The sequence below is a fragment of the Streptomyces sp. NPDC002623 genome (genome assembly GCF_053592635.1).
The window spans coordinates 57,672-147,611 of sequence record NZ_JBSFWB010000025.1 but is presented as its reverse complement, the minus strand read 5'-3'; the positions used below and the strand labels follow the sequence as shown (position 1 = coordinate 147,611).

Here is an 89,940-nt window from a genome sequence, read left to right as displayed (position 1 = left end):
TCGCCGATCCTCTACTACGGCGACGAGATCGGCATGGGCGACAACATCTGGCTCGGCGACCGCGACGCCGTCCGCACACCGATGCAGTGGACACCGGATCGCAACGCAGGTTTTTCGTCCTGCGACCCCGGACGGCTCTTCCTGCCGACCATCATGGATCCCGTCTACGGGTACCAGGTGGCCAACGTCGAGGCGTCGATGTCGTCGCCCTCGTCGCTGCTGCACTGGACCCGGCGCATGATCGAGATCCGTAAGCAGAATCCCGCCTTCGGGCTCGGGACGTACACCGAACTGCAGTCCTCCAACCCGGCCGTCCTCGCGTTCCTGCGCGAGGCCCCCCTCACCGAAGAGGGAGGGGACGACCTGGTGCTGTGCGTGCACAACTTCTCGCGCTTCGCACAGCCCACGGAGCTGGACCTGAGCCGCTTCAACGGGCGGTATCCGGTGGAGCTGTTCGGCGGGGTGCGCTTCCCGGCGGTCGGCGAGCTGCCCTACCTGCTCACGCTGGCCGGGCACGGCTTCTACTGGTTCAGGCTGCGCAAGGACGCGGCCTAGAACCCCGGGGCGGGGCGGTTTCCGCTGTCCCGCCCGGGGCACGCATCACTCACACCCCGACCCCCCGGGGAAAGGAATGTGACACATATGGCGGAGACTGTCACACTTTCCGGCAAGACCAGCCCCGGCCTGCTCGCGTCGTTGGACCCCCTGCTGCGGGAGTGGCTTCCCCGGCAGCGCTGGTTCGCCGGCAAGGGGCGTCCGGTCACCGGGTTCTCGCTGGTGACGGCCACCGAGCTGCTGCCCGCCGAGGCCAGGCTCGGCCTGTACCACCTGCTGGTGCGCGCCCGTCAGGGAGCCGCGCCCGGCGACTGCTACCAACTGCTGATCGGCGTCCGCGAGGCCCTTCCGCCCCGGCTGGCTCCCGCGCTGATCGGCCGCGTCACGGACGGCCCGCTGGCCGGGCGGACCGTGTTCGACGCCCTGTACGACAGCCGTCCCGCCGAGGTGCTCCTGGAGGCGTTGCGCACCCGGGCCCGGATCGGCGGACTGCGCTGCGAGCGCGACCCCGGGCAGGAGATCCGGTCGGGGCTGGTCCCGCGCCGGCTGACCGGCGAACAGTCGAACTCGTCCGTCATCTATGGAGATACGTTCATCCTGAAACTTCTGCGGCGGGTCGTGCCGGGCGTCAATCCCGACCTGGAACTGCCGCTGGCGCTGGCCCGCGAGGGCTGCCCCAGGGTGCCCGCGCCGACCGCGTGGATGTTCGCGGACCCGAGTGAGGGCGACGACGACGGCGGGGGCGAGGGCGAGTCCTACGTCCTGGCGGTGCTCCAGCCCTACGTCCAGGGCGCGGCGGACGGCTGGGAGCTGGCGTTGCGGGAACTGGCCAAGGGCGAGGACTTCGTCGCGGAGGCGCGGGCGCTGGGGCGGGCCACCGCCGAGGTGCACGGGGCCCTGGCCCGGGCGCTGCCCACGGCGACGCTGGGGCATGCGCAGATAGGGCCGATGGTGGACGGCATGACCGAGCGGCTCGACGCGGCCGCGCAGGCGGTACCCGTGCTGCGCCCGTACGCGCCCGCGCTGCGCACCGCCTTCACCGCGCTGGCCGATCTCGCGGCCGAGGGCTGCACCTGGACCGCCCAGCGCATCCACGGCGATCTGCACCTCGGGCAGTGTCTGCGCGCGGCCTCCGGCCAGTGGGCGCTGATCGACTTCGAGGGGGAGCCCGCCCGGCCGCTGGCCGAGCGGCGGATGCCCCAGCCGGCCGTGCGGGACGTGGCGGGCATGCTGCGCTCCTTCGACTACGCGGCCCGGTCGGCCGACCCGCCCGCCCCGGGCTGGGCGCACGCCTGCCGGGCGGCGTACTGCTCCGGGTACGCCGAGGCGGCGGGCGTCGATCCGCGCACCGACCCCGTGCTGCTGCGGGCCCACGAGACGGACAAGGCGGTCTACGAGGTCGTCTACGAGGCCCGGCACCGCCCCGACTGGCTCCCCGTCCCCCTGTCCGCGATACATCGCCTCGCCGCTCCCGACCTGCCTTGAGGAGGCTCCGTACGTGACTCCCCCGAAGAAGAAGGCCACCGCGAAGAAAGCCGTGACCAAGAAGGCTGCGGGCAAGGAAGCGGCCGGCGACGAGGGGGTGGGCGAGAAAGCCGTGAGCAAGAAGACGCCGGGCAAAAAGGCGCCAGGCAAAAAGGCTCCGGTCAAGAAGGCTCCGGTCAAGAAGGCGGCAGGGGCCGCGAAAGCCGCCGCGAAGAAGCCCGCGCAGCCCGTGGCGCCTCAGGCGCCCGTGGTGCCTGAGGCGCCCGTGACGCCCATAGCCCCAGCGGCGCCCCTGGAAGCGACCCCCGCCCTCGACTCCGCCGACCGCGAGCGGCTGCTGCACGGCACGCACCACGACCCGCACTCCGTGCTCGGCGCGCATCCGGCGTCCGGCGGGATCGTCTTCCGGGCGCTGCGCCCGTACGCGCGGTCCGTCACCGTCCTGTCGGGCGCGCTGCGCGCCGAGCTGCACGACGACGGCGACGGCTTCTTCTCCGGCCTGCTGCCCCTGGTCGAGGTCCCGGCCTACCGGCTCCTCGTGGAGTACGAGGGCACGACCGTGGAGACCGAGGACGCCTACCGTTTCCTGCCCACGCTGGGCGACCTGGACCTGCATCTGATCGGCGAGGGCCGGCACGAGGAGCTGTGGACGGTGCTCGGCGCGCACCCGACGGCCCACGAGGGCGTGCCCGGCACCGGTTTTCGCGTGTGGGCGCCGAACGCGCGCGGGGTGCGGCTGGCCGGCACCTTCAACTTCTGGGACGGCACCGGGTATCCGATGCGCTCGCTCGGCTCGTCCGGGATCTGGGAGCTGTTCGTGCCCGGGATCGGCGAGGGCGAGCTGTACAAGTTCGACATCACCCGCCCCGACGGCTCGCACACCCTGCGCGCCGACCCGATGGCGAGGCGTACGGAGGTCCCGCCGGCGACCTCGTCGATCGTGACCGCCTCGCACCACGAGTGGGGCGACGAGGAGTGGCTGGCCCGGCGGGCCGCGACCCCCGTGCACGAGGCCCCGTTCTCCGTCTACGAGGTCCATCTGCCGTCCTGGCGACCTGGCCTGACGTACCGTCAACTCGCCGAGCAGCTGCCCGCGTACGTCAGGGACCTGGGCTTCACGCACGTCGAGCTGATGCCGGTCGCCGAACATCCCTTCGGCGGCTCCTGGGGCTACCAGGTCACCGGCTTCTACGCGCCGACGGCCCGGCTCGGCACGCCGGACGACTTCAAGCACCTGGTGGACGCGCTGCACCGGGCCGGCGTCGGCGTCCTGATGGACTGGGTGCCGGCGCACTTCCCGCGCGACGACTGGGCGCTGGCCGAGTTCGACGGGCGTCCGCTGTACGAGCACGAGGACCCGCTGCGGGCCGCGCACCCCGACTGGGGGACGCTGGAGTTCGACTTCGGGCGGCGCGAGGTGCGCAACTTCCTGGTGGCCAACGCCAGTTACTGGTGCGAGGAGTTCCATGTCGACGGGCTGCGGGTGGACGCCGTCGCCTCCATGCTCTACCTCGACTACTCACGCGAGCACGGCCAGTGGACGCCGAACGAGCACGGCGGCCGGGAGAACCTGGACGCGGTGGCGTTCCTGCAGGAGATGAACGCGACGGTCTACCGGCGCAGTCCCGGGGTCGTCACGATCGCGGAGGAGTCCACGGCCTGGGACGGCGTCACACGGGCCACCCACCACCCGGGTCCGAGCGGCTTCGGCGGGCTGGGTTTCGGGCTGAAGTGGAACATGGGCTGGATGCACGACTCGCTGCAGTACATGAGCCACGAGCCGGTGCACCGCAGCTTCCACCACCACGAGATGACCTTCTCGATGGTGTACGCGTACAGCGAGAACTATGTGCTGCCCCTGTCGCACGACGAGGTGGTGCACGGCAAGCGCTCGCTGGTGTCGAAGATGCCCGGCGACTGGTGGCAGCAGCGCGCCGACCTGCGCGCGTACCTGGGCTTCATGTGGGCCCACCCGGGCAAGCAGCTCCTCTTCATGGGGCAGGAGTTCGCGCAGGGCGCGGAGTGGTCGGAGGCGCACGGCCCGGACTGGTGGCTGCTGGACCCGGCGTACGGCGCGCAGGCCGATCACCGGGGGGTCAGAGACCTGGTCCGGGACCTCAACACCGTCTACCGGGCGGCCCCCGCCCTCTGGCAGCGCGACACCGACCCGGGCGGCTTCCAGTGGGTGGTGGGGGACGCGGCCGAGGACAACGTCTTCGCGTTCCTGCGGTACGACGCCGAGGGCTCCCCGCTGCTGTCCGTCTCCAACCTCTCCCCGGTCGTCCGCCACGACTACCGCCTCGGCGTCCCCGACGACGTCCCGGCCTGGCACGAGATCCTCAACACGGACGCCGAGCGGTACGGCGGCAGCGGGGTGGTCGGACCGGAGCCGGTCAAGCCGGAGCCGCAGGCCCTGCACGGCCGGCCGGCGAGCATCCGGCTGACCCTGCCTCCGCTGGCGACGGTGTGGCTGCGGCCGGCCTGAGCCGTAGCCGTCCTACTTCCTGCCGAACATCAGCCGTCGCAGCGCCGCCAGCAGTCCTCTCGTCTGGTTCTCGTCCCGGTGGGAGGCTGCCGGCGTGGTCTGCCGGGGGTCCGCAGGGCGCGTCGTGGGCGCGTCGGCGGAGAGTTCGTAGCGCACGGGCAGCACCCGCAGCCCCCGCACCACCGGGCCCGAGCGCCAGGGCAACTGGTCGGAGGGGAGGGTCAGTTCGGCGCGGATGAAGTGGTCGAAGACGCGGCCCACGGCGGTGGTGACGATGAGGCCGCCGAGTTCGCGGGCCGCGCTGGGGCACTGGTGGGCGCCCGCGCCCCAGCCCAGATGGGCGCGGGTGGAGACGGTGGAGCCGACCATGTGGGAGGAGCCGATCGCCATCAGGTCCTGGTGGGCGGCGGCGGAGGACGGGGAGACGATGTCCCCGGCGCGGATCCAGAACCGGCCCAGCCGCACGTCCCGGGCGGCGAACCGGAAGCACATGTTGGCGACGGGCGGGTTGGCGAGGGCGGCCCGGTTGACCGTCTCGCCGAGCTGCCCGGCCGACAGGCTGCGGCGTACCGTCGCGTTGCCCCGCAACACCTCCAGCAGGGTGTTGAGGACCATGTTGCCGGTGATGTCGTTGAGGTAGACGGCGTTCATGAACAGCTCCCGGCCGAGCTGATCGTCGGTGAGGTCGGGGTCGGCGAGCATCATGTACGAGGTGAGGTCGTCGCCGGGTCTGGCCCTGCGGTGGGCGGCGAGACGGGTGAAGGCGGCCAGCGCCCGGCCGGTGGCGGGGCCGGAGTCGGGGCCGCCGTCGAGCATCCGCCACAGGTCCATGACCAGTTCGTCGCCGAGTTCGACCGGGCAGCCGAACAGTTTGGCGGTGATCATCAGCAGCAGCGGCCGGGTGTACTGCGCGCCCAGGTCGGCGAAGCCGGAGCGGCCCGACTCGGCAGCGAGCAGCGCGACGAGTTCGTCGGCGTAGCGGGCGACGGCCGCGCGCAGTTCCCAGCCCTCGGGGCTTCTGGCGTCCTGGAAGGGGCGCAGTGCGGCGTGCTGGGTGCGGCGGGCGGCCCGGTGCTCCTCGTCGTCCATGAACATCGTCTGCCGCACCTCGTAGCCCGCGAGCAGCGGCCAGTCGGGCGGCAGTTCGCCCTGGGCGCGGGCCCGCCAGTGCCGTACGTCGCGCCGCCACCGGCTCTCGTTCTTCAGGACCTCGAGGACCTCCCGGTAGTCGAGCACGAGCCACACCGGCACGCCCATGAGTCCGACCGGGGCCACGGGCCCGTACCTGCTCCGCAGCCGCCGGTACACCGCGCCGGGGTCCGCGTCGAACTCCGCCGTGAGCAGCGGCTGGACGGGGAGCGACCCGAGGTGCGGGCTGTCGGCCGGTGCGAGGGCGTGAGGCTGGGCTTCCATACCGCCACGCTTACCGCACCGGCCGTGCACGCGCAGTGATCACGGCACGAACTGTTACGTCTTGGTGATCCTGAGTCAGACCGAGGGCGCCTCCAGGGCCGCGGCCAGCGCTTTCGGCAGTTCCTTGGTATGGACCACCGCGAGTCGTTGGGTGGCGCGGGTCAGCGCGACATAGAGATCGCTGGTGCCGTAGTCGCCCGGTTCGACCACGAGCACGGAGTCGAACTCCAGGCCCTTGGACTGGCGGGGGTCGAGCAGGACGACGGTGTGGGTGAGGTCCGGTTCGGCCCCCGCGGTCACCCCGTCGAGGCGGGCCGCCAGCCGCCGGTGCAGTGCGCGCGGGGCGATCACCGCGAGCCGGCCCTCGGCGGGCGTGAGCTCGGCGACGGCCTCGGCGACCGCGCCGGGCAGGTCGTCGGCGGCGCGCGCCCAGGGCCGTACGCCGGTGGAGCGGACCGAGCTGGGCGGCTCGAAGCCGGGGTGCTCGGCGCGGACGACGGCCGCCGCGACCTCCATGATCTCGGCCGGGGTGCGGTAGTTGACGCCGAGCCGGGTGTGCTCCCAGCGGTTCTCGACGTACGGGGCGAGGATCTTCGACCAGGAGCCGACGCCGGCCGCCTCCGCCGTCTGGGCGGGGTCGCCGACCAGGGTCATCGAGCGGGTCGGGCTGCGCCGCATGAGCAGCCGCCACGCCATCGGCGACAGTTCCTGCGCCTCGTCGACGATGATGTGCCCGAACGCCCAGGTCCGGTCGGCCGCCGCGCGCTCGGCGGCGCTGCGGTGGTCGTCCTCCTCGTGCCGCTCGGCGAACCGCTCGGCGTCGATGATGTCGTGCGCGGAGAGGACCTCGCCGGCCTCGGGGTCGTCGTCCTCCTTGTCCTCGAACTCGAAGCTCCGGGAGGCGTAGGACACGTCGAGCACGCCCTGCGCGTAGGCGACCTGCGTCTCCCGCTCGCGCTCGGCGAGCGCCCGCGCCGAGCGGTCGTCCTCGCCGAGGAGTTCGGCGGCCTCGTCGAGGAGCGGCACGTCCGACACGGTCCAGGACGAGGTCACCGGGCGGCGGACGGCGGCCGCGTCCTCGGCGCCCAGGTGGGCCTCGGGGGCGGCGAGGAAGTCGGCGACCAGGCGCTGCGGGGTGATCCGCGGCCACAACTCGTCGATGGCGGACCAGACTTCGGGGTTCTCGGCGAGTTCGTCGCGGATCTGGGTGATGTCGCTCGCGTCGAGCATGTTGGAGCCGTCGTAGGGGTCGGTGCCGATGCGTTCGGCGACCATGTCCGTCAGCGCGTTGAGGATGTGGCCCTCGAAGTGCTCGCGGGCCGCGTTGTGCGGCAGCCCGGCGGCGCGGGTGCGGTCGCGGGCGACGCCGGCCAGTCCGTCGTCGAGCATCAGAATCTCGCGGTCGTGCTCGATCGTGATCACCGGGTCGGGCAGCGCCTGCCGGTCGCGTACGACGGCGGCGAGGACGTCCGCCATGTCGGCGCGGCCCTTGACCGCGGCCGCCTCGGGCCGGTCCGCGGCCGTCGCGTGGACGCCCGGGTACAGCTCGCCGACCGTGGCCAGCAGGACGCCGGTCTCGCCCAGCGAGGGCAGCACCTCGCCGATGTAGCCGAGGAAGGCGGGGTTGGGACCGACGATCAGGACGGCCCGCTTGGCGAGCAGCTCCCGGTGTTCGTACAGCAGGTACGCGGCGCGGTGCAGGGCGACGGCCGTCTTTCCGGTGCCGGGGCCGCCCTCGACGACCAGCACCCCTCGGTGCGGCGCCCGGATGATCTCGTCCTGCTCGGCCTGGATGGTCTGCACGATGTCGCTCATCCGGCCGGTGCGCGCGGCGCCCAGCGCGGCGAGCAGCACGGCGTCGCCGGTCGGGTCCTCGTGGCCGGTGCGCTCCTGGTCGCCGAGGTCGAGGATCTCGTCGTGCAGGGCGGTGACCCGGCGGGCATCGGTGGTGAGGTGCCGGCGTCGGCGCAGCCCCATCGGGGTGTGGCCGGTGGCCAGGTAGAAGGGGCGGGCGACGTCGGCCCGCCAGTCGATCAGGATCGGCGTGAGCTCGGCGTCGTCGGCCCGCAGACCGATCCGGCCGATGTGGTGCTTCGTGCCCGAGGTGAGGTCGATGCGGCCGAAGCAGAGGGAGCCGTCGACCGCGTTCAGCGCGGCCAGCAGCCCCGAGCGCTCGGCGACGAGGATGTCGCGCTCCAGCCGGGCCTGCATGGGCGTGTTGCCCTGCGCGAGGGCGTCGGTGACGGAGGACTCGGTGTCACCGCGCAGGGCGTCCACGCGCGCGTACAGGCCGTCGATGAATTCCTGTTCGCGGCACATTTCATCGTCTGGAAATTCGCTGTTTGACAATTCCGCTCCCGCCCGGATATACTGTGCTCACTGAGCTTCTTTGTGACTCAATTCCCGTGAAGTCACGAACCATTAAATATACGCAAAGCAATCCCCCGAGCGCAATTGCGCTCGGGGGATTGCTTCGTATTACGTCAGGTCAACGGACGTCCGGGAGCACCTCGGACAGTTCCTCCAGGAGCCGGCGCTTGGGCCGGGCGCCCACCATCGACTTCACCGGCTCGCCGCCCCGGAAGACGATGAAGGTCGGCATCGACAGCACCTTGTAGGCGTTGGTCGTCTCCGGGTTGTGGTCCACGTTCAGCTGCACCACCTTCAGCCGCTCGCCCTCCTCCGCGGCGAGCGCGCCGAGCACCGGCCCCATCTGCCGGCACGGCGGACACCAGTCCGCGGTGAACTCCACGAGCACCGGCAGCGCGGACCCGATCACCTCGGCCTCGAAGTCGTCGTCCGTCACATCGCTCACGCCTGTCCCCATTTACCGGCCTCCCAGTTCGCACCCGGGTTCCGGACCCCCCGGAACCAGCGCCTCGGCGCCCAGCCGGTCCCGCGCCCGCTCGGCCCGCACCAGCTGCCCGGCGACCGTCTCCCGGACCGCCTTCAGCTCCCCGATGAGCGCGTCCAGCTCGTCCAGCTTGCTCCGGTAGACCGCGAGCGACGCCGGACACGAGTCGCCCTCGGGATGCCCGGCCCGCAGACACTCCACGAAGGGCCGGGTCTCCTCCAGGTCGAACCCGAAGTCCTGGAGCGTCCGGATCTGCCGGAGCAGCCGCAGATCGCTCTCGTCGTACGTCCGGTACCCGTTGTCGCCGCGCCGCGCGGGCAGCAGCCCCCGCGACTCGTAGTACCGCAGCGTCCGGGTCGTGGTCCCGGCCCGCGCGGCCAGCTCTCCGATGCGCATGCCTACGAACGTAGGCCTTGACGCCGACGTCAAGGCAAGAGGGGTTTGCGTTCGACCGGCGAGGTGAGCACGATCGAGGTGGTGGTGCGGCCTAGGACCGAGACCTCCTCCAGGTGCACCGTGTCGGTGACGGCGACCTTGAGGATCCAGCAGTCCTCGCCGACCACGTGATGCACCTCGGTGATCTCCGGCCGTTCCATCAGCTCCAGGGTCCTGGGGTGCTTCAGGTTGTACCCGCCGTGCGGACTGACCCGGATGAACGCCTGGATCCCGTAGCCGAGCCGGGCCGGGACGACCCTGGCGCCGTACCCGCTGATCACCCCTGCGGACTCCAGCCGCCGCACCCGCTCGGTCACCGCCGCGGGACTCAGCCGCACCCGGCGGCCCAGCTCGCTGAGCTTGATCCGGCCGTCGGTCTGGAGCAGCTGGAGGATCTGTCGGTCCACGGCGTCGAAGGCCGCCGATGTTTCCATGGCGCCGGCTCGTGAATGCCGCGGTTCTTTCGGCGCGGCGGCCGGAACTCCCATGGTTACCCCTTCAGGACGGACGGATACGCCGGGAGAATTATGGCCATGGACAAGCCACGAGAGGTACTGGTCATCGGCGGGAACCGCTACTTCGGCAAGCGGCTGATCGGTCGGCTGCTCGCCGCCGGGGACCGGGTGACCGTGCTGAACCGCGGATCGTCGGCCCCGCCGCCGGGCGCCGTGCACCTGGTCGCGGACCGCGACGACGAGGCGTCGCTGCGCGGCGCCCTGGGGTCCCGCGTCTTCGACGTCGTCGTCGACCAGGTCTGCTACACCCCGCGCCAGGCGGCCGTCGCCCGCCGGGTGTTCGCGGGCCGCACCCGGCGGTATGTGCTGACGTCGACGGTCGAGGTGTACGAGTACGAGGACTCGATCACGCTCGTCCGGGAGGACGCCGTCGATCCGCTGGAGGTGTCGGTCGATCTCGAACTCCCCTGGGACGACCCGGAGTTCCGGGAAGGGCACTACGGCGAGGGCAAGCGGCAGGCGGAGGCGGTGTTCGCCGCCCCGGGCCCCGAGCTCCCGTACGTGGCCGTGCGCGTGGCCCATGTGCTGGGCGGGGACGACGACTTCACGGGCCGCCTCGACCACTACGCCTCCCGCATCCGGGACGGCCGTCCCATCACAGTGCCCTTCTCGGACCAGCCCGCCACCTACATCCACGTCGAGGAGATCGCCGACTTCCTGGCGTGGACGGCGGGCGAGGAGTTCACCGGGCCGGTCAACGCGGCCTCCCACTCCCTGCTGACCACCGTCGATCTCTGCGAGGCGGTGGCCGCGCAGCTGCCCGAGGGCAAGGTCGTGCTCCGGCTCGTCGAGCTCGGCGAGGTCGCGCCGTTCTCCTTCTTCCGCTCCTACGGCATGGACAACTCCCGCGCCACGCGCCTCGGTTTCCCCTTCGCAGACGTACGGCACTGGCTGCCCACGGCGGTCGCCGAGACCCTCGGGGCGGGTGACTGAGCAGGGCGGTGGAACGCGCCCTTCAGGGGCGCGGGGAACTGCGCGACCGGCCACGACGCACCCGCAGACAAAGAACCGGACGGCCGAGCCACGGGGGAGTGCTCGGCCGTCCGGAGTACGGGGGGGGTGATGGCCGGATGTCCGGCCCCGGTTCAGGCGGGGCCGGACATCCGGAACTCAGGGGAGAAGCTACGCCTTCGCGAGTTCCTTCTCGCCGCCCTCGCGCTGCTCGGGCAGGCTGCTGTCCGTCAGGACGTCGTCCTCGCCGTCCTCGTCGAGAAGGGTCTTCTCGTCGAAGGGCAGGCCGCCCGCGAGCACCAGGTGCACGCGCTCCTTGTCGATCTCCTTGGTCCAGGTACCGACCAGGACGGTCGCGACGGCGTTGCCGGCGAAGTTGGTGAGGGCGCGGGCCTCGCTCATGAAGCGGTCGATGCCGACGATGAGGCCGATGCCGTCCACCAGGGCGGGCTTGTGCGACTGCAGACCGCCGGCCAGGGTCGCCATGCCGGCGCCGGTGACGCCCGCGGCGCCCTTGGAGGCGACGAACAGGAACAGCAGCAGCGGGATCTGCTCGCCGATCGACATCGGGGTGCCCATCGCGTCGGCGATGAACAGGGACGCCATGGTCATGTAGATCATGGTGCCGTCGAGGTTGAAGGAGTAGCCGGTCGGGACGGTGATGCCGACGACGGGCTTGCTGATGCCCAGGTGCTCCATCTTCGCGATGAGGCGCGGCAGCGCGGACTCGGAGGAGGAGGTGGACAGGATCAGCAGGAACTCACGGGCCAGGTACTTGAACAGGGAGAGGATGTTCAGGCCCGAGATGATCTTCAGCAGGGCGCCGAGGACGATGAAGACGAAGAGGAAGCAGGTGACGTAGAAGCCGAGCATCAGCACCGCGAGGCTCTTCAGGGCGTCCACGCCGGCCGAGCCGACGACCGCGGCCATCGCGCCGAAGGCGCCGACCGGGGCGGCCCACATCACCATCGTCAGGACGCGGAAGACGAGCCGCTGGATGTGCTCGACGCCGCGCAGGATCGGCTGGCCGGCCTTGCCCATGGCCTGCAGGGCGAAGCCGCAGAGCAGGGCGATGAGGAGGGTCTGCAGGACCTCGCCCTCGGTGAAGGCGGAGACGATCGTCTTGGGGATGATGCCGAGCAGGAACTCGGTGGTGTCCTTGGCCTCCGGGGAGACCTGTGCCTGTCCGGTCTCCTTGACGGCGTCCGTGATCGCGAGGCCCGTGCCCGGCTCCAGGATGTTGCCGACGACGAGGCCGATGGCGAGCGCGACCAGTGACATGACCACGAAGTAGGCGAGGGCGATACCGCCGACGGCTCCGACCTTCGCGGCCTTCCGTACCGACCCGATACCGAGGACGATCGTGCAGAAGATGATCGGCGAGATCATCATCTTGATCAGGTTGACGAAGCCGGTTCCGATGGGCTTCATCTCGACGGCGAAGTCGGGGGCGATGAGGCCCACGGCGATGCCGACGGCGACCGCGACGATCACCGCGATGTACAGATAGTGGGTGCGGTCCCGCTTGACTGCGGGTGCGGCAGGTGCCGTATCGGGGGTGCTGCTGGCGGCCACGGCTGCCCTCCTTGACGTCTTCGTCGGCATCACCGGCGTGCGGCTCACGTCCGGGGTTATGGGGGATTGCCGTGACTATCTCCCGCCCTGTGAGGCCGGTCACCCTTCCGTTCATTTAGTTCACACTTAACCTCGGGGGCACACTGACGACATGCGCATCCCGTCGCTCCCCAGACCCCGCAGCCTGGCCGGGCAGCTCTTCGCCATGCAGGCGGTGCTGATAGCGGTCCTCGTGGCGGGGTACGCGCTGTTCACGTACGTCAGCGACCGCGGCCAGGCCGAGGAGGCGGCGGCCCGCCAGGCCACGGCGGTGGCCCGCTCGGTCGCCGACTCCCCGTCCGTGCGGGCGGCCATAGGGACCCCGGACCCCACCGCCGAGCTCCAGCCGTACGCGCTGCGGGTCATGCGCGACACGGACGTCGACTTCGTCACGATCATGAACCCGGAGGGCATCCGCTGGACCCATCCGGACGAGGCGCAGATCGGCCAGCGCTTCCTCGGCAACACGGCGAAGGCCCTGAAGGGCGAGTCCTTCACCGAGACCTACACCGGCACCCTCGGCGCGTCCGTCCGCGCGGTCACCCCGATCGAGGACGACGACAGACACGTCATCGGGATGGTCAGCGCGGGCATCAAGGTCGAGTCGATCAGCCATCGGGTGCAGGACCAGGTGACGGCCATGCTCGCGGTGGCCGTCGGCGCGCTCGCGCTGGGCGCGATCGGCACGTACGTGATCAACGCGTCGCTGCGCCGGCACACCCACGGCATGAACGCGGCCGAGCTCAGCGCCATGCACGACTACCACCAGGCCGCGTTGCACGCGGTGCGCGAGGGACTGCTGATGCTGGACGGGCAGTACCGGGTCGCGCTGATCAACGACGGGGGTCGGGAACTGCTCGGGGTCTCGGGCGAGGTGGTGGGCAGGTCGGTGGCGGAGCTCCGCCTGCCGGCCCCCCTGACCGGCGCGCTGCTCGCCTCGGAGCCGCGGGTGGACGAGGTGCATCTGACGGCGGACCGCGTCCTGGTGGTGAACACCTCGCCCGTGTCGGGCGGCGAGCGCAGGGGCACCGTCGTCACCCTGCGCGATGTGACCGAACTCCAGTCCCTGATGGGCGAGTTGGACTCGGAGCGCGGCTTCACCCAGGCCCTCCGCTCGCAGGCCCACGAGGCGGCGAACCGGCTGCACACGGTCGTCTCGCTGATCGAGCTGGGGCGCGCGGAGGAGGCCGTGGACTTCGCGACGGCGGAACTGGAACTGGCCCAGGCCCTGACCGACCAGGTGGTCGCAGCGGTGAGCGAGCCCGTGCTGGCCGCCCTTCTGCTGGGCAAGACGGCCCAGGCGAACGAGCGGGGCGTGGAACTCGTCGTCTCGGAGGCGAGCGGCCTGGACGACGGCCTGCTGCCCGAGTCGCTCCCGGCCCGCGACCTGGTCACGATCCTCGGCAACCTGATCGACAACGCGGTGGACGCGGCGCAGGGCAGCGTCCGGGGCCGGGTGACGGTGACGGCGTGCACGGAGGGCGACGAGCTGCTCCTGCGGGTGGCGGACACCGGCGCGGGGGTCGATCCCGCGCACGCCTCGCTGGTCTTCGAACGCGGCTTCTCCACCAAACCGGCGGGACCGGGCGGCCGGGGCCTCGGGCTGGCCCTCGTCCGGCAGGCCGTGAACCGGCACGAGGGAACGCTGTCGGTTGCGGAGGCCGAGGGCGGCGGAGCCGAGTTCGTGGTACGCCTGCCGTTGCGGACCACGGCCGTGTCCGGTACCTCCGGGTCCGTGTCCGGGACTGGAGGTCGAGGATGACGAGCGAAGAGCCGATCAGAGTGCTGGTCGTGGAGGACGATCCGGTCGCCGCGGACGCCCATGTCATGTACGTGGGGCGCGTCCCCGGTTTCGTGGCGGTGGGCAAGGCGCACACCGGCGCGGAGGCCCGCCGCCTCCTGGACCGCACCCCGGTGGACCTTCTCCTCCTGGACCTGCACCTGCCCGACGCGCACGGTCTGCAGCTGGCCCGCTCGCTCCGGGCGGCCGGCTACCACGCGGACGTGATCGCGGTGACGTCGGCGCGCGATCTGACGGTGGTGCGGGAGGGCGTGTCACTGGGGGTGGTGCAGTACGTCCTGAAGCCGTTCACGTTCGCGACGCTCCGCGACCGCCTGGTCCGGTACGCGGAGTTCCGTGGGGCGGCAGGCGAGGCGAGCGGCCAGGACGAGGTGGACCGCGCCCTGGCCGCCCTCCGCGCACCGGGCCCGGCGGCGCTCCCGAAGGGCCTGAGCGCGCCGACGCTGGAACGGGTGACGGAGACGGTGCGGGAGGCGGCGGAGGGACTGACGGCGGCAGGGGTCGCGGAAGCGGTGGGCATCTCCCGGATCACGGCCCGCCGGTATCTGGAGCACCTGGTCGAGGCCGGGCGGGCGGAACGGAAGCCGTTGTACGGGCAGGTGGGGCGGCCGGAGCTGGTGTACCGGTGGGTGAAAGGGGCACGGGGGCGGTGAGCGGGGCGGTCCTGACGGCCCCGTCGCCGGAAAGATCACCGGATGCCGGTGAGCCGACAGCCCCCGGCGAATTCAACAATCCGTTGCCTTCGGCCAACCCCCAGTAGTCATCGCACGCCCCACCGCCTACGGTGTCCCCGTGCCCAGACCCCCGTCCCACACTCACCAGCCCGGTCCGCCCTTCGACTCCCCCGCTGCCGCCAGGCTCCGCTCAGCCCTCGGCATGGCCCCCGAGCATGTCGCCCACAGTCTTCGCTCGTCCTATGGGCTCCCCTATGCCACCCCGGATCTCGTCGTCGCCTGGGAACGCGGGATCATGACGCCGAGCAGTCCCGAACTCACCGCCCTCGCGGGCGTGTTGTGGTGTTCGCCCGCCGAACTGATCGGCCGGCCCCGCACGCTGCGCGAACACCGCATCGCCCGTGGCTTCGCGCCCGAGGACGTGGCGCGGGTCGTGGGGCACGCGTTCCCGGAGTACGCGCGGATGGAGGAGAGCGGGCAGTGGGAGGGCTCGGAGCGGCAGTGCGCGGCCCTCGCCGAGCTGCTGGATCTCTCGCTGCCCGACCTGGTCACCGTCACCGGCCGTGAGGGCAGGCTCGGTGATCTGCTGCGGACCGCCGCCCGCACCCGCTGGCAGGCGTATGCGAAGCCCGTGGCCAAGCTGCTGCCGCTGGACCGGCGGCTCGTGGAGCACGCGCTGCGGGAGCTGCATCAGGTCTATCAGGGGCAGCTGGTCGCCACGCCGAACTGGTCGGGGGGCGACGCGGCCGGCGTCGCGAGCGAGGCCGGCCGGGACTTCCTCGACGGGATCGTCGACGCCTTCTGGACGATCGTGCAGAACCGTACGTCCCAGAACAGCTAGAAGGTCCCGGAACGCCTAGAAGGTCCGAGAACGGTCAGAAGACCGACTCCGCCTCGTCCATCCGGTCCTTCGGGACCGTCTTCAGCTCGGTCACCGCCTCCGCCAGCGGCACCATGACCACGTCCGTTCCGCGCAGGGCCGTCATCCTCCCGAACACGCCTCGGTGCGCCGCCTCCACCGCGTGCCAGCCGAAGCGGGTCGCGAGGACACGGTCGTACGCCGTCGGGACGCCGCCGCGCTGGATGTGGCCGAGAATGACCGGGCGGGCCTCCTTGCCGAGCCGCTTCTCCAGCTCGTAGGCCAGGGCCGTGCCGATGCCCTGGAAGCGCTCGTGGCCGAACTTGTCGATCGCGCCCTTGCCGTAGTCCATGGTGCCGTCGGCCGGGTGGGCGCCTTCCGCGACGCAGATCACCGCGAACTTCTTGCCGCGGGCGAAGCGCTCCTCGACCATCTTGACCAGGTCCGCCGGGTCGAAGGGCCGCTCGGGCAGGCAGATGCCGTGCGCGCCCGCCGCCATCCCGGACTCCAGCGCGATCCAGCCGGCGTGGCGGCCCATGACCTCGACGACCATCACCCGCTGGTGGGACTCGGCCGTCGTCTTGAGGCGGTCCATCGCCTCCGTGGCGACGCCGACCGCCGTGTCGAAGCCGAACGTGCGGTCCGTCGACGAGATGTCGTTGTCGATGGTCTTCGGGACGCCCACCACCGGCAGCCCGGCGTCCGACAGCATGCGCGCGGCCGTCAGCGTGCCCTCGCCGCCGATCGGGACGAGCGCGTCGATGCCGAAGGCCTCGATCATGTCGGAGGCGCTCTCGCAGGCCTCGCGCAGCCGGTCGCGCTCCAGGCGGGACGAGCCGAGGATGGTGCCGCCGCGGGCCAGGATGCCGCTCACCGCGTTGAGGTCGAGGACTCGGTAGCGGCCGTCGAGCAGACCCGCGTAGCCGTCCTCGAAGCCGATGACCTCGTCGCCGTAGTTGTCGACCGCTCGGTGTACGACCGACCGGATCACTGCGTTCAGGCCTGGACAGTCGCCACCTGCGGTGAGAACTCCGATGCGCATCGTGCTGTGTCTCCTGCTCGCTGTCGATACCGGTGAGCCGGATTCGATTGTTTCACGCCGCCGAACGGACTGTCGCTTGACGGGCGCCTTAACTACGCGCAGAGGTATTGTCAAGAGGGATCTGCTCACCTAGGTGGGCGATTTTTGCGACAGGGCCAGAACACACCGCACCCATCGAAGAGCAACCTCATCGAACGGAGAGCTCGCGTGACCCGCAGCGTGTACGTGACCGGGATCGACCGCGGCGACGGCCGCCAGGTCGTCGAGCTGGGAGTCATGGAGCTCCTGACCCGGCAGGTCGACCGGGTGGGCGTGTTCCGCCCCCTCGTCCACGACGGGCCCGACCGGCTCTTCGAACTGCTGCGCTCCCGCTACCGGCTGGCGCAGGATCCGGCCACGGTCTACGGGATGGACTACCACGAGGCGTCCGCCCTCCAGGCGGAGCAGGGCGCGGACGAGCTGGTCTCGACCCTCGTCGACCGGTTCCATCTCGTCGCCCGCGACTACGACGTCGTCCTGGTCCTCGGGACGGACTACGCCGACACGCAGTTCCCCGACGAGCTGGCCCTCAACGCCCGGCTCGCGAACGAGTTCGGCGCCTCGGTGATCCCCGTGGTCGGCGGCCGCAAGCAGACCGCGGAGTCGGTGCTCTCCGAGACCCGCAACGCCTACCGGGCCTACGAAGGCCTCTCGTGCGACGTCCTCGCCATGGTGGCGAACCGGGTCGCCCCGGAGGACCGCGACGAGATAGCCGCCGGTCTCGCCACCCGGCTGCCCGTGCCCTGCTACGTCGTGCCCGACGACCCCGCCCTGTCCGCGCCGACCGTCGCGCAGATCACTCACGCCCTGGACGCGCGGGTGGTCCTCGGCGACGACTCCGGGCTGGCCCGCGACGCCCTGGACTTCGTCTTCGGCGGGGCGATGCTGCCGAACTTCCTCGACGCGCTGACCCCGGGCTGTCTGGTCGTCACCCCGGGCGACCGGGCGGACCTGGTCGTGGGCTCGCTCGCCGCGCACAGCGCCGGCACCCCGCCGATAGCCGGGGTGCTGCTCACCCTGGGCGAGGTCCCGAGCCAGGAGGTCCTCACGCTCGCCGCCCGGCTCGCCCCAGGCACCCCCGTCGTCTCGGTGCCCGGCACCAGCTTCCCCATCGCCGAACAGCTGTTCTCCCTGGAGGGCAAGCTGAACGCGGCCACCCCGCGCAAGGCCGAGACCGCCCTGGGGCTGTTCGAACGGCACGTCGACACGAGCGAGCTGCTGAAGCGGGTCTCCGCGCCCAGCACCGACCGCGTCACCCCGATGATGTTCGAGCACAAGCTCCTCGAGCAGGCCCGCTCCGACAAGCGCCGGGTCGTCCTCCCGGAGGGCACCGAGGAGCGCGTCCTGCACGCCGCCGAGGTGCTGCTGCGCCGGGGCGTGTGCGACCTCACCCTGCTCGGTCCCGTGGACCAGATCCGCAAGAAGGCCGCCGACCTGGGCATCGACCTCGGCGACTGCCAGATCGTCGACCCCGCGACCAGCGAGCTGCGCGACCGCTTCGCCGAGCTGTACGCCGGTTTCCGGGCCCACAAGGGCGTCAGCGTCGAGCTGGCGTACGACGTCGTCTCCGACGTGAACTACTTCGGGACGCTGATGGTGCAGGAGGGGCTCGCCGACGGCATGGTGTCCGGGTCCGTGCACTCGACGGCCGCGACCATCCGGCCCGCCTTCGAGATCATCAAGACCAAGCCGGACGCCGACATCGTCTCGTCCGTCTTCTTCATGTGCCTCGGCGACAAGGTCCTCGTCTACGGCGACTGCGCGGTGAACCCCGACCCGAACGCGGAGCAACTCGCCGACATCGCCGTCCAGTCGGCCGTGACCGCCGCCCGGTTCGGGGTGGAGCCGCGGATCGCGATGCTGTCGTACTCGACGGGCACGTCCGGGTCGGGCGTCGACGTCGACAAGGTGCGCGAGGCGACCGAGCTGGTCCGCTCGCGGCGGCCCGATCTGAAGATCGAGGGGCCCATCCAGTACGACGCGGCCGTGGAGCCGAGCGTCGCCGCGACCAAGCTGCCGGGCTCCGAGGTCGCCGGGCAGGCCAGCGTGTTGATCTTCCCGGACCTCAACACGGGCAACAACACGTACAAGGCCGTGCAGCGTTCGGCCGGCGCGATCGCGGTCGGGCCGGTGCTGCAGGGGCTGCGCAAGCCCGTCAACGACCTGTCCCGGGGCGCCCTCGTCCAGGACATCGTCAACACCGTCGCCATCACGGCCATCCAGGCCCAGAGCTCCGAGCAGAAGGTTTCCCAGCTGTGAGCCCCACCCGTGTCCTCGTCCTGAACTCCGGCTCCTCGTCGGTGAAGTACCAGCTGCTCGACATGCGCGACGGCAGCCGGCTGGCGATGGGGCTCGTCGAGCGCATCGGCGAGCAGACCTCGCGGCTGAAGCACACCCCGCTCGCCGCCGGCGGCGCGAGCCGTGAGCTGACCGGGCCGATCGCCGACCACGACGCGGCGCTGAAGGCCGTCGCGGAGGAGCTGGCGAAGGACGGGCTCGGCCTCGACTCCCCCGAGCTCGCCGCCATCGGGCACCGCGTCGTGCACGGCGGGCAGAGCTTCACCGAGCCGACGGTCGTCGACGACGCCGTCCTCGCCGAGATCGAGCGGCTGATCCCGGTCGCCCCGCTGCACAACCCGGCCAACCTCACCGGCATCCGCACCGCGCAGGCGCTGCGCCCCGACCTGCCCCAGGTCGCCGTCTTCGACACCGCGTTCCACACGACGATGCCGGAGGCGGCCGCGCGCTACGCGATCGACGTCGAGACCGCCGACGCCCACCGGGTGCGGCGCTACGGCTTCCACGGGACCTCGCACGCGTACGTCTCCCGGGCGACGGCGAAGCTGCTCGGCAAGACGCCCGAGGAGGTCAACGTCATCGTGCTGCACCTGGGCAACGGGGCGTCCGCGTCGGCGGTCGAGGGCGGCCGGTGCGTGGACACGTCCATGGGGCTCACCCCGCTGGAGGGCCTCGTCATGGGCACCCGCTCGGGGGACGTCGATCCGGCCGTCATCTTCCATTTGGCGCGCGTTGGCGGAATGTCCATCGACGAAATCGACACTCTTCTCAACAAGAAGAGCGGTCTCATCGGGCTGTGCGGTGACAACGACATGCGGGAGATCCGGCGGCGGATCGACGAGGGCGACGAGCGGGCGAAGCTCGCCTTCGACATCTACATTCACCGACTGCGGAAGTACATCGGCGCCTATTACGCGGTACTCGGGCGGGTGGACGCGGTCGCGTTCACGGCCGGGGTCGGGGAGAACGCGGCGCCGGTGCGGGCGGCGGCCGTGGCCGGGCTGGACTCCCTGGGCCTGGCGGTGGACGGTGAGCTGAACGCCGTACGCGGCGACGAGCCGCGGCTGATCTCGCCGGCCGGCGCGCGGGTGGCGGTCGCCGTGGTGCCGACGGACGAGGAACTGGAGATCGCCACACAGACCTACGCGTTGGTGGGGCGGTATTGATATGCGGCTCCGTCGCGTGGCAACAGATCAGGAAAGCAACTGAGCACCAGCGCACTCATTTGTTCTTCCACCAGACGGAATATTCCGTAGCGAAACAAACCGATAGGATCGCCCCATGCGCCGTTCGAAAATCGTCTGTACTCTCGGCCCCGCGGTCGACTCCCACGAAATGCTCGTGTCCCTGATCGAAGCCGGTATGAATGTGGCCCGCTTCAACTTCAGCCACGGCACGCACGCCGAGCACCAGGGCCGGTACGACCGGGTCCGGGCCGCCGCCAAGGAGACCGGCCGGGCCATCGGCGTCCTCGCCGACCTCCAGGGCCCGAAGATCCGCCTCGAGACCTTCGCCGAGGGTCCCGTGGAGCTGGTGCGCGGTGACGAGTTCACCATCACCACCGAGGACGTCCCCGGCGACAAGACGATCTGCGGCACGACGTACAAGGGCCTGCCCGGCGACGTCTCGCGGGGCGACCAGATCCTGATCAACGACGGCAACGTCGAGCTGAAGGTCCTGGACGTCGAGGGCTCGCGGGTGAAGACGATCGTCATCGAGGGCGGTGTCATCTCCGACCACAAGGGCATCAACCTGCCCGGCGCGGCCGTCAACGTGCCCGCGCTGAGCGAGAAGGACATCGAGGACCTGCGGTTCGCGCTGCGGATGGGCGCCGACCTGGTCGCGCTGTCCTTCGTCCGGGACGCCTCGGACGTCGCCGACGTCCACAAGGTCATGGACGAGGAGGGCCGCCGGGTCCCCGTCATCGCCAAGGTGGAGAAGCCGCAGGCGGTGGAGAACATGGAGGACGTCGTGATGGCGTTCGACGGTGTGATGGTCGCGCGTGGCGACCTCGCCGTCGAGTACCCGCTGGAGCGGGTCCCCATGGTGCAGAAGCGCCTCATCGAGCTGTGCCGGCGCAACGCCAAGCCGGTGATCGTGGCGACCCAGATGATGGAGTCGATGATCACCAACTCCCGCCCGACCCGCGCCGAGGCCTCCGACGTGGCCAACGCGATCCTGGACGGCGCGGACGCGGTCATGCTGTCCGCCGAGTCGAGCGTGGGCGCCTACCCGATCGAGACCGTGAAGACGATGTCGAAGATCGTCACCGCGGCCGAGCAGGAGCTGCTCAGCAAGGGGCTGCAGCCGCTCGTGCCGGGCAAGAAGCCGCGTACGCAGGGCGGTTCGATCGCCCGCGCCGCGTGTGAGATCTCCGACTTCCTGGGCGGCCGGGGCCTGGTGGCCTTCACGCAGTCCGGCGACACCGCCCGCCGGCTGTCCCGCTACCGCGCGTCCCAGCCGATCATCGCCTTCACCACCGACGAGAACACCCGCAACCAGCTGGCGCTCAGCTGGGGCGTGGAGTCGCACGTCGTGCCGTTCGTGAACAGCACCGACGAAATGGTCGACATGGTCGACCAGGAGATCGCCAAGATCAACCGCTTCAACCCGGGCGAGATCGTCATCATCACCGCCGGCTCGCCCCCCGGTGTCGCCGGCACCACCAACATGCTGCGCGTCCACCACCTCGGCGGCGGCGACCGCGACTGAACGGGCGACCCTGTGAAGGGTTTTGAACAGCGCTGAGGGCGCTCCCTGCGAACAGGGGGCGCCCTCAGCGCTTTCTGCGGCTCCCGAACGGGTCTTGGGGGGGCTCAGCCGGCCGTCGTGTACTGGTGGAGGCCGGGTATGGTCAGCGTGCCGCCCAGCTGGCCCGCCTGCTGCACCTTCACATCGGTGAAGTAGATCAGCGGGATGTTGAGCGGCGGCGGGCTCTTCGGGGTGAACGTGACCGGGATCAGGCCGAACAGGTTGCCGGAGATGCTCTCCGTGTACATGATCGTGTCGCCGTCACGGATGGTGGACGTGGTGCCCTTGCCCGCCTGCACGTGGTAGGTCCTGCCGGACTGCTTGTCGTCCACCGTCTGGTGCAGGTCGCCGATGTCGGTGCCGTCGGAGATGACGTACTTCAGCACCTCCTTGACGGTGCCGTTGGCGGTCTTCACCTTGACGATGCCCTGGTAGTCGGCGCCCTTGAGGAGCAGCGAGCTGGCGTTCAGGTACCAGGGGTCGTCGGGCAGCCTGATCTTGTTGTCGATGCCGCTCTCGTCCTCGGTGGCGACGGGGCAGTCGTCGACGTCCGTGGCGGCGCTCTCCGAGGGGCTCGGCGAGGCCGTGGTGTCGTCGGCGGCCGCCTCCGTGTCCTCCTCGGTGTCCTTCGCCGTCTCCTCGGTCGTCTCGACGGTGTCCTTCACCTCGTCGGTGACGGCGTCGGTGGTGTCCTTGGACGTGCCCGAGGAGTCGGACGAACCCGAGTCCGACGTCGAGTCGTCGGCCGAGGCCGACGCGGAGGCCGACGGCGACGGGCTCGACGTGGCCGTCGCGTCGGAGTCGCTGCCGTCGAAGAGGTCGGTGATGGCGTCGCCGATGGTCTCCAGGACGTTCTTGCTCGTCTCGGTGTCCGACGGCTCGGTGGTCGCCGTGTCGCCGGAGTTCGTCGACGTCGAGGGCGAGGAGGACGCCGAAGGGGAGGGCTCGGTCGTGTCGCCGGAACCTGAATCCGACGAGGACGAGTCGTCCGTGTCGCCCGCGTTGCTCGACGTGTCCTTCGAGTCGTCCGTGGACGTGTCCGAGGACTCGTCGGCGGAGGGCTCGGCGGACTCGGTCGCGCTCTCCGAGGCGGACGGCGACGGCGAGGCCGACGCGGAGGCGTCCGCGTCTTCCAGGGCCGCCAGACAGTCCTTGTACTCGTCGATCGTGAGGCTCTTGGACGTCGGCTGGTCCTCGGCGTTGGCGAGGGTGGGCGTGAAGCCCATCCCCATCAACACCGCCGTCGGCATGGCCGCCAGGGCTATCGCCTTGCCGGCCGGCATGTGGAACCTGGTGAACAGCGGCTTCTTGGGTGCCGCGTGCCGCGGCCCGGTGGTTCTCACGCGGGCAGCGTCCACATCGCTCCCGGTGGAAACCTCGTCAGCCGGCACTGTGCCTCCCGTTCGCCCCGTTGGCCGGGCTCGTTCCTGACAGATCGTGCAGATCGTGCGGCTCGCCCGGGCCCTCGTCGTCCTTGGTGAAGGACGGCTTCTCGGTGAGGGCCGGGCCCGTGCTGTACGGGTTCTCGGTGAGGTCGCCCGGCGCGGCGGGCCCCTCGGGGAACGCGCCCTCGGGGGCGTCTCCGGCAGCCGTGCCGAGCTCCGGCGCCGGTGCCGGCGCGGGCGGCGCGCCCGGCGCCCAGGAGACGGCCATCGCACCGCCGATCAGAGCGAGCAGAAAGCCGATGAGGAAGCCGCCGAGGTTGGAGACGGGGATGGACACCAGCCCCAACAGGATCGCCGCGACGCCCGCGAAGGTCTGTACGTGCTTCTGAAACCACAGGCTGACGCCCAGCACACCCAGCAGCACACCGATGATCAGGGACCCGGCGCCCGCGGTGGTCGCCATCGCCAGCGTCAGGTGGCCCACCTGGAGGTGCGCGTACGGGAAGTAGGCGATGGGAAGTCCGCTGAGAAGGACGAACAGACCGGCCCAGAACGGCCGCGTACCTCGCCAGGCGCGGAACTGCTGCCTCCGGCGGGTGAACTGGCCGGGGGCGACAGGGGTCTCGGCGCTCATGGAAAACAGCTCCCTGGTGCGGCTTTGCTGTGGTGGTGAGTTGTACCTGCGGGTGGAGGCCCGGGCGGTGAACGCCCGGGCTCCAACTGGACGGGCGGGGGCGCCACCGGCTCCCCCGCCCGTCAGAGAGTGCTTAGTAGCACTCCTTGACACCCGTCGACAGCGACATCTTCAGGCCGCTGAGCTTGAAGGTTCCGGCAGTGGTGGCCCACGCCGTCTGCTTCACGTCGGTCAGCGTGGCCTTCTCGGCCTGCTGGGCGAAGCCGAAGGGGTTGGCCTGCTCGCTGCCACCCTTCATGCCCGGGCCCTTGCTGGCGTCCTTGGCCGCAACACCGATGTCGATGTTGGTGAACGTCGCGTCGGCCTCGAGGTCCTCGATGTCGACGTACAGGTTCTCGGCCTTGACCGGCGTACCGCCCCCGCCGGCCTTCAGCGTGAGGCTGACGGAACCGAGCAGCGGGATGTTCGGGGTGACCACCGACTGGCACATGTTGGTGAGCTCCGCGCTCTTGAACGCGGAGACCGCGACGGGGTGAGCCGTCTTCTTGCCGTCAAGGGTGTATCCCGTGTCGAGGGCTCCGTACTGGGAGAACCCAGTGCCCTCAAGCTTGTCCGCCGTCACCTTGAACGACTGACCCGACACACTGAACGACGCGGCAAGAGCGCCCTGCGCGAGGGCGACGCCTATGCACGCCGTGGCGGCCACGCTGGGCACCATGACGACGGCGAACCGCTTCCATCTGGTCCCGCCACGCACCTGGGACTCCATATTTCCTCCTTCTCGGACGTACATCTCCTGCTCCCGACTCGCCCCCGGTTGCGGCGGCTCAGACGGGCAGGGATGGGAGAAGTGCTACGTCCTCGGGAAGGGGAGCGCCCGTCTCGGAGGCGCGAACCGCGCACCGATCACCGGCGATCACCCCCGAGCGACAACCACTGGTCGCGCCTGACACGCATCACGCACAACCTTGCTGGACAGGCTTCGCCACAGCGAAGACCCCCCTGCCCAAGGGCCGACGTCACTGTCGTCGTCCCTGCTCGGTGGGGACCCAGGAAAACCCGTTGACCCAACCGGCTGTCGGGGTACGGGATTGGACCGAGCGTGGCCGATCGTGGTGCATTCTCGCGGCTCGCACAAGGGGGTTCGTTACTGGCTAGTAACGGCCGGATAACCGAACAACGACCCACAGGTCTCGACCGGCGACGCAGGGTGTCAACCATGCCCAGGACAAAGCTGTTGATCGCTGGACAGAATCCGACAGATCGGCGGCCTCGTCTTACTTGCAGTAACAGCGGCCGCGATTACCAAGATTTGGTAAAGCGCGGCCGCACGAGAACCACTTCGGCAGAACTTTCACTCCGACAACACGGGCCCCGACGTTTAGCGACTGGTCAGAACCCGCGCTTCCGGCCACGACGGCCGGACCGACCGGACCGGACTAGAACAGCGCGCGAGCCAACGCCCGCCTGGCCGCCGCCACTCGCGGATCCTCCGGACCGACCACCTCGAACAGCTCCAGCAGCCGCAGTCGTACGGCGTCCCGGTCCTCACCGGCCGTGCGCCGCACGGTGTCGATGAGCCGCCCGAACGCGTCCTCGACATGACCGCCCACCAGATCCAGGTCCGCGGCGGCGATCTGCGCGGCGGCGTCCGCCGGCTTCTCGGCGGCTTCCTTCCGCACCTGCTGCGGATCCATACCGCTCACCCGCTCGAGCAACTCGGCCTGTGCGAGCCCGAGTTCGGCCTCGCTGTTGCCCGGGTCGTCGGCGAGCACGTTCTTGTAGGCCTGCACCGCGCCGGCGAAGTCACCGGCGTCCAGCGCCCGTACGGCGGCTTCGAGCAGCCCGTCGTACGGCCCGGCCTGCTCCACCGCGACCTCCTGCGGGCCGGCGCCCGGCGCGGCGTCGGGGTCGACCGTCAGACCGGTGAGCCCGAACCGCTGCTCGGCGACCTGGATCAGCTGGTCGAGGGTCTCGCGGATCTGCGCCTCGCCTGCGGCCCCCTGGAAGAGGGGCAGCGCCTGGCCGGCGACGACCGCGAACACTGCCGGGATGCCCTGCACCCCGAACTGCTGCATCAGCATCTGATTGGCGTCGACGTCGATCTTGGCGAGCAGGAAGCGGCCGTCGTACTCGACGGCGAGCCGCTCCAGGACGGGGCTCAGCTGCTTGCAGGGCTGACACCACTCCGCCCAGAAGTCGATGACGACGGGCACCTCGGCGGACCTCTGCAGGACCTCCTGCTCGAACCCCGCCTCATCGACGTCGATGACGAGATCGGCCGGGGAGACGGCCCCCGCGCCGCCCTGCCTGGCCGCTTCGGCGCGCGTCTGCTCCGCCTTCGCCTTGGCCTCCTGGGCCGCCTTCACCGCGGCGAGGTCGACGACTCCGCTCATGGACATGTTCCGTGGCTGCATGCGTCTATCCTCCCCCGTCCGCGCGCCTGCGTGAAAAGCGATCCGAATACATCCCGAACTGCGCCTCGAACATCCCGAACACGAGCGCCCGGGTCCCCACCCGCGCCCCGCCGGACCTGGCCCGTGTACGTCCGTCACGAGCTTTCGCTACGAGTCGTAGCGTAATGGCACTGAGTGCCTGCACAACACCGCTACCAGGTGATCTCCCTCACGGGAGGCTCGACAAAACCTGCGGTTATCGTCTGGGGATGCAGATCCGCACCCCCGCCTGTCGCACCGGCCGCACCGGCCGTCCGCGCAGTGCCGCCGCGGACACCGCGATCCTGGCCGCGACCCGGCAGGCCCTGGTCGAACTGGGCTGGTCGAAACTGACCCTGGGGGACGTGGCGACGCGCGCCGGCGTCGCCAAGACGACCCTCTACCGCCGCTGGGCCGGCAAGAACGAACTGGTCGTCGACGCCGTCGCGGAACTCTTCGGCGAACTCGAACTCCCCGACCGCGGCAGCCTCGCCGCGGACATCGAGGGCGTGGTCCTGCAGTTCGCGGCGATCCTGGCCCGTCCGGAGGCGAAGAGCGGCCTGATGGCGGCCGTCGCCGAGTCCACCCGCGACGACGCGCTGCGCGAACGCATCCGGGCCTCCATCGTCGACCCCCAGAAGGACCTGGTCCTGGAGGGCCGGGCCCGCGCCCAGGCCCGCGGCGAACTCCCCCCGGAGACGGACGCGGCCGAGGCCGCCCGCACGGTCGACCTCATTTTCGACGTGGTGGCGGGCGCGGTGGTGCACCGCACCCTGGTCAGCGCGGAACCGGCGGACGAGGAGTGGGCGAGGAGTTTCACCAGGCTCCTGGTGACAGGCCTCACCGCCGGCCCGTCCGGCGCTTGGTGATTCTCTTCAGCCCGTCCGGCGCTTGAGGACAAAGGGACTAGAACCCCGGCGGCTCGGTGTACACCCCCCACTCGTCCCGCAGCACCCCGCAGATCTCACCCAGAGTCGCCTCTGCCCGCGCAGCGTCCAGCATCGGCCCGATCATGTTGGAGCCGTTCCGGGCGGCGCCCAGCATCGCATCGAGCGCCCCCCGCACGGCGACCTCGTCGCGAGCGGCCTTCCGCGCCCCCAGCTCCCGCACCTGCTCCCGCTCCACCTCATGGCTGACGCGCAGGATCTCCAGATCCCCGGTCACCGACCCGGTGTGCGCGTTGACGCCGACGACCCGCTTCTCCCCCTTCTCCAGCGACTGCTGATACCGGAACGCCGACTCCGCGATCTCCCCGGTGAACCAGCCGTCCTCGATGCCCCGCAGGATCCCGGAGGTGATCGGCCCGATCGGGTGCCGTCCGTCGGGGTGGGCCCGCAGCCCGCGCTCCCTGACCTGCTCGAAGATCTCCTCGGCGGCGGCCTCGATCCGGTCCGTCAGCTGCTCGACGTACCACGAACCGCCCAGCGGATCGGCCACGTTGGCGACCCCGGTCTCCTCCATCAGCACCTGCTGCGTGCGTAGCGCGATCTCGGCGGCCTGCTCGCTCGGCAGGGCGAGGGTCTCGTCGAGGGCGTTGGTGTGCAGCGAGTTGGTCCCGCCGAGGACCGCCGCGAGCGCCTCCACCGCCGTACGCACCACGTTGTTGTACGGCTGCTGCGCGGTCAGCGAGACACCGGCGGTCTGCGTGTGGAACCGCAGCCACTGCGCCTTTTCGGACTGCGCGCCGTACACGTCCCGCATCCATCGGGCCCAGATCCGGCGCGCCGCGCGGAACTTGGCGATCTCCTCGAAGAAATCGACGTGCGCGTCGAAGAAGAAGGAGAGGCCGGGGGCGAACACGTCCACGTCCAGCCCACGGCTCAGCCCCAGTTCCACGTACCCGAAGCCGTCCGCGAGCGTGTAGGCCAGCTCCTGCGCGGCCGTGGCTCCCGCCTCCCGGATGTGGTAGCCGGAGACGGACAGCGGTTTGTAGGCGGGGATGCCCGTCGCGCAGTACTCCATCAGATCGCCGATCAGCCGCAGATGGGGCTCCGGCCGGAAGAGCCACTCCTTCTGCGCGATGTACTCCTTGAAGATGTCGGTCTGGAGCGTGCCGTTGAGCACCCCCGGATCCACGCCCTGCCGTTCGGCGGCGACGAGGTACATGCAGAAGACGGGCACGGCCGGCCCGCTGATCGTCATGGACGTCGTGACCTCGCCCAGCGGGATGTCCTTGAAGAGGACCTCCATGTCGGCGGCCGAGTCGACGGCGACCCCGCAGTGTCCGACCTCGCCCAGCGACCGGGGGTCGTCGGAGTCCCGCCCCATCAGGGTGGGCATGTCGAACGCCACGGACAGACCCCCGCCCCCGTTGGCGAGGATCGTCCTGTACCGCTCGTTGGTCTGCTCGGCGTTACCGAACCCGGCGAACTGCCGGATGGTCCAGCTGCGCCCCCGGTAGCCGGTCGGGTACAGCCCGCGCGTGAAGGGGTACTCCCCCGGCCACCCGATCCGCTCGAAACCGTCGTAGACATCCCCCGCGCGTGGCCCGTACACCGGCTCCACGGAGTCTCCGGAGAGCGTGCTGAAGTCGGCCTCGCGCTTGCGTGAAGCGTCGTACCGGGCCTGCCAGCGGCGACGGCCCTCTTCGATGGCGTCAGCGTCCATGCACCCAATTTACTAGGACGTCCTAGTAAACGTCGACGGCAAACCGCCGTACGTGTGTACGTACGGCGGTGGTACCTGCGGTGGGGGTTACGCCTTGGCGGGCACGGGGGCAGCGTCCACGATCTTGGACTCCAGCTCGCGGCTGATCTTCCGCTCCACGAAGAAGGCGGCCGTCGGGATCGTCCCGGCCAGCAGCACCCACAGCTGACGGGCCACCGGCCACTTCGCCTTGGAGCCCAGGTCGAAGGCGAAGACGAGGTAGAGGACGTACAGCCAGCCGTGCGCGATGGCGACGACGCGGGTGAAGTCGGCGGCGCCGTCGACGTCCAGGCCGTACTTGGCGATCATGCTCAGGCACAGCAGGACCAGCAGCACACCGGTGACGTAGGCCAGAACGCGGTAGCGGGTCAGCACGCTTTTCTTCATGCCGTCGAGCGTAACGACCCGTTCCGGGGGATCTTGCCCCGGGTCACCGCTGCGGGATCCGGGTCACTCCTCGTCGAAGTCGCTCGCGGCGACCCGCAGCGGCCGCAGCATCGCGAAGATCTCCCCGCACTCCTCCGCGTCGTACACCCCGAGCCCGAAGTCCATCGCCATCAGGTCGCGGGTCGCCGCCTCGACGGCCTCACGGCCCTTGTCGGTGATGACGGCGAGGGTGCCGCGCCCGTCGTTGGGGTTGGGGCGCCGGGCGACCAGGCCCGACTTCACCAGGCGGTCGACGGTGTTGGTCACCGAGGTGGGGTGCACCTGAAGCCGCTCGCCGATCTTCGACATGGTCAGCTCGCCCTCCTTGGAGAAGGTGAGCAGCACCAGCGCCTCGTACCGTGCGAACGTCAGGCCGTACGGCTTGACCACCGCGTCCACCTCGGCGAGCAGGATCTGGTGCGCGCGCATGATCGACGTGATCGCGGCCATGGACGGCACACTCCCCCAACGCTGCTTCCAGAGCTCGTCGGCACGGGCGATGGGGTCGAAGGGGAGACTGGGCGGTTTCGGCACGCTTCCAGACCTTACCGGCCGGTCATATCGCGGTCAGCCCCCGTCTCGGCCCTCGGTCCGCCGCACTTCCCGGGCCGCCAGCACACAGACCGCCGTCCCCAGCACGCCCGCCCCCGTGACCGCGGCCGGCACGCCCACGAGCTCGGCGGCCGCCCCCGCCAGGGCCATGCCGACGCCCTGGAGCGTCATGAGCCCGGCCGTGAGCAGCGTCATCGCCCGGCCGCGCAGTTCCTCGGGCACGTCCCGGACGATCCACTGGTCGAGGCCGAGGGTGTACGCCGACCCGGCGCCCGCGACCAGCAGCAGGAGCAGCGAGACCGCGAGGCCGGGATGGAAGGCGTAGCCGAGGTAGGGCAGCAGGGTCACACAGACGAGCGGGAGGGCGATGCGCTCGCGGGTGACGGGGCGCAGCCGCGACCCGGCGTACAGCTCGCCGGCGATCGTGCCGACCGGCAGCGCGCACATCAGCAGGCCCAGGCCGGCCGGGCCGACGCCGAGGTCGTCGGCGTACGGCGCCGACAGCGCCTCCGGGGCGACGGTGAACGTCGGCGGCAGCCAGAAGAGCAGCAGCAGCGCGCGGGTGCGCCGGTCGGCGAGGACCTGCCGGGCCCCCTTGAGGGAGTCCGTGACCAGCGCCCCGCCGGTGCGGGCCCGCGCGGGGCGGCGGCGGGTGCCCAGGCGCAGCAGGGCGGCGGAGGCGAGGAAGGTGCCGACGGTGATCAGGAGGGCCTGGCGCGGGGAAGTGACGGTGAGCAGCACCCCGCCGAGTCCGAAGCCGACGAGCAGCGCGCTCTGCGCGGTGATGCGCAGCAGGGAGCGGCCGAGGACGAACAGGTCGCCGTCGCCGAGGATGTCCGCGAGGGTGGCCATCCGGGTGCCCGCGAAGATCGGCGAGACGACGGCGAGGCAGCAGCGCAGGGCCAGCAGGACGGCGAGGGGCGCGCCCGGGGCCGTCATCGGCAGCACGCATACCGCGCACACCAGGTCGCAGCCGACGAGCACGCGCCGGGCCGGGTAGCGGTCGGCGACCCCGGCGAGCAGGGTGCCGCCGACCACGTACGGCAGGAAGCCGACGGCCCAGGCCAGGGCGCTCATCAGGGGCGAGCCGGTCAGGTCGTAGACGAGTACGGACAGCGCGATCTCGGCGACGATCACGCCGAGCATGGACAGCAGATGGGCAGCGAAGACGGCCCGGAACTCGCGCACGGCGAAGACCCGGCGGTATCCCGGGGGCGCGGCTTTCGTGGTGGCGGTCGTGACCGTCTCGGCTTCTGACATGGGCAGCAGCGTGCCGGGGCACGGGCGTGCGCCCTAGAGTTTCGGGTACAGCCGAATGTTCGGCCGGATGTTCGGCCGAAGGTTCGGGAGAGTCCGCAAGGAGCGCATGTGCCGTCGCATCTGCATTTCGGGGAGGACGACTTCCTGCGCTGCCGCTTCGCGGTGTCCCCGCTGTGGGAGACGCAGGAGGTCGCGCGCACCCTCAAGCGGCCCGACCGGCACGGCTACCACGCACCGTGGCTGCGCCGGATCCGGACGGCGGCCGAGGCGCTCGACCTGACCGCTCTGTGGCTGCTGATGCCGCGCCGGGGCCACTCCCCCGACTGGCTGTGCCCGCCGCCGCTCGGGCCCGCGGCCGGTTTCGAGGAGGAGCTCGCCGCGGTCCGGGCCGCCGATCCGCGGGCCGCCCGGGAGGACAGCGCGCGCTCGCTCGCGGACACCCCCGGCGCGCTGGACTCGCCGCGGGGGCGGGCCTGGCTGGCGGATCCGGAGCGCATGATCCAGGAGGTGGCCGAGGTGCTGGCGGAGGTCTGGCACACCCTCCTCGCGCCGGACTGGACGCGGCTGCGCGCCCTGCTGGAGGCGGACGTCGCCTTCCACTCGCGCCGGCTGGCCGAGGTGGGTCTGGGCGGGCTGCTGCCGGAGATCGACCGGCGGTGCGGCTGGCGGGCCGGGACGCTGACCGTCGCCTCGAACGGCGCGCACGAGCGGCACCTGGGCGGCCAGGGGCTGGTGCTGATGCCGAGCGTGTTCTCCTGGCCGGACGTCGTCACCGGCTTCGACCCGCCCTGGCAGCCGACCCTGGTCTATCCCGCGCGCGGGATCGCCGGTCTGTGGTCGGATCCCGTCGACCGCTCCCCCGAGGCCCTGGTCCGGCTGCTGGGCCGGGGCCGGGCCGCCGTGCTCACCGCGCTGGACGATCCGGCGACCACCTCCGCCCTCGCCCACCGCCTCGGCCTCGCCCCGTCCTCGGTGTCCGCGCATCTGACCGTGCTGCGCGACTCCGGCCTGCTGGTGTCCCGGCGCTACGGCCACCGGGTGCTGTACGAGCGGACGCCGCTGGGAATCGCGCTGGTGTCCGGCGGCGCCCGCCCGTCGGACGCCGCTCAGTAGAGGCTGCGCAGGCCGAGGACGTCGCCCTTGCCGAGGGTGCGGGCGTCGGTGGAGCAGGCGAACGAGCTCGAGTACATGGTCAGGTTCTGGTGTCCGGCGCCGGAGTGGCCGAGGCCGAAGACGTGCCCGGCCTCGTGGGTGGCGACGCTGCGGACGTCGTACGCGTGCGTGCAGCCGCCGGACGGGCTGTCGGTGAACGCGTAGTCATGGGTGTTGAAGCGGACGTCGGCCTCCAGGAGCTCGTCCGGGCCGCCCGGCACCGGCCGGCTCCAGGAGCAGGTCGTGGCGACGGCGTCGCTGCCGATGTCGCCCGCGTCCCAGACGCTCAGGCCGTCCCGGCGGACGCAGCGGGCGGCGCGGTCGATGCCGGCCTCGTTGGCGGTGGTCGACAGATAGCGGGCCTTCGCCCCGACCGCGTCGTCGTAGCCGCAGTCGTTGCGGCTGCCGGTGATGGTGGCGACGGCGTCCTCGAAGGCCCGCCGGGCCTCGGCGCGGGAGAGGTTGCCGGGCAGGGGGCCGTCGCCGACGAACCACTCGTAGGTGCCGTACTCCTTGCGCCCGGCGGTGGAGTACGCGCCGTCGGTGCAGGGGCCGGGGGCGTCGGCGCGGCTGTCCGGGCGGGCGGGTGCGTGGGCCGCCTCGTAGGTGTACGCGACCTTGCCGTCGGCGGCGACCGCCACGGTGAAGCCGTGTTCCTCGCCGTCCGCCGTGAGGGCGTCGACGCTGACCGTCGTGCCGGGTTCGGGCACGGTCACGCCGGCGCCGGCGTGGGTGACGACGCGGCCGACGGCGAGGCAGTCGAGCACGGACGAGCCGGCGGGCAGGTCGTCGACGGTCAGCTCGCCCCGGGCGAGCGCGCACGCGGGCGTGCGCTGCACCTCCCCCACGCAGACCGCCGACAGCGCCGCCCCCAGTACCAACGCCGTGATCGCCCTGCCGAGAGACCCCGGCCCGCGCCGCCCTGCCACCGCACACTCCCCTTCAATGCCGCACCTCAGCACGGAACTTGATCGACCCCGGGAGACATTAGCCAGGCGGCACGTGCCAAAACCCCGTCCCTCGTCACCCGTTCGGGCGATTGGTGGGACAGGTGGCCAGGTCGGTCACTGCGCCAGGTGCCGCTCCACGGTCTCGACCTTCGAGGTGAGGCCGTCCGTCACGCCGGGGCGGATGTCCGCCTTCAGAACGAGGGAGACCCGGGGAGCGCGTTCCTCGACGACGGCCACGGCGCGCCTGACGACGTCCATGACCTCGTCCCAGTCGCCCTCGACGGAGGTGAACATGGCGTCGGTGCGGTTCGGGAGGCCGGACTCGCGGACGACGCGGACGGCGTCGGCGACGTATTCGCCGACGTCCTCGCCGACGCCCAGCGGGGTGACCGAGAAGGCGACGATCATGCGCTCACGATGCCTTCCTTGCGGGCGCGGGAGGCGATGACGGCGTCCTCGGCCTCACGGCGCAGCTTGCGCTCGGCGAAGAAGCCGCCGGTCGGCAGGACCGAGAGGACGAAGTAGAGGGCCGCGGTCCCGAAGGACCACTTGGTGCGGTTCCAGGCGTCCGCCCAGAAGAGCACGTACAGGATGAACAGCACGCCGTGGACCATGCCCATGACGGGCACCGCGTTGAAGTCCGTGGTCCGCTTCAGCACCGAGCAGAGCAGCAGCAGGAGGAAGGACACGGCTTCCGGGGCGGAGACCAGGCGCAGGCGTCGGAGGGCGGAGGCTGTCTTCAGGTCCACGGGTCACCTTCGGGGGAGGTTTGAGGGGGCGGCGGTTTGTGAACGCACGCACAAGCGTTCACCCATTGTGGCAAACGGTCCCCCTAGGGGTGCGTTCAGGGTCTCTCTCCACCTACGGGTGCTGTTCCGCGCCCCGGTCCGGCGGTTACCTTCGCAGCGTGGCGATGTTTCGACTTCAAGGCAGCAAGGTGCTTGCCGTCGACATGACCGGGGACGCCGTGAAGGCGAAGAACGGCTCGATGGTCGCGTACGACGGGCAGATGGCCTTCAAGAAGCTCAGCGGCGGCGGTGAGGGCATCCGGGGCATGGTGACCCGGCGGCTCACCGGTGAGCAGATGACCGTGATGGAGGTGAAGGGACAGGGCACGTGCTGGTTCGCCGACCGTGCCTCCGAGATCAACCTCGTCCAGCTCCAGGGCGACAAGTTGTACGTCGAGTCGAGCAATCTGCTGGCGACCGACGCCGGCCTGCGGACCGGGACGAGTTTCACCGGGCTGCGCGGCGCGACCCAGGGCAACGGGCTCTTCACGACGACGGTCGAGGGCCATGGGCTGGCCGCGATCACCTCGGACGGGCCGGCCGTGGTGCTGCGTGTCAGCCCGCAGTACCCGCTGACCGTCGACCCCGGCGCCTATGTCGCGCACCAGGGCAACGTCCGGCAGTCCTTCCAGTCCGGTGTGACGTTCCGCACGTTCATGGGCGAGGGCGGCGGCGAGGCCTTCCAGATCCGGTTCGAGGGGGACGGCCTGGTGTACGTCCAGCCGAGCGAGCGCAACACGATCGCGGGGGATGTGTGACATGAGCCTGCGCGAGATCAACTCCAAGATGGTCGAGGCGACGGTCGCCCCCGGGCAGCGGCTCTTCAGTCAGCGCGGCGCCATGCTCGCGTACCGCGGCGAGGTGTCCTTCACGCCCAACGTCCAGGGCGGACAGGGCGGCGTGATGTCCATGATCGGGCGGCGGCTCGCCAACGAGGACACGCCTCTGATGACCGTCGAGGGCAACGGCACGGTCTTCTTCGGGCACGGCGGCCATCATGTCCAGGTCATCCGGCTCGCCGGCGACACGCTGTACGTCGAGGCGGACCGGCTGCTCGCCTTCGAGGGCACGCTCCAGCAGGGCACGATGTTCCTGGGCGCGCAGGGCGGGGTCATGGGCATGGTCCGCGGCCAGGTCAGCGGGCAGGGGCTGTTCACCACCACGCTGAAGGGTCACGGGGCGGTGGCCGTGATGGCGCACGGCGGCGTCTTCGAGGTCCCGATCACCCCGCAGCGCCCGGTCCACGTCGACCCCCAGGCCTATGTGGCCCACCACGGCGACGTCCGCAACAAGCTGTCGACCGCGCTGGGCTGGCGGGACATGGTGGGCCGCGGCTCCGGCGAGGCGTTCCAGCTGGAGCTGAGCGGCAGCGGTGCGGTGTTCGTCCAGGCGTCGGAGGAGAAGCTGTGAGCATGTACGGGGCTCCGGGCGGCGGCCCGACGGTCTACGACCCCATGACCCTGCCGGTCGACGACAACGTGAACAGCTACACCTTCTGCGTGGAGCTCAAGGGGAGCCAGTGGTTCCTGCAGAAGGGGAAGATGATCGCCTACTACGGGTCGATCGACTTCAACGGCGTCGGGCACGGCCGGCTGGACCGTCTCGTGCGCACCTCGTTCCATTCGCCTCTGCACGCGAGCGACTGGGTCGTGGCGGAGGGCTCGGGCAAGATGCTCCTCGCCGACCGGGCCTTCGACGTGAACTCGTACGACCTGGACGAGGGCAATCTGACCATTCGCTCGGGCAATCTGCTCGCGTTTCAGCCAAGTCTGTCGCTCAAGCAGTCGATCGTCCCGGGTTTTCTCACGCTGATCGGAACCGGAAAGTTCGTGGCCGCATCTAACGGGCCGGTGGTGTTCATGGAGCCTCCCATCCGGGTGGACCCGCAGGCACTCGTCGGCTGGGCCGACTGCCCGTCCCCGTGCCATCACTACGACCACGGGTACATGACGGGCCTGATGGGCGGTCTACGTGCGCTGACGGGCCTCGGAGGGGCCTCCGGGGAGGAGCATCAGTTCGAGTTCGTGGGCGCCGGCACCGTGCTGCTGCAGTCGACCGAGACCCTCATGGCCGAGCAGGCCACGGGGGCCGTTCCGCACGAGCCGGGGGTGCCCGGCGGCGGTGCGGGACCGGGGGGACACGGGGGACACGGCGCGCAATCCGGCGCACCGCGCCTTCCCGGACAGCTGGGGGACCTCCAGCGTCGCTTCGGGCTGTGAGCGGTAGTCTGCGGAGTGTGACATCGAACGCGTGCGCACAGTCACACCACCCTCACTAGTTCGCCTTTCAACATTTTAGGTAGACTTCATTTATGGAGACCGAAACGGCCACGCGCTGGCTGACCGATGCGGAGCAGTGCGCCTGGCGCACCCACCTGGAGGTCAACAGGCTGTTGACGTACCAGCTCGAAAAGGATCTCCAACCGTTCGGCCTGACCATGAACGACTACGAGATCCTCGTGAACCTCTCCGAGTCGGAGGGCGTCCGGATGCGGATGAGCGACCTCGCGTCCGCCACGCTCCAGTCCAAGAGCCGGCTCTCGCACCAGATCACCCGGATGGAGAACGCGGACCTGGTGCGCCGTGAGAACTGCGAGTCGGACCGCCGCGGCCTGTACGCGGTGCTGACCGACCACGGCATGGAGACGATGCAGAAGGTCGCGCCCCACCATGTGGACTCGGTGCGGCGGCACTTCATCGACCTCCTCTCCCCCGAGGCCCTGGCGGAACTCTCCAAGGCCCTCAAGCCCGTCGCGGAACACCTCCGCGGCCACCGGGGACGGCCGTAGCGGACGCCCTCCGGGCGATCCGGGGGATCAGGCGATCGGCAGGCGGAGCTCGAACAGGGCTCCGCCTGTCGGCGTCTCACGGACCGTGAGCGTGTGCACGGGCGAGGTCAGGCAGGACCGGGACGACCGAGCCCGCCGAGCCGGCCGGCCCGCCGGAGCGGACCGGCGCTGGCGACGACCGCAGCCGTCGCCAGCGCCACCGCCCCCGTCACCGCGAAGCACACCCCCACCGGCAGCCGCGCGGCCAGCGCTCCCGCGGCCGCCGTACCGGCCGTGCTCCCCGCGTTGACGGCCGTGTCGACCCACGCCCCGGCCCGTACCCGGGCCTCCGGCGCGGCGGCCTCGTCGGCGATCAGGTAGGCCGTGGTGATCGCCGGCGACACGAAGAACCCGGCGGCCGCGGCCGCCACCGCGAGCGTGCCGAGCCCCGAGGCCGGTCCCGCGCCGCCCAGCGTCAGACCGAGCCCCGCCGTGAGCAGCGGCAGCCGCGCCCCGGCCGAGGCCCGCCGGTCGACGGCCCCGAAAGACCCCTGCGGCGGGGCTCAGCCCTGGGTGAGCCCCGCCACCAGTTCGTCCGCCGCGCGGTAGGGGTCGAGGTCGCCGGCGACGATGCGTTCGGCGAGGGTGTCGAGGCGGCGGTCGCCGTGCAGGTCGCCGATGCGTTCGCGCAGGGCGGTGACGGCGATGGTCTCGACCTCGCGGGCGGCTCGGGAGGCGCGTCGCCGGTCGAGGACGCCCTGCTCCTCCATCCACGCGCGGTGCTTCTCCAGCGCCTCGACGACCTCGTCGACACCCTCGGCGCGGCTGGCGACCGTCTTCACGATGGGCGGCCGCCAGTCGCCGGGGCGGCGGGCCTCGCCGAGGCCGAGCATGTGGTTGAGCTCGCGGACGGTGGCGTCGGCGCCGTCCCGGTCGGCCTTGTTGACGACGTAGACGTCGCCGATCTCCAGGATGCCCGCCTTGGCGGCCTGGATGCCGTCCCCCATGCCGGGGGCCAGCAGGACGACGCTGGTGTCCGCCTGGGAGGCGATCTCGACCTCCGACTGGCCCACGCCGACCGTCTCGACCAGGATCACGTCGCAGCCCGCCGCGTCCAGCACCCGGATCGCCTGCGGGGCCGACCAGGCGAGGCCGCCCAGGTGGCCCCGGGTGGCCATGGAGCGGATGTAGACGCCGGGGTCGGAGGCGTGCTCCGACATCCGGACGCGGTCGCCGAGCAGGGCTCCCCCGGAGAACGGCGACGACGGGTCGACGGCCAGGACGCCGACCCGTCTGCCCTGCTTGCGGTAGGCGGTGACCAGCGCGGAGGTCGACGTGGACTTGCCGACGCCCGGCGAGCCCGTCAGGCCGACGACGTACGCGTTCCCCGTCAGCGGGGCCAGGGCCGCCATGACCTCCCTGAGCTGCGGGGACGCCCCCTCCACCAGGGAGATCAGCCGGGCCACGGCCCTGGGCCGGCCTTCCCTGGCCTGGGCGACCAGCGAGGAGACGTCCTGCATCACAGCTCCGTTCGGAAAGGAACCAAGGGGCCGACGGGGCCTCAGGCCTTGGGTACCCGGACGATCAGCGCGTCACCCTGACCGCCGCCGCCGCACAGCGCGGCCGCGCCGACGCCGCCGCCCCGGCGCTTCAGCTCCAGGGCCAGGTGCAGCACGAGGCGGGCGCCGGACATGCCGATCGGGTGGCCCAGGGCGATCGCGCCGCCGTTCACGTTCACCTTTTCCGTGGACACGCCCAGGTCGTTCATTGACTGCACGGCGACAGCGGCGAAGGCCTCGTTGATCTCGATCAGGTCCAGGTCGGAGACGTCCAGGCCCTCCTTCTTGAGGGCGTGCAGGATGGCGTTGGACGGCTGCGACTGCAGCGAGTTGTCCGGTCCGGCCACATTGCCGTGGGCGCCGATCTCGGCGATCCAGGCGAGGCCCAGCTCCTCGGCCTTGGCCTTGCTCATCACGACGACGGCGGCCGCGCCGTCGGAGATCTGCGAGGACGTGCCCGCGGTGATGGTGCCGTCCCGGGTGAAGGCCGGGCGAAGCTTGCCCAGGGACTCCGCCGTGGTGTCGGCGCGGATGCCCTCGTCCTTGCTGAAGACGACCGGCTCGCCCTTGCGCTGCGGGATCTCGACCGGGGTGATCTCGGCCTCGAAGACGCCGTTCTTCTGGGCGGCGGCCGCGCGCTGGTGGGACAGGGCGGCGATCTCGTCCTGCTCCGGGCGGGCGATGCCCAGGCGGGTGTTGTGCTTCTCCGTGGACTCGCCCATGGCGATGTTCTCGAAGGCGTCGGTCAGCCCGTCGTGCGCCATCGCGTCGAGCATCTCGATCGCGCCGTACTTGAAGCCCTCGCGGGACTTCGGCAGCAGGTGGGGGGCGTTGGTCATGGACTCCTGGCCGCCGGCCACCACGATGTCGAACTCGCCCGCGCGGATCAGCTGGTCGGCGAGCGCGATCGCGTCGAGGCCCGACAGACACACCTTGTTGATCGTGAGCGCCGGCACGTTCATCGGGATGCCGGCCTTGACCGCGGCCTGGCGCGCCGGGATCTGTCCCGCCCCGGCCTGGAGCACCTGGCCCATGATGACGTACTGCACCTGGTCGCCGCCGATCCCGGCACGGTCGAGGGCGGCCTTGATCGCGAAACCGCCGAGGTCGGCTCCGGAGAAGGACTTCAGGGAGCCCAGCAGTCGTCCCATGGGCGTACGCGCGCCCGCGACGATCACCGAGGTCGTGCCGTTGGTACCAGTCGATCCAGTCATGAGCTGCGATTCCCCTTACCGGCCTGCACTGGCCGAGGAGTGAACGAGGGTTTACTGCGAATGTACTGAGTGGCACTCCGTGCCGTCATCGGGCCGTCAGTGTGATCGCGCGCACGTTGCGTAACCACCTCCTTCGCGCTGCACTGACACCATGCTGACGCGAATCGACCACATCGGGATCGCCTGCCACGACCTCGACGCGACCGTCGAGTTCTACCGCTCCACCTACGGCTTCGAGGTCTTCCACTCCGAGGTCAACGAGGAGCAGGGCGTGCGCGAGGCCATGCTCAAGATCAACGATACGTCCGACGGAGGCGCCTCGTACCTGCAGCTTCTCGAGCCGACCCGGGAGGATTCGGCCGTGGGCAAGTGGCTCGCCAAGAACGGCGAGGGCGTCCACCACATCGCTTTCGGCACGGCGGACGTGGACGGCGACTCCGCGGACATCCGCGCCAAGGGCGTACGCGTTCTGTACGAAGAGCCCCGGATCGGCTCCATGGGGTCACGAATCACGTTCCTGCATCCAAAGGATTGCCACGGAGTACTGACAGAACTGGTCACTTCGGCCCCTGTTGAGTCACCTGAGCACTGACCCTCGTACATATGGGCCGGTAGGGTTGGGCTCGGTCGCCGCTCACACCGGGGCGACCCGGTCCTGCCGTTCGGCGGCGGGACGCAGCCGGGGTCCGGGTTTCGGGGGACGAGCGTCGGGGCAGCAGCCCATGCTCCGTCGTTGATCTGACACCATTCCCCGGGGGCCCCGTTCGGCGGATGGACGGAGCTCGTTCGGGAAGCTTGCGACCAGGGACGGATGGGACCGCGCAGTGCGGGGCTACGAGAGCCAGGAGCGGGAGCCGGCGGCTGACGTCGACCACCTGACTCGGTTCGAAGCCGAGATGAAGCGGCTGAAGACCGAGCGGGAAAAGGCGATTCAGCATGCCGAGGACCTCGGCTACCAGGTCGAGGTGCTGCGCGCCAAGTTGCACGAGGCGCGCCGCACCATCATGTCCCGGCCCGCCTTCGACGGCGGCGACATCGGGTACCAGGCCGAGCAGATGCTGCGCAATGCGCAGATGCAGGCCGACCAGTTGCGGCAGGACGCCGAGCGCGAGCTCAGCCAGACCCGCGCCCAGACGCAGCGCATCCTCCAGGAGCACGCCGAGCAGGCGGCGCGTCTGCAGGCGGAGCTGCATCAGGAGGCGGTGGCCCGGCGCCAGCAACTCGACCAGGAGCTGGCGGAGCGCCGGCAGAACGTCGAGTCGCACGTCAACGAGAACGTGGCGTGGGCGGAGCAGCTGCGGGCCCGCACCGAGGCACAGGCGCGCCGACTGCTCGACGAGTCGCGGGCCGAGGCCGAGCAGTCCCTGGCGGCCGCTCGCGCCGAGGCCGAGCGGGTCGCCACGGAGGCCCGCCAGCGGCTCCAGGCCGACGCCGAGACGACCCGTGCCGAGGCCGAGCAGCTTCTGCTGCGGGCCCGCACGGACGCCGACCGGCTGCTGACCGCCGCCTCCAGCCAGGCCCAGGAGGCCAACGACCACGCGGAGCAGCTGCGCAACTCCACCGTCACGGAGTCCGACGCGGCCCGCCGCCAGGCCGGTGAGCTCAGCCGCGCCGCCGATCTGCGCATGTCCGAGGCCGACGAAGCGCTGCGCAAGGCGCAGGCCGAGGCGGACAAGGTGCTCGGCGAGGCGAAGGCCGCCGCCGAGAAGGCGCTCGCGAGCGCCGAGTCGGCCAACGAGCAGCGCACCCGCACCGCGAAGGAGCAGGTCGCCCGCCTGGTCACCGAGGCCACCAAGGAGGCCGAGGCGACCAAGGAGTCGGCCGAGCAGGTCGTCGCGGACGCCCGCGCGGAGGCCGAGAAGATCGTCGGCGAGGCCTCGGAGCGGGCCCGCACGCTGACCGCCGAGGAGTCGGCGACCCAGCTGTCGAAGGCGGCCAAGACCGCCGAGGACGTCCTGAACCGGGCGCAGGAGGACGCGCAGAACACCACCAAGGCCGCCGCCGAGGAGGCCGAGCGGATCCGCCGCGAGGCGGAGAACGAGGCGGACCGGCTGCGGTCCGAGGCGCACGACATCGCCGAGCAGCTCAAGGGCTCCGCGAAGGACGACACCAAGGAGTACCGCGCCAAGACCGTCGAGCTGCAGGAGGAGGCGCGCCGGCTGCGCGGCGAGGCCGAGCAGCTGCGCGCCGACGCGGTGGCCGAGGGCGAGAAGATCCGCGCGGAGGCCCGCAGGGAGGCCGTCCAGCAGATCGAGGAAGCGGCCAGGACCGCCGAGGAGCTGCTGTCCAAGGCGCGGGCCGACGCGGACGAGCTGCGCCAGAAGGCCACCTCGGACAGCGAGAAGGTGCGCACCGAGGCCATCGAGCGCGCCACCACGCTGCGCCGGCAGGCCGAGGAGACCCTGGAGCGCACCCGCGCGGAGGCCGAGCGCTCCCGCGAGGAGGCGGTGGAGCTCGCCGAGACCATCACCGCCAACGCCGAGCAGGCGGCGCGCGAGCTGCGCGAGGAGACCGAGCGCGGGATAGACGCCCGGCAGGCGGAGGCCGCCGAGGAGCTGACCCGGCTGCACACGGACGCGGAGGCCCGGTTCGCCTCCGCCGAGCAGGCGCTGACCGACGCCCGCGAGGAGGCCGCGCGGATCCGTCGCGAGGCCGCCGAGGAGACCGACCGGCTGCGCGGCGAGGCCGCGGAGCGGATCCGCAGCCTCCAGCAGCAGGCCGACGCGGAGGCCGACCGGCTGCGCAACGAGGCCGCCGCCGACGCGTCCGCCTCGCGTGCCGAGGGCGAGGCCATCGCCGTACGGCTGCGGTCCGAGGCCGCCGCCGAGGCGGAGCGGCTGAAGTCCGAGGCGCAGGACACCGCCGACCGGCTGCGCGCGGAGGCGGCGGCCGCGGCCGAGCGGCTGGCCGACGAGGCGACCGAGACGCTGGCCGCCGCCCAGGAGGAGGCCCTGCGGCGCCGGCGCGAGGCCGAGGATCTTCTCGGTTCCGCCCGCCAGGAGGCCGACCAGGAGCGCGAGCGGGCCCGCGACCAGAGCGAGGAACTGCTGGCCTCGGCGCGCAAGCGCGTCGAGGAGGCCCAGACCGAGGCCGTCCGGCTGGTCGAGGAGGCCGACCGGCGGGCCGTCGAGATGGTGTCGGCGGCCGAGCAGCACGCGCAGCAGGTGCGGGACTCCGTGGTGGGGCTGCACGAGCAGGCCCAGGACGAGATCATCGGGCTGCGTTCCGCCGCCGAGCACGCGGCGGACCGTACCCGGCGCGAGGCCCAGGAGGAGGCGGACCGGGTCCGCGCCGACGCCTACGCCGAGCGGGAGCGGGCCGCCGAGGACGCGAGCCGGGTCCGGCGCGAGGCGAGCGATGCCTCGGAGGCCGCGCAGGCGCTGGCCGAGCGGACCGTCGGCGAGGCGATCGCGGAGGCGGAGCGGCTGCGCTCGGACGCGTCGGCGCACGCCCAGCGGGTGCGCACCGAGGTCTCGGACGCCATCGCGCAGGCCGACCAAGACGCGTCGCGCACCCGGGCCGAGGCCCGCGACGACGCCAACCGCATCCGTTCGGACGCGGCGACGCAGGCCGACACCCTCATCACCGAGGCACGCAACGAGGCGGAGCTGCTCCAGTCGGAGACGATCACGGAGGCCGAGCGGCTGCGCGCCGAGTCGGTCGCCAAGGCGGAGAAGCTGATCTCGGACGCTTCCGGGGACGCGGAGCGGCTGCGTGCCGAGGCCGCCGACACGGTGGGTTCCGCGCAGGCGCACTCCGAGCGGGTCCGTGCCGAGGCCGAGCGCTTCAAGCGGGAGGCGGCCGCGGAGGCCGACCGTCTGATGAGCGTGGCCCGCGAGGAGGCCGACTCGACGCTGGACGAGGCCCGCAAGGAGTCCAACAAACGGCGCTCCGAGGCGGCCGAGCAGGTCGACACCCTCATCACGGAGACCGCGGCCGAGGCGGACAAACTGCTCAACGAGGCGCAGACCCAGGCGCAGCAGGCGACCGCGGACGCGGAGGCGCAGGCCGACTCGATGGTCGGCGCGGCCCGCAGCGAGGCGGACCGGCTGGTGTCCGAGGCGACCGTCGAGGGCAATTCCCGGGTGGAGAGGGCCCGTACGGACGCGGACGAGCTGCTCGTCGGCGCCCGTCGGGACGCGACGGCCATAAGGGAGCGGGCCGAGGAGCTGCGCGACCGCATCACGAACGAGATCGAGGCGCTGCACGAGCGGGCCCGCCGCGAGGCCTCCGAGACCATGAAGTCGACCGGCGACCGCTGCGACGCGCTCATCAAGGCGTCCGAGGAGCAGCTCACCAAGGCTCAGGCGAAGGCGAAGGAGCTGGTGTCGGACGCCAACTCCGAGGCGGGCAAGGTCCGTATCGCCGCCGTGAAGAAAGCCGAGGGGCTGCTCAAGGAGGCCGAGCAGAAGAAGTCGACGCTGGTGCGGGAGGCCGAGGAGCTCAAGGCCGAGGCGATCCGCGAGGCGCGGCGCACGGTCGAGGAGGGCAAGCGCGAACTGGAGGTCCTGGTGCGTCGGCGCGAGGACATCAACGCCGAGATCTCCCGGGTGCAGGACGTCCTGGAGGCGCTGGAGTCCTTCGAGGCCCCGGCCGGCGGCAAGGACGGGGGCGTCAAGGCGGGTGTGACCATCGGGTCGCCCCGATCGGGTGGGAAGTCCTCGGACGGCTAGCGGAATGTGTGAATTGCGTTAAAGTCTGGCGTCTTTGACCGAATCTTTGGCAAGGGTACTGCCGGTCAGCCACCCAAAAGGGGTGTCATTCTCCAGATCAAACACGCATACGCTCTATGACACACCGCTCTGGCCCCTAGGATTCCACCTATCACCTCACCGGTCTCATTCGACAGGAACCCCATGAGCGACACTTCCCCCTACGGCTTCGAGCTTGTGCGGCGTGGGTACGACCGCGCTCAGGTGGACGAACGCATCTCGAAGCTCGTCTCCGACCGTGACAGCGCTCTGGCCCGTATCACTGCTTTGGAAAAGCGCATCGAGGAGCTCCACCTCGAAACGCAGAACGCCCAGGCCCAGGTAAGCGACGCCGAGCCGTCGTACGCGGGTCTCGGCGCGCGTGTCGAGAAGATCCTCCGCCTCGCCGAGGAAGAGGCCAAGGATCTGCGCGAGGAGGCCCGGCGGGCGGCCGAGCAGCACCGCGAGCTCGCCGAGTCGGCGGCCCAGCAGGTTCGCAACGACGCAGAATCGTTCGCTGCGGAGCGCAAGGCCAAGGCTGAGGACGAGGGCGTCCGGATCGTCGAGAAGGCCAAGAGCGACGCGTCGCAGCTGCGTTCGGAGGCGCAGAAGGACGCGCAGTCGAAGCGTGAGGAGGCCGACGCCCTCTTCGAGGAGACCCGTGCCAAGGCCGCCCAGGCCGCCGCCGACTTCGAGACCAACCTCGCCAAGCGCCGCGAGCAGTCGGAGCGCGACCTGGCGTCCCGTCAGCAGAAGGCGGAGAAGCGTCTCGCGGAGATCGAGCACCGCGCGGAGCAGCTGCGGCTGGAGGCCGAGAAGCTGCGCACGGACGCGGAGCGTCGCGCCCGTCAGACGGTGGAGACCGCTCAGCGTCAGGCCGAGGACATCGTCGCCGACGCCAATGCCAAGGCGGACCGGATCCGTTCGGAATCCGAGCGCGAGCTGGCGGCCCTCACCAACCGTCGCGACAGCATCAACGCCCAGCTGACGAACGTCCGCGAGATGCTCGCCACGCTGACCGGCGCCGCGGTCGCCGCGGCCGGCACGCCGTCCACGGACGACGAGCCGATCTCCCGTGGGGTTCCGGCCCAGCAGTCCCGGTAACGTCCGGCGGTACAGCGACTGAACATCGACGAAGCCCTCCGTCACTGCGGTGGCAGAGGGCTTCGTCGCGCACTAGCGTGTCGGCATGATCGAGCTGGAAGGCCTGACGAAGCGGTACGGCGAGAAGCTGGCGGTGAACAACCTCACCTTCACCGTGAGACCGGGCATCGTCACGGGCTTCCTCGGTCCCAACGGCGCCGGCAAGTCCACCACCATGCGGATGATGCTCGGCCTCGACCGGCCCACCGCCGGGGACGTCCGCATCGACGGGCAGCACTACGACCGGCTCAAGGACCCCTTCAAGTACATCGGCGCCCTGCTGGACGCCAAGGCCATGCACGGCGGGCGCAGCGCCTTCAACCATCTGCTGTGTCTGGCGCAGAGCAACGGCATCCCGAAGAGCCGGGTGCACGAGGTGCTGGACACCGTCGGGCTGACCGCCGTGGCGAAGAAGAAGGCCAAGGGGTTCTCGCTCGGCATGGGGCAGCGGCTCGGCATCGCGGGCGCGCTGCTCGGCGACCCTCGGATCCTGATGTTCGACGAGCCGGTGAACGGCCTCGACCCCGAGGGCATCCACTGGATCCGCAACCTGATGAAATCGCTGGCCGCGCAGGGGCGGACGGTGTTCGTCTCCTCCCACCTGATGAGCGAGATGGCGCTGACCGCGGACCATCTCGTCGTGATCGGCCAGGGCCGGCTGCTCGCCGACACCTCCATGGCCGACTTCATCGAGCAGAACTCGCGCAGTTACGTCCGTGTCCGCACCCCGCAGCGGGAGCGCCTGCTCGACGTGCTGCACAGTGCCGGGGTCACCGTCGTGGAGACGGGCAGCGGGGTGCTGGAGGTGGACGGCGGCAAGGCCGAGCGCATCGGCGAGCTGGCCGCGCAGCACCAGCTCGTGCTGCACGAGCTGAGCCCCCAGCAGGCCTCCCTGGAGGAGGCGTTCATGCAGCTGACCGCGGAGTCGGTGGAGTACCACGCGCACGCGGACACGCCCCCCGAAGAGCCGTGGGGCGACGACTGGACGAGGAGCCGATGATGGCGGCGACCCAGGTCATCCGGTCCGAGTGGACCAAGATCCGGTCGGTGGCGTCCACCGTGTGGACGCTCTCGCTGGCCGTGGTCGTCACGATCGCCCTCGGCATGCTGATCTCCGCGCTGTCGAAGAACGAGTTCGACAACATGAGCCGCGACGACCGGCTGTCCTTCGACCCGACGTTCATCAGCTTCGCCGGGATGAGCCTCGGACAGCTCGCGATGATCGTGTTCGGCGTGCTGGTGGTGTCGAACGAGTACAGCACCGGCATGATCCGCACCTCGCTGGCCGCCGTTCCGCAGCGCGGCACGTTCCTGTTCAGCAAGATCACGGTGGCCGCCGGGCTCTGTCTCGCCGTCGGACTCGTCACCAGCTTCGTCACGTTCTTCCTGGGACAGGCGATGCTCGGCGCCCACAAGGCGTCGATCGGCGACAGCGGAGTCCTGCGCGCGGTCATCGGCGGTGGCCTGTACATGACCCTGATCGCGGTGTTCTCGATGGGCGTGGCCACGATGCTGCGCTCGCCGATGCTGTCGCTCGGCATCCTGATGCCGTTCTTCTTCCTGATCTCCAACATCCTGGGGAACGTCCCCGCGACGAAGAAGATCGGCCGGTATCTGCCCGACCAGGCGGGCAGCAAGATCATGCAGGTGGTCACGCCGATCGACGACGACACCCCGTACGGACCGTGGGGCGGGCTGGCCATCATGGCGCTGTGGGTGGTCGCCGCGCTCGCGGGCGGATACCTCCTGCTGAAGAAGCGCGACGCGTAACGCTTTCGCCTTTGCTTTCTTTTGAGCGGAACCGTCAGCGCCCAGCTATCCTCCTAACCCTTACGGGGGCGTGTGCCCTGCTGTCCTGAACCTTTCGATGGGTGCGGAGCATGATCGAGGCTGTCGGCCTGACCAAGCGGTACGGCGACAAGACCGCTGTGTACAACCTTTCCTTCCAGGTGCGGCCCGGCGCCGTCACCGGCTTCCTCGGACCTAACGGCTCGGGCAAGTCGACGACCATGCGGATGATCCTGGGCCTGGACAACCCCACCGCGGGATCGGTGACGATCGGCGGCTACCCGTACCGCCGGCTGCCGAACGCGCCCCGCCAGGTGGGCGCCCTGCTCGACGCCAAGGCCGTGCACGGCGGCCGGCACGCCCGCAACCACCTGATGTGCCTGGCCCAGCTGTCCGGCATCCCGGCCCGGCGGGTCGACGAGGTGCTCGGCGTGGTCGGCCTCCAGGACGTGGCCCGCAAGCGCTCCAAGGGCTTCTCGCTCGGCATGGGCCAGCGGCTCGGCATCGCGGCCGCGCTGCTCGGCGACCCTCAGGTGCTGCTGTTCGACGAGCCGGTCAACGGCCTCGACCCCGAGGGCATCCTCTGGGTGCGCAACCTGATGAAGTCGCTCGCGGCGGAGGGCCGTACCGTCTTCGTCTCCTCGCACCTCATGAGCGAGATGGCGCTGACCGCCGACCATCTGATCGTCATCGGACGCGGCCAGCTGCTCTCCGACATGAGCGTGAAGGACTTCATCTCGACCAACTCCGCCGACTTCGCGCGCGTGCGCATCCCGCACACCGAGCCGCAGCTGCGCGAGAAGCTGGCCTCGGCGCTCACCGAGGCGGGCGGCGCCGTTCTGCCCGAGCAGGACGGGGCCCTGCGCGTGACCGGGCTCGCCCTCCCCCGCATCAGCGACATCGCCCATGACGCCGACGTCCGTCTGTGGGAGCTGTCGCCGCACCAGGCCTCGCTGGAGGAGGCGTACATGCGGATGACGCAGGGCGCCGTGGACTACCGGTCCACCATCGACCAGAAGGCCGGGCTCCAGCAGCAGTTGCCGCCGGGCGCGCAGCCGCCGATGCCGGTGCCGGGTCAGGGCCAGCCCGGCTGGTACGCCCCGCCGCATCCGCAGCAGCAGGGCTACGCGCCGCCGCAGCCCGCCCAGACACCCCCGGCCGCCTCCTACGGGGCCTACGGCGCTCCGGGCGCACCCGCGGTGGCCCCGGGCCCGAACGTCGCCAACCCGTACGCCCAGGGCCCCGCGCACGCCCCCGCACAGCCCCCGGCCGCGTCGGCCGCTCAGGCCGCTCCGGCCCAGCCCGCCGCCCCGATCACGCCCGCAGCACCCGCAGCACCCGCAGCACCCGCAGCACCCGCAGCACCCGCAGCACCCGCGAGCGAGGTACCGGCCGCGCCCGCCCCCTCGCTGGACAAGGCGTCGGCCGTGTCCGCGCCCACCCCCGCACCCGACGCCACGACCAAGTCCGAGGACGCCCGATGAGCACCCCGCAGCATCCGTCGCCGCAGGCCGCGCCCGCCTGGCAGGGGGCGCCCGGTCCCTCGTACGCCGCTCCCGTGCCCGTGCCGGGCTACACCTCGCCGATCCCGATCGTGCCCACCCACCTCGGGCACGCCGTCGCCTCGGAGTGGACGAAGATCCGGTCGGTGCGCTCCACGATGTGGACGCTGGGCGTGTTCGTGCTGCTCGTCGTCGGCATCGGACTGCTGGCCGGGGCGATCGTCTCCGCGAACGCCTCCGAGGCCGACCTCGCCGGCGAGACGGCACTGTCGTTCGGCTTCTTCGGGGTGCTGCTGGGCAGCATGTGCATCATCACGCTCGGCGTGCTGACCACGGCCTCGGAGTACGGCACCGGCATGATCCGGACGACGATGGTGGCCTGCCCGTCCCGCAGCCGGGTCCTCGTGGCGAAGGCGATCGTGTTCTTCGCCGTCGCGTTCGTCGTGACGCTCGCGTCCTCGGGCTTCGTCGCCATGGTGCATGTGGGCATGCTGGGCGACGCCCGGCAGCCGAGCGGCGAGGAATGGCTCAAGGCCACCTTCGGCGTCTCCTTCTACATCGCGCTGCTCGGGCTGCTCTCGCTGGCCGTCGGCTCGATCATCCGGCACTCGGCGGGCGCCATCACCATCATGATCGGCGTCCTGCTGGCCCCGCTGGTCATCGCGATCTTCATGTTCTCGTCCTCGCTGGCGGACCTTCAGCAGGCCCTGTTCGAGTACTCGATCCCGAACCAGCTGAGCATCTTCTACTCGTCCTCGCTCAGCGACAGCGGTCCGAGCGGCTGGGACCCGCTGTGGATCGCGCTGGGCCTGACGGCCGCCGTCCTCGGCGCCGCCTTCGCCCTGCTGGAGAAGCGGGACGTCTAGAACTTCGGCGCGTTTCGGGACCGCCGCACCCCTGGGGTGCGGCGGTCCCGTGCGTTCCAGCACGCCTTGTGCCAGTGCCGGCGGTCGTCGACGCCCGCGTGCTCGGGCCAGACGACGACGTGCGGGACGCCGTCGGGGATCAGCTGGTCGCAGCCGGGGCACCGGTACGCCTTGCCCTGTGCGCTCGCCCCGGCCACATGCCGTACGCTCCACTGCTCGCCGTGCCAGCTCTCCGCCGACTGCCAGCCGCCGTAACGGCTCGTGCGGTCGTCCTCGGCACTCTGGCCGGACGAGCCCTCACCCTTGGGTCGGTTGCGACGCGGGGACACAGGACACCTCACGGGGCTATACAGGAAGCAGGGTTGGTATCCAGCCTACGCGGCGTGAACGCGGGCACCCGTAGGGCAGCCACCCCCACAAGTCCCCCTCCCGAACGTCGCATTCTGCAGACAATCCGCAAATCTCTTCGCCAGGCCGTGTCCTCGGCACGTGTCAGACGGTTATGCCGGGTGGGGGAGCTCCGTGTCGGAGCCAAGGAAGCAGGAAAGTCCATGCGCGTTGGAAGTTTCGTGTTGGGAGCGCAGTTTCCCGGCCAGGGTCAGGGCGAGGCGCTGCACCGTGCGGTCCGCTCGGCCGAGGTGGCCGAGGAGGCGGGTCTCGACTCGGTCTGGCTGGCCGAGCACCACTTCGTGCCGTACGGCACATGCCCGTCGGCGGTGACGCTCGCCGCTCTGCTGCTGGGCCGCACCCGCCGTATCCGGGTCGGCACGGCGGTCAGCGTGCTGCCCACCGTCCATCCCGTCGCCCTCGGCGAACAGGCCGCGCTGCTGCATCTGACGAGCGGCGGCCGCTTCTCGCTGGGCGTGGGGCGCGGCGGACCGTGGGTCGACCTGGAGGTGTTCGGCTCAGGTCTGGAGGCGTACGAGCAGGGGTTCCCGGAATCACTCGATCTGTTGGTGCGCTGGCTGCGCGAGCCCTCCGTGGGGGCCGACGGCGAGCGTTTCCGGTTCCGTGAAGTCGCCGTCGTGCCAAGGCCGTCGGAGGCGCTGACGGACGTCGGCGGGCCGGAGGTCGTCGTCGCCTGCACCTCGCCGGTGAGCGTGCGGCTGGCCGCCGAGCGCGGGCTGCCGATGCTCCTCGGCATGCACGTGGGGGACGAGGAGAAGGCCGAGATGGTCGCCCTGTGGCGGCAGTACGCGCGCGCGGCCGGGCGGTCCGGGGACGAGATCCGGAGTGTGGCGCATGTCTCGGCGGGCGTCTGCCAGATCGCGGACCGGCGCACGGACGCGGTGGAGACGCTGGTGAAGGCGATGCCGGGCTGGCTGCGGCAGGGGCTCGACGCGCATGTGACGGTCGACGGCCGGGCCCGCGGTATGCGGGACCCGGTGGCGTACACCGAACTGCTCTGCGGGCTGCACCCGGTGGGCACCCCGCGGCTGTGCGTCGACCGCCTCGCGGCGACCAGCGAGCGGACCGGCATCTCGCGTTTCGCCCTGCTCGTCGAGGGCTCCGGCGACCTGGCGGCCACGGAGGAGAACGTACGGCGGCTGGGCGCTGAGGTGCTCCCCCACCTCGGGTGAGCGGCCCAGCCGACCGCGAAGCTTGCCGCTCCCGTACTGATGGCACCTCCCGCGTCAGGAGCGGCAAGCAACAGGTTCACACGGGTACCTCAGCAGTCCCGGAATTCCGGGGACTGGTTCAGTACCTGACTGCGGACCGAGGTGAACCGGGTGAGCTTCTCGTCGACAGCCGAGTCCAACGGGAACACCGCCACCCGGTGGCAGTTCTGGAAGGCCAGCCGCACACCGAAGTGCCGCTGCAGCGCGCCGCGTATCGCGTCACTCGCGAGCGCACGCAGCAACTGGCCGCGCGCCTGCTCGTCCGGCGGGGGCGTCTGGTTGTCGGCGAAGTCTCCGCCGTCCACCTTCAGCTGGGCCACCAGGGAGCTGACCATCTCCCATGCATAGGGCAGGGAGGTCCGGACGCAGTCGACGAATTCTGCTTCGTCGACCTCGCCTCGCTCGGCCTGTTCGAGTAGCGCCGGTGAGACGTCGAGCGACATGGGTACTCCTCTCGCACCCCCGGAACAACAGGGGTTGCCGGACAGGGAAAGGGAGTCCGCATGCCGAAACACCGCACACGCTGAGTACACGCATCGCGACCTCCCGTTCACTACGGTAGGCAACGGACCGTGACCGCACCAGGAGAATGGGCACATAGGGAACCCCTATGTGGCACACAATCGGCCACTGTCGAACGATCTTTTTCCGGATCAAAAGGGGTGGGCCCGAAGGGGCCTCGGTTGAGGGTGGTGGCGGGAGACGGGCGGGCGAATCGCGTCCGCGCATGCGGGTCGGATAGCGTTGCGCCCCATGCGTCTCGTCATCGCCCGGTGCTCCGTCGACTACGCCGGCCGGCTCACCGCCCACCTCCCCTCCGCCCCCCGTCTCATTCTGGTGAAGGCGGACGGCAGCGTCTCGATCCATGCGGACGACCGGGCCTACAAGCCCCTGAACTGGATGTCGCCGCCCTGCACGCTGAAGGAGGGCACGGGCGACGAAGAAGGCGTCTGGACCGTCATCAACAAAGGCGGCGAGAAGCTCATCATCACGATGGAGGAGATCCTCCACGACTCGTCGCACGAACTGGGCGTCGATCCGGGCCTGATCAAGGACGGCGTGGAAGCGCACCTCCAAGAGCTGCTCGCGGACCGCATCGAGACCCTCGGCGAGGGCTACACCCTCATCCGCCGCGAGTACATGACCGCCATCGGCCCGGTGGACATCCTGTGCCGGGACGCGGAGGGTCAGACCGTCGCGGTGGAGATCAAGCGGCGCGGCGAGATCGACGGGGTCGAGCAACTCACCCGCTATCTCGAGCTGTTGAACCGTGACCCGCATCTCGCGCCGGTCCGCGGGGTGTTCGCGGCCCAGGAGATCAAGCCGCAGGCCCGCGTGCTCGCCACGGACCGCGGCATCGGCTGCCAGGTCCTGGACTACAACGCGATGCGCGGCATCGAGGACGACAAGCTGCGGCTGTTCTGACCCCCGCACCCACCGAGGGCCGGGCTCCCCTGACGGGAACCCGGCCCTCGGCGCTGCCCGGAGGCGCTCAGATCAACTGATCCGGCGAGGCACTGCTCGCGGCGGAGCTGATCGAGCTGGCGGGCGACGACGACATCGAGCTGCTGGCCGAGGTCGAGATGCTCCCGGAGGGAGATGGGCTGGCCGAGTCGGACGGCGTGCTCGTCTGCGTCTCCGTCTGTGTCTCCGAGGGAGTGTCCGAAGGTGTCTCCGTCGGGGTCGTCGGTGTGTGCGACGGCGGCCTGGTCGTCGCGCTCGACGACGGCTTGGGCGTGTCGGACTCCTCGTCGCTGCCCGAGCCCTGCGAACTACTGGTGCTCGGCGTCGGATCGTCCGGGCCCGGGTCCGTCGGGCTGCTGGTGGCCGTGCCCGTGTCGCCGGAGGAGCCGGTGTCGTCGCCCGGGGTGTCGGAGTCCAGGCCGCCGTCGTCCAGGCCGGTGCTGGCGGACGGGTTGACGCTGACCTGGTTGGAGGGGTCGTTGGCGTCGTTGTTGGACGTCGCGCCGAGCCCGACCACCGTGCCGAGGACGGCGACGAGCAGGGCGCCCGCGCCGGCCGCGACGAGGTTGCGCTTGGCCAGGTTCTTCAGGCCGCCCCGGCTGTGCTTGGCGGGCGTCGACGGGGCCGCAGAGCGGTGAACGACGGTCTCGGCGTCCGGCGGGTAGGTCGGAAGGGCCGCCTGGATGCCGCGGGGCGGGGACGCCGACTCCTCGTGGCGGGCGTCGGGCACCTCCTCGCCGGCGGTCGCCGCGGCCAGGCCGGGCACGTCGCCGGAGCGGTCGGAGACCAGGGCGAGGGCGCGGCGGCCGGCGACGGTGCCGCGCTTGTCGGCGATGGTGGAGCGCAGGGCGAGGGAGGCCTCGAGCTCCGAGCGGGCCCGGTCGAGTTCGCCGACGCACAGGGCGAGGACGCCGAGCTCGTGGTGGAAGTAGGCGCGGTCGGCGGACTCCCCGGCGAGCCGGGCGGCCTCGGCGCCCTCGTGCAGGCTGCTCTCCCAGGCGCTCCAGTGCAGGCCCGCGGCGAAGGCGGGCGCGGCGGTGCGGGCGAGCTGGACGGGGGTGGACTCCTCGCCCTCGTCGGGCCGGGTCGTGGCGGGGACGACCGCGGTGAGGGCGGCGAGCACGGCGTCGGCCTCGGCGCACACCCTCTCGGGGGTGACCGAGGGGTGTCCGGCCCACCAGGCGTAGTGCTGGGCGGCGGCGTGGGCGCGGTCCGCGCGGTCGTCGGCGTATCCGGCGGCCTCCAGCTGGGTCTGGACGCCCGCGGCGAGCCGGTAGCGGGTGCCGACCGGGGAGACGAGTCCGCAGGCGGCCAGTTCGCCGAGGGCCGCGTCGGCGTGGGTGTCGCCGACCAGGGCGGGCAGGTGGGCCTGGTGCGGGACCTCGCCGCCGAGGGCGACGGCGAAGCGCAGGGCGGCGCGGGCGCAGGCGCTGAGCCGGGCGGCGAGCAGCGGGGCGGGCGCGGCGGCCTCGCCGAGCGAGGGCAGGGGTATCTCCTCGGCTTCGCCGGCCCCGGCGACGAGGTCGGCGTCGGCGGGCGCGACGAAGGGCCGGGCGTCCTCGAAGACGCCGAACGCGTCGACCGCGTCCGCGCCGGCCCGCAGCCGGTCGCGCTGCGAGAGCAGGGCGCCGGCCTGGACGAACCGGAGCGGCAGGCCTTCGGACTCGAACCAGAGGTCGCCGGCCCAGTTGGCCTCTTCCTCGGTGAGGACGCGGCCGACGGCGTGCTCGATGACCTCGACGCCGCCCGCACGGTCGAGGCCGGTGAGGACGACCTCCTCGACGGCGGAGTCCGCGGTGGGCAGCGGGGTGTCCGGGGTCGCGCCGAGCAGGAAGGCGCACTCGGGCGTCGCGTCCAGCAGTTCGTCCAGGGCGGCGCCGCCGAGGTCGAGGTCGTCGATGACGACGACCGCGCCGATCTCGCGGACGAGGGCGCGCAGCTCTTCGTCGTCCGGGCGGTGGAGGGGGGCGTCGAAGACGGCGTGGAAGAGCTCGTGCAGCAGGTCGGCGGCGGTGCGACCGAGGCCGCTGAGGCGGACCACGCCCTCGGGGGCGAGGTCCTCGCAGTCCTCGGCGACCAGGTCGAGGAGGCTGGTGCGGCCGGAGCCGGGGGCCCCGGTGAGCCGGACGGAGCGGCCGCGGGCGAGCAGCCGGACCAGCTGTTCGCGTTCGTCCTGACGGCCCTGGAGGGGCTGTGCGGGCCGGGCGGATCCGGCGGGGGCGGGCGGCCGGGCGGCGCGCTCGGCCTCGGCGCGCTGCTCGGCGGTGCGCTTGGCGGGCCGCTCGGCCCGCTGGGTGGGCGGGCAGAGTTCTATCTCGCTGCCGTCGACCGGGTTGACGGTGAGCAGGTGTTCGCCGGCGACGAGCCGCACCGTGCGGGCCTGGGCCGGCGCGTGCTGGCCGAAGTCGGGTGTCAGGGGGTCCCTGGACGGGCGCGGACGCGGCGTACCGCCGTCGTCGTCACGGCCGTACTCCTCGGGCCCCTGGGTGTTCGGGTCCATGGCTCAAGCCCCCCAAAAGCGTCGTGTGGCGGTGCCCCTCCCGGCCTTGCTACACACTGCGCTGTCGCGTCTGGTCCGGTGCCCGCTCGAGGGCTGAGGGCGGCGGGCAGACGAACCGTAAACCTTCGCACAGTATCTACGACAGCCCGGGGTGCCGCGCCGCCCGAAGCGTCACAGTCTCGTGAGGATTGCACCCGTCGCACGTTTTCCGCCGCAGGCCACACGCTGTCCACGGTCACACCCGGGGCAGGGACTCCACTCCGATGCCGCCCTCGATCGCGAGGATCCGGTGCAGCCGGGTGGCCACCAGCAGGCGTTGCATCTGCGGAGGCACACGGCGCAGCACCAGCCGTCGGCCGCAGCGGCCGGCCCGCCGGTGGACACCCATGATGACACCGAGACCGGTGGCGTCCCATGAGTCCAGCTCGGACAGGTCGAGCACCAGGTCTCCGACTCCGTCGTCGACGGCCGTGTGGAGGGCCGTACGGGCGTCCGCCGCGCTGCGGACGTCGAGACGGCCCCCGACGACCAGCTCGACGTGGTCGCCCCTGATGTACATAGCGCTCCCCTAAGCGTGCGTCTCGTGCTCCGCGGTGTGGTTGTCCGGTGTTGCATCCTCTGACTGCACTAAGCGGTCATAGGTTGCCGTCTGTGAGCGAACCGATACCGAATTCACCCGCAGGAGTGAGGCCCGTGTGGCCTGTGCGGTTTCGATGCCTGTAGAAGCCCTGCCCGCTCACGCGTCCGATGTCACCGGCGTCAACCATCCGGCGCAGCCGCTCCGGTCGTCCGACCGGCTGTCTGTCCGTCCGTCTGCCCGTCCGTCTGTCCGTGTGCCTCTCGGCGGGAGATTAGCGGTCGGGAGGCGCTGTGTGACCGGTTAGTAACGCGTTTCACGTCTCAGGGGGTGAGACGCCGGTCACGTCGTCAATTCCTGTCCGATTCAGGCCTGTTCCCACCGATTGGTGGGGGCGCTCGGACGGTCTAGATTGGCCGCATGGTCAATCTGACGCGTATCTACACCAGGACCGGCGACCAGGGCACCACCGCTCTCGGCGACATGAGCAGGGTCGCCAAGACCGATCTCAGGATCGCCGCCTACGCCGACGCCAACGAGGCGAACGCGGTCATCGGCACGGCGCTCGCGCTGGGCGGGCTCGACGAGGAACTCGCCAAGGTCCTCATCCGCGTCCAGAACGACCTGTTCGACGTGGGCGCGGACCTGTCGACGCCGGTGGTGGAGAACCCGGAGTTCCCGCCCCTGAGGGTGGAACAGTTCTATGTCGACCGTTTGGAGGCGGACTGCGACCACTTCAACGAGCGGTTGGAGAAGCTGCGGTCCTTCATCCTGCCCGGCGGCACCCCGGGTGCGGCCCTGCTCCACCAGGCCTGCACGGTCGTCCGCCGGGCCGAGCGCTCCACCTGGGCCGCGCTGGAGGCGCACGGCGAGCGGATGAACCCGCTCACCGCGACCTATCTCAACCGCCTCTCGGATCTGCTCTTCATCCTGGCCCGCACGGCCAACAAGGCGGCCGGCGACGTGCTCTGGGTGCCGGGCGGCGAGCGCTAGGCGCTCCGCTGGCCGTGTCGATATGCGGCTCCGCCGCGGGGCCGCGATGCGCCGTCGTTTCGCTGCGGCACCGTTGTGGCTGGTCGCTCCCCCACTCTCGGCTGCGCTCGAGCGGGGGGACCCCCATCGCGGCGGAGCCGCAGATGTCAGCGCCCCGCGCCCCTTCAGGGCGCTGCCGACTTCGCCCGACCCGCTCAGCGGAGGTTGGCCTGTTCCCGCTCCGGGTCGGGGTCCTGGTCGGCCGCGGGGCGCTCCTTCGGGAAGAGGGTGTAGCTGCCGGCGATGACGACGTTGATGCCGATCACCCACAGCATCCGCTGCTGCCAGGCCCGCAGCGAGCCGATGTCGCCGTCGCCGCCGACGTACCAGACGGCCGCCTGGAGCAGGGCCATGGCGACCAGCGCGGCGACGACCCAGCGGCTCGCGACCTTCCACTCGTGGACGGCGCGTGCCATGCCGTACTTCGGCGGCCGCACCGGCGGCGGGCCGCCGGCGAAGCGGTGGGCGACCCGGGCGTCCGCCCACCTGACGGTGGAGTGGCCGAGGCCCACGGTGAAGCCGATGTAGACGGCGGCCAGGCCGTGCCGCCAGTCCGGCTCGGCGCCGTTCTTGAGGTCGATCGCGGTCACGGTGAACAGCACCACCTCCAACAGCGGCTCGCACAGCAGCAGGGCCAGGCCCAGCCGCGGCATCCGGAACACGTACCGGAAGGCCAGTCCGGCGGCCAGCAGCACCCAGAAGGCCACCTCGCAGGCGATGATCAGTGCGACGATCACGGTTCGCTCCTCTCGCTCACCCTCCCAGGCTCCCGTCGCGGGCGGACGGTTTCGTCGTCGCCGCTGACGAGGTCGCGGTACATCGAAAGATGCAGTTCGGGACCGTCCCCGGGGAGCAGGCGGAGGGGGCGCGGGGCGTGTTGGATGGAGGACATGGCTGTCCGAGAGCTGCGCCGCCTGCCGCGCCCGCACCGCTTCGACGTGTACATCGCCGTCGGCGGGCTGCTCGGCGGACTGCTGCTGGCGTCCATCGGCCTGAGCACCCGGCCGGCCAAGGACCCGATCACGCTGTTCGACGGCCCCTGGCCGGTGCTCGTGCCGCTCGTCGTGCTGTCCGGCTGCGAGCTGCTGCGCCGGACGGCCCCGCGCGCGGCCCTGCTGACCGGCACGGTCGCGGTCGGCGCGGACGTGCTGACCCAGGGCAGCCTGGCCACCGTCCTGATGTTCACCGACGTGATGTACGCGGCCGTCCTGTACGGCCCGCTCGCCTCGGCCCGTCGCATCCAGTGGATCACCGGCCTGCTCACGGTGGCCGGGACGCTGGTGCCGTTCGCGGTGTGGCGCACGCCCGAGGCGCTGCTGATCGGCGTGGTGGTCGGCGTCGTCGCGTACGGGCCCGCCGCCACCGGCTGGATCGTGCGCAACCACCGCGACGCCGCCGAGGCCGCCCGGCTGCGCGCCGAACAGACGGCGCTGCTCGCCGAGATGGACCGCGCCCAGGCCGTGACGTCCGAACGGGCGCGGATGGCCCGGGAGCTGCACGACATGGTCGCCAACCATCTGTCCGCGATCGCCATCCACTCCACGGCCGCGCTGTCCATCGACGATCCGGCGACCTCCCGACAGGCGCTGAAGACCATCCGGGAGAACAGCGTCGAGGGGCTCGCGGAGATGCGGCGGCTGATCGGGATCCTGCGCGACGGCGGCGGGGACAAGGAGCCCGCCGCGACCCCGACCCTGGACGGCCTCGCCGCCCTGGTCGACGGCGCCCGCGCCAACGGCCTCGACGTCGGCCTTCACGTCGCACTGGACGACGGGTCGGCCCACGGGCCGGACGACGATCACGGCCCGGTGCCGACGCCCGTCGAGCTGGCCGCGTACCGGATCGTCCAGGAGTCGCTGACCAACGCCCTCAAGCACGCCTGCCCCGGCCGGGTGACGGTGTGCCTCGCCCGGCGCGACGGGGTGCTCGACGTGCGGGTCAGCAGCCCGTACGGCCACCGGGACGGGCCGCGCGCACCCGGCTCCGGGGCGGGCCTGGTCGGGATGCGCGAGCGTGCGGCGCTGCTGGGCGGCACCTTCGCGGCCGGGCCCGAGGGCGAGTCGTGGACCGTGCGCGCCGCGCTGCCGCTGACCGAACGCTTGCCCGAGGAGAGCTGACATGATCCGAGTGCTGGTCGCCGAGGACCAGTCCGCCGTCCGCGCCGGGCTGGTGCTGATCCTGGGCAGTGCGCCCGACATCGAGGTGATCGGGGAGGCCGCGGACGGGGAACAGGCGGTGGCGCTGGCCAGGGAGTCGCGGCCGGATCTGGTGCTGATGGACATTCAGATGCCGCGTCTCGACGGGGTGTCGGCGACCCGGAGAATCGTCGAGGAGGGCCTCGCGGACGTCCTGGTGCTGACCACCTTCGACCTCGACGAGTATGTGTTCGGGGCGCTGCGGGCGGGTGCGTCCGGGTTCCTGCTGAAGAACACGGAGGCACGGGATCTGCTCACCGCGATCCGTACCGTGGCGGGCGGGGAGGGGCTGATCGCCCCGGCCGTGACGCGCCGTCTGATCGCCGAGTTCGCCGCGAAGCCGGTCCGGGCGCCGGCCGCGGATCCGGCCGTCCTCGACTCGCTCACCCGGCGCGAGCGCCAGGTGCTGGCCTGTCTCGGCGCGGGGCTGTCCAACGCGGGGATCGCCGAGCGGCTGGACATGGCGGAGGCGACGGTGAAGACGCATGTGAGTCGGTTGCTGGGAAAGCTGGAGCTGCGCAGCCGGGTCCAAGCGGCCGTACTGGCACAGGAGTTGGGGATCCAGAGCTGATCTGAAGGTGATCCGGAGGTTTAAAGGCGGGACTGGTCCAGACCTCTTGACCGGTGGTCCAGACCTTTCTATTCTCGCGGCACTGTGGGCGTGAAGGCTCAGTCGCGCCCCCCGACTCCCCTAGGAGGCGCAGGATGCGCTTCAGACACCGAGTCGCGGCAGGGTTCGCCTCCCTGTTGCTCCCGCTGGCCGGCGCGGTCGGCCTCGCAAGCCCCGCCGAGGCCGCCACGACCGCCACCGCCACCTACACCAAGGCCTCGGACTGGGGCACCGGCTTCGAGGGCAGGTGGACGGTGAAGAACACCGGCACCACCGCCATCAGCTCCTGGACGATCGAGTGGGACTTCCCCTCCGGCACGTCCGTCACCTCCGCCTGGGACGCCGACGTCACCTCCTCCGGCACCCACTGGACCGCCAAGAACAAGTCGTACAACGGCTCGATAGCCGCCGGCGCCTCGGTCTCCTTCGGCTTCAACGGCGCGGGCTCCGGCTCCCCGTCCAACTGTCGGCTCAACGGCGACAGTTGCGACGGCACGACGGTCCCCGGCGACGCCTCCCCCTCCGCCCCGGGCACCCCCACCGCCTCGGCGATCACCGACACCTCGGTGAAGCTGACCTGGTCCGCCGCCACCGACGACAAGGGCGTCAAGAACTACGACGTCCTGCGCGGCGGCGCCAAGGTCGCCACGGTGACGACGACCTCGTACACCGACACCGGTCTCACCGCCGGCACCGACTACTCCTACACCGTCCAGGCCCGGGACACCGTCGACCAGACCGGACCGGTCAGCGGAGCGGTCGCCGTGCACACCACCGGCGGCGGCACCAATCCCCCGACCACCGGCGCCAAGGTCAAACTCGGCTACTTCACCGAGTGGGGCATCTACGGCCGCAACTACCAGGTCAAGAACCTGGTGACGTCCGGCTCGGCCGCGAAGATCACACACATCAACTACGCCTTCGGCAACGTCACCAACGGTCAGTGCGCGATCGGCGACTCCTACGCCGACTACGACAAGGCGTTCACCGCCGACCAGTCGGTCAGCGGCGTCGCCGACACCTGGGACCAGCCGCTGCGCGGCAACTTCAACCAGCTGCGCCAGCTGAAGGCCAAGTACCCGAACATCAAGGTGCTGTGGTCCTTCGGCGGCTGGACCTGGTCCGGCGGCTTCGCCCAGGCCGCCGCCAACCCCGCCGCGTTCGCGCAGTCCTGCTACAACCTGGTCGAGGACCCGCGCTGGGCCGACGTCTTCGACGGCATCGACATCGACTGGGAGTACCCGAACGCCTGCGGTCTGTCCTGCGACACGTCCGGGGCGGCGGCCTACAAGAACCTGATGCAGGCCCTGCGCGCCAAGTTCGGCACGGGCAACCTGGTCACCGCGGCCACCACCGCCGACGGCTCCACCGGCGGCAAGATCGACGCGGCCGACTACGCGGGCGCCGCGGCCTATGTGGACTGGTACAACGTGATGACGTACGACTTCTTCGGCGCCTGGGCGGCGCAGGGCCCGACGGCCCCGCACTCCCCGCTCACCTCGTACAGCGGCATCCCGACGGCCGGGTTCACCACGGCCGACGCGATGGCCAAGTTCAAGGCGAAGGGCGTCCCCGCGAGCAAGCTGCTCATCGGCATCGGCTTCTACGGCCGCGGCTGGACGGGCGTCACCCAGGACGCCCCGGGCGGCACGGCCACGGGCGCGGCGGCGGGTACGTACGAGCAGGGCATCGAGGACTACAAGGTCCTCAAGACGTCCTGCCCAGCCACCGGCACCATCGCCGGCACGGCGTACGCGAAGTGCGGCAGCAACTGGTGGTCCTACGACACCCCGTCGACGATCGCCGGGAAGATGACCTGGGCCAAGAACCAGGGTCTCGGCGGCGCGTTCTTCTGGGAGTTCAGCGGTGACACCAGCAACGGGGAGCTGGTGAGCGCCATCAACAGCGGACTGTCGTAAGACAGTTCGGCGAATTAAGCGACGTTGACGCGCTGACCGGGCGGGGCTGCCTCCAGCCACGCGAGGAATCCGGTCAGCGCGTCTTCGCTCATCGCGAGTTCGAGGCGGGTGCCCTGGTGCACACAGACGAGGATCACCGCGTCGGACAGCAGGGCCAGCTCCTCCTCGCCCTCGGGGAGGCGGCGGCCCGCCACCTCGATCGAGCCGCGCTCCAGGACGCGGCGCGGGCGGTAGGCGTAGGAGAAGACGCGGTACCACTCGATGCGGTCGCCGTTGTAGCGGGCGACGCCGTAGCTCCAGCCTTTTCCGCTGGTGTCCGGTTTCTCGGGCACGTCCCAGCGCAGGGAACAGTCGAAGGTGCCGCCGGAGCGCTGGATGAGTCTGCGGCGCAGGCCGAAGACGAACAGCCCCAGCGCCACCAGGGCCACGACGATTCCGCACACAGTCAGAGCGAGGACCATCGACACCGACCTCCTCGTCTCCTAGGTACCGAAAATAGGTAACGGAACGGAAAAAACATCCATATCTGCCTCAGCCGCGACCGGCTCCGGATTGCTCCGGAGCCGACCGCGGCTGAGTGACGTCATGCAGGCTCGCGCGGGTTAGCGCGTCGCCGCCGCACGCAGTCGAACGTCCGCGCGACGCTCGGCGGCGGCGTCGCCCTCCGCCTTCGCGCGCTCGAGCTCCCGCTCCACGCGCTGGACGTCGATCTCGTCCGACAGCTCGGCGATCTCGGCCAGCAGCGACAGCTTGTTGTCGGCGAACGAGATGAAACCGCCGTGCACCGCGGCGACGACCGTTCCACCATCACTCGTACGGATGGTCACCGGGCCCGACTCCAGCACACCGAGCAGCGGCTGGTGACCGGGCATGACGCCGATGTCGCCGGACGTGGTGCGCGCGACGACCAGGGTGGCCTCGCCGGACCAGACCTCTCGGTCGGCCGCGACCAGCGCGACGTGCAGCTCAGCAGCCAAGGTGGCTCCTCGGGTCACCACCCGGCGGGTTCTGCCGGGTGTTGGTTACAAGTCTAATGGGCGTGAAAGAGGGGGCGGGACGCACCCGCCCCCTCAGACGTGAGCCGAAGGGCTCACTTCGAACTCAGGGAGTTCAGGAGACGCCCAGCTCCTTGGCGTTGGCCTTGAGGTCCTCGATGCCACCGCACAGGAAGAACGCCTGCTCCGGGAAGTGGTCGTACTCGCCGTCGATGATCGCGTTGAAGGCCGTGATCGACTCGTCCAGCGGGACGTCCGACCCGTCGACGCCGGTGAACTGCTTGGCGACGTGGGTGTTCTGGGACAGGAAGCGCTCCACGCGACGGGCGCGGTGGACGGTGAGCTTGTCCTCCTCGCCCAGCTCGTCGATACCGAGGATCGCGATGATGTCCTGGAGGTCCTTGTACTTCTGCAGCACCGTCTTGACGCGCATGGCGGTGTTGTAGTGGTCCGCCGCGATGTAGCGGGGGTCCAGGATCCGGGACGTGGAGTCCAGCGGGTCCACGGCCGGGTAGATGCCCTTCTCGGAGATCGGACGGGAGAGAACCGTCGTCGCGTCGAGGTGGGCGAAGGTGGTGGCCGGGGCCGGGTCGGTCAGGTCGTCCGCGGGGACGTAGATCGCCTGCATCGAGGTGATCGAGTGACCACGGGTCGAGGTGATGCGCTCCTGGAGGAGACCCATCTCGTCGGCCAGGTTCGGCTGGTAGCCCACCGCGGAGGGCATACGGCCGAGCAGGGTCGAGACCTCGGAACCGGCCTGGGTGAAGCGGAAGATGTTGTCGATGAAGAACAGCACGTCCTGCTTCTGCACATCGCGGAAGTACTCCGCCATGGTCAGACCGGCCAGGGCCACGCGCAGACGGGTGCCCGGGGGCTCGTCCATCTGACCGAAGACCAGCGCGGTCTTGTCGATGACGCCCGAGTCGGCCATCTCCTCGATGAGGTCGTTGCCCTCACGGGTGCGCTCGCCCACACCGGCGAACACGGAGACACCGTCGTGGTTGTTGGCGACGCGGTAGATCATCTCCTGGATGAGCACCGTCTTGCCGACGCCGGCACCGCCGAACAGACCGATCTTTCCACCCTTGACGTACGGGGTGAGAAGGTCGATGACCTTGACGCCGGTCTCGAACATCTCGGTCTTCGACTCGAGCTCGTCGAAGCGCGGGGCCTTGCGGTGGATGGACCAGCGCTCGCCCTCGTACTGCTCGTCGACGTTCAGCACCTCACCGAGGGTGTTGAACACCTTGCCCTTGGTGAAGTCGCCGACCGGAACGGTGATGCCGTTGCCGGTGTCGGTGACCACGGCCTGGCGGACCAGACCGTCGGTGGGCTGCATCGAGATCGTGCGGACCAGGCCGTCACCCAGGTGCTGGGCGACCTCCAGGGTCAGCGTCTTCTTCTCGCCGGCGAGGGCCGGGTCGGCCACCTCGACGTGAAGGGCGTTGTAGATCTCCGGCATGGCGTCGACGGGGAATTCCACGTCGACGACCGGGCCGATGACCCGGGCGACGCGGCCCGTGGCAACGGCCGTCTCAACTGTCGTCGTCATTACCTGTCACTCCCCGCGGTCGCGTCGGCCAGGGCTGCGGAGCCACCGACGATCTCGCTGATTTCCTGGGTGATTTCGGCCTGGCGGGCCGCGTTGGCAAGGCGGGAGAGCGTCTCGATGAGCTCTCCTGCGTTGTCGGTCGCCGACTTCATCGCGCGCCGCGTGGCGGCGTGCTTCGAGGCTGCCGACTGGAGGAGAGCGTTGTAGACGCGGCTCTCCACATACCGCGGCAGAAGGGCGTCGAGGACGTCCTCCGCCGAGGGCTCGAAGTCGTACAGCGGAAGGATCTCGCCCTTGGGGGCTGCTTCCTTCGCCACCTCGTCGAGGCTGAGCGGCAGCAGACGGTCATCGAGCGCCGTCTGCGTCATCATCGAGACGAACTCGGTGAAGACGATGTGGAGTTCGTCCACGCCGCCCTCGGCCGTGTCCTTCTCGATGGCCTCGATCAGCGGACCCGCGACCTTCTTGGCGTCCGCGTACGTCGGCTCGTCGGTGAAGCCCGTCCACGACCCCGCGACCGTGCGCTCACGGAAGTGGTAGTGGGCCAGACCGCGCCGGCCGACGATGTACGTGTCGACCTGCTTGCCCTCGGCCTCGAGGCGCGCCGTCAGCTGCTCCGCGGCCTTGATGGCGTTGGAGTTGAAGGCGCCCGCGAGACCGCGGTCGCTCGTCAGGAGCAGCACCGCGGACCGCACGACCGTCTCGGCCTGCGTGGTCAGCGGGTGCTTCGTGTTCGAGCCGGTGCCGACCGCCGTGACCGCGCGGGTGAGCTCGGCCGCGTAGGGCGAGGAGGCCGCCACCTTGCGCTGCGCCTTGACGACACGCGAGGCGGCGATCATCTCCATCGCCTTGGTGATCTTCTTGGTCGCGGTGACGGATCGGATGCGACGCTTGTAGACCCGGAGCTGGGCTCCCATGAGTCAGGTCCCTTCCTTACGTCACTTGGCCGCGGCCGGGGCGTCCTCGCCGAGAAGCTTGCCGTCCGAGGTCTCGAACTGCTTCTTGAACTCGGCGATCGCGTCGGCAACAGCGATGAGGGTGTCGTCCGACATCTTCGCGCCCTCCTTGATGGAGGTCATGAGGCCCTGCTCCTTGCGGTGCAGGTGCTCCAGGAGCTCCTTCTCGAAGCGGCGGATGTCGGCGACCGGGACGTCGTCCATCTTGCCGGTGGTACCGGCCCACACGGAGACGACCTGGTCCTCGGTCGGCATCGGCTGGTACTGCGGCTGCTTGAGCAGCTCGACCAGTCGCTGACCACGCTCCAGCTGCGACTTCGACGCGGCGTCCAGGTCGGAACCGAAGGCGGCGAAGGCCTCCAGCTCACGGTACTGGGCGAGGTCGAGGCGGAGCCGGCCGGACACCTGGCGCATCGCCTTGTGCTGGGCGGAGCCGCCGACGCGGGAGACCGAGATACCGACGTTCAGGGCCGGACGCTGGCCGGCGTTGAACAGGTCGGACTCCAGGAAGCACTGGCCGTCGGTGATGGAGATGACGTTGGTCGGGATGAACGCCGAGACGTCGTTGGCCTTCGTCTCGACGATCGGCAGACCGGTCATCGAGCCGGCGCCCAGGTCGTCGGAGAGCTTCGCGCAGCGCTCCAGCAGACGGGAGTGCAGGTAGAAGACGTCACCCGGGTAGGCCTCGCGGCCCGGCGGGCGGCGCAGCAGCAGCGACACGGCGCGGTAGGCGTCGGCCTGCTTGGACAGGTCGTCGAAGATGATGAGGACGTGCTTGCCCTCGTACATCCACTGCTGACCGATGGCCGAGCCGGTGTACGGCGCCAGGTACTTGAAGCCGGCCGGGTCGGACGCCGGGGCGGCGACGATGGTCGTGTACTCCAGCGCGCCGGCCTCTTCGAGGGCGCCACGCACGGAGGCGATGGTCGAGCCCTTCTGACCGATGGCGACGTAGACGCAGCGGACCTGCTTGTTCACGTCACCGGAGCGCCAGTTGTCACGCTGGTTGATGATCGTGTCGACGGCCAGGGCGGTCTTGCCGGTCTGGCGGTCACCGATGATCAGCTGACGCTGACCACGGCCGATCGGGGTCATCGCGTCGACGGCCTTGTAGCCGGTCTCCATCGGCTCGTGCACCGACTTACGGGCCATGACACCCGGAGCCTGCAGCTCCAGGGCACGGCGGCCGGACGTCTCGATCTCGCCGAGGCCGTCGATCGGGTTGCCGAGCGGGTCGACGACACGGCCGAGGTAGCCCTCGCCGACGGCCACGGACAGCACCTCGCCGGTGCGGGTGACCGGCTGGCCCTCCTCGATACCGCTGAACTCACCGAGGACGACGGCGCCGATCTCGCGCTCTTCCAGGTTGAGCGCGAGGCCGAGGGTGCCGTCCTCGAACTTCAGCAGTTCGTTGGCCATGGCCGAGGGGAGGCCCTCGACCTTCGCGATGCCGTCGCCGGCAAGGGTGACCGTACCGACCTCCTCGCGCGAGGCCGCGTCCGGCTTGTACGCCTGGACAAAGTTCTCCAGCGCGTCCCGGATCTCCTCCGGCCGGATCGTGAGCTCCGCCATCTGGGTTCCCTGCTCTCCTTGTTGGGCCCGAAGTTTCACTTTGGGGGGATGGGGACTCCCCCCTGAAAGAGGTGAATCCTCTGCACGGCCCAACCAGGGCCGCCATCAGTTCGACTTGCGGTCTTGAGTTGCTGCTAGCTCGCCATGCGGCGGGCGGCGTCCTCGATGCGGTCCGCGAGGGAGCCGTTGATCACCTCGTCGCCGACCTGCACCCGGATCCCGCCGAGGACCGCGGGGTCCACGTCGAGGTTGAGGTGCATCGGGCGGCCGTAGAGCTTCGCGAGGGCGGCGCCGAGGCGCTGCTTCTGCGGGTCGCTCAGCGGTACCGCCGAGGTGACGACGGCGACCATGCGGTCCCGGCGCTCAGCGGCGAGCTTGGACAGGGCTTCGAGGCCCGCTTCCAGGCTACGTCCACGGGGCGCGGTCACGAGGCGTGTCACCAGTCGCTCGGTGGCCGCGTCGGCCCGGCCGCCGAGCAGGCTGTGCAGCAGCTCGCTCTTGGCCGAGGCGGTGGCCTTCCGGTCGGTCAGTGCGGCGCGCAGCCCGGTGTTCGAGGAGACGATCCGCCCGAAGCGGAACAGTTCGTCCTCGACGTTGTCGAGCTTGCCCGCCTTCTGCGCGGCGGTGAGGTCCGCGATGTTCGCCAGCTCCTCGAGCACGTCCACCAGGTCGCGGGACTGCGACCAGCGCGAACGCACCGTGCCTGCGACCAGGTCGGCCGCGCTGCCGCCGACCTGGCTGCCGAGGAGGCGCTGGACCAGCTCGGCCTTGGCGTCGCCGGCCTGCGACGGGTCGGTGAGGACCCGGCGCAGGGAGACCTCGCGGTGGAGCAGGGCGGTGACCGCCGCCAGCTCTCCGGCCAGCCGTGCCGCGTCCACGGACGTGGAGTCCGTCAGCGCGTCGAGACGCTCACGGGCTGCTGCGAATGCCTCGCGGCTCGCTCCGTGTGCGGTCATCGAGACGCCTCGGCCTTCTCCTCGAGCTCGTCGAGGAAGCGGTCGATGACGCGGCTCTGGCGGGCGTGGTCCTCGAGGGACTCGCCGACCAGCTTGCCGGCCAGTTCGGTGGCGAGCTTGCCGACGTCCTGGCGCAGCGCGGACGCTGCGGCCTTGCGGTCGGCCTCGATCTGGTTGTGCCCGGCGGCGACGATCTCCTCGCGCTGGCGCTGGCCTTCCGCACGCATCTCGGTGATGAGCGTGGCGCCCTGCTCCTGCGCTTCCTGGCGCAGCCGCGCGGCCTCGTGACGGGCCTCGGCCAGCTGGGCCTTGTACTGCTCCAGAACGCTCTGCGCCTCGGTCCGAGCAATCTCGGCCTGTTCGATCCCGCCCTCGATGGCGTCGCGGCGCTCTTCCAGAACCTTGTTGATGTTCGGAAGGAGCTTCTTGCCCAGGACGAAGAACACGATCGCGAACGCGATCAGACCGATGACGAGCTCGGGGATCTCCGGGATCAGAGGATTCTGGGCCTCCTCCTCAGCCGCGATTTGCAGCAAGGGCGAGATCACATCAGTTCCTTCCGTGGAATTCTCTCGTCGGCGTTAAACCGGATCAGGACGTCGGGTAGACGAAGCCCATGACCAGGCCGATCAGGGCAAGCGCCTCACAGAGCACGAAGCCGAGGATCTGGTTCTGGCGGATCAGACCGGCGGCCTCGGGCTGGCGGGCGAGCGCCTGCGTGCCGTTACCGAAGATGATGCCAACGCCGACGCCGGGGCCGATGGCCGCGAGACCGTAGCCGATGGCAGCGAGGTTGCCCTTGATTTCGACCGCGGCGAGGGTGTCGAGAGCGGACATGCCGTAACTTCCTTCTCTTTACACAGGCCGGTGGGGGTTGGCCACCGGAAGTTCAGGGGATGTTGATCAGGTGCTCAGTGGTGCTCGGCGAGCGCGCCCTGGATGTAGCTGCAGGACAGGAGGATGAAGACGTAGGCCTGAAGGGCCTGGATGAACAGCTCGAAGACCGTCATCACGAGGACCATCAGGAACGAGACCGCCGAGTAGGCGATGCCGATGCCGTTGAGCAGGTACCAGGTCCCGATGGTGAAGATCAGGATCAGGACGTGCCCGGCGAACATGTTGGCGAAGAGCCGGACGGCGTGCGTGAACGGCCGGATGAACACGTTCGACAGGAACTCGAAGAACATGACCATCGGGAACACGGGGCCGAGCGACGGGTCGTAGCCGGTGATGTTCTTCCAGCCGCCGATGAAGCCGTGGCGCTTGAACGTGATGCTCATCCACACGATGTAGACGAGCGCGGCGAGACCCACCGGGAAGGCGATGACCGCGGTGGCCGGGAACTGGGCGACCGGGATGATCGACCAGAGGTTCATGATCCAGATGAAGAAGAACAGCGAGACCATCAGCGGGACGTACTTCTCGCCCTCCCGCTTGCCGATCGTCTCGTACACGACCCCGCGGCGCACGAAGTCGTAGCCGGCCTCGCCCACCATCTGAAGCTTGCCGGGGATCAGCTTCGGCTTGTTGAAGGCGGCCCAGAAGAATCCACAGACGAGGACGGTGGAGACCAGCGACAGCAGCATCGGCTTGTTGAATTCGATGCCGCCCACGGTGAACAGCGGCTCGAACAAGAACGAGTGCAGGCCGGGGGTCGGGAAACCGCACCCGTCGAAAATATGACAGTCGGTCTCGAAGGCGAGCGTTTGGGCGTTACTCACCGCGAGCTCCTTCAGCGTGGCGCATGGGTACGGCAACCTCGATGTGTCGGCGCGGCCTGCGACCGCGGGACGGCACTGGACTGGACTTACGGATACGGGGGCGGCGGCGACTGGGCTCCGAGCCGTGAGGCGTCACAGGCACGGCTGCCGCCCGCGCCAGCTCTGCCGCAGTTGTGGCGAGACCATAGCAAAAGAGCGGAAGGCCCTTTACACCGGCCCTACAGGTCACGACGTCGTCCGGGCTGAGTCCGGCTCGACGTAGAGGATCTTGGCCTTCATGTGCGAGCGCACCTGCGCGGCCATCCACACGAGGGTGGCCGCGAGCAGGGTGAAGGCGAAGGCTTTCGGATCGAAGACCGAGGTCCCCTTGAAGGCGATCAGCAGGATCATCAGGAACAGGATCTGCGTGGTGTAGAGCAACAGCCCCATCGACTGGAACAGGTGGGGAAGTTGGCGCGCGGTGCGCAGCAGCACCATCAGCCCGCCGCCCATGAACAGCAGGACGAGAGCCGCGCCGAAGACGGCGCCGAGCGCTCCTTTGCCGCCGGCAACGGCAGCACTCACCGCGACTCCCGCCGCACCCGCGAGCGCGGTGGGCAGGGCACAGTGCACGAGCGTTCGTACGTCGTTGGACTGCATGGCGGCAACTCCGCATTCAAGGGGGGCAGGGTGTCGTCATGGACGAGCGTAGTCCCGGCCCGAGGGGCGAGAGACCTCGCGCCGCCTCGCTCCAATGAACCGTCGTAGTGCGGTCCTTCGGCTCTCTCCGGGGGTTCTCGTGAACCGTATCACAAACTATTTGATGAGGTCTTTACCTAGTGGCTGTGCGCACTGTCACACATGAGAGTGACAGTGCGCGTCTGTGCGAGAACCCGGGGAGGTTGTCTGGTAATGAGAGGCTTTGCCCGCTCGCGGTTCTCCCACGACTTGGCAATGCTCTAGTCAGATTCTTACCTTGTCGGCGGGAGCCGGCGGCCGTCGGCAGGCACCGGCAGGCGCCGACGGGAGTCGCCAGCCGGATCAGTAGCTGTAGAAGCCCTGTCCCGATTTCCGGCCCAGCTGTCCGCCGTCGACCATGCGGGACAGCATCGGGGGCACCGCGTGGGTGGGCTCCTTGAACTCCTCGTACAGCGCCGTGGCGATCGCCGCGACGGTGTCCAGGCCGATCAGGTCGGCCAGGGCCAGCGGGCCCATCGGGTGGGAGCAGCCCAGCGTCATCGCCTTGTCGATGGTCGGGGCGTCCGCGTAGCCGGCCTCGTACATGCGTATCGCGGCGACGAGGTAGGGGATCAACAGAGCGTTCACCACGAAGCCGGCGCGGTCGCCGACGTGGACGGCCTGTTTGCCGAGTACCTCGGTGACGAACTCCGCGGCGGTCTGCCGGGTGCGTTCGCCGGTGAGCAGTGAGCTGACCACCTCTACGAGCGGAAGTACCGGGGCCGGGTTGAAGAAGTGCAGACCCAGGACGTTTTCCGGGCGCTGCGTCGCGCGGGCCAGCCGGATGAGGGGCAGGGCGGAGGTGTTGGAGGCGATGATCGCGTCCGGGTCCTCGACGACCTGGTCCAGGGTCTGGAAGACGTCCAGCTTCGTGGGCTCGTGCTCGGGAACGGCCTCCAGCACGAGCTGGCGGTCGTGGAACGAACCGAGGTCGGTGACATAGGTGACGCGCGAGAGCGTCTCCTCCCGGCCCGCCTCGCTGATCTTGCCCTTGCGGACCGCGTTGCCCAGCGAGCGCTCCAGCCGGCCGCGCCCCCTGGCCAGGCCGGCCTCCGAGGAGGAGACGAGCAGCACGTCACGGCCGGCCCGGGCGCAGACCTCGGCCAGCCCCGCGCCCATCACGCCGCAGCCGACGACGCCGACGCGCTGGATCGCCTGCGCGGCCGGTACCGGCGCGGATGCGGATGCGGGTGCGGTGGTGGGTGCGGTGGTGGGGGGCGCGATGGTCATGACATCCCTGCCTTTTTCTCGGGTTCGTACCGGTCGCTTCAGGAGGTGAGGCTCTGGAGGGGGTTCAGACGGGTCTCGCCCAGTTCGGCGCGCAGGTCGGGGTCGGTGACGCCCTGGCCGGGGGCGGAGGCCAGGCAGAGGACGCCGACCTTGCCGAGGTGCTGGTTGGTCTGCACCGAGCGGGCCGCCTCTCCGATCTCCGCCAGCGGGTAGACCGCGGACAGCGTCGGCATGATCCGGCCCAGGGAGATCAGCCGGTTGCACTCCCACTGTTCCTGGAGGTTGGCGGCGTGGCTGCCGATGATCCGCTTCAGCTTCATCCATAGATAGCGGTTGTCGTAGCCGTGCTGGTAGCCGGTGCTGGAGCCGCAGGTGACGACCGTGCCGCCGCGCCGGACCACGAAGACCGAGACCCCGAACGTGGCCCGGCCGACGTGTTCGAAGACGACGTGCGGGTCCTCGCCGACCTCGCGGCGGATGATCGAGCCGAGCTTCTTGCCCACCTCGATGACCGCGCGCGGATCGTCCGCCGTCCGGTCGTCCAGGCCGATCTCCCGGCGGTCGATGACGACGTCGCAGCCGAGCCGGCGTGCGGCCGCCGCCTTCTCGGGCGAGCTGACGACGCCGACCGGGATGCCGCCGCCGTTCTTGACGAGCTGCACCGCGTACGCGCCGAGTCCCCCGGCGGCGCCCCAGATCAGGACGACGTCGCCCTGCTTGAAGCGGGCTCCGCGCTCACCGACCAGCATCCGGTACGCGGTCCCCGCGCAGAGCGGGTTGCAGGCCGCCTCCTCCCAGGTGAGGTGGCCCGCCTTGGGGATCAGCTGGCTCGCCCGGACCACCGCGTAGTGGGCCAGACCGCCGAAGTTGGTCTCGAAGCCCCAGATGCGCTGCTCGGCGCCGAGCATCCCGTCGTGGTGGGTGGCCGGTTCCTGGTCGTCGGTCTGGACGCAGCTCATCACCACGTGGTCGCCGACGCGCCAGCGCCGGACGCCGGAACCCGCGCGGACGATCACGCCTGCGCCGTCGGAGCCGATCACGTGGTAGGGCAGATCGTGCCGTTCGGCCCAGCCGCCCTGTGCCGCGAACTGCTTCAGGAAGCGGAAGGTGGGGATCGGCTCGAACATCGCCGACCAGACGGTGTTGTAGTTGACGGCGCTGGCCATGACGGCGACCAGCACCTCGTCCGGCGCCAGTTCGGGCATCGGCACCTCGCCGACGCGCAGCGACTTGCGGACGTCCCGGTCGGCCACCCCGTCGAACATCCGGGCGTCCTCGGACTGGATGTAGGCGGCGGTGTACTCCCGGGGCAGTTCCGCCCGCTCCAACTCCTGCGGCGACGCACCCGCGCGTACCGCTTCGGACAGCAGGGTCATGGTCGGTTCACCTTTCCCGGGAGTCATGAACCCGAGCGTCGATTTTTCCCGGTGTTCAGACGCGGTAGCAGTGGACTTCGTCGGCGGGAATCCAGTCGCCTTCGGTATCGAACTTCACGAAAGCGCATTTCACATAGTGGTTCTCGTCGATGATCTCGTACCGCTCTTTGAGCAGGAAGGACTTGCCGAATCCGAAGCACTCGCCGATGAACGCCAGATATCCGTCCTGCCAGCCCTCGGCGGTGAGCAGCGTGCGGTTTCCCCAGTCGTCGTAGTAATAGCCGGAGAAAGCCGATTCCGACTCGACCCACTGGAATACGAAACGCCCGGTGAGGTCGTGCTCGGGCACCAGCTGGGTCATCTCGTAGGCGTGGCCGGCGAAGGTCGACGCGGTGTTCCAGGCCGCCGTGCCCTTGGTGGGCGGATCGGCGGTGAAGTTCGTCCACTCCGTGCGGAAGTCCCCGAGCAGAAAGTCGAGGTCACGCATCTTTTCCGAGGCGGGCGGCTTCGTGAATTGCGGCTCCGCCGATTCTGTGGCTTCCTGCTCGGCAACGCTCATCGCGGGATACACTCCAGTCCTCGTCACGGCACGGGAATTTCCCCAGATGCTAGACAGCAGGTCACCCCTACCGCCAACCCCTACCTCGCCTAATGCGTTCACCCGCCGCTTTCTGGGGTGGCTGAGGGGACGTGGTTAGGGGGGTGAGGTTTGTAGCTTCGCCCTCGAAGGGCGCGGTTTGCCAATCTCTCAGGTGGGGTTCTCGGGTGACGAACGAAGCGCAGCTGGTTGATTACCTCAAGAAGTTGGCAGCCGATCTGCGGCAGGCCCATCGACGCATCAAGAAGCTCGAGGCCGGCGACACCGAGCCGATAGCGATCGTCGGGATGGCCTGCCGGCTGCCCGGCGGGGTCGGTTCGCCCGACGAGCTGTGGGATCTCGTGCTGCGGGGCGAGGACGCCGTCACCGGGATGCCGACGGACCGCGGCTGGGCGCTCGACGAGCTCTTCGACGCCGACCCCGACCGGCCGGGCACCGCCTACGCCTCCGAGGGCGGGTTCCTGCGCGGGGCCGCCGAGTTCGACGCGGAGTTCTTCGGGATCTCCCCGCGTGAGGCGCTGGCGATGGACCCGCAGCAGCGGCTGCTCCTGGAGACCGCCTGGGAGGCGCTGGAGAACACCGGGGTGGACCCGCGCTCCCTGGCCGGTTCCCGGACCGGTGTCTTCACCGGCCTGATGTACCACGACTACGCGTCCGGGCCCGGCGCTCTCCCCGACGAGGTCGAGGGCTATCTGAGCACCGGCATGGCCGGGAGCGTGGCGTCCGGCCGGATCTCCTACTTCCTCGGGCTGGAGGGTCCGGCCGTCACCCTCGACACCGCGTGCTCGTCGTCGCTGGTGGCACTGCATCTCGCGGTGCAGGCGCTGCGCGACGGGGAGTGCGAGCTGGCGCTCGCGGGCGGCGCGACCGTGATGTCCACCCCCGCGACCTTCGTGGAGAACTCCCGGCAGCGCGGCCTCGCGCCCAACGGACGGTGCAAGTCGTTCGCGGCCGCCGCCGACGGGGTCGGCTGGGGCGAGGGCTCCGCGCTGCTCGTCGTCGAACGGCTCTCCGACGCCCGGCGGCTGGGCCATGAGGTGCTGGCGATCGTGCGGGGCAGCGCGGTCAACCAGGACGGCGCGTCCAACGGGCTCACCTCCCCCAACGGGCCCTCGCAGGAGCGGGTCATCCAGCAGGCGCTGGCCTCCGCCCGGCTGGGCTTCGCCGACGTCGACGCCGTGGAGGCGCACGGCACCGGCACCAGGCTGGGCGATCCGATCGAGGCGCAGGCGCTGCTGGCCACGTACGGCCGGGAGCGTCCGGACGGCAGCCCGCTGTGGCTGGGGTCGGTGAAGTCCAACCTCGGTCACACCCAGGCCGCGGCGGGCGCCGCCGGGATCATCAAGATGGTCATGGCGATGCGCCATGAGCAGCTGCCGCGGACGCTGCACGTCGACCGGCCGACCCCCGAGGTCGACTGGTCCGTGGGCGCGGTGGAGCTGCTGACGGAGAACCGTGCCTGGCCGCGCGCCGAGCGTCCCCGGCGGGCCGGGGTGTCCTCGTTCGGGATCAGCGGCACCAATGTGCACGTCATCCTGGAGGAGCCGGCCGCCGCCGATCTGCCGACGGCGCAGGACGCGGTCGCGGACTCCCCGGACTCCCCGGCCGGCCCGGTGCTGCCGGTGCTGCTGTCGGCTGCCACGCCCGCCGCGCTGCCGGCGCAGGCCGCCCGGCTGCACGCCCGGCTGCTGGAGCGTCCCGAGCTGCCGCTCGGTGAGGTGGCGGCCGCGCTGGCGACCGTCCGTACCGCGTTCGAGCATCGCGCCGTGCTGCTCGCACAGAGCCGTGCGGACCTGCTGGACGCGCTCGCGGGGCTGGCGCGCGGGGAGCGGCCCGCCGCTCTGGTGGACGGGGTCGCGGACGAGGTGCGCTGCGCCTTCCTGTTCACCGGCCAAGGAGCCCAACGGCCCGGCATGGGCCGGGAGTTGTACGAGACGTTCCCGGTCTACGCCCGAGCCCTGGACGAGGTCTGCGCCGAGCTGGACGGGCGGCTGGACCGGCCGCTGCTGCCCCTGCTGCTGGCCGACGCGGACAGCGCCGAGGCGCGGCTGCTGGACCGGACGCTGTACACCCAGTCGGCGACGTTCGCGCTCGGGGTGGCGTTGTTCCGGCTGCTTCAGGAGTGGGGGGTGCGGCCGCGGCTGCTGTCCGGGCACTCGGTCGGCGAGCTGACCGCCGCCCATGTCTCGGGCATGCTGTCGCTGGCCGACGCCTGCGAACTGGTCGTCGCCCGCGGCCGGTTGATGCAGGAGCTGCCCGAGGGCGGGGCGATGGTCTCGGTGGCGGCGACCGCCGACGAGGTGCTGCCGCTGCTGGCCGGACACGAGTCGGCGGCGGGCCTCGCGGCCGTCAACGGGCCCGGTTCCGTGGTGGTGTCGGGCGACGAGGACGTCGTCACCGGGATCGCGGCGCACTTCACCGGGCTGGGGCGCAGGACCCGGCGGCTGCCGGTGAGCCACGCCTTCCACTCCCCGCTGATGGACCCCGTGGTGGAGCCGCTCGGGGAGGTCGCCGGGCGGCTGTCGTTCGAGCCGCCGCGCATCCCGGTCGTGTCCAGTGTGACCGGCACGCTGCTCGCGGACGCCGAGTGGGCGGACCCGGCGTACTGGGCCCGGCAGGCGCGCGAGCCGGTCCGCTTCCAGGACGTGGTGTGCGCCCTCGACGCCGAGGGCGTCTCGGTGTTCCTCGAGCTCGGGGCCGACGCCGCGCTCACGTCGATGACCGAGGAGACCCTGTCGGACTGCGGCGTCACCGCCGTCGTCGCCCCGGCGCTGCGTCGTCAGCGTGCGGAGGTCCGCACGCTGACGGCGATGCTGGCGCAGGCGCACACGGCCGGTGTGCCGGTGGACTGGGCGGCGTTCTTCGGCGGCGACCGTCCGGCGCGGCGGGTGCCGCTGCCGACGTACGCCTTCCAGGGCGCCCGGTACTGGGTGCAGACCCTGCCCGGGGCCGGGGACATGGGCGCGGCGGGCCTGGTCCCCGCACAGCACCCGCTGCTGGGCGCGATGGTGGCGCCGGCGGCCGGGGGCGGGCGGCTGTTCACCGGCCGGCTCGCCATGGACACCCTGCCGTGGCTGGCGGACCACACGATCGGCGACACGGTCCTGCTGCCGGGCACCGCCGTGGCCGAACTGGCGCTGTGGGCGGGCGGACACATCGGGCTCGACCAGGTCGCGGACCTCGCGCTGGAGCTGCCGCTGGCGCTGCCGCGCGGCGGCGGTCTGCGCGTCCAGCTCGCCCTGGACGGTCCGGACGACGCCGGCGACCGCGCGTTCGGCCTGTACACCCAGACCGAGGACGCCGCCGAGGACGTGTGGACCCGGCACGCCGGCGGCACCCTCACCACGGCGGGCCCGCCGCCCCTGGAGGAGCTGACGGTCTGGCCGCCCGCGGGGGCCGAGGAGCTGGACATCGCCGGCTGCTACGCGGACTTCGCGGCGGCCGGGGTCCACTACGGGCCGGCGTTCCAGGGGCTGCACGCGGTGTGGCGGCACGGCGAGGAGGTGTACGCCGAGGTCCGGCTGCCGGAGGAAGTCGCCGGTGAGGCCGGGGAGTTCGGGCTGCATCCGGCCCTCGCGGACGCCGCGCTGCACGCGTCGGCGTTCGTGCCGGGCGAGTTCGGCCGGGAACAGCGCGCCCGGCTTCCGTTCGCCTGGCGCGGGGTGTCGCTGCACGCGGCCGGGGCCTCCGTCCTGCGTGTCCGGCTGACCCCGACCGGCTCCGACACCCTCGCGCTGCTCTTCGCCGACGCCGCCGGCCGTCCCGTGGCCACGGTGGAGTCGCTGGCGGTCCGCCCGGCCGGTGCGGTCGCGGCGCCGGACGCCGCCGGGGGCGCGCTGCTCCTGCCGTCCTGGGTGCCGGTCGACGGCGCCGGAACGACGGGACGCTGGGCCGTGCTGGGCCCGGGACCGCTGGCCGGCCTGCCCGACGCCGAGGTCCACGCCGACCTGGCAGGGCTGGCGGCGGCGGTCGCGGAGGGTGCGGAGGCTCCCGACTTCGTCGCCGCCACGGTCGGGATGTCCGACGGCTCCGCCGACGCCGGAGTCGACGCCGGAGTCGACGCGGACGTCGACGCCGCGCATGAGGCCGTCGAGCGGGCGCTGGAGCTGTTGCAGGCCTGGCTGGCCGACGAACGGCTCGGCGGCGCGCGGCTGATCGTGGTGACCCGGAACGCCGCGGCCGTGGCCGAGGGGTCCGCCGCGGATCCGGTGCAGGCCGCCGTGTGGGGGCTGTTGAGCTCTGCGGTGACCGAGCATCCCGGACGGATCGGGCTCGTGGACCTCGACGGGACAGCCGCCTCCCTGGCCGCGGTCCGCTCGGCGGTCGGGGCGGCGGTCGGGGCGGACGAGCCCCGGCTGGCGGTGCGGGACGGCCGGGCCATGGCGCCGCGGCTGATCCGGGCCGCCGGGACGCCTCGGTCGACGCGGGGGATCGATCCGCACGGCACCGCCCTCATCACCGGCGGCACCGGCGCCCTCGGCGCCCTCCTCGCCCGCCACCTCGTCCACGAACACGGCGTCAACCACCTGCTGCTGACCAGCCGACGCGGCCCCGACTCCCCCGGCGCCACCGAACTCGTCGAAGAACTCACCGCCGCCGGAGCCCACGTCACCGTGGCCGCCTGCGACGTCGGCGACCGCGACCGGCTCGCCGCGCTCCTCGACACCGTCCCGGACGACCGCCCCCTCACCACGGTCGTCCACACCGCCGGTCTCCTCGACGACGCCACCACCGACAACCTCACCCCCGGCCAGCTGCACGCCGTCCTGCGGCCCAAACTCGACGCCGCCGCCCACCTCCACCGCCTCACCCTCGACCACCCGATCAGCGCCTTCGTCCTCTACTCCTCCGCCGCCGGACAACTCGGCACGGCGGGACAGGCCAACTACGCGGCCGCCAACGCCTACCTCGACGCCCTCGCCCACCACCGCCGCACCCACGGACACCCCGCCGTCTCTCTCGCCTGGGGCTTGTGGAGCACGCGCAGCGCCATGACCGGACACCTCACCGACGACGGGCAGACGATGCGTCGGGCGGCCGGGGCCGGGGTGGTGGCGATCTCCGAGGAGCAGGGGCTCGCCCTGTTCGACGCGGCGGTCGCGCTGGACGCGCCGGTCGCCGTGCCGCTGCCGTTGGAGCTCGGGGCGCTGCGCGCCCAGGCCGCGGCGGGCACGCTGCCGCCGCTGCTGCGGGGGCTGGTGCGGGCCCCGGTGCGCCGGGCGGCGGGCGCCGGGCGGGAGTTCGGCGCGGGGCTGTCGGAGGCGGAGCTCGGGCGGCTGCTGCTGGATCTCGTACGGACGCAGGCGGCCGGGGCGCTCGGGCATGCGAGCCCCGACGGGCTGGACGCGCGGCGGACCTTCCGGGAGCTGGGCTTCGACTCGCTGGCCGCGATCGAGCTGCGCAACGGGGTGGGCGCGGCGACCGGCCTCCGGCTGCCCGCGACCCTCGTGTTCGACCATCCGACGCCGTCGGCCGTGGTGGACTTCCTGCTCGGCGAGCTGACCGGCACAGGGCGACGGCTGCCGGAGTCCCCCCGGCCCTCGGTCGCCGTGGACGCGGGCGAGCCGATCGCCATCGTCGGCATGGCGTGCCGCTACCCGGGCGGGGTGACCTCGCCCGAGGAGCTGTGGGAGCTGGTCGCCGCCGGGCGGGACGCGATCGCCGGCATGCCCGAGGACCGCGGCTGGGACGTGGAGCGGCTCTACGACCCGGAGCTGACCCGGCCGGGGACGTCGTATGTGCGCGAGGGCGGGTTCCTGTACGACGCGGCGGAGTTCGACGCGGAGTTCTTCGGGATCTCGCCGCGCGAGGCGCTGGCGATGGACCCGCAGCAGCGGTTGCTGCTGGAGACGTCGTGGGAGGCGTTGGAGCGGGCCGGGATCGATCCGCGTGCGGTGCGGGGCAGCCGGACCGGGGTGTTCGCCGGGATGATGTACCACGACTACGGCACCGGTCCGGGCGTGCTGCCCGACGAGGTCGAGGGGTTCATCGGCACCGGGTCGGCGGGCAGTGTCGCCTCGGGGCGGGTGGCGTTCACGCTGGGTCTGGAGGGGCCCGCGGTCACGCTGGACACGGCGTGCTCGTCGTCCCTGGTGGCCCTGCATCTGGCGGCGCAGGCGCTGCGCAGCGGTGAGTGCGATCTGGCGCTGGCCGGGGGCGTCACCGTGATGGCGACGCCCGGGGTGTTCGTGGAGCTGTCCCGGCAGGGCGGGCTGTCGCCCGACGGCCGCTGCCGGTCCTTCGCCGAGGGCGCGGACGGCACCGGCTGGGGCGAGGGCGCCGGAATGCTGCTGGTGGAGCGGCTGGCCGACGCGCGCCGCAACGGGCATCCCGTGCTGGCGGTCGTGCGCGGCTCCGCCGTCAACCAGGACGGCGCCTCCAACGGGCTGACCGCGCCCAACGGTCCCGCCCAGCAGCGGGTGATCGAACAGGCCCTGGCGGTGGCCGGGTTGGGCGGCGGCGACGTCGACGCGGTGGAGGCGCACGGCACCGGGACCACGCTGGGCGACCCGATCGAGGCGCAGGCCCTGCTGGCCACCTACGGCAGGGAGCGGACGGACGGCGACCCGCTGTGGCTGGGGTCGGTGAAGTCCAACATGGGGCACACGCAGGCCGCGGCCGGTGTCGCCGGGATCATCAAGATGGTCATGGCGATGCGCCACGGCGTGCTGCCGCGGACGCTGCACGTGGACCGGCCGTCCCCGCAGGTCGACTGGTCGTCCGGCGCGGTGGAGCTGCTCACCGAGGAGCGGGCGTGGCCGCAGGTTGGTCGGCCGCGGCGGTCCGGGGTGTCGTCGTTCGGCATCAGCGGCACCAACGCCCACATCATCCTCGAACAGCCGACGGCCGACGAGCCGGACCGTGCGACCGAGCCTGCCCGGCCGGTCGTCGGCGGGGTCGTGCCGTGGGTGCTCAGCGCGCAGGAGCCGGCCGCGCTGTACGGGCAGGCCGAGCGGCTCGTCGCCCGGCTGACGGCGGCTGCGGAGCTGTCGCCGGTGGACGTCGGCCACACCCTGACGGGCCGGGCCCGGCTGCCGTATCGCGCGGTGGTGCTGGGCGGCGACCGGTCCGAACTGCTCGCCGGGACGGCCGCGTTGGCGCGCCGGGCGACCGAGCCGGACGCGGCGCTGCCCCCGGGCGTGATCGAGGGCGCCCGGGTCGGCGACGGCCGGGTGGTGTTCGTGTTCCCCGGGCAGGGCGCGCAGTGGGCGGGGATGGCCGCGGAACTGCTGGCCTGCGAACCGGCGTTCCGGGCCCGGCTGGCGGAGTGCGAGGAGGCGCTGAGCCCGTACGTCGACTGGTCGTTGTCGGCTGTGCTGCGGCAGGAGCCGGGCACGCCGCCGTGGGACCGGGTGGACGTGGTGCAGCCCGCGCTGTGGGCGGTGATGGTGTCGCTGGCGGCGCTGTGGCGGGCGTACGGCGTGGAGCCGGACGCCGTGCTCGGGCACTCGCAGGGCGAGATCGCCGCCGCCTGCGTCTGCGGGGCGCTGGAGCTGGGCGACGGCGCCCGGGTGGTGGCGCTGCGCGCCCGGGCGATCGGCGAGACGCTGGCCGGGCGCGGCGGGATGGTGTCGGTGGCGCTGCCGGCCGCGGCGGCCCGGGAGCTGATCGCCGGGTGGTCGGGGCGGATCTCGGTGGCCTCGGTCAACGGGCCGGCCAGCACGGTGGTGGCCGGTGAGCCGGCCGCCCTGGACGAACTGCTCGCCCGCTGCGCCGAGGACGGGGTCCGGGCCCGCCGGATTCCGGTGGACTACGCCTCGCACACCGCCCAGGTCGCGGAGATCGAGGAGACGCTGGCGGGCGAGCTGGCGGGGATCGCCCCGCGTTCGTCGGCCATCCCGTTCTTCTCCACCCTCACCGGCGCCCCGCTGGACACCGCGAAGCTGGACGGCGGCTACTGGTACCAGAACCTGCGCCACACCGTGGAGTTCGAGGCGGCGACGCGCGCCGCGCTCGACCAGGGCTTCTCGGTGTTCGCGGAGATCAGCCCGCATCCGGTGCTGGTGCCGTCGGTGCAGGACAGCATCGACGCCGCGGACCGGACCGGCGCCGCGGTGGGTTCGCTGCGCCGGGACGACGGCGGCACCCGTCGCTTCCTGACCTCGGTGGCCGAACTCGGCGTGCTGGGCGTCGAGGTGGACTGGGCGGCGGTGTTCGCCGGGACCGGCGCCCGCCGGGTCGAGCTGCCGACCTATGCCTTCCAGCGGCGCCGGTTCTGGCTGGAGTCCCTACCGGGCGCCGGTGATCTGACCGCGACCGGGCTCCAGGCGGCGGACCATCCGCTGCTGGGCGCGGCCGTGGCGCTGGCGGGCGGCGAGGGCGTGCTGCTCACCGGACGGCTGTCCGGGCGCACCCAGCCCTGGCTGCTCGACCATGCCGTCTCCGGCCAGGTGCTGCTGCCCGGCACGGCCTTCGTCGACCTGGCGATCCGGGCGGGCGATCTGCTGGACCGCCCGCAGCTGGACGAACTGACCCTCCAGGCACCGCTGTTGCTGGGCACCGGCGCCCAGGGCGAGGTCACGGTGCAGGTCCGGGCCACCCCGGACGGCGACACCGGCCGCTGCACGGTCACGGTGCACTCCCGCACCGGCGAGGACGCCGACTGGACGCTGCACGCCACCGGCACGCTGAGCGCGGACGCGCCCGCGGAGCCCGCCCCCGAGACGGCCTGGCCGCCGGCCGGGGCCGAGCCCGTCGGGACGGACGGCGTCTACGCGGAGCTCGCCGCGGGCGGCTATCACTACGGGCCCGCCTTCCAGGGCCTGCACGCGGTGTGGCGGCGGGGCGAGGAGCTGTTCGCCGAGATCCGGCTGCCCGAGTCCGCCCGCGAGGAGGCCGCCCGCTTCGGCGTCCACCCGGCCCTGCTGGACGCCGCGCTGCACGCCATGGCGTTCGCCGGCGACCAGGAGGGCGGCGTACGGCTGCCGTTCTCCTGGACCGGGGTGCAGCTGCACGCGACCGGCGCGACCTCGGCCCGGGTGCGGCTCACCGGGTCGGGCGACCAGCTCGCCCTGCTGCTCAGCGACGACACCGGGCGGCCCGTCGTCTCGGTGGGGTCGCTGGTGACCAGGCCCGCCGTGCTCGACCGGCCCACGGGCGGCGCGCTGGAGGAGGCGCTGCTCCACCTCGACTGGACGGAACTGCCCCTGCCGGCCGCTCACCCCTACGCCCTGGTCGGCGACGACCCCTTCGGGCTGGCCGGCGCGGCCCTGCGGGTCGCGGCCGGACCGGCGGAGCTGGCCGCGGCCGGTCCCGTCCCGGACACCGTGGTCCGCTGCCTGGCCGCCGCGACGTCGGGCGACCCGGCCGCGGATGCGCACACGGCGGCCGGGACGACGCTGGGCATCGTCCGCGACTGGCTGGCCGACGAGCGGTTCGCCTCCTCGCGGCTGGTCCTCGTCACCTCGGGAGCGGTCGCCGCGGGCGACGCCGAGGACGTGACCGACCTGGGGAACTCGGCGAGCTGGGGGCTGGTGACCTCGGCACAGACCGAGAACCCGGACCGGTTCGCCCTGGTCGACCTGGACGGGCTCGACGCGTCCCGGGAGACGTTCGGGGCCGCGCTCGCCTGCGCCGAGCCCCGGATCGCGATCCGCCGCGGCACGGTCACCGCACCCCGGCTGGCCCGCACCCGCTCGCATCCCGCACTGCTGCCGCCGCCCGGCCGGACGCCGTGGCGGCTGGAGAGCACCGGCCGCGGCACGATCGAGAACGTGGCCCTGGTGCCCTGCCCCGAGGTCCTGGACCCGCTCGGGCCCGGTCAGGTCCGGCTCGCCGTGCACGCGGTCGGGCTGAACTTCCGGGACGTCATCGTCGCCCTCGGCATGGTCGAGGGGCAGAACGGCATCGGCGGCGACGTGGCGGGCATCGTGCTGGAGACCGGCCCCGGGGTGAGCAATGTGGCGGCGGGCGACCGGGTGCTGGGGCTGTGCTCCGACTCCTTCGGCCCGGTCGCGGTGTGCGACCACCGGTTCCTGACCCCGATGCCGGACGGCTGGTCCTACGCACAGGCGGCGACCGTCCCGATCACCCATCTCACCGCCTACTACGGCCTGGTGGACCTGGCGGACGTGCAGCCCGGCGAGTCGGTGCTCGTCCACGCGGCGGCGGGCGGCGTCGGCGTGGCGGCCGTGCAGCTGGCCCGTCACCTGGGCGCCGAGGTCTACGGCACCGCGAGCCTCGGCAAGTGGCCGACGCTGCGGGAGTACGGCCTGGACGAGGCGCACATCGCCGACTCCCGGACCCTGGAGTTCGAGCAGCGGTTCCTGGACACCAGCAGCGGCTGCGGGATGGACGTCGTCCTGGACTGTCTGGCCGGTGAGTTCGTGGACGCCGGGCTGCGTCTGCTGCCGCGCGGCGGACGGTTCCTGGAGATGGGCAAGACCGACAAGCGGGACCCGGCGCAGGTCGCCGAGGCGCATCGGGGCGTGGCCTACCAGGCGTACGACCTGCTGGAGGCGGGTCCCGACCGGATCCAGCAGATGCTGGTCGCCGTGATGGCGCTGTACCGCGACGGAAAGCTGACACCGCCGCCCATCACCACGTACGACCTGCGCCGGGCGCGGGAGGCGATGCGGGATCTGAGCCAGGCGAAGCTGGTCGGCAAGGCGGTCCTCACCGTGCCGCAGGGCATCGATCCGCACGGCACGGCCCTCATCACCGGCGGCACCGGCACCCTCGGCGCCCTCCTCGCCCGCCACCTCGTCCACGAACACGGCGTCAGCCACCTGCTCCTGACCAGCCGACAAGGGCCGGACGCCCCCGGCGCCGCCGAACTCGCGGACGAGCTCACGGCCGCCGGGGCCCACGTCACCGTCGCCGCCTGCGACGCCGCCGACCCCGACCGGCTCGCCGCACTCCTCGACACCGTCCCCGAAGACCACCCCCTCACCACCGTCGTCCACACGGCCGGCGCCCTCGACGACGCCGTCGCGACGAGTCTCACCCCCGAGCAACTGCACACCGTCCTGCGGCCCAAGGTCGACGCGGCGACGCACCTCCACCGCCTCACCCTCGACCACCCCGTCACCACCTTCGTCCTCTACTCCTCCGCCGCCGGACAACTCGGCACCGCGGGACAGGCCAACTACGCCGCCGCCAACGCCTACCTCGACGCCCTCGCCCACCACCGCCGCACCCACGGCCGGCCCGCCGTCTCCCTCGCCTGGGGCTTCTGGAACACCCGCAGCGCCATGACCGGTCACCTGAGCGACGACGAGGTGCAGCGGATGGAGCGGGCCGGGATGCGGCCGCTGGACGACGCGGAGGGGCTCGCCCTGTTCGACCTGGCCTGCGGGGCCGACGTGCCGTTGCAGGTGATCACCCGGCTGACGGCGTCGGCGCTGCGGGCGGGCGCGGACGACGTGCCGCATCTCTTCCGGGGCCTGGTGCAGGGCACCGCACGGCGGGTGGTGCGGGCCGGCGGCGACGGCTCCGAACTGCGCACCCGGCTGACCGGGCTGCCGACCGTCGAACAGCATCGCCGGCTGCTGGAGCTGGTGCGCTCCAACGCCGCGGTGGTGCTGGGACACGCCTCCGCGGCCTCGGTCGCGGCGGAGCAGTCCTTCAGCGAGCTCGGCTTCGACTCGCTGACCGCGGTGGAGTTCCGCAACCGGCTCGCCGCCGCCACCGGGCTGCGGCTGCCCGCCACCCTCGTCTTCGAGCACCCGACGCCGACCGCGCTCGCCGGGGAACTGCTCACCGAGCTGGCCCCCGCCGGACTGTCCGGCGTCGAGACCGCGCTGGCGGAGGTGGACGCCCTGGAGGCCGCCCTCGGGGCGATCGACGCGGACGACGGCGACCGCGACCGGGTCGTGCGCCGGCTGCGCGGACTGCTGTCGAAGTGGAGCGCGCAGGACCCCGAACCGGCCGCCGGGGACGGACGCGACGACCTCGCCGACCTCGACACGGCGACCACCGACGACCTCTTCGACGCGATCGACCAGGGATTCGGCCTGTGACTCCAGGAACCCCACCTCACCAAGGAGCTGGCAGCGACATGTCCGACGAGGAGAAGTACCGCGAGTACCTCAAGCGGGCCGTCACCGAGGCACGCGGACTCCAGCGCCGACTGCGCGAGGTCGAGGACAAGGCGCGCGAGCCGATCGCGATCGTCGGCATGGCCTGCCGGTTCCCGGGCGGCGCGGACACGCCGGAGGACGTGTGGCGGATGGTGTCCGAGGGGCAGGACGCGATCTCGGGCTTCCCCGACGACCGCGGCTGGGACCTCGACGGGCTGTACCGCACCGACGCCGTCGAGTCCGGCGCCTCGACCACGCTGGAGGGCGGTTTCCTGCGCGGCGCGGGCGAGTTCGACGCGGACTTCTTCGGCATCTCCCCGCGCGAGGCGCTCGCCACCGACCCGCAGCAACGGCTGCTGCTGGAGACCTCCTGGGAGGCGCTGGAGCGCGCCGGTCTCGATCCGCGGTCCCTGCGCGGCAGCGCCACCGGGGTGTTCTTCGGCGGCACGGGCGGGGACTTCGCCGGGCTGCTCGGCGCCTCGCCGCAGGCGCTCGACGGCTACATGCTGACCGGCACCTCCAGCAGCGTGCTCTCCGGCCGGGTGGCGTACGTGCTCGGTCTGGAAGGTCCGGCGGTCACCGTGGACACGGCGTGCTCGTCGTCGCTGGTGTCGCTGCACTGGGCCGTGCAGGCGCTGCGCAAGGACGAGATCTCGCTGGCCCTGGCCGGCGGCGTCTCGGTGCTGGCGACGCCCGGCGCGTTCCCGGAGTTCTCCCGGCAGGGCGGGCTGGCCTCCGACGGCCGCTGCAAGGCGTTCGCCGCCGGCGCCGACGGCACCGGCTGGGGCGAGGGCGTCGGCGTACTGGTCCTCCAGCGGCTCTCCGACGCCCAGCGCGCCGGGCACGAGGTGCTGGCCGTGGTGCGGGAGACCGGCATCAACCAGGACGGCGCCAGCAACGGCCTCACCGCGCCCAGCGGTCCGGCCCAACGCCGCCTGATCCTGCAGACCTTGGACAACGCCGGCCTGGCCACCGCCGACGTCGACATGGTCGAGGCGCACGGCACGGGCACGAAGCTCGGCGACCCGATCGAGGCACGGGCGCTGCTGGCGACGTACGGCCAGGACCGCCCCGCCGACCGGCCGCTCTGGCTGGGATCCATCAAGTCCAACATCGGCCACACCCAGTACGCGGCCGGAGTCAGCGGCGTCATCAAGACCGTCATGGCGCTGCGGCACGGCATCATGCCGAAGACCCTGCACGTGGACGAGCCGACACCGCACGTGGACTGGACCTCGGGCGCGGTGCGGCTGCTGACCGAGGCGCGGGAGTGGCCGGACACGGAACGTCCGCGCCGGGCCGCGGTGTCCTCCTTCGGCGTCAGCGGCACCAACGCCCACCTGATCCTGGAACAGGCTCCGGAGCCCGAGCCGCGCGAGTCCGGGGGCGAGTTCTCCGGGCCGGTGCCGTGGGTGGTCTCCGGACGCGGTGAGACGGCGTTGCGGGCACAGGCTCGTCGGCTGCTGGAACGTCTGATGGAACGGCCTGAACTGACCCCGGTGGATGTGGGTGTGTCGTTGGCGGGGACGCGGTCGGCGTTCGAGCAGCGGGCGGTGGTGTTGGGGGGTGGCCGGGAGGAGTTGTTGGCGGGGTTGCGGTCGGTGGCGGAGGGGGCGCCGGGTGCGGGTGTGGTGAGCGGGCGGGCGTCTGCCGACGGTGGTGTGGTGTTCGTGTTTCCGGGTCAGGGGTCGCAGTGGGTGGGGATGGGGCGTGAGCTGTGGGATGTGTCGCCGGTGTTCGGGGCGCGGATGGAGGAGTGCGGGCGGGCGTTGAGTCCGCATGTGGGGTGGTCGTTGCGGGATGTGGTGTTCCGGGACGGGGACGATCCGTTGTGGTCTCGGGTGGATGTCGTCCAGCCGGTGCTGTGGGCGGTGATGGTGTCGCTGGCGGCGGTGTGGCGGTCGTTCGGCGTGGAGCCGGCGGCGGTGGTGGGTCATTCGCAGGGCGAGGTGGCGGCTGCGTGTGTGGCGGGCGGGCTGTCGTTGGAGGACGGTGCGCGGGTGGTGGCGGTGCGTTCGCGTCTGGTGCTGGAGAAGCTGTCCGGCAGGGGCGGGATGGTGTCGGTGGCGCTTCCGGTGACGGAGGCGGAGGAGCGGCTGGCGCGGTTCGAGGGCCGGGTCGGGGTGGCGGCGGTGAACGGGCCGTCGTCGGTGGTGGTGTCGGGTGAGCCGGAGGCGCTGGACGAGCTGCTGGCCGGGTGCGAGTCGGACGGGGTGCGGGCGCGTCGGATCGCCGTCGACTACGCCTCGCACTCCGCGCAGGTCGACGCCCTCAACGACGACCTCCTCGCCGAACTGGCCGAGATCCGGCCGCAGTCGTCGTCCGTGGCGTTCCATTCGACCGTGACCGGGGAGCAGTTGGACACGGCGGGGCTCGATGCCGGGTACTGGCTGCGGAACATGCGGCAGACCGTCCTCTTCGAGACGGCTGTGCGGGCCACGCTCGACGAGGGGCACCGGACTCTGCTGGAGGTCAGTCCGCATCCGGTGGTCGTGATGGCCGTGCAGGAGATCATCGACGGCGCCGGGGTGTCCGCCCAGGTGTCGGGTTCCGTGCGGCGGGACGACGCCGGTCTCGGACGGCTGCTGACCTCGCTGGCCGAGGCGTATGTCGCGGGGGCTCCCGTGGACTGGTCCGCGGTGTTCGAGGGCGTCGGCGCCCGGGCCGTCGATCTGCCGACGTACGCCTTCCAGCGGCAGCGGTACTGGTTGCGGATGCCGGTCTCCGGATCCGGTGATGTGACGGCCGCCGGTCTGCGCTCCCCTGGGCATCCGCTGCTCGGCGCCGTCGTGGAGCCCGCGGAGTCCGACGGGCTGGTGCTGACCGGGCGGCTCGCGCTGCGGGAGCATCCCTGGCTGGCCGACCACCGGGTGATGGGGACGGTTCCGCTGCCGGGGACCGCGTTCGTGGAGCTGGCGGTGGTCGCGGGCGATCTCGTCGAGTGCCCGCACCTCGAGGAACTGACCATGCAGGCCTCGCTCGCCCTGCCCGAGACCGGCGGTCTCGATCTCCAGCTCACCGTGAGCGCTCCGGACGAGTCCGGGCGGCGCGAGCTCGGGTTCTTCGCGCGCACGGACGACGGGTTCGCGGCGGGCGAGTGGACCCGGCATGCCACGGGCGTCCTGTGCCCGGCCGGTCCCGCGCCGGAGGCGGCGAAGGGCAGCTGGCCGCCGCGTGCCGCCGAGCGCATCGAACTCGGTGATCTGTACGAGCAGTCGGCGGACGGGCCGTTCGCGTACGGGCCCGCCTTCCAGGGGCTGCGGGCCGCCTGGTCACGTGACCGGGAGGTCTTCGCCGAGGTCGCGCTGCCCCAGGAACTGCACGAGGCGGCGGGCGACTACCTGTTGCACCCGGCGCTGCTGGACGCGGCCCTGCACGCGGTGGGCCTGGGCGGTCTGCTGGACGGCGCGACCGGTCCGCTGCGTCCGTTCGCGTGGAACGAGGTGTCGCTGCACGCCACCGGCGCGACCGCACTGCGGGTGACTCTCTCCCCCGCGGGTGAGAACGCCGTCGCGCTGCACGCCGTGGACGGCTCCGGCGCTCCGGTCGTGTCGGTCGGCTCGCTGCTGCTGCGGCCCGTCGACCTCACCGAGGCCGACCCCGGGGCGGCGGCCGGGCGGTCCGCCGCGCACTCCTCGCTGCTGGCGATGACGTGGACGCCGGTGCAGCTGCCGCCGGTCGAGACGGCCGGGTGGGCGGTGGTGGGCGCGGCCCCGGAGTGGGCGGACGCCGACAGCGGCGCCGTCCGCCATCCGGATCTTGCGGCGCTGAGCGCGTCGGTCGCGGCGGGCGGGCCGGCGCCCGGCTTCGTCGTGCTCGCCCTGCCCGACGGCGATCCGGGCGGTGCGGGACTCCCCGCGCTCACCCGGGAACGCGCCGAGCTGGTGCTGGACGCGGCCCGGACGTGGGTCTCCGAGGAGCTGGACGAGCGGCTGGCGGCGGTGCCGCTGGCGGTCCTGACGACGAACGCCGTGGGGACATCCGCGCAGGACACGGTGGCCGGGCTCGGGTCCGCGCCGCTGTGGGGGCTGATGCGTTCGGTGCAGTCGGAGAATCCGGGGCGGTTCGTCCTGCTGGACACCGACGGGAGCGCCGGGTCCGGGCGGGCGGTGCCGGCCGCGGTCGCGTCGGGGGAGGCGGAGCTCGCCCTGCGCGGCGGGGTCGCGCTGGCGCCCCGGCTGCACCGGCCGCCGGCCGTGGACGTCGCGGACACCGTGCCGGGTACGGGACTCGACGCGCTCGACCCGGCGGGCACCGTGCTGGTGACCGGGGCGACGGGTGGGCTCGGGGCGCTGGTCGCCGCCCGGCTGGTGGAACTGCACGGCGTGCGCCGGCTGCTGCTGCTCAGTCGGCGGGGCCCGGACGCGGAGGGCGCGGGTGAACTCGTGGCCCGGCTGGAGGAGTCGGGGGCCGCGGTGACGCTGGCGGCCTGTGACGCGGCGGACCGCGCGGCCCTGGCGGCCGTCCTGGACTCGATCCCGGACGCACATCCGCTCACCGCGGTGGTGCACTGTGCGGGCACCGCCGAGAACGCGCTGCTGGCCTCGCTGGGGCCGGAGCTGATCGACCGGGTGTTCCGGGCCAAGGTGGACGCGGCGGTGCATCTGCACGAGCTGACGGCGGGGCTGGAGCTGTCCGCGTTCGTGCTGTTCTCCTCGATCGCGGGCACCCTCGGCGGCACCGGGCAGGGCAACTACGCCGCCGCCAACACCTTCCTGGACGCCTTGGCCCAGCAGCGGCGCCGGGACGGGCTCGCCGCGACCTCGCTGGGCTGGGGGCTGTGGGCGACCGAGCGGGGCATG

At 71.4% G+C, this 89,940-nt stretch carries 70 protein-coding genes (1 of these 70 cut by a window edge); 31 read left to right on the top strand and 39 right to left on the bottom strand.

The genetic code is table 11. The features are described from left to right. From ACWD4O_RS35215 to glgB, 3 genes are all read left to right on the top strand, one after another. On the top strand, positions 1-555 hold a 555-nt coding region (locus tag ACWD4O_RS35215), incomplete at its 5' end, for an alpha-glucosidase C-terminal domain-containing protein (protein WP_451286234.1). An 87-nt stretch (positions 556-642) separates the two neighbouring features. Then, entirely contained in the window at positions 643-2,040 is a 1,398-nt protein-coding gene (locus ACWD4O_RS35210; RefSeq protein ID WP_451286232.1) for a maltokinase N-terminal cap-like domain-containing protein, read from the top strand. Positions 2,041-2,053: 13 nt separating this feature from the next. Then, a complete protein-coding gene (gene glgB, locus ACWD4O_RS35205; RefSeq protein ID WP_451286230.1) occupies positions 2,054-4,525 on the top strand; it encodes a 1,4-alpha-glucan branching enzyme in 2,472 nt (823 codons plus the stop codon). 12 nt (positions 4,526-4,537) lie between these two features. On the opposite strand, the gene ACWD4O_RS35200 is transcribed toward glgB, so the two are convergent. From ACWD4O_RS35200 to ACWD4O_RS35180, 5 genes are all read right to left on the bottom strand, one after another. Then, positions 4,538-5,938 (bottom strand): cytochrome, encoded by a 1,401-nt coding sequence (locus tag ACWD4O_RS35200; protein WP_451286228.1) that lies wholly within the window; start codon positions 5,936-5,938, stop codon positions 4,538-4,540. 75 nt (positions 5,939-6,013) lie between these two features. Continuing rightward, positions 6,014-8,257 carry a HelD family protein gene (locus tag ACWD4O_RS35195; protein ID WP_451286226.1) on the bottom strand — a complete coding sequence of 748 codons (2,244 nt, stop codon included), beginning with the start codon at positions 8,255-8,257 and terminating at the stop codon, positions 6,014-6,016. A gap of 169 nt (positions 8,258-8,426) precedes the next feature. After that, positions 8,427-8,765 (bottom strand): thioredoxin family protein, encoded by a 339-nt coding sequence (locus ACWD4O_RS35190; RefSeq protein WP_451286224.1) that lies wholly within the window; start codon positions 8,763-8,765, stop codon positions 8,427-8,429. After that, positions 8,766-9,188 carry a MerR family transcriptional regulator gene (locus ACWD4O_RS35185; RefSeq protein ID WP_358801330.1) on the bottom strand — a complete coding sequence of 141 codons (423 nt, stop codon included), beginning with the start codon at positions 9,186-9,188 and terminating at the stop codon, positions 8,766-8,768. Between the two features lie 29 nt (positions 9,189-9,217). Beyond that, positions 9,218-9,661: an Lrp/AsnC family transcriptional regulator gene (locus ACWD4O_RS35180; protein ID WP_451286223.1), complete on the bottom strand. Its 444-nt coding sequence runs from the start codon at positions 9,659-9,661 to the stop codon at positions 9,218-9,220. A 99-nt stretch (positions 9,662-9,760) separates the two neighbouring features. Here ACWD4O_RS35180 and ACWD4O_RS35175 point away from each other — a divergent pair, with 99 nt between their 5' ends. Next, positions 9,761-10,675 carry an NAD-dependent epimerase/dehydratase family protein gene (locus ACWD4O_RS35175; protein WP_451286221.1) on the top strand — a complete coding sequence of 305 codons (915 nt, stop codon included), beginning with the start codon at positions 9,761-9,763 and terminating at the stop codon, positions 10,673-10,675. 189 nt (positions 10,676-10,864) lie between these two features. On the opposite strand, the gene ACWD4O_RS35170 is transcribed toward ACWD4O_RS35175, so the two are convergent. Beyond that, a complete protein-coding gene (locus ACWD4O_RS35170; RefSeq protein WP_451286242.1) occupies positions 10,865-12,298 on the bottom strand; it encodes a cation:dicarboxylate symporter family transporter in 1,434 nt (477 codons plus the stop codon). A gap of 121 nt (positions 12,299-12,419) precedes the next feature. On the opposite strand from ACWD4O_RS35170, the gene ACWD4O_RS35165 reads away from it, so the two are divergent. The 3 genes from ACWD4O_RS35165 (at position 12,420) to ACWD4O_RS35155 (ending at position 15,623) form a co-directional block, all read left to right on the top strand. Beyond that, complete coding sequence (locus ACWD4O_RS35165; protein WP_451286219.1) at positions 12,420-14,069, top strand: sensor histidine kinase; 1,650 nt, start codon at positions 12,420-12,422, stop codon at positions 14,067-14,069. Further along, the gene (locus tag ACWD4O_RS35160) at positions 14,066-14,761 is read left to right on the top strand and encodes a response regulator (protein ID WP_351913195.1); all 696 of its coding nucleotides are present in this window, start codon (positions 14,066-14,068) and stop codon (positions 14,759-14,761) included. The genes ACWD4O_RS35165 and ACWD4O_RS35160 overlap by 4 nt, the downstream gene beginning before the upstream one ends. 139 nt (positions 14,762-14,900) lie before the next feature. Next, entirely contained in the window at positions 14,901-15,623 is a 723-nt protein-coding gene (locus ACWD4O_RS35155; RefSeq protein WP_451286216.1) for a helix-turn-helix domain-containing protein, read from the top strand. Positions 15,624-15,657: 34 nt separating this feature from the next. Here the strand turns inward: ACWD4O_RS35155 and ACWD4O_RS35150 are convergent, their stop codons facing one another. Next, positions 15,658-16,683 carry an ATP-dependent 6-phosphofructokinase gene (locus ACWD4O_RS35150; RefSeq protein ID WP_351913199.1) on the bottom strand — a complete coding sequence of 342 codons (1,026 nt, stop codon included), beginning with the start codon at positions 16,681-16,683 and terminating at the stop codon, positions 15,658-15,660. Between the two features lie 207 nt (positions 16,684-16,890). Here ACWD4O_RS35150 and pta point away from each other — a divergent pair, with 207 nt between their 5' ends. From pta to pyk, 3 genes are all read left to right on the top strand, one after another. Beyond that, positions 16,891-18,981 carry a phosphate acetyltransferase gene (gene pta / locus ACWD4O_RS35145; protein WP_451286214.1) on the top strand — a complete coding sequence of 697 codons (2,091 nt, stop codon included), beginning with the start codon at positions 16,891-16,893 and terminating at the stop codon, positions 18,979-18,981. Next, the gene (locus ACWD4O_RS35140) at positions 18,978-20,186 is read left to right on the top strand and encodes an acetate kinase (protein WP_451286212.1); all 1,209 of its coding nucleotides are present in this window, start codon (positions 18,978-18,980) and stop codon (positions 20,184-20,186) included. The genes pta and ACWD4O_RS35140 overlap by 4 nt, the downstream gene beginning before the upstream one ends. A 115-nt stretch (positions 20,187-20,301) precedes the next feature. Continuing rightward, complete coding sequence (gene pyk / locus ACWD4O_RS35135) at positions 20,302-21,732, top strand: pyruvate kinase (protein WP_451286210.1); 1,431 nt, start codon at positions 20,302-20,304, stop codon at positions 21,730-21,732. 104 nt (positions 21,733-21,836) lie between these two features. On the opposite strand, the gene ACWD4O_RS35130 is transcribed toward pyk, so the two are convergent. From ACWD4O_RS35130 to ACWD4O_RS35115, 4 genes are all read right to left on the bottom strand, one after another. After that, the gene (locus ACWD4O_RS35130) at positions 21,837-23,162 is read right to left on the bottom strand and encodes a hypothetical protein (RefSeq protein WP_451286208.1); all 1,326 of its coding nucleotides are present in this window, start codon (positions 23,160-23,162) and stop codon (positions 21,837-21,839) included. Then, positions 23,152-23,790, bottom strand: coding sequence for a DUF6114 domain-containing protein (locus tag ACWD4O_RS35125; RefSeq protein WP_451286206.1), 639 nt, complete (start codon positions 23,788-23,790; stop codon positions 23,152-23,154). Before ACWD4O_RS35125 ends, ACWD4O_RS35130 begins: the two co-directional genes overlap by 11 nt. Positions 23,791-23,923: 133 nt before the next feature. Further along, entirely contained in the window at positions 23,924-24,559 is a 636-nt protein-coding gene (locus tag ACWD4O_RS35120) for a DUF6230 family protein (protein WP_450950980.1), read from the bottom strand. Between the two features lie 670 nt (positions 24,560-25,229). Continuing rightward, positions 25,230-26,207, bottom strand: coding sequence for a tetratricopeptide repeat protein (locus ACWD4O_RS35115; protein WP_451286204.1), 978 nt, complete (start codon positions 26,205-26,207; stop codon positions 25,230-25,232). A gap of 248 nt (positions 26,208-26,455) precedes the next feature. Here ACWD4O_RS35115 and ACWD4O_RS35110 point away from each other — a divergent pair, with 248 nt between their 5' ends. After that, positions 26,456-27,094, top strand: coding sequence for a TetR/AcrR family transcriptional regulator (locus tag ACWD4O_RS35110; protein WP_451286203.1), 639 nt, complete (start codon positions 26,456-26,458; stop codon positions 27,092-27,094). Positions 27,095-27,131: 37 nt separating this feature from the next. On the opposite strand, the gene ACWD4O_RS35105 is transcribed toward ACWD4O_RS35110, so the two are convergent. From ACWD4O_RS35105 to ACWD4O_RS35090, 4 genes are all read right to left on the bottom strand, one after another. Continuing rightward, positions 27,132-28,832 (bottom strand): acyl-CoA mutase large subunit family protein, encoded by a 1,701-nt coding sequence (locus ACWD4O_RS35105; RefSeq protein ID WP_451286201.1) that lies wholly within the window; start codon positions 28,830-28,832, stop codon positions 27,132-27,134. Positions 28,833-28,919: 87 nt separating this feature from the next. Next, positions 28,920-29,258, bottom strand: coding sequence for a DUF3817 domain-containing protein (locus ACWD4O_RS35100; protein ID WP_450950976.1), 339 nt, complete (start codon positions 29,256-29,258; stop codon positions 28,920-28,922). 63 nt (positions 29,259-29,321) lie between these two features. Further along, the gene (locus ACWD4O_RS35095) at positions 29,322-29,831 is read right to left on the bottom strand and encodes a MarR family winged helix-turn-helix transcriptional regulator (protein WP_451286199.1); all 510 of its coding nucleotides are present in this window, start codon (positions 29,829-29,831) and stop codon (positions 29,322-29,324) included. A gap of 33 nt (positions 29,832-29,864) precedes the next feature. Further along, on the bottom strand, positions 29,865-31,109 hold the full coding sequence (locus ACWD4O_RS35090; RefSeq protein WP_451286197.1) for an MFS transporter: 1,245 nt from the start codon (positions 31,107-31,109) through the stop codon (positions 29,865-29,867). Between the two features lie 108 nt (positions 31,110-31,217). On the opposite strand from ACWD4O_RS35090, the gene ACWD4O_RS35085 reads away from it, so the two are divergent. Then, positions 31,218-32,222 carry a DUF5937 family protein gene (locus tag ACWD4O_RS35085; protein WP_451286195.1) on the top strand — a complete coding sequence of 335 codons (1,005 nt, stop codon included), beginning with the start codon at positions 31,218-31,220 and terminating at the stop codon, positions 32,220-32,222. On the opposite strand, the gene ACWD4O_RS35080 is transcribed toward ACWD4O_RS35085, so the two are convergent. The 3 genes from ACWD4O_RS35080 to ACWD4O_RS35070 all read right to left on the bottom strand — a co-directional run bounded on the left by ACWD4O_RS35080 (position 32,216) and on the right by ACWD4O_RS35070 (position 33,960). Further along, complete coding sequence (locus tag ACWD4O_RS35080; RefSeq protein WP_451286193.1) at positions 32,216-33,190, bottom strand: matrixin family metalloprotease; 975 nt, start codon at positions 33,188-33,190, stop codon at positions 32,216-32,218. The two genes, ACWD4O_RS35085 and ACWD4O_RS35080, sit on opposite strands and share 7 nt — an antisense overlap. 135 nt (positions 33,191-33,325) lie before the next feature. Further along, positions 33,326-33,619, bottom strand: a complete 294-nt coding sequence (locus ACWD4O_RS35075) for an MTH1187 family thiamine-binding protein (protein WP_451286192.1) — start codon at positions 33,617-33,619, stop codon at positions 33,326-33,328. Beyond that, on the bottom strand, positions 33,616-33,960 hold the full coding sequence (locus ACWD4O_RS35070) for a DUF3817 domain-containing protein (RefSeq protein ID WP_450950971.1): 345 nt from the start codon (positions 33,958-33,960) through the stop codon (positions 33,616-33,618). The genes ACWD4O_RS35075 and ACWD4O_RS35070 overlap by 4 nt, the downstream gene beginning before the upstream one ends. A 164-nt stretch (positions 33,961-34,124) precedes the next feature. Here ACWD4O_RS35070 and ACWD4O_RS35065 point away from each other — a divergent pair, with 164 nt between their 5' ends. From ACWD4O_RS35065 to ACWD4O_RS35050, 4 genes are all read left to right on the top strand, one after another. After that, entirely contained in the window at positions 34,125-34,757 is a 633-nt protein-coding gene (locus ACWD4O_RS35065) for an AIM24 family protein (protein ID WP_351913307.1), read from the top strand. Position 34,758: 1 nt separating this feature from the next. Then, entirely contained in the window at positions 34,759-35,409 is a 651-nt protein-coding gene (locus tag ACWD4O_RS35060) for an AIM24 family protein (protein WP_450950970.1), read from the top strand. 2 nt (positions 35,410-35,411) lie between these two features. Then, positions 35,412-36,218: an AIM24 family protein gene (locus ACWD4O_RS35055; protein WP_451286240.1), complete on the top strand. Its 807-nt coding sequence runs from the start codon at positions 35,412-35,414 to the stop codon at positions 36,216-36,218. 92 nt (positions 36,219-36,310) lie between these two features. Then, positions 36,311-36,787 (top strand): MarR family winged helix-turn-helix transcriptional regulator, encoded by a 477-nt coding sequence (locus tag ACWD4O_RS35050; protein ID WP_451286190.1) that lies wholly within the window; start codon positions 36,311-36,313, stop codon positions 36,785-36,787. Positions 36,788-36,894: 107 nt separating this feature from the next. On the opposite strand, the gene ACWD4O_RS35045 is transcribed toward ACWD4O_RS35050, so the two are convergent. The 3 genes from ACWD4O_RS35045 to ACWD4O_RS35035 form a co-directional block, all read right to left on the bottom strand. Further along, positions 36,895-37,197 (bottom strand): hypothetical protein, encoded by a 303-nt coding sequence (locus tag ACWD4O_RS35045; protein ID WP_451286188.1) that lies wholly within the window; start codon positions 37,195-37,197, stop codon positions 36,895-36,897. Positions 37,198-37,329: 132 nt separating this feature from the next. After that, a complete protein-coding gene (meaB, locus tag ACWD4O_RS35040; RefSeq protein ID WP_451286186.1) occupies positions 37,330-38,286 on the bottom strand; it encodes a methylmalonyl Co-A mutase-associated GTPase MeaB in 957 nt (318 codons plus the stop codon). 41 nt (positions 38,287-38,327) lie between these two features. Further along, on the bottom strand, positions 38,328-39,539 hold the full coding sequence (locus tag ACWD4O_RS35035; protein ID WP_451286184.1) for an acetyl-CoA C-acetyltransferase: 1,212 nt from the start codon (positions 39,537-39,539) through the stop codon (positions 38,328-38,330). Positions 39,540-39,690: 151 nt separating this feature from the next. Between ACWD4O_RS35035 and mce the strand changes: the two genes are divergently transcribed. The 7 genes from mce (at position 39,691) to ACWD4O_RS35000 (ending at position 49,529) form a co-directional block, all read left to right on the top strand. Then, on the top strand, positions 39,691-40,131 hold the full coding sequence (mce, locus tag ACWD4O_RS35030; protein ID WP_450950966.1) for a methylmalonyl-CoA epimerase: 441 nt from the start codon (positions 39,691-39,693) through the stop codon (positions 40,129-40,131). Positions 40,132-40,363: 232 nt separating this feature from the next. Continuing rightward, complete coding sequence (gene scy, locus ACWD4O_RS35025) at positions 40,364-44,212, top strand: polarized growth protein Scy (RefSeq protein ID WP_451286182.1); 3,849 nt, start codon at positions 40,364-40,366, stop codon at positions 44,210-44,212. A 183-nt stretch (positions 44,213-44,395) separates the two neighbouring features. Continuing rightward, a complete protein-coding gene (locus ACWD4O_RS35020; protein WP_079659495.1) occupies positions 44,396-45,334 on the top strand; it encodes a coiled-coil domain-containing protein in 939 nt (312 codons plus the stop codon). Positions 45,335-45,419: 85 nt separating this feature from the next. Next, positions 45,420-46,373, top strand: coding sequence for an ABC transporter ATP-binding protein (locus tag ACWD4O_RS35015; RefSeq protein ID WP_451286179.1), 954 nt, complete (start codon positions 45,420-45,422; stop codon positions 46,371-46,373). Continuing rightward, positions 46,373-47,143, top strand: a complete 771-nt coding sequence (locus tag ACWD4O_RS35010; protein ID WP_451286238.1) for an ABC transporter permease — start codon at positions 46,373-46,375, stop codon at positions 47,141-47,143. The genes ACWD4O_RS35015 and ACWD4O_RS35010 overlap by 1 nt, the downstream gene beginning before the upstream one ends. A 110-nt stretch (positions 47,144-47,253) precedes the next feature. Next, entirely contained in the window at positions 47,254-48,645 is a 1,392-nt protein-coding gene (locus tag ACWD4O_RS35005; RefSeq protein ID WP_451286178.1) for an ABC transporter ATP-binding protein, read from the top strand. Further along, positions 48,642-49,529 carry an ABC transporter permease gene (locus ACWD4O_RS35000; RefSeq protein ID WP_451286176.1) on the top strand — a complete coding sequence of 296 codons (888 nt, stop codon included), beginning with the start codon at positions 48,642-48,644 and terminating at the stop codon, positions 49,527-49,529. The genes ACWD4O_RS35005 and ACWD4O_RS35000 overlap by 4 nt, the downstream gene beginning before the upstream one ends. Here ACWD4O_RS35000 and ACWD4O_RS34995 read toward each other — a convergent pair. Further along, on the bottom strand, positions 49,526-49,858 hold the full coding sequence (locus ACWD4O_RS34995; protein ID WP_363167610.1) for an ATP/GTP-binding protein: 333 nt from the start codon (positions 49,856-49,858) through the stop codon (positions 49,526-49,528). The genes ACWD4O_RS35000 and ACWD4O_RS34995 overlap by 4 nt on opposite strands. Positions 49,859-50,080: 222 nt before the next feature. On the opposite strand from ACWD4O_RS34995, the gene ACWD4O_RS34990 reads away from it, so the two are divergent. Beyond that, complete coding sequence (locus ACWD4O_RS34990; protein ID WP_451286173.1) at positions 50,081-51,109, top strand: LLM class flavin-dependent oxidoreductase; 1,029 nt, start codon at positions 50,081-50,083, stop codon at positions 51,107-51,109. Between the two features lie 89 nt (positions 51,110-51,198). On the opposite strand, the gene ACWD4O_RS34985 is transcribed toward ACWD4O_RS34990, so the two are convergent. After that, positions 51,199-51,591, bottom strand: a complete 393-nt coding sequence (locus ACWD4O_RS34985) for an SCO5389 family protein (RefSeq protein ID WP_351913261.1) — start codon at positions 51,589-51,591, stop codon at positions 51,199-51,201. A 310-nt stretch (positions 51,592-51,901) separates the two neighbouring features. Between ACWD4O_RS34985 and nucS the strand changes: the two genes are divergently transcribed. Beyond that, entirely contained in the window at positions 51,902-52,573 is a 672-nt protein-coding gene (gene nucS / locus ACWD4O_RS34980) for an endonuclease NucS (RefSeq protein ID WP_450950959.1), read from the top strand. Between the two features lie 67 nt (positions 52,574-52,640). Here the strand turns inward: nucS and ACWD4O_RS34975 are convergent, their stop codons facing one another. Beyond that, on the bottom strand, positions 52,641-55,112 hold the full coding sequence (locus ACWD4O_RS34975; protein WP_451286170.1) for an ATP-binding protein: 2,472 nt from the start codon (positions 55,110-55,112) through the stop codon (positions 52,641-52,643). A 235-nt stretch (positions 55,113-55,347) separates the two neighbouring features. After that, a complete protein-coding gene (locus tag ACWD4O_RS34970) occupies positions 55,348-55,671 on the bottom strand; it encodes an STAS domain-containing protein (RefSeq protein WP_451286169.1) in 324 nt (107 codons plus the stop codon). A gap of 438 nt (positions 55,672-56,109) precedes the next feature. Between ACWD4O_RS34970 and ACWD4O_RS34965 the strand changes: the two genes are divergently transcribed. Beyond that, on the top strand, positions 56,110-56,682 hold the full coding sequence (locus tag ACWD4O_RS34965) for a cob(I)yrinic acid a,c-diamide adenosyltransferase (protein ID WP_451286167.1): 573 nt from the start codon (positions 56,110-56,112) through the stop codon (positions 56,680-56,682). A gap of 194 nt (positions 56,683-56,876) precedes the next feature. On the opposite strand, the gene ACWD4O_RS34960 is transcribed toward ACWD4O_RS34965, so the two are convergent. Beyond that, positions 56,877-57,458 (bottom strand): hypothetical protein, encoded by a 582-nt coding sequence (locus tag ACWD4O_RS34960; protein WP_451286165.1) that lies wholly within the window; start codon positions 57,456-57,458, stop codon positions 56,877-56,879. 144 nt (positions 57,459-57,602) lie between these two features. On the opposite strand from ACWD4O_RS34960, the gene ACWD4O_RS34955 reads away from it, so the two are divergent. From ACWD4O_RS34955 to ACWD4O_RS34945, 3 genes are all read left to right on the top strand, one after another. Further along, entirely contained in the window at positions 57,603-58,838 is a 1,236-nt protein-coding gene (locus ACWD4O_RS34955) for a sensor histidine kinase (RefSeq protein WP_451286163.1), read from the top strand. A gap of 1 nt (position 58,839) precedes the next feature. Next, positions 58,840-59,487, top strand: coding sequence for a response regulator (locus ACWD4O_RS34950; RefSeq protein ID WP_451286161.1), 648 nt, complete (start codon positions 58,840-58,842; stop codon positions 59,485-59,487). 134 nt (positions 59,488-59,621) lie between these two features. Beyond that, positions 59,622-61,445, top strand: coding sequence for a glycosyl hydrolase family 18 protein (locus ACWD4O_RS34945; protein ID WP_451286159.1), 1,824 nt, complete (start codon positions 59,622-59,624; stop codon positions 61,443-61,445). Between the two features lie 14 nt (positions 61,446-61,459). On the opposite strand, the gene ACWD4O_RS34940 is transcribed toward ACWD4O_RS34945, so the two are convergent. The 13 genes from ACWD4O_RS34940 to ACWD4O_RS34880 form a co-directional block, all read right to left on the bottom strand. Continuing rightward, positions 61,460-61,906: a DUF2550 domain-containing protein gene (locus ACWD4O_RS34940; protein WP_351913277.1), complete on the bottom strand. Its 447-nt coding sequence runs from the start codon at positions 61,904-61,906 to the stop codon at positions 61,460-61,462. A 141-nt stretch (positions 61,907-62,047) separates the two neighbouring features. Further along, positions 62,048-62,422: a F0F1 ATP synthase subunit epsilon gene (locus tag ACWD4O_RS34935; RefSeq protein WP_079659511.1), complete on the bottom strand. Its 375-nt coding sequence runs from the start codon at positions 62,420-62,422 to the stop codon at positions 62,048-62,050. A 133-nt stretch (positions 62,423-62,555) separates the two neighbouring features. Next, positions 62,556-63,992, bottom strand: coding sequence for a F0F1 ATP synthase subunit beta (gene atpD / locus ACWD4O_RS34930; RefSeq protein WP_451286157.1), 1,437 nt, complete (start codon positions 63,990-63,992; stop codon positions 62,556-62,558). Beyond that, entirely contained in the window at positions 63,992-64,909 is a 918-nt protein-coding gene (locus ACWD4O_RS34925; RefSeq protein ID WP_451286155.1) for a F0F1 ATP synthase subunit gamma, read from the bottom strand. Before ACWD4O_RS34925 ends, atpD begins: the two co-directional genes overlap by 1 nt. Before the next feature lie 21 nt (positions 64,910-64,930). Further along, a complete protein-coding gene (atpA, locus tag ACWD4O_RS34920; protein ID WP_451286153.1) occupies positions 64,931-66,520 on the bottom strand; it encodes a F0F1 ATP synthase subunit alpha in 1,590 nt (529 codons plus the stop codon). 134 nt (positions 66,521-66,654) lie between these two features. Next, entirely contained in the window at positions 66,655-67,476 is an 822-nt protein-coding gene (locus tag ACWD4O_RS34915; RefSeq protein ID WP_451286151.1) for a F0F1 ATP synthase subunit delta, read from the bottom strand. After that, on the bottom strand, positions 67,473-68,021 hold the full coding sequence (locus ACWD4O_RS34910; protein WP_351913313.1) for a F0F1 ATP synthase subunit B: 549 nt from the start codon (positions 68,019-68,021) through the stop codon (positions 67,473-67,475). Before ACWD4O_RS34910 ends, ACWD4O_RS34915 begins: the two co-directional genes overlap by 4 nt. 46 nt (positions 68,022-68,067) lie before the next feature. Next, a complete protein-coding gene (locus tag ACWD4O_RS34905) occupies positions 68,068-68,313 on the bottom strand; it encodes an ATP synthase subunit c family protein (RefSeq protein WP_020131181.1) in 246 nt (81 codons plus the stop codon). Between the two features lie 74 nt (positions 68,314-68,387). Continuing rightward, on the bottom strand, positions 68,388-69,197 hold the full coding sequence (gene atpB / locus ACWD4O_RS34900) for a F0F1 ATP synthase subunit A (protein ID WP_358801293.1): 810 nt from the start codon (positions 69,195-69,197) through the stop codon (positions 68,388-68,390). 225 nt (positions 69,198-69,422) lie between these two features. Then, a complete protein-coding gene (locus ACWD4O_RS34895; protein WP_451286149.1) occupies positions 69,423-69,836 on the bottom strand; it encodes a hypothetical protein in 414 nt (137 codons plus the stop codon). Positions 69,837-70,217: 381 nt separating this feature from the next. Continuing rightward, a complete protein-coding gene (locus ACWD4O_RS34890) occupies positions 70,218-71,144 on the bottom strand; it encodes a 3-hydroxybutyryl-CoA dehydrogenase (protein ID WP_451286148.1) in 927 nt (308 codons plus the stop codon). A gap of 38 nt (positions 71,145-71,182) precedes the next feature. Further along, positions 71,183-72,520: a crotonyl-CoA carboxylase/reductase gene (gene ccrA, locus ACWD4O_RS34885; protein ID WP_451286146.1), complete on the bottom strand. Its 1,338-nt coding sequence runs from the start codon at positions 72,518-72,520 to the stop codon at positions 71,183-71,185. A 55-nt stretch (positions 72,521-72,575) separates the two neighbouring features. Continuing rightward, positions 72,576-73,079, bottom strand: a complete 504-nt coding sequence (locus ACWD4O_RS34880; protein ID WP_451286144.1) for a hypothetical protein — start codon at positions 73,077-73,079, stop codon at positions 72,576-72,578. 245 nt (positions 73,080-73,324) lie between these two features. Here ACWD4O_RS34880 and ACWD4O_RS34875 point away from each other — a divergent pair, with 245 nt between their 5' ends. Then, positions 73,325-85,078: an SDR family NAD(P)-dependent oxidoreductase gene (locus ACWD4O_RS34875; protein ID WP_451286236.1), complete on the top strand. Its 11,754-nt coding sequence runs from the start codon at positions 73,325-73,327 to the stop codon at positions 85,076-85,078. A gap of 38 nt (positions 85,079-85,116) precedes the next feature. Then, a protein-coding gene (locus tag ACWD4O_RS34870; RefSeq protein WP_451286142.1) for a type I polyketide synthase crosses the window boundary here: on the top strand, positions 85,117-89,940 show its 5' portion. It continues 765 nt past the right edge of the window; 4,824 of the gene's 5,589 nt are visible here — the first part of the coding sequence; its start codon is at positions 85,117-85,119; its stop codon lies off the right edge, out of view.

Bases quoted from the DNA above. Each gene is read 5' to 3' on its own strand.
- ACWD4O_RS34925 (WP_451286155.1), bottom strand. From the start codon at position 64,909: ATGGGAGCCCAGCTCCGGGTCTACAAGCGTCGCATCCGATCCGTCACC.
- ACWD4O_RS34890 (WP_451286148.1), bottom strand. From the start codon at position 71,144: ATGACCATCGCGCCCCCCACCACCGCACCCACCACCGCACCCGCATCC.
- ACWD4O_RS35015 (WP_451286179.1), top strand. From the start codon at position 45,420: ATGATCGAGCTGGAAGGCCTGACGAAGCGGTACGGCGAGAAGCTGGCG.
- ACWD4O_RS34965 (WP_451286167.1), top strand. From the start codon at position 56,110: ATGGTCAATCTGACGCGTATCTACACCAGGACCGGCGACCAGGGCACC.
- ACWD4O_RS35150 (WP_351913199.1), bottom strand. From the start codon at position 16,683: ATGCGCATCGGAGTTCTCACCGCAGGTGGCGACTGTCCAGGCCTGAAC.
- ACWD4O_RS35160 (WP_351913195.1), top strand. From the start codon at position 14,066: ATGACGAGCGAAGAGCCGATCAGAGTGCTGGTCGTGGAGGACGATCCG.
- ACWD4O_RS35055 (WP_451286240.1), top strand. From the start codon at position 35,412: ATGTACGGGGCTCCGGGCGGCGGCCCGACGGTCTACGACCCCATGACC.
- ACWD4O_RS35115 (WP_451286204.1), bottom strand. From the start codon at position 26,207: ATGCAGCCACGGAACATGTCCATGAGCGGAGTCGTCGACCTCGCCGCG.
- ACWD4O_RS34955 (WP_451286163.1), top strand. From the start codon at position 57,603: ATGGAGGACATGGCTGTCCGAGAGCTGCGCCGCCTGCCGCGCCCGCAC.
- ACWD4O_RS34975 (WP_451286170.1), bottom strand. From the start codon at position 55,112: ATGGACCCGAACACCCAGGGGCCCGAGGAGTACGGCCGTGACGACGAC.
- ACWD4O_RS35005 (WP_451286178.1), top strand. From the start codon at position 47,254: ATGATCGAGGCTGTCGGCCTGACCAAGCGGTACGGCGACAAGACCGCT.
- ACWD4O_RS35020 (WP_079659495.1), top strand. From the start codon at position 44,396: ATGAGCGACACTTCCCCCTACGGCTTCGAGCTTGTGCGGCGTGGGTAC.
- ACWD4O_RS35100 (WP_450950976.1), bottom strand. From the start codon at position 29,258: ATGAAGAAAAGCGTGCTGACCCGCTACCGCGTTCTGGCCTACGTCACC.
- ACWD4O_RS35125 (WP_451286206.1), bottom strand. From the start codon at position 23,790: ATGAGCGCCGAGACCCCTGTCGCCCCCGGCCAGTTCACCCGCCGGAGG.
- ACWD4O_RS34940 (WP_351913277.1), bottom strand. From the start codon at position 61,906: ATGGTCCTCGCTCTGACTGTGTGCGGAATCGTCGTGGCCCTGGTGGCG.
- nucS (WP_450950959.1), top strand. From the start codon at position 51,902: ATGCGTCTCGTCATCGCCCGGTGCTCCGTCGACTACGCCGGCCGGCTC.
- ACWD4O_RS35185 (WP_358801330.1), bottom strand. From the start codon at position 9,188: ATGCGCATCGGAGAGCTGGCCGCGCGGGCCGGGACCACGACCCGGACG.
- ACWD4O_RS35035 (WP_451286184.1), bottom strand. From the start codon at position 39,539: ATGACTGGATCGACTGGTACCAACGGCACGACCTCGGTGATCGTCGCG.
- ACWD4O_RS34880 (WP_451286144.1), bottom strand. From the start codon at position 73,079: ATGAGCGTTGCCGAGCAGGAAGCCACAGAATCGGCGGAGCCGCAATTC.
- ACWD4O_RS35180 (WP_451286223.1), bottom strand. From the start codon at position 9,661: ATGGAAACATCGGCGGCCTTCGACGCCGTGGACCGACAGATCCTCCAG.
- pyk (WP_451286210.1), top strand. From the start codon at position 20,302: ATGCGCCGTTCGAAAATCGTCTGTACTCTCGGCCCCGCGGTCGACTCC.
- ACWD4O_RS35090 (WP_451286197.1), bottom strand. From the start codon at position 31,109: ATGTCAGAAGCCGAGACGGTCACGACCGCCACCACGAAAGCCGCGCCC.
- ACWD4O_RS35210 (WP_451286232.1), top strand. From the start codon at position 643: ATGGCGGAGACTGTCACACTTTCCGGCAAGACCAGCCCCGGCCTGCTC.
- ACWD4O_RS35075 (WP_451286192.1), bottom strand. From the start codon at position 33,619: ATGATCGTCGCCTTCTCGGTCACCCCGCTGGGCGTCGGCGAGGACGTC.
- ACWD4O_RS35000 (WP_451286176.1), top strand. From the start codon at position 48,642: ATGAGCACCCCGCAGCATCCGTCGCCGCAGGCCGCGCCCGCCTGGCAG.
- ACWD4O_RS35120 (WP_450950980.1), bottom strand. From the start codon at position 24,559: ATGGAGTCCCAGGTGCGTGGCGGGACCAGATGGAAGCGGTTCGCCGTC.
- ACWD4O_RS35050 (WP_451286190.1), top strand. From the start codon at position 36,311: ATGGAGACCGAAACGGCCACGCGCTGGCTGACCGATGCGGAGCAGTGC.
- ACWD4O_RS35065 (WP_351913307.1), top strand. From the start codon at position 34,125: ATGTTTCGACTTCAAGGCAGCAAGGTGCTTGCCGTCGACATGACCGGG.
- ACWD4O_RS35175 (WP_451286221.1), top strand. From the start codon at position 9,761: ATGGACAAGCCACGAGAGGTACTGGTCATCGGCGGGAACCGCTACTTC.
- ACWD4O_RS35170 (WP_451286242.1), bottom strand. From the start codon at position 12,298: ATGCCGACGAAGACGTCAAGGAGGGCAGCCGTGGCCGCCAGCAGCACC.
- ACWD4O_RS35200 (WP_451286228.1), bottom strand. From the start codon at position 5,938: ATGGAAGCCCAGCCTCACGCCCTCGCACCGGCCGACAGCCCGCACCTC.
- ACWD4O_RS34895 (WP_451286149.1), bottom strand. From the start codon at position 69,836: ATGCAGTCCAACGACGTACGAACGCTCGTGCACTGTGCCCTGCCCACC.
- ACWD4O_RS34970 (WP_451286169.1), bottom strand. From the start codon at position 55,671: ATGTACATCAGGGGCGACCACGTCGAGCTGGTCGTCGGGGGCCGTCTC.
- atpA (WP_451286153.1), bottom strand. From the start codon at position 66,520: ATGGCGGAGCTCACGATCCGGCCGGAGGAGATCCGGGACGCGCTGGAG.
- ACWD4O_RS35165 (WP_451286219.1), top strand. From the start codon at position 12,420: ATGCGCATCCCGTCGCTCCCCAGACCCCGCAGCCTGGCCGGGCAGCTC.
- ACWD4O_RS34950 (WP_451286161.1), top strand. From the start codon at position 58,840: ATGATCCGAGTGCTGGTCGCCGAGGACCAGTCCGCCGTCCGCGCCGGG.
- ACWD4O_RS35190 (WP_451286224.1), bottom strand. From the start codon at position 8,765: ATGGGGACAGGCGTGAGCGATGTGACGGACGACGACTTCGAGGCCGAG.
- ACWD4O_RS34985 (WP_351913261.1), bottom strand. From the start codon at position 51,591: ATGTCGCTCGACGTCTCACCGGCGCTACTCGAACAGGCCGAGCGAGGC.
- atpD (WP_451286157.1), bottom strand. From the start codon at position 63,992: ATGACGACGACAGTTGAGACGGCCGTTGCCACGGGCCGCGTCGCCCGG.
- ACWD4O_RS34990 (WP_451286173.1), top strand. From the start codon at position 50,081: ATGCGCGTTGGAAGTTTCGTGTTGGGAGCGCAGTTTCCCGGCCAGGGT.
- meaB (WP_451286186.1), bottom strand. From the start codon at position 38,286: ATGCAGGACGTCTCCTCGCTGGTCGCCCAGGCCAGGGAAGGCCGGCCC.
- mce (WP_450950966.1), top strand. From the start codon at position 39,691: ATGCTGACGCGAATCGACCACATCGGGATCGCCTGCCACGACCTCGAC.
- ACWD4O_RS35060 (WP_450950970.1), top strand. From the start codon at position 34,759: ATGAGCCTGCGCGAGATCAACTCCAAGATGGTCGAGGCGACGGTCGCC.
- ACWD4O_RS35105 (WP_451286201.1), bottom strand. From the start codon at position 28,832: ATGGACGCTGACGCCATCGAAGAGGGCCGTCGCCGCTGGCAGGCCCGG.
- ACWD4O_RS34945 (WP_451286159.1), top strand. From the start codon at position 59,622: ATGCGCTTCAGACACCGAGTCGCGGCAGGGTTCGCCTCCCTGTTGCTC.
- ACWD4O_RS34905 (WP_020131181.1), bottom strand. From the start codon at position 68,313: ATGTCCGCTCTCGACACCCTCGCCGCGGTCGAAATCAAGGGCAACCTC.
- ACWD4O_RS35110 (WP_451286203.1), top strand. From the start codon at position 26,456: ATGCAGATCCGCACCCCCGCCTGTCGCACCGGCCGCACCGGCCGTCCG.
- ccrA (WP_451286146.1), bottom strand. From the start codon at position 72,520: ATGACCCTGCTGTCCGAAGCGGTACGCGCGGGTGCGTCGCCGCAGGAG.
- ACWD4O_RS34915 (WP_451286151.1), bottom strand. From the start codon at position 67,476: ATGACCGCACACGGAGCGAGCCGCGAGGCATTCGCAGCAGCCCGTGAG.
- ACWD4O_RS35010 (WP_451286238.1), top strand. From the start codon at position 46,373: ATGGCGGCGACCCAGGTCATCCGGTCCGAGTGGACCAAGATCCGGTCG.
- ACWD4O_RS35195 (WP_451286226.1), bottom strand. From the start codon at position 8,257: ATGTGCCGCGAACAGGAATTCATCGACGGCCTGTACGCGCGCGTGGAC.